114 protein-coding genes and 1 tRNA gene (1 of these 115 cut by a window edge) are annotated in these 112,322 nt (G+C 55.2%); 63 read left to right on the forward strand and 52 right to left on the reverse strand.

Features of this window, described 5'->3' with window-relative positions; genetic code table 11:
- Positions 1-12: 12 nt before the first annotated feature.
- Positions 13-543, forward strand: a complete 531-nt coding sequence (locus ABWV33_RS10505; RefSeq protein WP_353330607.1) for an Lrp/AsnC family transcriptional regulator — start codon at positions 13-15, stop codon at positions 541-543.
- Positions 544-549: 6 nt separating this feature from the next.
- Here the strand turns inward: ABWV33_RS10505 and ABWV33_RS10510 are convergent, their stop codons facing one another.
- From ABWV33_RS10510 to ABWV33_RS10545, 8 genes are all read right to left on the reverse strand, one after another.
- On the reverse strand, positions 550-1,629 hold the full coding sequence (locus tag ABWV33_RS10510) for a 2'-deoxycytidine 5'-triphosphate deaminase (protein ID WP_353330609.1): 1,080 nt from the start codon (positions 1,627-1,629) through the stop codon (positions 550-552).
- A gap of 58 nt (positions 1,630-1,687) precedes the next feature.
- A tRNA-Pro gene (locus ABWV33_RS10515) sits at positions 1,688-1,764 on the reverse strand.
- 58 nt (positions 1,765-1,822) lie between these two features.
- Positions 1,823-2,506 carry a MerR family transcriptional regulator gene (locus tag ABWV33_RS10520; RefSeq protein WP_353330611.1) on the reverse strand — a complete coding sequence of 228 codons (684 nt, stop codon included), beginning with the start codon at positions 2,504-2,506 and terminating at the stop codon, positions 1,823-1,825.
- 17 nt (positions 2,507-2,523) lie between these two features.
- Complete coding sequence (gene ihfA / locus ABWV33_RS10525) at positions 2,524-2,826, reverse strand: integration host factor subunit alpha (protein WP_113824493.1); 303 nt, start codon at positions 2,824-2,826, stop codon at positions 2,524-2,526.
- Between the two features lie 94 nt (positions 2,827-2,920).
- A complete protein-coding gene (locus tag ABWV33_RS10530) occupies positions 2,921-3,886 on the reverse strand; it encodes a beta-ketoacyl-ACP synthase III (RefSeq protein WP_353330612.1) in 966 nt (321 codons plus the stop codon).
- A gap of 6 nt (positions 3,887-3,892) precedes the next feature.
- On the reverse strand, positions 3,893-5,008 hold the full coding sequence (plsX, locus tag ABWV33_RS10535) for a phosphate acyltransferase PlsX (protein WP_353330614.1): 1,116 nt from the start codon (positions 5,006-5,008) through the stop codon (positions 3,893-3,895).
- Between the two features lie 23 nt (positions 5,009-5,031).
- Positions 5,032-5,238, reverse strand: coding sequence for a 50S ribosomal protein L32 (gene rpmF / locus ABWV33_RS10540; protein ID WP_113824490.1), 207 nt, complete (start codon positions 5,236-5,238; stop codon positions 5,032-5,034).
- Positions 5,239-5,442: 204 nt separating this feature from the next.
- Entirely contained in the window at positions 5,443-5,979 is a 537-nt protein-coding gene (locus ABWV33_RS10545) for a YceD family protein (protein ID WP_353330616.1), read from the reverse strand.
- Between the two features lie 84 nt (positions 5,980-6,063).
- Between ABWV33_RS10545 and ABWV33_RS10550 the strand changes: the two genes are divergently transcribed.
- From ABWV33_RS10550 to ABWV33_RS10560, 3 genes are all read left to right on the forward strand, one after another.
- Complete coding sequence (locus tag ABWV33_RS10550) at positions 6,064-6,534, forward strand: outer membrane protein assembly factor BamE (RefSeq protein WP_353330618.1); 471 nt, start codon at positions 6,064-6,066, stop codon at positions 6,532-6,534.
- Positions 6,535-6,684: 150 nt separating this feature from the next.
- On the forward strand, positions 6,685-7,356 hold the full coding sequence (locus tag ABWV33_RS10555; protein ID WP_353330928.1) for a GNAT family N-acetyltransferase: 672 nt from the start codon (positions 6,685-6,687) through the stop codon (positions 7,354-7,356).
- A gap of 70 nt (positions 7,357-7,426) precedes the next feature.
- Positions 7,427-9,232 carry an ABC-F family ATP-binding cassette domain-containing protein gene (locus ABWV33_RS10560; RefSeq protein WP_353330620.1) on the forward strand — a complete coding sequence of 602 codons (1,806 nt, stop codon included), beginning with the start codon at positions 7,427-7,429 and terminating at the stop codon, positions 9,230-9,232.
- Position 9,233: 1 nt separating this feature from the next.
- Here the strand turns inward: ABWV33_RS10560 and ABWV33_RS10565 are convergent, their stop codons facing one another.
- The 4 genes from ABWV33_RS10565 to tyrS form a co-directional block, all read right to left on the reverse strand.
- Entirely contained in the window at positions 9,234-9,779 is a 546-nt protein-coding gene (locus ABWV33_RS10565; protein WP_353330622.1) for a sugar O-acetyltransferase, read from the reverse strand.
- 25 nt (positions 9,780-9,804) lie between these two features.
- Entirely contained in the window at positions 9,805-10,560 is a 756-nt protein-coding gene (locus tag ABWV33_RS10570) for a 3-hydroxyacyl-CoA dehydrogenase (RefSeq protein ID WP_113824485.1), read from the reverse strand.
- Positions 10,561-10,621: 61 nt separating this feature from the next.
- On the reverse strand, positions 10,622-11,518 hold the full coding sequence (locus tag ABWV33_RS10575) for a GNAT family N-acetyltransferase (protein WP_353330624.1): 897 nt from the start codon (positions 11,516-11,518) through the stop codon (positions 10,622-10,624).
- A 155-nt stretch (positions 11,519-11,673) separates the two neighbouring features.
- Complete coding sequence (gene tyrS / locus ABWV33_RS10580; protein ID WP_353330626.1) at positions 11,674-12,927, reverse strand: tyrosine--tRNA ligase; 1,254 nt, start codon at positions 12,925-12,927, stop codon at positions 11,674-11,676.
- A 219-nt stretch (positions 12,928-13,146) separates the two neighbouring features.
- On the opposite strand from tyrS, the gene ABWV33_RS10585 reads away from it, so the two are divergent.
- Positions 13,147-14,271 carry an anhydro-N-acetylmuramic acid kinase gene (locus tag ABWV33_RS10585; RefSeq protein WP_353330628.1) on the forward strand — a complete coding sequence of 375 codons (1,125 nt, stop codon included), beginning with the start codon at positions 13,147-13,149 and terminating at the stop codon, positions 14,269-14,271.
- Here the strand turns inward: ABWV33_RS10585 and ABWV33_RS10590 are convergent.
- On the reverse strand, positions 14,237-15,127 hold the full coding sequence (locus ABWV33_RS10590) for a fatty acid desaturase (protein WP_353330630.1): 891 nt from the start codon (positions 15,125-15,127) through the stop codon (positions 14,237-14,239). The two genes, ABWV33_RS10585 and ABWV33_RS10590, sit on opposite strands and share 35 nt — an antisense overlap.
- Positions 15,128-15,238: 111 nt before the next feature.
- The gene (locus tag ABWV33_RS10595) at positions 15,239-15,658 is read right to left on the reverse strand and encodes a cupin domain-containing protein (protein WP_353330632.1); all 420 of its coding nucleotides are present in this window, start codon (positions 15,656-15,658) and stop codon (positions 15,239-15,241) included.
- Positions 15,659-15,745: 87 nt separating this feature from the next.
- On the opposite strand from ABWV33_RS10595, the gene ABWV33_RS10600 reads away from it, so the two are divergent.
- Positions 15,746-17,164 carry a protein adenylyltransferase SelO gene (locus ABWV33_RS10600; protein WP_353330930.1) on the forward strand — a complete coding sequence of 473 codons (1,419 nt, stop codon included), beginning with the start codon at positions 15,746-15,748 and terminating at the stop codon, positions 17,162-17,164.
- Between the two features lie 3 nt (positions 17,165-17,167).
- Here the strand turns inward: ABWV33_RS10600 and ABWV33_RS10605 are convergent, their stop codons facing one another.
- Positions 17,168-18,043, reverse strand: coding sequence for a DMT family transporter (locus ABWV33_RS10605; protein ID WP_353330634.1), 876 nt, complete (start codon positions 18,041-18,043; stop codon positions 17,168-17,170).
- Between the two features lie 116 nt (positions 18,044-18,159).
- Between ABWV33_RS10605 and ABWV33_RS10610 the strand changes: the two genes are divergently transcribed.
- Entirely contained in the window at positions 18,160-18,861 is a 702-nt protein-coding gene (locus ABWV33_RS10610) for an endonuclease/exonuclease/phosphatase family protein (protein ID WP_113824480.1), read from the forward strand.
- Between the two features lie 38 nt (positions 18,862-18,899).
- On the opposite strand, the gene ABWV33_RS10615 is transcribed toward ABWV33_RS10610, so the two are convergent.
- On the reverse strand, positions 18,900-20,246 hold the full coding sequence (locus ABWV33_RS10615) for a DEAD/DEAH box helicase (protein WP_502930907.1): 1,347 nt from the start codon (positions 20,244-20,246) through the stop codon (positions 18,900-18,902).
- Between the two features lie 355 nt (positions 20,247-20,601).
- Here ABWV33_RS10615 and ABWV33_RS10620 point away from each other — a divergent pair, with 355 nt between their 5' ends.
- From ABWV33_RS10620 to eno, 3 genes are all read left to right on the forward strand, one after another.
- Positions 20,602-21,012: a Fur family transcriptional regulator gene (locus ABWV33_RS10620; RefSeq protein WP_113824479.1), complete on the forward strand. Its 411-nt coding sequence runs from the start codon at positions 20,602-20,604 to the stop codon at positions 21,010-21,012.
- A 293-nt stretch (positions 21,013-21,305) separates the two neighbouring features.
- Complete coding sequence (locus ABWV33_RS10625) at positions 21,306-22,190, forward strand: DMT family transporter (protein WP_353330639.1); 885 nt, start codon at positions 21,306-21,308, stop codon at positions 22,188-22,190.
- A 162-nt stretch (positions 22,191-22,352) separates the two neighbouring features.
- The gene (eno, locus tag ABWV33_RS10630) at positions 22,353-23,630 is read left to right on the forward strand and encodes a phosphopyruvate hydratase (protein ID WP_353330641.1); all 1,278 of its coding nucleotides are present in this window, start codon (positions 22,353-22,355) and stop codon (positions 23,628-23,630) included.
- An 88-nt stretch (positions 23,631-23,718) separates the two neighbouring features.
- Here the strand turns inward: eno and ABWV33_RS10635 are convergent, their stop codons facing one another.
- The 4 genes from ABWV33_RS10635 to mazG all read right to left on the reverse strand — a co-directional run bounded on the left by ABWV33_RS10635 (position 23,719) and on the right by mazG (position 26,364).
- Positions 23,719-24,006 carry a DUF1330 domain-containing protein gene (locus ABWV33_RS10635; RefSeq protein ID WP_113824476.1) on the reverse strand — a complete coding sequence of 96 codons (288 nt, stop codon included), beginning with the start codon at positions 24,004-24,006 and terminating at the stop codon, positions 23,719-23,721.
- 54 nt (positions 24,007-24,060) lie between these two features.
- Positions 24,061-24,510 carry a GNAT family N-acetyltransferase gene (locus ABWV33_RS10640; RefSeq protein ID WP_353330643.1) on the reverse strand — a complete coding sequence of 150 codons (450 nt, stop codon included), beginning with the start codon at positions 24,508-24,510 and terminating at the stop codon, positions 24,061-24,063.
- Positions 24,507-25,448 carry a nucleoside hydrolase gene (locus ABWV33_RS10645; protein WP_353330645.1) on the reverse strand — a complete coding sequence of 314 codons (942 nt, stop codon included), beginning with the start codon at positions 25,446-25,448 and terminating at the stop codon, positions 24,507-24,509. Before ABWV33_RS10645 ends, ABWV33_RS10640 begins: the two co-directional genes overlap by 4 nt.
- Positions 25,449-25,518: 70 nt before the next feature.
- Positions 25,519-26,364, reverse strand: a complete 846-nt coding sequence (gene mazG / locus ABWV33_RS10650; protein ID WP_113824473.1) for a nucleoside triphosphate pyrophosphohydrolase — start codon at positions 26,362-26,364, stop codon at positions 25,519-25,521.
- Between the two features lie 66 nt (positions 26,365-26,430).
- Between mazG and ABWV33_RS10655 the strand changes: the two genes are divergently transcribed.
- The 4 genes from ABWV33_RS10655 (at position 26,431) to ABWV33_RS10670 (ending at position 30,036) form a co-directional block, all read left to right on the forward strand.
- Entirely contained in the window at positions 26,431-27,594 is a 1,164-nt protein-coding gene (locus ABWV33_RS10655) for a M20 aminoacylase family protein (RefSeq protein WP_353330647.1), read from the forward strand.
- Between the two features lie 56 nt (positions 27,595-27,650).
- Complete coding sequence (gene speB / locus ABWV33_RS10660) at positions 27,651-28,613, forward strand: agmatinase (RefSeq protein WP_121997016.1); 963 nt, start codon at positions 27,651-27,653, stop codon at positions 28,611-28,613.
- The gene (speB, locus tag ABWV33_RS10665) at positions 28,610-29,557 is read left to right on the forward strand and encodes an agmatinase (protein ID WP_353330649.1); all 948 of its coding nucleotides are present in this window, start codon (positions 28,610-28,612) and stop codon (positions 29,555-29,557) included. The genes speB (ABWV33_RS10660) and speB (ABWV33_RS10665) overlap by 4 nt, the downstream gene beginning before the upstream one ends.
- A gap of 71 nt (positions 29,558-29,628) precedes the next feature.
- Complete coding sequence (locus ABWV33_RS10670) at positions 29,629-30,036, forward strand: DUF1499 domain-containing protein (protein ID WP_353330651.1); 408 nt, start codon at positions 29,629-29,631, stop codon at positions 30,034-30,036.
- On the opposite strand, the gene ABWV33_RS10675 is transcribed toward ABWV33_RS10670, so the two are convergent.
- Positions 29,977-30,264, reverse strand: a complete 288-nt coding sequence (locus tag ABWV33_RS10675; RefSeq protein WP_121997018.1) for a hypothetical protein — start codon at positions 30,262-30,264, stop codon at positions 29,977-29,979. The genes ABWV33_RS10670 and ABWV33_RS10675 overlap by 60 nt on opposite strands.
- 62 nt (positions 30,265-30,326) lie before the next feature.
- On the opposite strand from ABWV33_RS10675, the gene prfA reads away from it, so the two are divergent.
- From prfA to ABWV33_RS10690, 3 genes are all read left to right on the forward strand, one after another.
- Positions 30,327-31,382, forward strand: a complete 1,056-nt coding sequence (gene prfA / locus ABWV33_RS10680; protein ID WP_113824669.1) for a peptide chain release factor 1 — start codon at positions 30,327-30,329, stop codon at positions 31,380-31,382.
- Positions 31,379-32,224, forward strand: a complete 846-nt coding sequence (gene prmC / locus ABWV33_RS10685) for a peptide chain release factor N(5)-glutamine methyltransferase (RefSeq protein WP_353330653.1) — start codon at positions 31,379-31,381, stop codon at positions 32,222-32,224. The genes prfA and prmC overlap by 4 nt, the downstream gene beginning before the upstream one ends.
- 233 nt (positions 32,225-32,457) lie before the next feature.
- Positions 32,458-33,228 (forward strand): DUF4167 domain-containing protein, encoded by a 771-nt coding sequence (locus ABWV33_RS10690; protein ID WP_353330655.1) that lies wholly within the window; start codon positions 32,458-32,460, stop codon positions 33,226-33,228.
- Between the two features lie 79 nt (positions 33,229-33,307).
- Here the strand turns inward: ABWV33_RS10690 and rsmA are convergent, their stop codons facing one another.
- From rsmA to lptF, 5 genes are all read right to left on the reverse strand, one after another.
- The gene (gene rsmA, locus ABWV33_RS10695; RefSeq protein WP_353330932.1) at positions 33,308-34,150 is read right to left on the reverse strand and encodes a 16S rRNA (adenine(1518)-N(6)/adenine(1519)-N(6))-dimethyltransferase RsmA; all 843 of its coding nucleotides are present in this window, start codon (positions 34,148-34,150) and stop codon (positions 33,308-33,310) included.
- Between the two features lie 212 nt (positions 34,151-34,362).
- Positions 34,363-35,583: a peptidylprolyl isomerase gene (locus ABWV33_RS10700; RefSeq protein WP_353330657.1), complete on the reverse strand. Its 1,221-nt coding sequence runs from the start codon at positions 35,581-35,583 to the stop codon at positions 34,363-34,365.
- 17 nt (positions 35,584-35,600) lie between these two features.
- Entirely contained in the window at positions 35,601-37,769 is a 2,169-nt protein-coding gene (locus ABWV33_RS10705) for an LPS-assembly protein LptD (protein WP_353330659.1), read from the reverse strand.
- The gene (gene lptG, locus ABWV33_RS10710; RefSeq protein ID WP_113824464.1) at positions 37,769-38,866 is read right to left on the reverse strand and encodes an LPS export ABC transporter permease LptG; all 1,098 of its coding nucleotides are present in this window, start codon (positions 38,864-38,866) and stop codon (positions 37,769-37,771) included. Before lptG ends, ABWV33_RS10705 begins: the two co-directional genes overlap by 1 nt.
- Positions 38,863-39,999 (reverse strand): LPS export ABC transporter permease LptF, encoded by a 1,137-nt coding sequence (gene lptF, locus ABWV33_RS10715; protein WP_353330662.1) that lies wholly within the window; start codon positions 39,997-39,999, stop codon positions 38,863-38,865. Before lptF ends, lptG begins: the two co-directional genes overlap by 4 nt.
- Before the next feature lie 135 nt (positions 40,000-40,134).
- On the opposite strand from lptF, the gene ABWV33_RS10720 reads away from it, so the two are divergent.
- Both ABWV33_RS10720 and ABWV33_RS10725 read left to right on the forward strand, forming a co-directional pair.
- Complete coding sequence (locus tag ABWV33_RS10720) at positions 40,135-41,601, forward strand: leucyl aminopeptidase (protein WP_353330664.1); 1,467 nt, start codon at positions 40,135-40,137, stop codon at positions 41,599-41,601.
- A gap of 5 nt (positions 41,602-41,606) precedes the next feature.
- A complete protein-coding gene (locus ABWV33_RS10725; protein WP_353330666.1) occupies positions 41,607-42,065 on the forward strand; it encodes a DNA polymerase III subunit chi in 459 nt (152 codons plus the stop codon).
- 65 nt (positions 42,066-42,130) lie between these two features.
- On the opposite strand, the gene ABWV33_RS10730 is transcribed toward ABWV33_RS10725, so the two are convergent.
- Genes ABWV33_RS10730 through ABWV33_RS10740 form a run of 3 tightly spaced genes read right to left on the reverse strand, consistent with a single transcriptional unit; the run spans position 42,131 to position 45,225 of the window.
- Positions 42,131-42,712 carry a retropepsin-like aspartic protease family protein gene (locus ABWV33_RS10730; RefSeq protein ID WP_353330668.1) on the reverse strand — a complete coding sequence of 194 codons (582 nt, stop codon included), beginning with the start codon at positions 42,710-42,712 and terminating at the stop codon, positions 42,131-42,133.
- Between the two features lie 39 nt (positions 42,713-42,751).
- On the reverse strand, positions 42,752-43,372 hold the full coding sequence (locus ABWV33_RS10735) for a MarC family protein (RefSeq protein WP_113824460.1): 621 nt from the start codon (positions 43,370-43,372) through the stop codon (positions 42,752-42,754).
- Positions 43,369-45,225: an ABC-F family ATP-binding cassette domain-containing protein gene (locus tag ABWV33_RS10740; protein ID WP_113824459.1), complete on the reverse strand. Its 1,857-nt coding sequence runs from the start codon at positions 45,223-45,225 to the stop codon at positions 43,369-43,371. Before ABWV33_RS10740 ends, ABWV33_RS10735 begins: the two co-directional genes overlap by 4 nt.
- A gap of 103 nt (positions 45,226-45,328) precedes the next feature.
- On the opposite strand from ABWV33_RS10740, the gene ABWV33_RS10745 reads away from it, so the two are divergent.
- Positions 45,329-46,531, forward strand: coding sequence for a multidrug effflux MFS transporter (locus tag ABWV33_RS10745; RefSeq protein ID WP_353330671.1), 1,203 nt, complete (start codon positions 45,329-45,331; stop codon positions 46,529-46,531).
- 141 nt (positions 46,532-46,672) lie between these two features.
- The gene (gene ndk / locus ABWV33_RS10750; protein ID WP_113824457.1) at positions 46,673-47,095 is read left to right on the forward strand and encodes a nucleoside-diphosphate kinase; all 423 of its coding nucleotides are present in this window, start codon (positions 46,673-46,675) and stop codon (positions 47,093-47,095) included.
- Here the strand turns inward: ndk and ABWV33_RS10755 are convergent.
- Positions 47,092-47,424, reverse strand: coding sequence for a TfoX/Sxy family protein (locus ABWV33_RS10755; RefSeq protein WP_113824456.1), 333 nt, complete (start codon positions 47,422-47,424; stop codon positions 47,092-47,094). The genes ndk and ABWV33_RS10755 overlap by 4 nt on opposite strands.
- A gap of 112 nt (positions 47,425-47,536) precedes the next feature.
- Between ABWV33_RS10755 and ABWV33_RS10760 the strand changes: the two genes are divergently transcribed.
- The 4 genes from ABWV33_RS10760 (at position 47,537) to ABWV33_RS10775 (ending at position 51,668) form a co-directional block, all read left to right on the forward strand.
- Complete coding sequence (locus ABWV33_RS10760; protein WP_353330673.1) at positions 47,537-48,760, forward strand: cytochrome P450; 1,224 nt, start codon at positions 47,537-47,539, stop codon at positions 48,758-48,760.
- 167 nt (positions 48,761-48,927) lie between these two features.
- Positions 48,928-50,454, forward strand: a complete 1,527-nt coding sequence (locus ABWV33_RS10765) for a CHAD domain-containing protein (protein WP_353330675.1) — start codon at positions 48,928-48,930, stop codon at positions 50,452-50,454.
- On the forward strand, positions 50,451-51,203 hold the full coding sequence (locus tag ABWV33_RS10770; protein WP_353330677.1) for a ParA family protein: 753 nt from the start codon (positions 50,451-50,453) through the stop codon (positions 51,201-51,203). The genes ABWV33_RS10765 and ABWV33_RS10770 overlap by 4 nt, the downstream gene beginning before the upstream one ends.
- 6 nt (positions 51,204-51,209) lie before the next feature.
- The gene (locus ABWV33_RS10775; protein WP_353330679.1) at positions 51,210-51,668 is read left to right on the forward strand and encodes a CYTH domain-containing protein; all 459 of its coding nucleotides are present in this window, start codon (positions 51,210-51,212) and stop codon (positions 51,666-51,668) included.
- A gap of 51 nt (positions 51,669-51,719) precedes the next feature.
- Here the strand turns inward: ABWV33_RS10775 and ABWV33_RS10780 are convergent, their stop codons facing one another.
- The 3 genes from ABWV33_RS10780 to ABWV33_RS10790 are packed head-to-tail and all read right to left on the reverse strand — an operon-like array spanning position 51,720 to position 53,595.
- Positions 51,720-52,061, reverse strand: coding sequence for a carboxymuconolactone decarboxylase family protein (locus tag ABWV33_RS10780; protein WP_164617509.1), 342 nt, complete (start codon positions 52,059-52,061; stop codon positions 51,720-51,722).
- A 13-nt stretch (positions 52,062-52,074) separates the two neighbouring features.
- Complete coding sequence (locus ABWV33_RS10785; RefSeq protein WP_113824450.1) at positions 52,075-52,836, reverse strand: amino acid ABC transporter permease; 762 nt, start codon at positions 52,834-52,836, stop codon at positions 52,075-52,077.
- 18 nt (positions 52,837-52,854) lie between these two features.
- Entirely contained in the window at positions 52,855-53,595 is a 741-nt protein-coding gene (locus ABWV33_RS10790) for an amino acid ABC transporter ATP-binding protein (protein WP_113824449.1), read from the reverse strand.
- A gap of 127 nt (positions 53,596-53,722) precedes the next feature.
- Here ABWV33_RS10790 and ABWV33_RS10795 point away from each other — a divergent pair, with 127 nt between their 5' ends.
- Positions 53,723-54,493: a transporter substrate-binding domain-containing protein gene (locus tag ABWV33_RS10795; protein ID WP_121997035.1), complete on the forward strand. Its 771-nt coding sequence runs from the start codon at positions 53,723-53,725 to the stop codon at positions 54,491-54,493.
- A 74-nt stretch (positions 54,494-54,567) separates the two neighbouring features.
- Positions 54,568-55,305 carry a creatininase family protein gene (locus ABWV33_RS10800; protein WP_353330682.1) on the forward strand — a complete coding sequence of 246 codons (738 nt, stop codon included), beginning with the start codon at positions 54,568-54,570 and terminating at the stop codon, positions 55,303-55,305.
- Here ABWV33_RS10800 and ABWV33_RS10805 read toward each other — a convergent pair.
- From ABWV33_RS10805 to ABWV33_RS10830, 6 genes are all read right to left on the reverse strand, one after another.
- Positions 55,302-56,666: a sensor histidine kinase gene (locus ABWV33_RS10805; RefSeq protein ID WP_353330684.1), complete on the reverse strand. Its 1,365-nt coding sequence runs from the start codon at positions 56,664-56,666 to the stop codon at positions 55,302-55,304. The two genes, ABWV33_RS10800 and ABWV33_RS10805, sit on opposite strands and share 4 nt — an antisense overlap.
- Positions 56,659-57,339 carry a response regulator transcription factor gene (locus ABWV33_RS10810; RefSeq protein WP_113824445.1) on the reverse strand — a complete coding sequence of 227 codons (681 nt, stop codon included), beginning with the start codon at positions 57,337-57,339 and terminating at the stop codon, positions 56,659-56,661. The genes ABWV33_RS10805 and ABWV33_RS10810 overlap by 8 nt, the downstream gene beginning before the upstream one ends.
- A gap of 185 nt (positions 57,340-57,524) precedes the next feature.
- Entirely contained in the window at positions 57,525-58,961 is a 1,437-nt protein-coding gene (locus ABWV33_RS10815; RefSeq protein ID WP_353330686.1) for a Do family serine endopeptidase, read from the reverse strand.
- A 107-nt stretch (positions 58,962-59,068) separates the two neighbouring features.
- Entirely contained in the window at positions 59,069-60,439 is a 1,371-nt protein-coding gene (locus tag ABWV33_RS10820; RefSeq protein WP_353330688.1) for a M20 family metallopeptidase, read from the reverse strand.
- Positions 60,436-61,296: a CobW family GTP-binding protein gene (locus tag ABWV33_RS10825; RefSeq protein ID WP_353330690.1), complete on the reverse strand. Its 861-nt coding sequence runs from the start codon at positions 61,294-61,296 to the stop codon at positions 60,436-60,438. Before ABWV33_RS10825 ends, ABWV33_RS10820 begins: the two co-directional genes overlap by 4 nt.
- Positions 61,293-62,921 carry an amidohydrolase gene (locus tag ABWV33_RS10830; RefSeq protein WP_353330692.1) on the reverse strand — a complete coding sequence of 543 codons (1,629 nt, stop codon included), beginning with the start codon at positions 62,919-62,921 and terminating at the stop codon, positions 61,293-61,295. The genes ABWV33_RS10825 and ABWV33_RS10830 overlap by 4 nt, the downstream gene beginning before the upstream one ends.
- Before the next feature lie 903 nt (positions 62,922-63,824).
- Between ABWV33_RS10830 and ABWV33_RS10835 the strand changes: the two genes are divergently transcribed.
- Complete coding sequence (locus ABWV33_RS10835; protein WP_251134321.1) at positions 63,825-67,658, forward strand: Hint domain-containing protein; 3,834 nt, start codon at positions 63,825-63,827, stop codon at positions 67,656-67,658.
- Between the two features lie 72 nt (positions 67,659-67,730).
- On the opposite strand, the gene ABWV33_RS10840 is transcribed toward ABWV33_RS10835, so the two are convergent.
- A complete protein-coding gene (locus ABWV33_RS10840) occupies positions 67,731-68,339 on the reverse strand; it encodes a nucleotidyltransferase family protein (RefSeq protein WP_121997043.1) in 609 nt (202 codons plus the stop codon).
- A 73-nt stretch (positions 68,340-68,412) separates the two neighbouring features.
- Positions 68,413-70,830: a GcvT family protein gene (locus ABWV33_RS10845; RefSeq protein ID WP_353330694.1), complete on the reverse strand. Its 2,418-nt coding sequence runs from the start codon at positions 70,828-70,830 to the stop codon at positions 68,413-68,415.
- 329 nt (positions 70,831-71,159) lie between these two features.
- On the opposite strand from ABWV33_RS10845, the gene ABWV33_RS10850 reads away from it, so the two are divergent.
- Positions 71,160-71,987 carry a LytTR family DNA-binding domain-containing protein gene (locus ABWV33_RS10850; RefSeq protein ID WP_353330696.1) on the forward strand — a complete coding sequence of 276 codons (828 nt, stop codon included), beginning with the start codon at positions 71,160-71,162 and terminating at the stop codon, positions 71,985-71,987.
- On the opposite strand, the gene ABWV33_RS10855 is transcribed toward ABWV33_RS10850, so the two are convergent.
- The 3 genes from ABWV33_RS10855 to ABWV33_RS10865 all read right to left on the reverse strand — a co-directional run bounded on the left by ABWV33_RS10855 (position 71,984) and on the right by ABWV33_RS10865 (position 75,833).
- Positions 71,984-73,291: an HlyC/CorC family transporter gene (locus tag ABWV33_RS10855; protein WP_113824437.1), complete on the reverse strand. Its 1,308-nt coding sequence runs from the start codon at positions 73,289-73,291 to the stop codon at positions 71,984-71,986. The genes ABWV33_RS10850 and ABWV33_RS10855 overlap by 4 nt on opposite strands.
- A 63-nt stretch (positions 73,292-73,354) precedes the next feature.
- Positions 73,355-74,311 carry a site-specific tyrosine recombinase XerD gene (locus ABWV33_RS10860; RefSeq protein ID WP_353330698.1) on the reverse strand — a complete coding sequence of 319 codons (957 nt, stop codon included), beginning with the start codon at positions 74,309-74,311 and terminating at the stop codon, positions 73,355-73,357.
- 4 nt (positions 74,312-74,315) lie between these two features.
- On the reverse strand, positions 74,316-75,833 hold the full coding sequence (locus tag ABWV33_RS10865; protein WP_353330700.1) for a hypothetical protein: 1,518 nt from the start codon (positions 75,831-75,833) through the stop codon (positions 74,316-74,318).
- Between the two features lie 218 nt (positions 75,834-76,051).
- Between ABWV33_RS10865 and ABWV33_RS10870 the strand changes: the two genes are divergently transcribed.
- From ABWV33_RS10870 to tig, 4 genes are all read left to right on the forward strand, one after another.
- Positions 76,052-76,639 (forward strand): shikimate kinase, encoded by a 588-nt coding sequence (locus ABWV33_RS10870; RefSeq protein WP_353330702.1) that lies wholly within the window; start codon positions 76,052-76,054, stop codon positions 76,637-76,639.
- Complete coding sequence (gene aroB, locus ABWV33_RS10875) at positions 76,640-77,752, forward strand: 3-dehydroquinate synthase (RefSeq protein WP_353330704.1); 1,113 nt, start codon at positions 76,640-76,642, stop codon at positions 77,750-77,752. It abuts the gene before it with no gap.
- A gap of 721 nt (positions 77,753-78,473) precedes the next feature.
- Positions 78,474-79,595, forward strand: coding sequence for a porin (locus tag ABWV33_RS10880; RefSeq protein WP_113824431.1), 1,122 nt, complete (start codon positions 78,474-78,476; stop codon positions 79,593-79,595).
- A 194-nt stretch (positions 79,596-79,789) separates the two neighbouring features.
- The gene (tig, locus tag ABWV33_RS10885; RefSeq protein ID WP_113824430.1) at positions 79,790-81,121 is read left to right on the forward strand and encodes a trigger factor; all 1,332 of its coding nucleotides are present in this window, start codon (positions 79,790-79,792) and stop codon (positions 81,119-81,121) included.
- 116 nt (positions 81,122-81,237) lie between these two features.
- Here the strand turns inward: tig and ABWV33_RS10890 are convergent, their stop codons facing one another.
- From ABWV33_RS10890 to ABWV33_RS10900, 3 genes are all read right to left on the reverse strand, one after another.
- The gene (locus ABWV33_RS10890) at positions 81,238-82,110 is read right to left on the reverse strand and encodes an acyl-homoserine-lactone synthase (RefSeq protein WP_353330707.1); all 873 of its coding nucleotides are present in this window, start codon (positions 82,108-82,110) and stop codon (positions 81,238-81,240) included.
- 94 nt (positions 82,111-82,204) lie between these two features.
- Positions 82,205-82,906, reverse strand: a complete 702-nt coding sequence (locus ABWV33_RS10895; RefSeq protein ID WP_113824428.1) for an autoinducer binding domain-containing protein — start codon at positions 82,904-82,906, stop codon at positions 82,205-82,207.
- 37 nt (positions 82,907-82,943) lie between these two features.
- On the reverse strand, positions 82,944-83,348 hold the full coding sequence (locus ABWV33_RS10900) for a helix-turn-helix domain-containing protein (RefSeq protein ID WP_113824427.1): 405 nt from the start codon (positions 83,346-83,348) through the stop codon (positions 82,944-82,946).
- A 372-nt stretch (positions 83,349-83,720) separates the two neighbouring features.
- On the opposite strand from ABWV33_RS10900, the gene aqpZ reads away from it, so the two are divergent.
- On the forward strand, positions 83,721-84,410 hold the full coding sequence (gene aqpZ, locus ABWV33_RS10905; protein ID WP_164617487.1) for an aquaporin Z: 690 nt from the start codon (positions 83,721-83,723) through the stop codon (positions 84,408-84,410).
- Positions 84,411-84,460: 50 nt separating this feature from the next.
- Here the strand turns inward: aqpZ and ABWV33_RS10910 are convergent, their stop codons facing one another.
- Positions 84,461-84,955, reverse strand: a complete 495-nt coding sequence (locus ABWV33_RS10910) for a transglycosylase SLT domain-containing protein (protein ID WP_353330710.1) — start codon at positions 84,953-84,955, stop codon at positions 84,461-84,463.
- Between the two features lie 227 nt (positions 84,956-85,182).
- Between ABWV33_RS10910 and ABWV33_RS10915 the strand changes: the two genes are divergently transcribed.
- The gene (locus ABWV33_RS10915; protein ID WP_353330712.1) at positions 85,183-86,376 is read left to right on the forward strand and encodes a calcium-binding protein; all 1,194 of its coding nucleotides are present in this window, start codon (positions 85,183-85,185) and stop codon (positions 86,374-86,376) included.
- Positions 86,377-86,453: 77 nt separating this feature from the next.
- On the opposite strand, the gene rplI is transcribed toward ABWV33_RS10915, so the two are convergent.
- Genes rplI through rpsF form a run of 3 tightly spaced genes read right to left on the reverse strand, consistent with a single transcriptional unit; the run spans position 86,454 to position 87,687 of the window.
- Positions 86,454-87,065: a 50S ribosomal protein L9 gene (gene rplI / locus ABWV33_RS10920; protein ID WP_121997056.1), complete on the reverse strand. Its 612-nt coding sequence runs from the start codon at positions 87,063-87,065 to the stop codon at positions 86,454-86,456.
- A 12-nt stretch (positions 87,066-87,077) separates the two neighbouring features.
- On the reverse strand, positions 87,078-87,305 hold the full coding sequence (gene rpsR, locus ABWV33_RS10925; protein WP_005852865.1) for a 30S ribosomal protein S18: 228 nt from the start codon (positions 87,303-87,305) through the stop codon (positions 87,078-87,080).
- Between the two features lie 28 nt (positions 87,306-87,333).
- Positions 87,334-87,687, reverse strand: a complete 354-nt coding sequence (gene rpsF, locus ABWV33_RS10930; protein WP_113824422.1) for a 30S ribosomal protein S6 — start codon at positions 87,685-87,687, stop codon at positions 87,334-87,336.
- Between the two features lie 283 nt (positions 87,688-87,970).
- On the opposite strand from rpsF, the gene ABWV33_RS10935 reads away from it, so the two are divergent.
- Together ABWV33_RS10935 and ABWV33_RS10940 are read left to right on the forward strand one after the other, a co-directional pair.
- Complete coding sequence (locus tag ABWV33_RS10935; protein ID WP_113824421.1) at positions 87,971-88,489, forward strand: hypothetical protein; 519 nt, start codon at positions 87,971-87,973, stop codon at positions 88,487-88,489.
- A gap of 135 nt (positions 88,490-88,624) precedes the next feature.
- Positions 88,625-89,197, forward strand: a complete 573-nt coding sequence (locus tag ABWV33_RS10940) for a YceI family protein (RefSeq protein ID WP_113824420.1) — start codon at positions 88,625-88,627, stop codon at positions 89,195-89,197.
- Between the two features lie 85 nt (positions 89,198-89,282).
- Here ABWV33_RS10940 and ABWV33_RS10945 read toward each other — a convergent pair whose 3' ends face one another.
- Positions 89,283-90,506, reverse strand: coding sequence for a cytochrome b/b6 domain-containing protein (locus ABWV33_RS10945; protein ID WP_353330716.1), 1,224 nt, complete (start codon positions 90,504-90,506; stop codon positions 89,283-89,285).
- A gap of 156 nt (positions 90,507-90,662) precedes the next feature.
- Between ABWV33_RS10945 and fabD the strand changes: the two genes are divergently transcribed.
- The 26 genes from fabD to cysE form a co-directional block, all read left to right on the forward strand.
- Complete coding sequence (gene fabD / locus ABWV33_RS10950; protein ID WP_164617481.1) at positions 90,663-91,589, forward strand: ACP S-malonyltransferase; 927 nt, start codon at positions 90,663-90,665, stop codon at positions 91,587-91,589.
- A 69-nt stretch (positions 91,590-91,658) separates the two neighbouring features.
- Positions 91,659-92,396: a 3-oxoacyl-[acyl-carrier-protein] reductase gene (gene fabG, locus ABWV33_RS10955; protein WP_353330718.1), complete on the forward strand. Its 738-nt coding sequence runs from the start codon at positions 91,659-91,661 to the stop codon at positions 92,394-92,396.
- 206 nt (positions 92,397-92,602) lie between these two features.
- Complete coding sequence (locus ABWV33_RS10960; protein ID WP_028091986.1) at positions 92,603-92,836, forward strand: acyl carrier protein; 234 nt, start codon at positions 92,603-92,605, stop codon at positions 92,834-92,836.
- Positions 92,837-92,975: 139 nt separating this feature from the next.
- Complete coding sequence (locus ABWV33_RS10965) at positions 92,976-93,515, forward strand: GNAT family N-acetyltransferase (protein ID WP_353330720.1); 540 nt, start codon at positions 92,976-92,978, stop codon at positions 93,513-93,515.
- A gap of 110 nt (positions 93,516-93,625) precedes the next feature.
- Positions 93,626-94,369 (forward strand): 1-(5-phosphoribosyl)-5-[(5-phosphoribosylamino)methylideneamino]imidazole-4-carboxamide isomerase, encoded by a 744-nt coding sequence (locus tag ABWV33_RS10970; protein ID WP_113824415.1) that lies wholly within the window; start codon positions 93,626-93,628, stop codon positions 94,367-94,369.
- Positions 94,370-94,532: 163 nt separating this feature from the next.
- Positions 94,533-95,798: a beta-ketoacyl-ACP synthase II gene (gene fabF, locus ABWV33_RS10975; RefSeq protein WP_113824414.1), complete on the forward strand. Its 1,266-nt coding sequence runs from the start codon at positions 94,533-94,535 to the stop codon at positions 95,796-95,798.
- Complete coding sequence (gene mltG, locus ABWV33_RS10980; protein WP_353330723.1) at positions 95,799-96,953, forward strand: endolytic transglycosylase MltG; 1,155 nt, start codon at positions 95,799-95,801, stop codon at positions 96,951-96,953. It abuts the gene before it with no gap.
- Positions 96,954-97,189: 236 nt separating this feature from the next.
- Positions 97,190-97,534: a hypothetical protein gene (locus ABWV33_RS10985; protein ID WP_113824665.1), complete on the forward strand. Its 345-nt coding sequence runs from the start codon at positions 97,190-97,192 to the stop codon at positions 97,532-97,534.
- Positions 97,527-98,813: a DNA-packaging protein gene (locus ABWV33_RS10990; protein ID WP_502930910.1), complete on the forward strand. Its 1,287-nt coding sequence runs from the start codon at positions 97,527-97,529 to the stop codon at positions 98,811-98,813. Before ABWV33_RS10985 ends, ABWV33_RS10990 begins: the two co-directional genes overlap by 8 nt.
- Before the next feature lie 118 nt (positions 98,814-98,931).
- Positions 98,932-100,116 carry a phage portal protein gene (locus ABWV33_RS10995; RefSeq protein ID WP_353330727.1) on the forward strand — a complete coding sequence of 395 codons (1,185 nt, stop codon included), beginning with the start codon at positions 98,932-98,934 and terminating at the stop codon, positions 100,114-100,116.
- Positions 100,109-100,333 (forward strand): GTA head formation protein, RCAP_rcc01685 family, encoded by a 225-nt coding sequence (locus tag ABWV33_RS11000; RefSeq protein ID WP_113824410.1) that lies wholly within the window; start codon positions 100,109-100,111, stop codon positions 100,331-100,333. The genes ABWV33_RS10995 and ABWV33_RS11000 overlap by 8 nt, the downstream gene beginning before the upstream one ends.
- Positions 100,334-100,361: 28 nt before the next feature.
- A complete protein-coding gene (locus ABWV33_RS11005; RefSeq protein ID WP_113824409.1) occupies positions 100,362-100,919 on the forward strand; it encodes an HK97 family phage prohead protease in 558 nt (185 codons plus the stop codon).
- Between the two features lie 34 nt (positions 100,920-100,953).
- Positions 100,954-102,132: a phage major capsid protein gene (locus ABWV33_RS11010; protein WP_353330730.1), complete on the forward strand. Its 1,179-nt coding sequence runs from the start codon at positions 100,954-100,956 to the stop codon at positions 102,130-102,132.
- 173 nt (positions 102,133-102,305) lie between these two features.
- Complete coding sequence (locus tag ABWV33_RS11015; RefSeq protein WP_353330934.1) at positions 102,306-102,905, forward strand: head-tail connector protein; 600 nt, start codon at positions 102,306-102,308, stop codon at positions 102,903-102,905.
- Positions 102,902-103,240, forward strand: a complete 339-nt coding sequence (locus ABWV33_RS11020) for a head-tail adaptor protein (protein ID WP_353330732.1) — start codon at positions 102,902-102,904, stop codon at positions 103,238-103,240. The genes ABWV33_RS11015 and ABWV33_RS11020 overlap by 4 nt, the downstream gene beginning before the upstream one ends.
- Positions 103,237-103,653 carry a DUF3168 domain-containing protein gene (locus tag ABWV33_RS11025; RefSeq protein WP_353330734.1) on the forward strand — a complete coding sequence of 139 codons (417 nt, stop codon included), beginning with the start codon at positions 103,237-103,239 and terminating at the stop codon, positions 103,651-103,653. Before ABWV33_RS11020 ends, ABWV33_RS11025 begins: the two co-directional genes overlap by 4 nt.
- Positions 103,654-103,677: 24 nt before the next feature.
- Positions 103,678-104,091, forward strand: coding sequence for a phage major tail protein, TP901-1 family (locus ABWV33_RS11030; RefSeq protein WP_113824405.1), 414 nt, complete (start codon positions 103,678-103,680; stop codon positions 104,089-104,091).
- Positions 104,092-104,095: 4 nt separating this feature from the next.
- Positions 104,096-104,416 carry a gene transfer agent family protein gene (locus tag ABWV33_RS11035; RefSeq protein ID WP_113824404.1) on the forward strand — a complete coding sequence of 107 codons (321 nt, stop codon included), beginning with the start codon at positions 104,096-104,098 and terminating at the stop codon, positions 104,414-104,416.
- Entirely contained in the window at positions 104,413-104,622 is a 210-nt protein-coding gene (locus ABWV33_RS11040) for a rcc01693 family protein (protein ID WP_113824403.1), read from the forward strand. The genes ABWV33_RS11035 and ABWV33_RS11040 overlap by 4 nt, the downstream gene beginning before the upstream one ends.
- Positions 104,609-105,271: an RcGTA-type gene transfer agent tail tape measure protein gene (locus tag ABWV33_RS11045; RefSeq protein ID WP_113824402.1), complete on the forward strand. Its 663-nt coding sequence runs from the start codon at positions 104,609-104,611 to the stop codon at positions 105,269-105,271. Before ABWV33_RS11040 ends, ABWV33_RS11045 begins: the two co-directional genes overlap by 14 nt.
- 15 nt (positions 105,272-105,286) lie before the next feature.
- Positions 105,287-105,919 (forward strand): phage distal tail protein, Rcc01695 family, encoded by a 633-nt coding sequence (locus ABWV33_RS11050; RefSeq protein WP_353330737.1) that lies wholly within the window; start codon positions 105,287-105,289, stop codon positions 105,917-105,919.
- Positions 105,919-106,806, forward strand: coding sequence for a phage/gene transfer agent baseplate hub protein (locus tag ABWV33_RS11055; protein ID WP_353330739.1), 888 nt, complete (start codon positions 105,919-105,921; stop codon positions 106,804-106,806). The genes ABWV33_RS11050 and ABWV33_RS11055 overlap by 1 nt, the downstream gene beginning before the upstream one ends.
- Positions 106,806-107,249 (forward strand): NlpC/P60 family protein, encoded by a 444-nt coding sequence (locus ABWV33_RS11060; protein ID WP_113824400.1) that lies wholly within the window; start codon positions 106,806-106,808, stop codon positions 107,247-107,249. Before ABWV33_RS11055 ends, ABWV33_RS11060 begins: the two co-directional genes overlap by 1 nt.
- Positions 107,249-111,178 (forward strand): baseplate multidomain protein megatron, encoded by a 3,930-nt coding sequence (locus ABWV33_RS11065; RefSeq protein ID WP_353330741.1) that lies wholly within the window; start codon positions 107,249-107,251, stop codon positions 111,176-111,178. The genes ABWV33_RS11060 and ABWV33_RS11065 overlap by 1 nt, the downstream gene beginning before the upstream one ends.
- A gap of 82 nt (positions 111,179-111,260) precedes the next feature.
- Positions 111,261-111,506, forward strand: a complete 246-nt coding sequence (locus ABWV33_RS22425; RefSeq protein WP_502930908.1) for a DUF7742 family protein — start codon at positions 111,261-111,263, stop codon at positions 111,504-111,506.
- Positions 111,507-111,599: 93 nt separating this feature from the next.
- A protein-coding gene (cysE, locus tag ABWV33_RS11070) for a serine O-acetyltransferase (protein ID WP_121997073.1) crosses the window boundary here: on the forward strand, positions 111,600-112,322 show its 5' portion. Its footprint extends 87 nt past the window's final position; only the first 723 of its 810 coding nucleotides appear in the window; its start codon is at positions 111,600-111,602; its stop codon lies off the right edge, out of view.

A 112,322-nucleotide genomic window follows, 5' to 3' on the forward strand; every position in this document is an offset into this window, starting at 1 on the left:
AAGGAAAACGATATGGCTGTCGCAAAAACAGAGGATGTTCGGAAATCTACCGGTATGATACGGCCATTGGATGACTTGGACCGAAAGATATTAGGCACGTTGAGCCGGGATGCCACCCAAAGCTATGCCTCAATCAGTCGCGAGGTGGGATTGTCGGCCCCCGCCGTGCACGAGCGAGTCAAACGGTTGCGATCCAGTGGGGTGATTAAATCGACGGTGGCTCAGCTGGATGGCGCAGCTGTTGGTAAACCTTTGCTGGGGTTCATTCACGTGGATACGACGGGATGGGGTAAAACCCGCGCGATGCTCGCACTCGAAGATCGCCCCGAGGTCGAAGAGATCCACGGTGTAACCGGCGACACCTGTCTGATCATCAAGGTTCGGGTTGCGTCGCCCTTGGCCTTGGAAGGGCTGTTGGCGCAGATCTATGACGTCGAAGGGGTTCGAGGCACGCGCACTTTTGTGTCGCTGTCCACTCACTTGGAGCGCAGTGTGCAGGCAGAGATCAGTGATGATCTTGAAAGCCGATCTATCATTAAATAGAAGCGGTTAGGTCGGGGTTTTGAAGTGCTTTGACAGCTTCAGGCCTTGCCCTTGGTAGTTTGACGCTATGCCAGCCCCATACAATTGAGTCGGCATTTCGGCCATTCTCTCGTAAACAAGTCGCCCCACAACTTGGCCATGTTCTAAAACAAAGGGCGCTTCGTGGCAGCGTACCTCAAGCACCCCCCGCGATCCTTCGCCACCGGCTTCGGCATGGCCAAAGCCGGGATCGAAGAAGCCCGCATAATGGACACGGAATTCGCCAACCATTGCCAAATAGGGCGCCATTTCAGCGGCAAACAGCGGTGGGATATGGACTGCTTCGCGACTGACAAGAATATAGAAAGCACCGGGATCAAGGATAATGCAGCCGTCCCGTGTCCGCACCTCTTCCCAATAATCGCCGGGGTCGTATTCGCCGATGCGATCCAGATCAATCACCCCAGTATGTGGTTTTGCCCGATACCCGACAAGGTCCGTTCCGGGCAGCTGTAGATCGACCGAAAAGCCGAGCCCATCCTGAATAACCGCGTCGCCGTCAACGAGCCGTGTTTCTTTATGTAGCGTGGTCAACTCGTCGTCAGACAGTACGGCCTGACCCTGTCTGAACCGAATCTGGTTCAGCCGCATTCCCGGACGAACGAGAACGGAAAAAGAGCGGGGGCAGATTTCGGCAAAGAGCGGACCGGTATAGCCAGAGGGAATTCGGTCAAATTCGGTGCCACCGTCGGTGATCGTGCGGGTCAACAGATCCAATCGCCCGGTGGAGCTTTTGGCATTCGCCACTGCGCTCATGTCCGCGGGCAGGGCCAGTGATTCCATAAGAGGAACCAAATACACGCATCCTTTTTCCAGAACGGCGCCTTGGCTCAAGTCGATACGGTGCATTTCAAATTCGTCAAGACGGTCTGAAACGGTGCGACCTTCACCCGCTAGGAAAGAGGCGCGCACACGGTAAGCCGTTGTTCCTAGACGCAGATCTAGGCTGGCAGGCTGTACCTGTTCAGGAAGAATAGAGGGAGTAGCGTGGATTGATCCATCCACGACCATAGCTTCGATTTTCTGATTTGGGCAAACACCGGTCATCCCAAGTCCTCTCGTTCTTGGAGGCCGGGGTTTGCCATCATCTAACGTCGGCGATTTTTGGTCGGGCTAGCAGGACTCGAACCTGCGACCTTCCGTCCCCCAGACGGACGCGCTACCAGGCTGCGCCATAGCCCGACGTTGGAGCTTTCATAACGGTTTTGACGGGCGGGGCAAGAGGTAATCTGAGGCTTTTTTACGAACTTGTTGAACTTGTTTCTTGCCGATCAAGCCAGGCCTTTAGTTCATTGGCAATTGGGCGCATGGCGGCCAACGTTGCGGATGAAAAAACGGAATTCCCGCTAAGTCTTTGTAGGGGGCCAGGAACATATTCTTCTGTAATTTCAACAGTCGCAGATGATTCTATGGGGGCTACGGCCACAGGTTCTGGTTCGCTTGGCTCTGGATCTGCGACAGGGGCCGCAGCCGGAGTAATGACCACCGGTTTTTGGGGCGTAAGAACGACTACAGCCGAATCATCAGGGTCTTCTGCGGGTTCGGGACCCAGATCCATATCAATTTGCGCAACCTCACTGGACAGAAAGGGTTTGGCCTGAAACTTTACGACCGTTTCCTGATCTGTCGCAACGGTGTGGGCCATCTCGTCTAACCCTTGTGATAGGGCGCTGACATGGGCCACACCGTTCTCGCGCAAGATTTTTTGCACACCTTTGATCGTCAGCCCATCATCATGGAGAAGCTTTTTTATCCCCCCAAGCAGCTGCATGTCTGCAGGGCGATAGTACCTGCGACCACCAGCCCGCTTTACAGGTTTGACCTGTGAAAACTTGCTTTCCCAGAACCGTAACACATGGGCCTGAATTCCCAGCCATTCCGCTACTTCGCTGATGGTGCGAAAGGCGTCGCGTGACTTGCTCATGTGTCTCAGTTCCTAATTTATTTTCGGTTCCCGGCCGCAACCCGGTCCTTCATCAAATGGGACGGGCGAAAGGTCAAAACGCGGCGAGGTTGAATTGGAACCTCTTCGCCGGTCTTGGGATTGCGCCCAATGCGAGCAGATTTATCGCGAACGCTGAACGTTCCAAACGACGAAATCTTGACCTGTTCACCTCGGACCAAAGCGTCCGACATATGTTCCAGCATGCCTTCGACAAGCTGCGCACTTTCGTTGCGTGATAGACCGACCTCACGAAAAACTGCTTCGCTCAAATCCATCCGCGTTAGAGTTTTATCACCCATACCGTCCCCCATGTTGCTGATAAATCATAGGGGTATGAGAATTTACCTGTCAATATCAATGAATTGCGAGTGTTAAGTTAACGGCGGTAAAAAGCTACCACCGAATGACAACTGCGCCCCATGCCAAACCGCCGCCAATCGCTTCGGTAACGATCAAATCACCTTGCTTGATTTGGCCGCGTGCTTTGCCAACAGACAGCGCAAGAGGGATCGATGCGGCCGACGTATTGCCGTGATCTTGCACCGTCACCACCACGTTATCCATGCTGAGGCCCATCTTTTTGGCAGTGCCCTGAATTATACGAATGTTGGCCTGATGCGGTACAATCCAGTCAACATCTTGAGCACTAAGCCCAGCTTTTTCCAAAGCAGTGTTTGCTGTTTTTGCTAACTTTTCAACGGCATGGCGGAAAACTTGGTTGCCCTGCATGCGCAGGTGGCCGGTGGTTTGTGTTGACACACCGCCATCGACATACAGCAAATCTTTGTAGCGCCCGTCTGAATTCAGATCGACAGAAAGAATGCCGCGATCCTGTTCTGCTGTGTCTTGGGATTCCAACACCAGAGCCCCAGCACCATCGCCAAACAACACGCAGGTTGATCGGTCGGACCAATCCATGATTCGTGAGAAAGTTTCCGCGCCGATCACCAAAACCCGGTTGGCCTGACCCGAAACGATCAGAGCATTCGCGTTGCTCAGGGCATAAACGAATCCTGCACAGACAGCCTGAACATCAAAGGCAAAGCCAGATGTCATCCCAAGCCCGGCTTGAACCATAGTCGCCGCGGACGGGAACGTTAGGTCGGCGGTCGAGGTGGCAACGATGATGGCATCGACATCGTTCGCGTCGATGCCGGCATCGGCAAGTGCGGCACGTGCCGCATTGATCGCTAGGTCAGAGGTGGTTTCCCCGTCGGCCGCAAAGTGACGGCGTTCGATGCCGGAGCGGCTACGAATCCAGTCGTCTGAGGTTTCCAAAGTCGCTTCGAATTCTGCATTGGGAACAACGCGTTCCGGCAAGTAGTGTCCGACACCTGTGACGACTGCGCGGCCTGTCATGGGGGGTTATCTACCTTCTTGTTTTTGGGATTCTGGTGACGCAACGGTCGCTGCATCTTGTTTAAGCTCTTCGATGGATGCAACCCGCGCGGCCAGTTTTTCCGAAAATCCGGATTGTGCCAGCGTAAAGGCCAGCTTGACAGCCGCGGAAACACCGGTCGCGTCCGCGCCACCGTGGGACTTGATAACAGTCCCGTTCAGGCCCAGAAAAACCCCACCATTCACCCGCCGGGGGTCAATGCGTTTCTTCAAACGTTGCAGAGATGTAATCGCTAAGACTGAGGCAAGTTGTGACAACCAGGAGTATTTGAATGCCTGCTTTAACAGCTCACCAACCAGGCTGGCAGTGCCTTCCCCGGTTTTAATGGCGACATTACCGGTAAATCCGTCCGTGACGATCACATCCGCCGCATCCCCGGGGATATCGCTGCCTTCGACGAAACCGACGAATTCAAAGTTGGCGGTATCGGCAAACTCTGCAATCAGAGTATGCGCCTCTTTCAACTCTGTGCGGCCTTTGTGTTCTTCGGTTCCGACGTTCAGCAGGCCAACACGCGGACGTGCAAGCTCCAGCCCGTTGCGCGCGTAAGAAGCCCCCATCAAGGCATATTGAAGCAAATCCTTTGCGTCGGCGCGAACATCGGCACCCACATCCAGCATGACATTAAAGGCCTGTGGGTTGAGGGAAGGCCACAGAATTGCAATAGCAGGGCGGTTCACGCCAGGCAATTTGCGTAGGCGCATCATCGACAACGCCATCAACGCGCCTGTGTTCCCACAGGAGACCGCGCCGCTGGCTTCACCTTTTTTGACCGATTCTAACGTCGACCACATTGAGGTTTTCTTGCCGTGGCGCACCACCTGGCTGGGCTTGTCGTCCATTGTGACGACGTCGCTACAATCGCGAAAGGCGACGCGTCCTTCTAGGATGCGCCGCCGTGCGACTAACGGTTTTAACGTGTCTTCGGGGCCGTGGAGAATGAACCCGATATCCGGGTTCTTCTCTGCCGACTTAGCAATGCCCGCGACAACTGCCGACGGACCGGCGTCACCGCCCATGGCGTCAACCGAAATGATGATGCGACCGTTAGAATCGCCTGTCTGATCTGGTTGCGCCGTCATTTTGGGCCTGCTTCAGAAGGGACTTAGGCCGCGTCTTCGTCCAGATCGATCTCGTCAACCTGTGCAACGATTTCTTTGTCGTCGTAGTGGCCGCAAGATGCGCAAACGTGGTGCGGGCGCTTCAGCTCACCGCAGTTTGAGCATTCGTTAGGGTTTGCAGCAACCAGGGAATCGTGTGCACGGCGGTTGTTGCGGCGCGACTTGGATACTTTGTTCTGTTGGACAGCCATCGTCTCAACCTTTGTCTATCTGGGCCGGTGGGCGTTCCCGAAGGCCGTGTTACATTGTTCGTTTCTAGCAGTTTGACGTGCGTTTAGGCCTCAGCCCCGGCGATGTCCAACCTTAAATCCGATGAGCGCGCGAAAATACTGCGATTCTCGTTGTGATCAAGCGGTTTTTACAGGCGCCCCCTATGGCAGCTTTTGTCAGCGGTGTCATTCCTCTTTTTTAAGAGAATCGCGCAAAGCCGCTAATCCCGCAAAGGGTTTGGCATCTTCTTTGGTCATTGGCTTCTTGCCGGGCTCAGTAAACACCGCCTCACTTACATCAGCGCCTTCGGCGCGCGGATACTGGGGCAGGGCCAAGGATAAAGCTTCGATCATGACAGCTGCAGGGTCGATATATTCTGCGAGCGCTTCGACTTCGTCATCTTCGTGCATTTCGACATCGTCTTCTTCGGGCTCTTCCCAGTCGGCCATGTAAACCCGTCGGATTGTGACATCTATGCGCGTGCTGACGGGGTTCAGGGTCACGACACAGGGCTGCACGACTGTGGCGCCTAGTTTGGCGGTTAACAGCCAGTCTTTCTTACCTTGCGCTTTTATGTGCCCCTCAAAGCTGAGTTTGCGCAGGCCAAGCAAGCTCAGTTCGGTGGCAATAGACTTTAGTTCTGCCGCGCCGGGGCGCAGAGAAAAGGAAGAAGAGGTATTCTGCGGCAAATCGGCCACGCGCAGTGCAGAAGGGTTGGTCATCAAGGGGCTTTCGTTGGTTGAACCAGAGCGTCGGTTTCTATAATCGGGATAAAAGGCGCAAGAAGCCAAGGCAAGGGGGCAGCGATGTTCACATTCACTCAGCTGAAGAAATCTACGACACGGTTCGCACTGGTCGCGGTTACGGTTGGGGCTTTGGCGGCCTGCTCAGCAGTCTATCGTAACCATGGTTATACACCTACACCCGATGAGTTGAACGAGATCACAGTGGGCGTTGATACACGCGATAGCGTCATCGAAGCGGTCGGTGCCCCCAGTTCAGGAGGGGTGTTGGACGAATCAGGTCTGTATTATGTCGCCACCCGCATGCGTCACTATGGTCCGCGTGCCCCACAGATTGTGTCACGTGAATTGGTTGCGATCAGTTTCAACCAGGCGGGCACAGTCAAAAATGTTGAGCGTTTTGGGCTAGAAGACGGGCGCGTTGTGACGCTGCAACGTCGAGTCACGACCTCGAGCGTTGAAAGCAGCACCTTCTTGCGTCAGCTTTTGGGCAACCTTGGCAATTTCAACCCCGCGGCGGCTCTGGGCCAATAAATCAGGCGTCATTTTGCTGAAACAGCCTGTATGATAGGCCAAGCGGGACAACAGGACCGGGTTATCTTGCAAGAGGCTGATACATTGGCACATGCACAGCTACTGAGCAAAGGACGCTTTCGCGTCAGATTGGCCCAATCTCAGGCAGATATGGCCGCGGCGAAAGTCTTGCGCACGCGGGCCTTTGGCACCGCCGTGCTGGATCAAGACCCATTTGATGACCAATGTCAGCATGTATTGGTCGAAGATTCCGACGCAAACAATGCGCTTGTCTGCTGTTTTCGTCTTCTGGTGCTTGCAGGTGGGGCTGAAATCGGTCGCAGTTATTCAGCCCAGTTTTATGATTTGTCTGCCATGCAGGGTTTCACGGGCAAAATGGCGGAGATGGGGCGGTTTTGTATCGACCCAGACATGAAAGATCCCGACATCTTGCGCGTCGCCTGGGGGTCTATGACCACTTATGTCGATCAAAACGAAATAGAAATGCTGTTTGGGTGTTCGTCCTTTGAAGGGACCGAAACCAGCGCCTATTTGGATGCATTTGCGATGCTGAAACATCGACATTTGGCCCCCAATCGATGGGTGCCAAGGGTCAAAGCTCCGGATGTCTTTCGCTATGCCGCACGGTTGCGCCGGAAACCGGATAGTAAAAAAGCGTTGCTGAGAATGCCGCCCTTGTTGCGGACCTATCTGATGATGGGGGGCTGGGTCAGTGATCATGCTGTGATCGACCGACATCTGAACACGCTGCACGTCTTTACCGGGCTTGAGATCGCCGCGATCCCGCCCGCGCGCAAGCGATTGCTGCGAGCCCTTGCCTGAGCGGGCAGTATTTTGGAAAAGATGGGGTAGAGGCGTTGACGCCCTAAATCCAGCGGTTTAGCTCGACGGTATGGCACGTATTCCCTTATTGCAGATGTCCGGTATTTCGCTGACCTTTGGCGGCGACCCGGTTTTTTCGGATCTTGATCTGGTGGTTCAACCCGGCGACCGCGTCGCTTTGGTGGGGCGCAATGGATCAGGTAAATCAACCCTGATGAAGGTCATGGCTGGACTGGTCGAAGCGGATCGGGGCGACATCGTCGTGCCGCCCGGACGATCGGTTGGCTACATGGAACAAGACCCCGACATGGGCGATTTTGCGACATTGGGGGATTATGCCTCTAGCGGGTTGGAACCGGGTGAGTTGTACAAGGTTGAGCGTGCTGGCGAAGGGTTGAAGTTTGATCCATCCCGCGCAGTAAACACCGCCTCTGGTGGGGAGCGGCGTCGGGCTGCTTTGGCCAAACTTATGGCCGAAGCCCCAGATTTGATGCTGCTGGACGAACCAACAAACCACCTGGATATCGAGGCGATTGGGTGGCTGGAGAGCGAGCTGAAAACCACACGTACGGCCTATGTGTTGATCAGCCACGATAGGGCATTCTTGCGTGAGCTTACCCGTGCAACCCTCTGGGTTGATAGAGGAATGGTGCGTCGCCAGGAAAGGGGGTTCGAGGCTTTTGAGGCCTGGCGTGACCAGATCTGGGACGAAGAAGACACTCAGCGCCACAAGTTGAATCGCTTGATCAAGGCCGAAGCCAGATGGGCAGTTGAAGGCATTAGCGCGCGGCGCAAACGCAATCAGGGGCGTGTACGTGCACTGAATGATTTGCGGGAACAGCGCGCAGGTCAAATCAAACGCCAAGGAGCGGCGGAATTCGCTTTGGAGGCAGGGCCAAAGTCGGGCCGTAAGGTGATCGAAGCCGAGGGTATTTCAAAGACATTTGGCGACAAACAGATCATTCGAGACTTTGATCTCAAGGTGCAGCGCGGGGATCGCGTGGCTTTTGTGGGGCCCAATGGGGTCGGCAAAACCACCTTGATCAACATCCTGCTTGGGCAGGTTGAACCTGATGGCGGACAGGTGCGTCAGGGCACAAATCTGGAAGTTGCGGTGTTTGATCAGGCCCGCGCCCAGCTGGACCCGGATATGAGCCTGTGGGACAGCCTGACGGGCGATCCATCAATGCGTGTGTCTGGCAAAGCGGATCAGATCATGGTGCGCGGCAACCCCAAGCATGTGGTTGGTTATCTCAAAGAATTCCTGTTCGACGAACGTCAGGCCCGTGCGCCGGTGCGCTCTCTGTCTGGGGGGGAAAAGGCGCGACTGCTGTTGGCGAAACTGATGGCGCACAGCTCGAATTTGTTGGTGATGGATGAACCAACAAACGATCTGGACGTGGAAACGCTGGATCTGCTGCAAGAGCTGTTGGATGACTATGATGGGACCGTGCTGTTGGTCAGCCACGACCGTGACTTTCTGGACCGTGTGGCCACCACGACGGTCGCGATGGAAGGCAATGGAACGGCCACGGTTTATGCTGGCGGGTGGAGCGACTACATTGCACAACGCACCCCCATCGAAGAAGAAAAACTCGAAAAAGCAAAGACATCAAAGCCAAAGGTGAAGCAAGAGAGCAAAGCCAAAGCGGGTTTGTCTTTTGCTGAAAAGCACCGGTTGGAAAAGCTACCGTCCGAGATTGAGCGACTTGAAGCTGAAATCGCCAAACTCGAAGAGCTGATGGCCGATCCCGAACTGTACACACGCGAGCCTGTTAAATTCCAAAAAGCCACCGATGCCTTGGTTCAGCGCCAAGAGAAGTTAAGCGCGTCAGAAGAGGAATGGCTTGAGCTTGAGGAAAAAGCGGCAGGCTGATCTACGGCAAGGCGCGCGCGGGGTTGCCAACAACGCGTGCGTCTGCGGGGACGTCCTTAAACACCACGCTGCCGGCGCCCACGATTGCACGATCCCCGATTGTGACGCCGGGCATGATAATGGCACCCCCACCGATCCACACATTTGCACCGATGGTCACGGGCAGAGCGATTTCCAACCCTGCTTTGCGGTCAGTCGGGTCTTTGGCATGTTGGGCGCAATAGACCTGCACCGCAGGGCCCAGCATTGTGTCATCACCAATCCTGACCGGAGCCGAATCAAGGATGGTACATCCGGTGTTTAGAAATACGCGATCGCCAAGGGTGATGTTCATGCCGTAGGCGCAGTGAAACCATCCCTCAATATAGCAATCACAGCCAACCGCGCTGAACAGATCCACCAGTTCAGGCACCAGATCACGCCGCTTGTCAGGCGCGCGATGATTGTTGTGGTACAAGGCGAGTCGGGCGCGGTCGCGTAAATCTTCCAGCTCTGGATCTAGGCAACTATACCAATCCCCGGCCAGCATCTTTTGCAACGGTGTCATCCGCGCCCTCCTGTTTCAAATCGTCTTAGCGCATGCGCAGGGCGCCATCCAAACGGATGACTTCACCGTTGAGATACCCCATTTCGACGATGAATCCAGCCAAACGACCATACTCTGACGGATCGCCAAGGCGCGCCGGGTTTGGCACATCAGCCGCCAATTGCTGTTGCACCTCTTCGGGGAGGCCAGCCAGCATGGGCGTCATGAAAATGCCGGGGGCGATGGTCATGACCCGAATCCCGGTCGATGACAGATCCCGTGCCATAGGCAAAGTCATGCCAACAACACCGCCCTTTGAGGCGGAATAGGCAGCTTGACCCTTTTGGCCGTCAAACGCAGCGATAGAGGCAGTATTGATAATCACACCCCGGCCACCGTCTGATTCGGGGTCGTTCTTCGCCATTTCAACCGAGGCAAGGCGCGCGACGTTGAAGCTGCCGACCAGATTAATGTCGATGGTGCGTTTGAATGCGTCCAGCGGGTGCGGGCCATCGCGTCCAACGGTTTTGATGCCATAGGCAATACCGGCACAGTTAACGCAGGCGGTGATTTTTCCCATTTTTTCCATGGCATGGGCAATGGCGGCGGCGACAGATTCTTCGTCTGTGACGTCAGTTTGCGCAAAATGGCCGCCGATTTCACCAGCAACTTGTTGTCCGCGCTCGGCGTCGCGGTCCAGTATGGTGACCTGCGCACCGTTTGCTGCAAAGTGGCGGGCCGTGGCCTCACCCAGACCCGAAGCGCCGCCAGTGACGACGGCGGCGGTGGTGGACAGTTGCATGTGGGGCTCCTCTCCCATGATATGAACATTTGTTCAAATAATCATGTGATGGCGAGTGAGTCTAGCTGTGTGCCATCAGCTTTGTGTCCATCGCGGCGAGGGGACGCAGCGTTCGCCCCAGAACGGGCCACCATCCCCAAGTCCCGCCCAACCGACGCGGCTGTGCCCCGGTTCCCAGTTTGAACCGCGCCAATCCCGGCGAATCTTCGGTAGAGATCAGGCCGAGGTCCAGTCTTTGGTGCCCTTTGCGGGCCAGCCAGACCATCGCCTCCCACATCAGCAGATTGTGAGCGCAGTGGTGTCGTCCGCGCGCCGTCGTATGGCCCAGGTGGTAGGTTGCACTGTCGCCGTGGCACAAGATTAAAACGGCGGCAACCGGGGTTGTGTCCGCAAAGGCAGTAAACAGTTTGGCCTGGCCCTTGTTTGTCTGGGCATAGGCAAGGGTCAATGGCACGGGCCATGTTTTATATCTGCGCGTCTGTTGCTGCGCCTGTGTGGCGGTGAACAGCCAATGCTTGGGGTCAAGCGGCATGTTTTGGCGAGTCACACGCAGGTTTTGGCGTTCCGCATAGCTCAGGCGGTTCCGCCATTTCTGGTGCAATTGCTCGTGCAAGTCCCCTGTCAGGTTCAGCTCCGCCACAGAGGCCGGGCTGACCAAGGGAACTGCCCCCATATCAGACAGCTGCGGCGTTGGTGTGTCAGGGTTAATTATCAGGGGCGTCCGGTGCAGCCCGGCGCGACGAAGAGAGCCGGGCAGCGTGCCGCTATTCACCTGCGCCCGAGACAAGACAGCCAGCCTTATCCCGATAGGGAGGCGGCGATACAATGCGAGACTTTGATCATCCAGAACCATTGGGGGGCGACCGATGTCGCGCAGGGTTGCCGCGAATTCGGGGCTTTGCTGCAGGGCGGATGACGTGGTGGATGGGGGCGCATCAAACATAGGCTGATTAACCATGATGAAACCTAACGCGTGGTTAATGGCGTCATGAACAAAGTCTATGGTCACAGCGCCTCAACCCCACGCATGACAAAGGCGGCTGCCCTCTTAGGGGCAACCGCCTTGTCCATACCTGTCTTTCTGGTGCTCAGCCTGATTGACTGGTTTTATCTTTAGCCCAGCTGCACCAGCGCGTGGCGCTTTTTGCCCGCGCTCAACTTGAGCGGCGAAGACAATGCAGTCGCGTCAATCATCAATCCGGCATCGGTGAGCGGCGCATCATCCAGCTTGGCACCATTTTCGGCAATCAGGCGTTTTGCCTCTTTCCCGGTTTTTGCCAGACCCGACTTAACGATCAACTGAACGATCGAAATGCCATCGCCCAGATCCCCTGCGCTGAGGGTTAGGGTGGGTAGATCATCACCAACGCCACCCTTTTCAAAGACTTCGCGCGCTGTGGCTTCGGCTGTTGCTGCGGCATCGACACCGTGGCACAGGGCGGTCACTTCGTTTGCCAGAATAACCTTGGCTGCGTTGATCTCGGACCCCCCTAGGGCACCCAGACGTTCGCATTCATCTACGGGCATCTCGGTGTACAGTTTCAGGAACCGACCAACGTCAGCATCGGTTGTATTGCGCCAGAATTGCCAGAATTCGTAAGGCGAGCGCATGTCAGCGTTCAGCCAGACTGCACCATCCTGCGATTTGCCCATCTTCTTGCCGTCGCTGGTAGTAAGCAGGGGCGAGGTCAGGCCAAAAACCTGTCCTTCGATGGTGCGACGTGTCAGATCGATCCCGTTGACGATGTTGCCCCACTGATCCGATCCGCCCATCTGCAGGATACAGCCATAGCGATTGTTCAACTCCATAAAGTCGTAGGCCTGCAGAATCATGTAGTTGAATTCCAGGAAGGACAGTGACTGTTCCCGGTCTAGACGCGATTTTACCGATTCAAACGCCAGCATCCGGTTGACCGAGAAATGGCGACCGATGTCGCGCAGGAACTCAAGGTAGTTCAGATTATCCAGCCATTCAGCATTGTTCAGCATGAGGGCCGCGTTTTCCGCGCCACTGTCATAGTCGATATAGGCCGAGAATACCTTTTTGATGCCGGCGATGTTGTCATCGATCTGGGCTTCGGTCAGCAGGGGGCGTTCATCCGCGCGGAATGAAGGATCGCCCACCTTGGTGGTGCCGCCACCCATCAGGGTGATTGGCTTGTGTCCGGTCTTTTGCAACCAGCGCAGCATCATGATCTGAATCAGGCTGCCGACATGCAACGACTTGGCCGTTGCATCAAAGCCGATATACCCGGGCTGGACCCCTTTGATCAGCGCCTCATCAAGGCCCTGATAATCGGTGCAATCGGCCAAAAAGCCGCGTTCCATCATGACTGCGATGAAATCCGATTTGGGATGGTAGGTCATGTCTTGCCTCGGGTTTGTGTTGCGGTGCACCTTTTGGGGTGAATTACACAGAAAAAGATGCGTGGCACCGTATAATGTGCAATCGGGAGAGTGGGAACCGAATTCAGGGCAAAAAAGTGCGACTCTCTGCGTTATGGTGGTTCGAACAGTAAATATCGTGTCAAACGCGATCAGATCGGGGAACAAGCGCCCGGTCAGACAGGCAAAAAGGAACAGGCCATGAGCAAGGCCATCAGTAAAACAGGTCCGGTCCGGGCGTTGGGCGCAATGTCTGGCACGTCTCTGGATGGTGTGGATACGGCCGTGATCGAAACGGATGGGGTCGCGATCTTTGGGTTCGGCGAGGTGGGCTACCGTGAATACGCAGATCAAGAGCGATCTGTTCTAAGGCAGGGCTTGGGGAAATGGCACGGGCCTGAGGTCGAAGCAGCCACGGCCGTTGTGAATACAGCCCATGCAGAGGCCTTGGCCGAACCGTCCGATGTGGCGTTGATCGGATTTCACGGGCAGACGCTTGCACATGACCCGCAGGGGCGCAGAACGCTGCAAGTTGGGGATGGCGGTTTTCTGGCGGGCGCTCTGGGCGTTCCGGTCGTCTGGGATTTCCGGAGTGATGACGTCGCTATGGGCGGCGAAGGCGCACCGCTTGCACCTTTCTTTCATTTCGCTTGCGCCAAATGGTTTGGGGCGACTGAGCCGCTGTGTTTTCTTAACCTCGGGGGCGTGGGGAACCTGACCTATGTGGACCCGTCGTTTGAGCGTGCAGAAGACGCTGGTGCCCTGTTGGCCTTTGACACAGGACCAGCGAATGCGCCGATAAATGATGTGATGCAGGCCCGGCTGGGGCTTGAGATGGACAAGGGCGGTGCGGTGGCTGCCCAAGGCACGGTCGAAACCGGCGCGTTGGAGCTGTTTTTGGCGGAACCCTACTTTTCACGAATGCCGCCCAAGTCGCTGGACCGTGACGATTTCTCGGAAATGATTGAGCTGGTGCAGGAGCTAAGCGATCCCGATGCGGTGGCGACATTGACGGGCATGTGCGCCGCTGGTGTGGTTCAGGGCATCGAACATTGCCCAACCCCACCTACGCGCGTACTGGTGACAGGGGGGGGGCGACACAACCCTGTCTTGATGGAAATGTTGCGTGTCTCGCTGGATTGCCCCGTCGACCCGGTAGAGGCTGTTGGTCTCGATGGGGATATGCTCGAAGCGCAGGCTTTTGGCTATTTGGCTGTGCGTGTGGCCCGCGGGATGGCGACGTCGTGCCCCGGAACCACGGGGGTAAAGGCTTTGGTGGGGGGAGGGATCCTTAGCGTTCCAGAGACTGAACATACTCAGCCGTAAAGGCCGCATACCCATCCGAAGTTGATTTCAAATGTTGCGCTGTCCAGTCGTGAAAGGCGGGCAACTGGTGAAAAGGAACATTTGGAAAACTGTGGTGTTCTGCATGATAGGGCATGTTCCACGCGATGGCGCGGACAGCTTTGTTGGTAAAGGTGGTACGGGAGTTTTCCAGCATATTGGCCACAGGGGGGCAAAGCCCGTGCTCGGCGAGCAGGTAGAGCCGCAAAAAAGGCTGCCCGATCAGCAAGGGAATAAGCCAAAGCCAGATCACCATTGGGGAAATGAGCAGGCTGAGTGCCATTGCCGTGTAGAGGGCGAGTATAACCCGTGCTTCGCGCTGCATGGTCTTGTGTTGCCGTGTGGGCAGGTAAGGCGCATCTAAGTCACCACGCGCGTTTGCTATGAGGGTAATAACCATCGCGCGCCAGTATCCCCAACCGCTAAGGTAGATCAGCCAGCTGATGTAATTGTCCGGACGGGGTTTGCCTGCCAATTCGGGATCGCGGTCCGGGTCGTTGGTGTATTTGTGGTGCGCCAGATGGAAATAGCGAAACCAGATAAAGGGTAGGGCGATAAGGGCTCCGACCAGATGACCAACAGCCTCGTTGATCCAGCGCGTTTCAAAGGGGGTTTGGTGCGTGCACTCGTGGCTGAGCGTAAACAGGAACACCAAAAGAACCCCCTGAGGCAGCATCAGCAACGGCCAAAACGGGATCTGTGCCACTATGCCTGCGGTGCATAGCGCGATCAGGCCAAAATGCAGCGCAAGGTGTTTTAGCCCAGCCCTGTCGGAGCGCTGTGTGAGACGCGCTTTGGTGTCAGAGGGGAGCGAAGAGATAAGTGTACGGTGATCCATGGGAAGAGCATGGCGCGAGGCTGATGCTCTGGCAATAGCCCAACCAAGCGGAGCCTGCGGCGCAGGCGCTCAATTCTAGGTTTGGCGCCGGTCGCACACGCGGTGGCCTGTTCAGGCGCGTGGGATGTCAAAGCCGGGGGCCGCCAGCTCAAACCCATCGAATTGAAACCCGGGGGATACGGTACAGCTGACCAGTGTATAGGCTCCGTTGGTGCGCGCAGCCTGCCAATGCCCCTCGGGGACGATGAGCTGGGGAAAGCCTTGTGTCAGATCAGGTGTGAGTAGATGATCGGTGGCAGGCCCTGTGTCAGTGGGGCTGAGCGACAGGGTCAGCGGAGCACCTGCATGGTAAAGCCATATCTCAGTCGCATCCACTTTGTGCCAATGGCTTGATTCGCCGTTTCTGAGCAGGAAGTAGATACAGGTACCACTGGGCCGGCCCTCATTGTCTGCTATCCATGTTTGGCGATACCAGCCACCTTCGGGGTGTTGTTCAAGGTTCAGGTGGGCGATGATCTGATCGGGTGTCATGAGGACCTCTTGTCATTTGGATCAGTTTATCGCGATGAGAGGTTGATCCGCTATGGCAATCCTGCATTTGGCGCATATGTTCTGCGCATGTCACTGATTATACCCTTCGATAATAGCTTTGCCCGGATGCCGGGTGTGTTTTTCTCTCATCAGAACCCGGTTGCGGTGAAGAACCCGCATTTGATTGCGTGGAACGCTGATCTTGCCGCGGTAATGGGAATCACGCCGGGGGAGGTTGAAGAAAGGGCCAGCGTTTTTGCCGGGAACGCCATCCCCGAGGGCGCAACACCCCTAGCGCAGCTCTATTCAGGGCATCAGTTTGGCAATTATAACCCGCAACTGGGGGATGGTCGGGCCGTATTGTTGGGGGAGCTGGTTGGAACCGATGGGATACGCCGAGATATTCAGCTCAAGGGGTCGGGACGCACCCCGTATTCCAGGCAAGGGGATGGGCGCGCTTGGTTAGGGCCGGTATTGCGCGAATACGTTGTCTCTGAGGCAATGCATGCGCTGGGCATTCCTACGACCCGCGCGCTGGCCGCTGTTGAGACAGGTGAAACTGTACAACGAGAGCAAGGATATCCCGGTGCGGTTCTGACTCGTGTGGCTAAAAGCCATTTGCGCGTGGGGACATTCCAGATCTTTGCCGCGCGTGGAGATACCCGCAGCCTGACCCAATTGACCAATTACGCGATAGAGCGCCATTACCCAGAAGCAGTAGGCCCAATGGGGTTGTTGCGCGCCGTTCGGGATGCGCAGGCAAAGTTGATCGCGCATTGGATGTCTGTTGGTTTTATTCATGGGGTCATGAATACGGACAACAGTTCGATCTCGGGAGAGACCATTGATTATGGTCCCTGTGCCTTCATGGATGCGTATCACCCAAACACAGTGTTCAGCTCAATTGATCGAATGGGGCGATATGCCTATTCGAACCAACCAGACATTTCGGTTTGGAACCTTGCTCAGCTTGCGACGGCCTTGATCCGTCGAATGGACGACCCAGAGGCGGCAGTCGAAGAAGCCACTGAGATTGTACACGCGATGCCTGATATGTTGCAGAGCCATTGGTTGACACGGTTCCGGGCAAAGCTGGGTTTGTTAAATGCTGAAGACGGCGATGCAGAGTTGATAGCAGAGTTGTTGCAAGGGATGGCTGAAAACCAAGCTGATTTCACCAATACGTTCCACGCGCTGGGCAAACCGAACGCACGAGATCAATTTGTCTCTCCCGCGGTGTTCGATACATGGGAGGAGAATTGGCGCGCCCGAGTTGAGCGAGAGGCGAACGTGGATGAAACGCTGCGTTTGGCAAATCCGGTGCTCATCCCTCGCAACCATCGTGTAGAGCAGATGATCGAGGCGGCTGTTGCCGGTGATTATGCGCCATTCAACCGTTTGAATGCAGCTCTGAGCCAACCGTTTGTAGAAAACGCGGAATACGCAGACCTGCGAACACCGCCGACACAGCAAGAGGTCGTTCAAGCGACCTTCTGTGGAACCTGACGCTTATTTACGATTGATCAGGACAATTCCGGCAGCCACCAGTCCCAGTGCGATCCAGACTTGGCTGCCGATATGTTCCCCCAATAGGGCCCAGCCAAAGAGAACGGCCAGTACAGGTGACAAGAAACTAAACGATGCGACACCGCTTGCCTTGTACACGGCGAGCAAGCGAAACCACGCGATGAAGCCAAAACTGACCACAGCAATGGATTGAAATGCGAGTCCCGCGTAATGGATCGGCTGGGGGTCTCTGATCAAGGGGCCGAACAGGGGCGCAACCAAAAGCAAGAGGGGCGCGGATACAACCAGTTGTGACATGAGCTGTGTTTCTGCTGAGGTCTTGGACAGATCGCTCATTCGGACAACGAGGGCGATCCCAGCCCATAATACAGCCCCCAGAACGGCCAGAAAATCCCCGGTGAAACTGACATGCCCGCCTTTGCGATCCAGCAAAGCAAGGATAACTCCTCCCATGGCCAGCGCCAGGCCAACAATACGGATCCCATTCAGCTTTTCCCCCGGCAGCAGCACATGTGCACCTAAAGCCAACCAGACGGGCATAGAGTAAAATAGGATGGATGTGCGAGACACAGTTGTCATGTCCAACGCCAGATACAGGCAGATGAATTCGAGCGAAAAGAATAGGCCCGTCAAAAGGCCAGCCCATATCGCGGAACGGGGGATTTGGATCTTGCCGCCGGAAAACCGGATCCAGATCAACACAAAGACGATTGCGCCCAAAGACCGTAACCCTGCCTGGAAAACAGGTGCAAAACCATCCCCGGTGACTTTGATCACAACTTGGTTAAAGGCCAGCAACGTAGCAATTGAGATGAGGGCGGCTGCGCCAGAGGCGTCAACAGGGCGTTTTTCGATCATATGTTCACTGGATGGGCAGCAAACGCGACTGTCAAGCGCAGGTTGGGGGTTCTCTCTTGCGCCGCTGCGTCGGTTGCCTCACTAAATACGTGGCGGTATCTGATTAAAGAGTGTTCATGCCCAATTCAGCTCATTTTCGTTTGGCTAGTTACAATATTCAAAAATGCGTCGGGCTGGATTTACGGCGGTATCCGCGACGGACCGTACAGGTCATCGAACGGATGCGTGCCCAGATCGTTGTCTTGCAAGAGGCGGACAAGCGATTGCCACCGCGTCCGGCGGCTTTGTCTCATTTTGTGTTGGAAGAAGCCGGATGGAAGGTCGCAGATCTAGGCGGTGCGGGCAGCCTTGGCTGGCATGGCAATGCGGTGATCTGGAAAAGCGATGATCTGGCAGTTACCGCGCTGGGCCATCACACGTTGCCGGGGTTCGAACCTCGTGGGGCGGTGCGGGTAGAGTTTGAAACCGCGCATGGACCGATCCGGGTGATGGGGATGCACCTTGGGCTTTTGTCAGCGTCGCGCCGCCATCAGATTGTTCAGCTTAGCAATGAAATGAAGAAGTTACCAAAGATGCCAACGGTTTGGGCTGGGGATTTCAACGAGTGGTCGAACCAGCCAATATTGGACCACCTAGCACCAGGTATGCGCTTTTTAGCGCCAGTCGCCAGCTTTCCTGCGCCGCGCCCGGTTGGGGCTTTGGATCGCATCGCACTCAGCGCTGGGGTCACAGCCCTAGACCATGGGGTACACGAGAAACGCCCGGCGTCCGTTGCATCGGATCATTTACCTGTTTGGGCTGACCTGATGCTGGAGTAAGGGCACCGCGCGGATCAAACCGCGCGATGCCATTGTGATTAGGCCGCTTGACGCGGGCCACCTTTGCCACGTGCGGGGCCGCGACGCCGACGACGTGCACCGCCGGGCTTGCCCTCGCCACCACCTGCGGTACCAGCGGAATTGCCACCGGGCTTGCCGCCAGAGTTTCCTCCGCCGTTTCCGCCCGGGCGTCCGCCACGGCCACCACGACGGCCACCTTTGGCTGGTTTTGGTTTGTTCGGGTCCTGAATAGGTTCCCATGGACGGCCCGAGGCAACAGGGATCTGGGTGCCCAGAACCTTTTGGATTGCTTTCAATTCATCCATCTCGTCGGGTGAACAAAAGGCAATCGCAGCACCGTCTTTACCAGCGCGCGCCGTCCGGCCAATCCGGTGGACATAGCTGTCAGGCACGTTGGGAAGATCGTAGTTGTAGACGTGTTTGACGTCTGGAATATCCAGACCCCGGGCAGCAACATCGGTTGCAACCAGAACTTTGACCTGACCGGATTTAAACGAAGCAATGGCGCGATCCCGCTGGCCTTGGCTTTTGTTGCCGTGGACCGCAGCCGTGGCATAGCCCGCTTTTTCCAGAACGCGTGCCAGCTTGTCTGATCCGTGTTTGGTGCGCCCAAAGACAATCGCACGTTCTTCGCGGTGCTTGTCCAACAGCTCGATCAGCAACTTTGACTTTTCCGCCTTGGCGATAAAGTGGATTTCTTGTGTGACCTTATCCGCAGCCTTACCCGGGGGCGACACTTCGATCCGGCGGGGTTTGTTCAGATAGCTCTGCGCAATTTCGTTCATCTGCTTAGGCATAGTGGCCGAGAACAGCATGGTTTGACGCTCAGTTGGCAGAACACCCGCAATTTTGCGCAGCGCGTGGATAAAGCCAAGATCCAGCATCTGGTCCGCTTCGTCCAACACAAGGAAGGAACACGCCTGCAGATCAACCGCGCGACGGTCCATCAGATCCAGCAAGCGGCCCGGTGTTGCCACCAGAATGTCTGTTCCGCGCTCAAGGCGACCGATCTGTGGATTGATCGAAACACCGCCAACCACCAAGGTGATCTTCAGCGGTGTGTTCTTGATCATGCCCCGCAGGTTTTCAGTAATTTGCGAGGCCAACTCGCGGGTTGGGGCCAAAATCAAGCTGCGCACGTGGTATTTGGGCACGCGCTGTTCGTACCGCATCATCAATGTGACCAGTGGCAGGCCAAAGGCTGCGGTTTTTCCGGTGCCGGTCTGGGCCAAACCCAGAATGTCTTCGCCGTTCAGGGCGTGCGGGATGGCACGGGCCTGAATCGGGGTGGGGTCAGTGATCCCGTTTTCTTTCAAACGGTTCACCAGAGCCTTTGGCAGGCCCATCATTTCAAAATCGCTCAACGTCATGTCCTTTCGCGCCACCCAACATGGGCAACGCTTGTGCGCCGCAATCCGCGCGGCTGTTGGGGCGCGCGAATCCTCGGGCCCGATAGCGTCATGCCAATTCGGGCCGGTCCGGCGCTTTGCCCCACGCGTGATCTTGGGAACAGTAGGCCTTGTCCTGGTCTCGGCCTGCGATGGCCGGGGCGCTTTATGCGCTCTTGGTTCTTGTCTGCTCACGCGGCAGAGGACAGGGCTTGGAATGCCAAATGGCCCCTGCCTGTGGAAAAGTCAACTGGGGACAAGTTGCAAAAGTCGGTAGCCGTAGCGGTTCAGACGTAATAAACCAGATTCTCAGACGATCAGGGAACGCACTATGTCGGACACAATCATCAGACGCTGCGAAGCAAAAGGGCTACGCATGACTGGCCAACGCCGGGTTATTGCACGTGTCTTGCAGGAAAGTGCCGATCATCCGGATGTCGAGGAACTCTATGCCCGAGCCAGTGCCATAGATAATGGGATTTCGATCGCAACGGTGTATCGAACCGTGAAACTGTTCGAAGAGGCGGGCATACTGGAACGGTTGGAATTTGGCGACGGGCGCGCACGCTACGAAGATGCTGAACGTGACCATCATGATCATCTTATCGATATGAACACAGGTGAAGTGATTGAATTCGTTGATCCTGACATCGAGGCCTTGCAGGAAAAGATCGCCGCTAAGTTGGGGTACGAGCTGCGCGGGCACAAGCTGGAACTCTATGGTGTGCCGATCCGCAAATAGCGTTCGGGCGACTGTTGTCTTGAACTTTTTGGTGCGCGCAGGTTTCAGCGGCTTATCGTTCTTTACTGCGCAGCCGGGGCTTTTGGCATTCAAAGCGTTATTAATGCGGGTGGTTGGATCGAAACCGATATTCAGAATGGTTTGATTGCGACACATCAAGAATCTTGATGAATTCTTTCAATTCTATTCATGATAAAGTGCGTCATAGTGCTTGCTGTGCCGCGTAAAGTCGGCTTTTGCTGGCTTCAAGGGCCACGCGGGCCCCGCGCGACTTTCTGACAAGAGACAAACACATGAACAACCTCAACGGCATTCTGCTGGTGGTGGCGTCTATGGCGGCATTCACGATGGAAGACACGTTTATCAAGAACCTGTCGTCTTCGGTGGCCGTGGGCCAAGTGCTGATCATGCTGGGGCTCGGCAGCATGGCGATGTTTTACGTGCTTGCACGGGTGCAGGGGCATTCTGTGCTCATGCCACGGGCGTGGCGCATGCAACCGGTTCTGCGTGCCGTAACCGAAGCGATTTCTGCCTTTGGTTTTGCCGGTGCTTTGTCGTTGGTTGATATTTCCACTGTGGCCGCCGTGTTCCAAGCGACGCCCTTGGCTATCACAATGGGCGCCGCGCTGTTTCTTGGCGAACAAGTCGGTTGGCGTCGATGGAGTGCGGTGTGCGTAGGGTTCATAGGCGTTTTGATGATTATTCGCCCGGGCTTGGACACCTTTGATCCTGCGGTCTTGCTGGTTTTGCTTGCCGTGGCGGGTGTTGCGACACGCGATCTGATGACGCGCGTGATGGATAGCGCGGTTCCCTCGAGTGTTATCAGTTTTCAGGGTTTTTTGATGTTGATCCCAGCCGGGATAGCGCTGTTGGCTCTGTTGCCTGGTGAAACTCGGATGTTACATGGATTAGAGTGGGCCCAGATTGGCGGCGGAGTCCTTTTTGGGGTGTTGGGGTATTATGGCATCGTAGCGGCGATGCGCATTGGGGACGCTTCGGCCGTCACTCCATTCCGCTATACGCGCCTGTTGTTTTCCATTCTGATCGGGATGATCGTCTTTGGCGAACGCCCTGATGTGATGACCTTGCTTGGGGCGGCGCTTATTATTGCATCCGGCTTGTACACGGTTGTGCGCGAACAACGCGCGACGAGAGCGGCGCGTTTGGCTGCGGCGTGACGCCTCAGGTTTGCGCCAACACGTCTTGTATAGTGAACACATTCCGGGGTCTGTTAGCCCTAACTGGCGGAAATAGTCGATGTTAGCGATAGCGAGGCCGTTTCCCATTTGGGTTCGGCCTGTTATGAGGCAGGCAAATTAGGCCGGATCAAGGATCGACAAATGAGCACCATTATCGACATTCACGCGCGCGAAATTCTCGACAGCCGGGGCAACCCAACCGTTGAGGTCGACGTGATCCTCGAAGACGGCACCATGGGTCGTGCCGCAGTCCCATCAGGGGCTTCAACCGGGGCGCATGAAGCCGTTGAAAAGCGCGATGGCGACAATAACCGTTATATGGGCAAGGGCGTGTTGGAAGCCGTTGCCGCTGTCAACGGTGAGATTGCTGAAGAACTGGCAGGCTTTGACGTACTGGAGCAGGTCGCGCTGGATCAGGCAATGATCGAACTGGACGGCACGCCAAACAAGGCACGTCTTGGCGCAAACGCAATTCTGGGCGTATCGATGGCAGCCGCCAAAGCAGCGGCTGACTATACTGGCCAGCCTTTGTTCCGCTATGTAGGCGGCACATCCGCGCGGGTTCTGCCCGTTCCGATGATGAATATCATCAACGGTGGTGAACACGCGGACAACCCGATTGATATCCAAGAATTCATGATCATGCCCGTCTCGGCAACCAACATCCGCGAAGCTGTCCGCATGGGCGCAGAGGTGTTCCATACGCTGAAGAAAGAGCTGACAGCCGCAGGCCTGAGCACGGGCATCGGCGATGAAGGTGGGTTTGCACCCAACATCGCGTCCACGCGTGAAGCGCTTGATTTTGTTCTGAAATCCATCGAAAAAGCAGGTTACAAACCGGGCGAAGACATCTATCTCGCGCTCGATTGTGCAGCAACCGAATATTACAAAGACGGCAAATACGTTCTGTCCGGCGAAGGCAAATCGCTGACGTCCGAAGAAAACGTTGCCTATCTGGCGGCACTGGTAGCGGATTACCCGATCATCTCGATCGAAGACGGCATGTCCGAGGATGACTGGGATGGCTGGAAAGCCCTGACAGACGCAATCGGTGACAAGGTTCAGCTGGTTGGGGACGACCTGTTTGTGACCAACCCTACGCGTTTGGCCGAAGGCATCGAAAAAGGCAGCGCCAACTCAATGCTGGTCAAAGTGAACCAGATCGGCACCCTGACCGAAACACTTAAAGCCGTAGACATGGCCCACCGCGCGCGGTTCACCAATGTGATGTCGCATCGCTCTGGTGAAACCGAAGATGCCACCATTGCGGACCTTGCGGTTGCCACCAACTGTGGTCAGATCAAAACCGGCTCGCTGGCGCGCTCGGACCGGCTCGCGAAATACAACCAGTTGATCCGCATCGAGGAGATGTTGGGTGAAGTGGCTGAATACGCAGGCCGTTCGATCCTGAAAGGGTAATCTACGCCTTCAGCATGGACAAAAGGGGCCCGAGACTGTCAGTCGCCGGGCCTTTTTATTGAAATTGGCTGTCCACAAGTGCGTGGGATCAAAGCCCTTCGGCCAAAAGGAGATCAGTCTGAGCTGCTTGTTCTCTGATCGCACGGGCGGCGCCATATTCGTCTGAGTGATAAAACTGGCGCGCCATATCGAGGCTCTCGAACTCCACCACCACAGAAATCCCGCTCTCCGGACCTTCTTTGATTTCGGGATCTGGGGCGTTTACCAAAACTGTGCCGTTGTATTTTGCGATCGCAGGTCCCGCCAAGGCCCGAAACGCTTGCATCTTTTCCATGTCATGTGCGCGGATATGCGCAACGAGATATCCTTTGGGCATGTGAAATTCCTCTGGTTCTGACAATTGAACTCAGAGAATAGCACAATATCCGTGTCAGAGCGTTTTGGTCATCAGCATGTATCGCTCCCGCGGTTTGAAACGGGCGCGTTGATAGATGTGCTGTGCGGATTCGTCTTCGCGGTCGACCTCAAGGTGTACGGCTTTTAGCCCGCCCTCGGCCAAGGCTTTGGGCAGATCAATCAACACTTCGCTGGCGATGCCGCGCTTACGCACCGCAGGACGGATATAGATTTCGTCGACAAATGCATCCATGCCACCAAATTCGACCGACCAGCCGAATGTGAGCACGATGTACCCTAACGGCGCGCGGGCAGGTCCGATCAGATATACGCATCCAAGCGGAATACCGTCTAGCAACGGGGCTAGGGCGTTTTTGCGGGACTCTTCGCTGCTCTCAATAGCCATTTCCGCGTGGAACGCCGCAACCAGCGTCATAAGCCGGTCAAGATCTTCGGGTTTAGCCAGATGAAGCGCGGTGCTCATAGTCTGGCCAGACGTTCAGTCAGTAGGTCGAAAAAGCCGTCGCTATCCACATCCCCGATAAACAGCGCATTTGGCGCGCGATCTGTAACGCCCCACCAATCCGCAACGGTCATTCCGAGGGTGAGTTCGGACTGGATTTCGATTTCGACATTGATATGGCGCCCAGTGAACAGATCGGGGCGGATCAAATAGGCTGTGACACAGGGGTCATGCAGGGGTGCACCTGCTGAGCCATATTTGTCCTTGTCAAAACGCTCAAAGAAATCAGTCATCTCGGCGACTGCGCTACCGACCTTGGTGCCAAGTGTGCGAAAGGTGTCATTGCGTGGCTTTGTCACCAGTGCTTTGTGGGTAACATCCAAAGGCATGACCACAATCGGTGCGCCAGATTTAAACACAATATCAGCGGCTTCTGGATCGACATAAATGTTGAATTCGGCAGCCGGCGTGATGTTCCCAACTTCAAAATATGCCCCACCCATCAAGATGATTTCCTGCACGCGCTCCGCGATGTCTGGCGCTTTTTCAAAGGCGCAGGCGATATTGGTCAAAGGACCGAGTGGGCAGAGTGTGACAGTGCCAGCCGGTTCGGTGCGCAGGGTTTCGATGATAAAATCGACACCGTGCTTGGTCTGTAGCTCCATGGTCGGATCAGGCAGCGTCGGGCCATCAAGGCCCGTTTTTCCATGAACATGTTCAGCTGTGACCAGCTTGCGCGACAGCGGGACGTCGCATCCCGCAAAAACAGGAACGTCAGTCTTGCCTGCCAGTTCACAAACAATGCGGGCGTTCTTTTGAGTCAGAGGCAACGGCACGTTGCCAGCTACCGCCGTGATTCCCAGAACATCAATCTCTTCCGGGCTGGCCAAGGCCAACAGAATAGCCACAGCGTCATCCTGTCCGGGATCTGTGTCGATGATGATTTTGCGCGCGCTCATGCCTGTCTCCGATCAAACGAAATCGGACAGTTACAACTCGTGCGTGGGAAGTCTAGTCACGTTGCAAGGTTTAGGCGTTTGATGGCGCAGCTTTGGCTTTTGCAGCACGTTCGCGGGCCTTTGCGTCATCCCACAAAGCATCCATTTCTGCCAATGTACTGGTTTGCGGGGTTCGACCTTGTGCAGCAAGATCGGCCTCTACGCTTTCAAACCTGCGGGTGAATTTGGCATTGGTACGGCGCAGTGCTGTTTCGGGCTCGACTCCCAAATGACGCCCCAAATTGACCATCACAAAAAGCAGATCGCCGAATTCATCTTCCATCGCGTCGGCATCCAGATTGTCGCGCGCCTCGACCAATTCAGCGGCCTCTTCGGTGATTTTGGCCAGAACATGGCTGGCGTCGGGCCAATCAAAGCCAACACGCGCGGCTCGCTTTTGCAATTTCAGCGCACGTAACAAGGCCGGCAGATTCGGGGCAACTCCCTCCAACGCGCCTTGTTGTGCCTTGTCGGCCCGTTCGGCTGCTTTGATGGCTTCCCAATCAGCGGTTTGTTGTTCCGCAGATTTATCGCGGTTTTCATCGCCAAAAACGTGCGGGTGACGGCTGACCATTTTGTCAGACATTGTGCGCACCACATCCTGAAAATTGAAATGCCCGGCTTCCTGCGCCATCTGAGCGTGGAACACGGATTGGAACAACAGATCCCCCAATTCGCCCTTTAGTTCGCCCCAAGCCTCGCGTTCAATGGCATCAGCAACCTCGTATGCCTCCTCGATGGTGTATGGGGCGATGGTGGCAAAATCCTGTTCGATATCCCACGGGCAACCGGATTCAGGATCACGCAGGCGACGCATGATTTCCAACAGACGTTCGATTCCCGCGTCAGAGTCGAGGATTAGGGGGTTTTCTGGCATTGCGGCGGTCCTCATTCCGGTGTCAGATGCATCAATCCCGCACCTTTGCTATGGAGTCTAGCCTCAATGCCCGTTGTGAACCGTATCGCTGACTATGCGACAGATATGACCAAATGGCGCCAACATTTGCACACCATCCCAGAACTTGGGCTTGAGTGCCCAAAAACGGCGGCCTTTGTAGCAGAGCGACTGCGCGAGTTTGGTGTGGATGAATTACACGAAGGGATCGCACAAACCGGCCTTGTTGCCATCATCAATGGGCGCGGAGCCGGGGAGACCATCGGATTGCGTGCGGATATGGACGGGTTACCGATTCCTGAAGAGACAGGCGTCGACTATGCCTCTACCCATGCCGGAAAAATGCATGCCTGTGGCCATGATGGGCATACGACTATGTTGTTGGGCGCCGCGCGTTATCTGGCGGAAACGCGAAATTTCTCGGGTCGGGTGGCGTTGATTTTCCAACCTGCTGAAGAAAATGGCGGGGGCGCGGATGTGATGGTGCGCGAAGGCATTATGGATCGGTTTGATATTTCTCAAGTCTACGCCCTGCACAATGCGCCGGGGTTCGAGGCAGGTGGATTTTACACGACACCGGGCGCATTGATGGCGGCAGTTGATACGTTCACGGTTCATATTCAAGGTGTTGGTGGTCATGGTGCGATGCCCCATGAAACCCGCGATCCGGTTATGGCGGCCTGTGGCATTGCGCAGGCGGTTCAGACGATTGTGAGCCGCAATCACCGCGCGCTTGATGATTTGGTTGTTTCTGTCACTCAGATCCATACGGGCACAGTGGACAACGTGATCCCGGATACAGCCTATCTGAACGGAACCATTCGGACTTTTGATCCGGCAGTGCAGAAAATGGTGATGGAGCGGATGGCGCAAATCGTGGCCGGGCAGGCGGCGAGTTATGGGGTTGAGGCAACGTTGGATTACGAAGTGGGTTATCCCGCGACGATCAATGATGCGGATAAGGCGGCTTTTGCTGTTGGCGTTGCCAGCGAAGTGGCGGGGGACGCAAAGGTTCAAGGTGACTCGGGCCGTGAAATGGGTGCAGAGGATTTCTCGTACATGTTGCAAGAGCGTCCGGGCGCGTATTTGTTTCTGGGGCAGGGCGACAGCGCCGGGCTGCACCACCCCAAATACAACTTCAACGATGAAATCGCACCGGTTGGCGCGTCGTTCTTTGCGCGGATCGTTGAAACAGCACAACCAGTGGAATGACGCCCTTCTGAGCGTCGCGCACCCTCCCACCCCGACACTCAAAAGGGCGTCATGTCATGGCATTAGAAGATGCAAAAAATCAGGTAGACGAAGCTTTTACGCGGACCGATCTGAAAGGTCCTTCGTTTGAGAACACATTTGGTGGGGCGACCTCTTTTCTGCGCCGTCTTTATACCAAGGATCTTGAAGGGGTGGATATCGCGGTGACGGGGGTTCCGTTTGACCAAGCGGCCACCAATCGCCCGGGCACGCGGTTGGGTCCGCGCGCCATACGAGAGGCAAGCGCATTGCAATCGCCAGACGCGCCATATGGCTGGCCGTTTGACGCGTTGAGCGAAATGGCCATCGTTGACTACGGTGATATGGCGTTTGACTATGCCAACGTGCCCGCGTTTCCCGGAACCGTGACGGATCATATTCGCGGCATCCTGGGCGCGGGGGTATCTTCTGTCACTTTGGGGGGGGATCACTATATCAGTTTTCCGATCCTCAAGGCCTATGCGGAAAAATACGGGCCAATGTCGTTGCTTCAATTCGATGCGCATACGGACACTTGGGCCGATGACGATATGGAGCGCGTTGATCACGGCACGATGTTTTACAAAGCTGTGAAGTCTGGAATTGTTGATCCCAAGCGTTCCGTTCAGGTGGGCATTCGCACCACAAACGAAGACACGTTGGGTGTGAACATCATTGATGCGCGCGAGGTCTACGAAGCAGGCCCCGCTGCGACTGCGCAGAAAATCAAAGCAATTTTGGGGGATCACCCAACATATCTGAGCTTTGACATTGACGGGCTTGATCCCGCCTTTGCGCCCGGTACCGGGACGCCGGTTTGGGGCGGGCTGACCTCTATTCAGGCGTCAATCATCCTGCGCGATATTGCCGGGATCAATATCAAAGGCGGGGATGTCGTCGAAGTCTCGCCGCCCTTTGACACAACGGGGGCCACTGCGATTGCAGGGGCGCATATCGCGACGGAAATTATCTGCTTACTGGGTTGGAATAAACGCAAATGACGAAGAACAATCAGCCGATCAGCGGCAACGATCTGGCCCGCTTTTCTGGACCGAACACATTTATGCGCCTGCCACAGGTTGACGCGCTAGACGGGGTTGATGTGGCTGTCTTGGGAATCCCGCAGGATATCGGCACCTCTTGGCGGTCTGGCACGCGGTTTGGCCCAAAACAGATCCGCGCCGAAAGTGCGATGATCCGGCCCTACAATATGGCAACAGGGGCAGCGCCGTTTGACAGCCTGCAGATCGCAGACATTGGCGATCTGGCGATCAACACATTTTCGCTGTCTGAAAGCCTGAAGATCATCAAGCAAAGCTATGACGCGATTCTTCAAAATGATGTCATCCCCGTTGCAATGGGCGGTGATCATTCGATTACTTTGCCTATCCTGCGCGCCATCGCCGCCAAACACGGCCCCGTGGCCTTGGTCCATGTGGATGCCCATGCCGACGTGAATGATGAGATGTTCGGCGAACGCGAAACCCATGGCACCGTGTTTCGGCGCGCCTACGAAGAGGGGCTTATTCAGGCCGACAAGACCTACCAGATAGGCATTCGTGGATCTGGCTATGCCGCTGATGACTTTACCGAGGCGCAAGGCTGGGGGTTCCAGCAATTTCAAGCAAATGAACTTTGGCATCGCAGCCTTTCTCCCTTGGGTGCGGAAATACGTCGCGATATCGGTGATAGGCCGGTCTATGTGACTTATGATATTGATAGCTTAGACCCGGCCTATGCACCGGGCACCGGAACGCCGGAAATCGGAGGTCTGACGACTCCGCAGGCATTGGAGCTGATCCAAGCGCTGCGTGGGTTGAATATTGTCGGCTGTGATCTGGTCGAAGTGTCCCCGCCCTATGATCCTTCGGGCAATACGGCGCTGACGGCTGCAAATCTGCTCTACGAGCTGATCTGTGTCCTGCCGGGCGTGACGTCACGATAACGACCCGTGTGGCATCTTGTCAGCACGGCTGATCAAGATACACAGAAGGGAAACAAGTGCTGGGGCGTGTGATGACTATTGTTTGGGTTTTGATTGCAATTGCAATTGCGATTGTTGGGTTGGGCTACATCCGGCTCGCCCCCAGTGACCCAACTCAATGGCATGTCACGCCGCAGGGCGATGTTGATAGAGATCTGAAGTTCGGCGTTGTGCGCGTGGTTGCAACTGGTCCCGGTGGATTGGGCCAGTTTGATGCGATCGCGAGCGCCTCTGTCCGGACAACGGTTTTGGCCGGGTCAGTCGGCGAGGGCATGGTGACCTATGTGACGCGATCCAAAATGATGGGTTTTCCAGACTACACAACAGCCCAACAAGACGGTGACACGCTTCGTATCTTTGGTCGGCTGCGGTTTGGACGATCAGATCTTGGGGTAAACAAGCAGCGGGTTGAACGTTGGCTCGGGCAGATGCAGCTCTGAGGACAGGCATCCCTCTTGTACTTCGCGCCACATGGGAACGTTCAGTGACATTTGGCATTGCGCCATGAACATGCGCCCATCCACCTGCAAACAGATGGTTTCGCCCAACTCAATGCGCGACCCGCTGGTATCTGTGCAATAACAGTCCTGCACTTTGCCCCCCGGTCCAACAACATCGGCCCAAACAGGGCTGGCGATTAACGTGGATATAAGGATCAGTCGTTTCATAAGGGAATGGTATCACAGTCTTGCCCCTTGACCAATGCGTCTTGATGTCGGACACCGCCCTGATGATCCCAGAAGAACGCCTAGAACAGATCACCCAAAGGTTTCAGTTTCTTGAGGCTGCAATGGCCGATGGGGCCAGCGGTGGTGACATAGCGATGCTCGCGAAAGAGTATTCAGATCTGCGCCCTGTTGTAGAACAGATTTTGGCGTGGCGTCGGCTGCTGACCGACGTAGCTGAAGCCGAAGACATGTTATCAGATCCTGATATGAAGGAACTGGCCGAAGAAGAGCTGCCGGAACTGCGGGCCAAGATGCCCGACGCCGAACATGCGCTTCAATTGTCGCTGTTGCCCCGTGATGCGGCAGATGTGCGCCCGGCCATGTTGGAAATCCGTCCCGGTACGGGCGGGGACGAAGCCGCGCTGTTTGCCGGGGATCTGGTGCGCATGTATCAGCGCTACGCCGAAGCGCGCGGCTGGAAATTTGAGATCATCGAAGAACAGCTCACGGAATTAGGCGGCGTGAAAGAGGTTGTCGCCCACATCAAGGGTGAGAATGTATTTGCGCGTATGAAATATGAATCCGGCGTGCATCGTGTGCAACGGGTGCCAACAACAGAAAGCGGGGGCCGTATTCACACCTCTGCTGCAACCGTTGCCGTGCTACCCGAGGCCGAAGATGTAGACATTCAGGTCGACGCAAATGATCTGCGGATCGATACAATGCGCAGTTCGGGCGCAGGTGGTCAGCACGTGAACACCACGGATTCGGCCGTGCGGATCACGCACATACCGTCCGGAATTGTGGTGACCAGTTCGGAAAAATCACAACACCGGAATCGTGAAATCGCGATGCAGGTTTTGAAAACACGACTGTACGATGCGGAACGACAACGCATTGATGGCGAACGATCCGCAGATCGGGCCAGTCAAGTGGGGTCGGGGGATCGCTCAGAACGTATCCGAACCTACAATTTCCCGCAGGGCCGCATGACGGATCACCGGATTAACTTGACGCTCTATAAGTTGGACCAGGTCATGCAAGGTGATTTGGACGAGGTGATTGATGCGCTGACGGCGGATGATCAGGCACGCAAACTGGCTGAGATGGGGCAATGAGCACCGCACAAACCGCTGCGCAGGCCATGGTCGGGGCCACCCAAAGATTACGGGCGGCAGGCGTGGCTGACCCTGCGCGGGATGCGCGGATCTTGTTGGCCCATGCCGCTCGGATCGAAGCAAGTCGCGTTACCTTGATTGCGCCCGAAGATCTGGATCCGGACATTGCGGACCGCTATGAACAACTGATTTCGCTGCGCGCCGTGCGTGTTCCAGTGTCTCACCTGTTGGGTGAGCGTGAATTTTACGGCCGCCGTTTCAAAGTCAGCAGCGATGTCTTGGACCCACGTCCCGAGACGGAAACCTTGATTGAGGCGGCGTTGGCTCAAACTTTTGACCGTGTTTTGGATCTTGGGCTTGGATCGGGCTGCATCTTGGTCACCCTACTGGCCGAGCGGACCAGTGCAACAGGCGTTGGTGCCGACCTCAGTGAACCGGCCTGCCTTCAGGCAAGTGCGAACGCGGTATTGCACCGGGTTCAGGATCGGGCCGAGATCATCTGCTCAAATTGGTTCTCTGCGATTGAAGGGCGATATGATTTGATCGTATCCAACCCGCCCTATATCGCCTTGGATGAAATGGCCGGGCTCGAGGCAGAAGTGCGCGATCATGAGCCGGAGATGGCATTGACCGATGGGGGCGATGGTTTGGGCGCCTATCGAGAGCTTGCAGCGGGTGCGCCGGACTATTTGTTGCCAAGGGGGCGTTTGCTTGTCGAAATCGGGCCGACCCAAGGCTCTGCAGTGGCTGCGCTTTTTGACGCAGCCGGTCTGAGTGAGATTCGCATTATCCCTGATCTGGATGGGCGGGATCGGGTTGTTAGCGCACAAATACCCGGCTGATTTGGCGAATTGTTGCTGAAAACCTCTAAACCTGCCGAAAATACACTCCTTTTTTCAAGCGCCCTCTTGCCTGAACCGTCTGGACGTGATTACTCAGGGGTGTCGCGGCGATTGACGCTTACCCGCTCATCCCCGACGCCAAGCCCCACAAGTCGATGACCCGGCACACACTGAACGCACGAGGCGTCAAACGGGGCAATCGGTAGCGCATAACAAGGCTGACAAAAGATATTATGAGATCTTCCAAATCCCGTTCGCGGTCGAAAAACAACCGCAGCCGGCCTTCTGGTGGCAACGTCGTCAACCGCGTGTTTGACAGCTCGGGCCCCGAAGGCAAGGTGCGCGGCACGCCGCAGCAGATCATTGATAAATACAACCAGCTCGGGCGCGATGCGCAGCTGGCAAATGATCGTGTCGCCGCGGAGAATTTTCAACAGCACGCTGAACACTACATGCGGATGCTGAGCGAAGCGCAGCGTGAGCAAGATGCCCGCCGCGAAGAGCAGGAACGCCAGAACCGTGAGCGCCAGGCAGAGCGTGACCGTGAGCGCGCTGAGCGCCAGGATCGCGAACCTGCACCACAGCAGCAGGGCCAGCAGCAACCGCATCAGCACGGCCAGCAGCAACCGCAGCCGCACCAGCAATCCCATCAGCCACAACAACAGCAACAGCGGCAACCTCGGGTTGATGATCCTGCGAATGCACCGCAACCTGATGTGTTGGACCTCAACGACAGCTCGGACGAAAATACTGGCTTGGTCGAAACACCGGAAAGCAAACCGGCTAAACCGCCACGTCGCCCCCGGACACGCAAACCCGCGCCCAAGGCCGAGACTCCGAACACAGACGTAGCTGGTGGCGAAGCGCCTGCCGCTGAAGCTACGGCACCTGCGGCTGAACAACCAGCCGAGGCGCCAAAGCCAAAACGCGCACGGGCTAAGAAACCCGCCAAAGCCCCCGAGGCTACGCCAGATGAAGGCGGTTCACCAGAAGCGGCTGAATAAGCCGCTCAGTGAACGAGGTTCTAGAATTCAAAAGGCCTCCGAATTTCGGAGGCCTTTTTCTATCAGAGACGTTTGTTTCTCAGCTCTTATCCATCTCACGCGCTAAGGCGCAAAATGCTTCAAGTGGAACCTGTTCGGCGCGCTCTGTGGGTTTGATCCCGGCCGCCAACAGCCGATCCTCGATATCAGGGGCTTGCCCTTTGAGCGCCGCGCGCAACATTTTGCGACGCTGATTAAATGCTGCAGCCACCACCCGGCTGAGAACGCCCGCAGGGGCGGGAAACCGGGGCTCGGGCAGGGCGGTCAAATGGACTACTGCGCTCGACACTTTTGGCGGTGGCGTGAATGCCCCTGGGGGCAATGACAGAACAATGTGAGCGTCGGCGCGCCACTGCGCCAAAAGTGCAAGACGACCATAGGCTTTGGATCCCGGTTGGGCCACGATGCGCTCGGCGACTTCACGTTGGAACATCAAGGTCAGGCTCTGCCAGAACGGTGGCCAATCTTTTGGGGTCAACCAACGCACCAACAGTTCGGTTCCCACATTGTACGGCAGGTTCGCCGCAATCCGCACAGGTGGCGTCAGGTGCGCCAACGGGTCGATTTCCAGCGCGTCACCGTTGATGATCTCTAACCGTCCCGGATAGGTTTGCGCGATTTCGTTCAGCGCTGGAATGCAACGCGTGTCTTTTTCAACGGCCAGAACCCGACGTGCGCCCTCAGACAGCAATCCGCGCGTCAATCCACCCGGTCCGGGGCCAATTTCAAGCACATCGCATTCGGTCAGATCACCGGCTTGGCGGGCAATCTTGGCAGTGAGATTCAAGTCCAGCAAGAAATTCTGCCCAAGTGATTTCCGGGCAGACAGCTGATGGGTCGCAATGACCTCGCGCAGCGGGGGGAGGGTGTCGATGGCGCTCATGCCCAGAGGTGTAGTGTGTGCCATAGGGCAAGCACCAGTGAATTAGTGTCATTGACGCAATCTTTTCGACAGAAACGTGGGATTAGGGCGCTCGCATCGATGCACGCAACCAATCATCAGCATGCAGCCGCTTGGGCAACATACTGAACTCTCACCGATTGACAGAGGACTGATTTGGAAAACGCGCCCGAACTGGCCGCGTTTCGGTAGGCTTATTCTGACGTAATGACCGCGTCAGCACGAAGCCGTTCCAGCAGGCTTGTCGCAAAGGATTCAAGGCGCTGCTGTGTCAGCGCATTTGCAATGTCCTGACGAGACGTGTCTTCGCCTAACTTTTGCGCCCGACCACACAGCATCAGGAACACCATAGTTTGACCATTGTTCCGGGTCAGCGATGTAGAGATCTCGTTTGGATCAAGCTTAGCCAACTCAAGCGAAATGTCTTTGGGTATTTCGGACGGCTTGGCGGTGACGCGATCAAGCGCCTGTTCTGGTTGGCCCTTGGCGATGCCATATAGGTCATCACAGCTATCCACCTTTTGACGCAAGCTCTGTGCAAGGGATTGCGTTTCCTGACTGCGCCCACCGGGTAAATAGTACGCCGCATATTCAATTGATGCATATTGTGGCGCGCCGCCCGAGACCTCTTGCAGACCGCGCATCTGGAACAAAGCAACCGCATTCGGCAGCGAAATCGGTGCGGATATGTCTCCGGGGTTCAATGCCAGAATGACGGGCTGGAGGCTGGGGGGAAGGCTACTTACCGTAAGCCAATCCATACGGCCGCCATTGCGTTTGGTATCTGAAGCTGAATATTGGGTAGCAGCCGAGGAAAACGCGTCGTAAGATTTCAGACCAGAGATGTCTTGCGCAAGCTGATCAACCTGATCCAATGTTTGCGGAGTAACGGGGATGATGATCTCTGACAAAAGAACCCGCAATCCCCCACCACCGGATTGACCCAAGGCCCGATCGATTTCTTCTTCTGTTGGACGTGCGCGGGACAAGAACCGTGCCGAAATGTAATCGCGCCAAGACAGCTGATTGCCGACAAAGTCGCGAACGGTTTCCGCTGATACACCCGCTTGTCCAACGGCTTTCAGAAACTCTTCTGCAGACATTTGACCACGCGCTGCAAATTCATCGATCCCCAGCTGGACATCTTCGGGTGCGATGGCAAAATCAACATCGGCCAAAATTTGCCGTTTAAGACTCTCATCAATCAGGGTTTTGCGCGCTTCTTTTTCGGCATCTCCCGGGATCCGCAAGATTTCCATGAACAGGATACGTTGCTCAAGCTCGTACCGGGTGATCACATCCTGATTGACGCGGATGGCTGGTGCAAACAACCCCTGTGCCTGGCTTGGGGTTGCAGGAACGGCCAATGTGCCCGCCAAGGCAAGTGCTGTAGCTGATTTAAGCAGACGGGACATAGGTCGGGTCAAGGGAGTCAGGATTTTCTGCATGATCGCCTGTATTCTTTGTTTCCGCTCTGGACGGCAAAACCGTTCAACGCAATGGTAAAGCCGAAATCGGTGGAGGGCTCAATACTTGTCGTCGAGGTGTAGCGCCGGTTCAGGGAAATGTTAACCGTGACACATTCGTTTTGATAGACCAGTCCGACACCGGCCCCGGTCGCGCGCGAGTCTTCGATGTCATACCGCAGGTTGGCGTTGGCCTTCCAATTTGGGGTGACTTGATATCCGCCATCGAACCAGAATTCAGAGACAGCCAATACGCGATTTTCCGCGGGGTCCCGTCCAAGCCACAGATAACTACCGCTTAAGTTTGATCGTGTTCCCGTCCATTCGCCGCGGACTTCGGCCTTTGAGAAATTCAAAGAATTGTTCACCAAGCCACGCGCTGTCAGTGCCAATTTCTCGTCCAGACGCAGTTGACCTGCTAACAGAATGTCAGACGAGGTGCCGCTCAGGCCGGACGTTTTGGAAAACTCGGCAATACTTGTTTCTCGAAAAACCTGACCAACAGTCGCAAAGGCTTGCCACTTTGCGGCAGAATACCCTGCCCAGTTGAGACCAACCACGGCCGAGGCCCCATCCTCGCGTCGGTCTGGGGCCGGAAAGCGCGACAGCGACAGAAGGTTCCCCTGATCAAATTCGACAAAATTGCTTTCGTCGTTTGGCACATCCGCATTCGAAGTGTTTGCCCATCCGACTTGCAAAATTGGTTCAATGAAGTGAGTCATGCCAGACCCAGAACTTCGCGTCATCGGGTACCGCAAAGTCAGTGCCGCGCGTGGCGTGGACCGGGTCGAGCTTGATGGGTAAGTGCTATCGTTAGAAACCCCTGATTTATCGATAGAAACGCCCATCTTCCAATCGACTCGCAGGCCCTGAACAAGGGTCCAGCTGCGCAACCATTCTGCATCTGCAGTCAGGCGGGTCACATCGCGTCCCAAGACGTCAATATCTGCAGTGCGCTGATGGCCGTGCAGATCCAGATTTAGCCGGAACTCTCCACCGATGCTGGTGGGGAACAGTCGTTTCTCATACCCCACGTCGATAATGTTAGATGGGATCTGATCTTCGTTTTCACTGTCGCGTAGGGTTTCATAGTGAATGACGCTCGCGCGAAATGCGCTGTCGCGTTTTACCCGCGTGATTGCGATTTCACTGCGCAAACGGTCAAGGTTGGGCAGGCCGTAATCAACGAGATAGGCATTGTCCGAGACCGTTTTCAGGTCGAATTCAAACTTGAAACTGTTCACAAGATCGAAATCCCCTGTCGCGTAGAAGAATCCACGGTCTTCGTTGGGATACAGATCATCGCGCGTGTAAGCGCCTAACAGTTCAATCCGCCCACGCCGAAACGCCTGCCGAAAGCGGAAATCCAGCGTTTTGGTTTTCGACGAGATATAGGGCGTCACCGTCAAATCCCGGTGATCGCCGAGCTTGAAGAAATAAGGAACTTTGATACCAGTTCCCAATTGTGATGTTGTGCGCCAGGATGGGATCAGAAACCCTGAGGCGCGTTTGAGGTTGGGATCCGGTAACCGCATCCCCGGCAAATAGAAAATGGGCACATCCAGCACGCGAAACTGTGCATTCTCAAAATAGAGCTGCTGCTCCAGTTGGTCGTGGGTGACCTTTTGTGCCCGGATTTGCCAAAGGGGTGGCTTGCCATCTTCACAAATATGACAAGAGGTTACGGACGTTTTGTAAAGTTGAGAGTAACGTCCCCCAACACGTGTCATTTGCAGGGCAGCCAATTGCAACTGCTGATCAAACACAACCCGCGCGCCAGAAAGAATCCCGTTCTGAAGCCCTTCGTCAAGTTCTGCTGAATTGGCCAGAACGGTGACGGTTCCACCTTGGTCAATCCGAATGGGGCCTGTGATTGTTAGCTTGCCGCTTTCCCGATCAAATACAATCTCACGGGCGCGCAACCGGGTATCACCCTGAAACGCTTCGACATTCCCCTTGGCGATCAACTGACGATCGGGCGTGATGAAAACTGAGTCAGCGACCAGCATCGCGGGGGGCTGCACAGCCTCAGCGGACCCATTCGACGACACGGCTGGTGCAGATTGGGCACTCAGAGGGGCGGACAGGCCCAAAAAGCATACGCTAGATAGGACAAGAGACGCAATTTGGCGCATCAGCCATCCTCCGCATGGAGAAGTAATCCGAGGGTCAACATTATCGCCGCAGCAGGTGGGGCCCAAGCTGCAAGAGCCACAGGGATTTGCCCATTTTCACCCAGAATTTGTGCGAAGTTTCTGACGAAATATAGCGTAAAGCCCAGTAGTACCGCCGCCAGAACAGCCAAACCCGTACCTCCAAACCGCGTGTGGCGCATGGTAAAGGCCGCCCCGACAAGCACCATCGAGACAAGGAACAAGGGACGCGCCAGCTCTACCTGAAACCAGACCTGATGCTGCTTGGTCGAAAACCCAGCCTGTTCGAGTTGGCGGATCATGTTGGGAAGGTCATAGATCGAGATACTTTCACGGCGCCCCAGGCTGTCATGAATGCGTTCGCGTGTAAGGGTCGTTGGAATTTTAAGTGTGTCATGCGTCGTTGCAGCTGATTCTGTGTTGGTACCGGTATTCAGGGGCCAGACTTTGACCGTCTTCAGGACCCAGTTGTCGTCTTGCAACTGCGCGCTTTCGGCCGAGATCTGACGAATTGGTCCCCCATTCGGCGCATAGCTTAGAATACTAACTCCAAACAAAGTAATACCATCGCCACCAAACCCCGTTGCGTGAATAACAGATTGCCCCTCCGCACTGCCTTGGCGCAGCCACAGCCCCTCACCGCTGAGCGACAGAACCGAGGGTCCACCCGTCCGATAAGTATCGGACAGTTCTTGGTATCTCTTTGATGTTGCGGCAACAATGGGGTTCAGTGTCGTAACGGCAAGGCCACCAATGATTGACGCCACAAAGATTGGCGCAGCAAGGGCTCTGATACCCGATCGACCAATGGCGCGTGTCACAACCAGTTCGGAACTCCGGGCCATGCCCACGAACAACACAATGGTTGAGAGAATCATCAATAGGGGCAGAATTTCACTAATCGCAGCAGGGGCATTCAGCAGGGTCAGGCCAAACAACTGCCCAAAGGAAACGTCCACCCCTTCGAACCGGCGAAGTTGCTCGATCAGATCGATCAACAGAATCAGGGTCAGAAAAACGGCCCCAATGACCAGAAAACTCTGCAAATAGCGACGGGCGAAATAGCGATCCAGAATCATGAGACACCCCCAACTTTTGGTCTTCGTCGCCAAAGCACAGACAAGGGCCGCGAGGAAAACTGAATGAAGAGCACAGCTATAATGATCCCCAAGACGGTAGGCAGGTAGATGAGAGGCCACAGATCAGGGTTTTCAAGAACCGGGTCGGCCACAAGGCCGCGCAGAACTTCGAGAAAGACCAGGATAACAAAGGCCACCATGGCCTGTCGCCAAACCCCAAATCGGGAAAAAGACCCAAGCAGCAGGGCCGAGTACCCGATAAGCGTTACAGCCACGCATATCAGAGCGCGCGCGAACCTCAGGTGCAATTCATCCGCGATTTGCCCCGATGAATAGCCATCCTGTTCCGAGATCTGAGGCCCCCCGTTGATCATTTCGAGGGTTGGGATCGCTCGAATGTTTCGGGTCCCGTCTTTGGTTTTATTGATCAAAGAGCTGATATCATAAGAAAAATCAGCAAAAACCGTTGTCGACAGGGTGTTGTTCTTCTCATCAAGGCTTTGTGCAAGCCCGTCCACCATGATCAGGTTGCTCTGGTCACCATTCCGAACAAGGAACGCTTTGGAACCGGTATAGATAACACTTTGCTTTGGGTTGCGGCGGTCGGACAGAAATACATCATTCAATGTTCCATCCGCATCAATTTGACGAATATAGAATGTAACCCCGGAAGCCGGATGTAAAAAACTACCTTCGCTCAAGAGACGTGCAGTCACATTACGCGCCACTTCTGCTTCGCGGATGGCAAGCTGCTTGATCGACGCGGGCAACAATACATGGGTCAACATGCTCATCATCGCGGCTGCGATCAGACCAAATACAAAAACCGGACGCGCCAAACGCCACGGACTGGATCCCGTGGCCTGCATGACGGTTAGTTCGCTGTCGTTCTTCAAGCGGTTGGTAACAAAAACGGATGCAGCAAAGGCAGCAATAGGCAGAACCATTCGGATGAGATTCGGTAGCGTCAATGCTGTGAATTCCAAGAAAACAAACGCCGATTGACCGTCGCCAATCAGCTTGTCGAACAGGACAACCGCTCGGTTTATCCAGAACACAGCAACAAGAATCAGTGCAAAAAAGCCGAAGAACAGCAGAAATTGCGACAGGACGTATCTGTCGTATCGTGACACTGCGATCCCCCCGGAGCCTGCCAAGTTATTTTTGGTGACCTTAGTCCAATTGATCGCCGGGGAAAACTGCTATCTGGTCAATATGCAGTAGTCACGCTACCTGTTTGTAAACCACATGTTGAGGAACCCCATAAAATGAGCAGCCTGACCCCGATCCGTTTTCAACCCACCGACTTGGATACGATGGCCTCCGCCGAGGGCCGTGTCGCCATCATCATACCGCCCGAGGGGAAAATGGATCCGGCCGCGCGGCGTGCGAACCGGCTGACCAAAGGGGCCGTTGCGCGTTTGGTCGAAAGCGAAAAGTTCACCAAAGCCAAGTCAGGACAGGTTATTGCACTGGCGTGGCCGGCAGGCATGGCAGCCGAAGCGTTGGATGTTTTGGTGCTGTCACGGCGTGCCGACGCAGCCGAAGCGCGCAAAGCGGGCGCATCTTTGGCCAAGCTACAGGGCGTTGCACCGCTGCATCTGATGGCGGGTGGCCAGAACCGGGCAGAGCAGGTCGCGTTGGGAATCGCTCTGCGAAACTATCGGTTTGATGCGCATAAAACGGCCGATGCGGAAACCGCAGGTGATGTCGTAATCTCTCACACCAAGTCTGAAGAGATTGCCGAAGCCTATGCGCCGCTGCAAGCGGTGGCCGAAGGCGTGCACATGACACGGGATCTGGTGAACGAACCCGCCAACATCCTAACAACCACCGATTTCGCAAATCGACTGGCTGAAATGGAATCACTGGGTCTCAAGGTCGAAGTTCTGGAAGAAGACGCATTGGCCGAATTGGGCATGCGGACATTGCTCAGCGTTGGGCAAGGCTCTGTCAGCCCTTCCAAAGTTGTTGTGATGAAATGGGACGGTGGTGAAAAAGACGCGGCTCCATTGGCTCTGGTTGGCAAGGGTGTCGTCTTTGATACCGGCGGGATTTCTCTGAAACCAGCCGGGGGCATGGAAGAGATGACCATGGATATGGGGGGGGCTGGTGTCGTTGCTGGTACCATGCGTGCCTTGGCGTTGCGCAAGGCAAAAGCCAATGTTGTTGGTCTGGTTGGCTTGGTTGAAAACATGCCCTCTGGCGAAGCGACGCGCCCCGGCGACGTTGTTAAATCCATGAAGGGTGACACGGTCGAGATCATCAACACTGACGCCGAAGGGCGTTTGGTTCTGTGTGACGTGATGTGGTACGCGCAAGAACGGTTCAAACCTGCAGGAATGATTGATCTGGCCACGCTGACCGGTGCCATCATTATTGGCTTGGGCCATGAAAATGCAGGCGTATTCTCAAACGATGACACCCTGTGCAACGCGTTCCTCAAAGCCGCCAGTGCCGAGGACGAAGGCGCGTGGCGAATGCCCTTGGGCAAGGGCTATGACGATTTGCTAAAGTCGCGTATCGCCGACATGAAAAACATCGGCGGACGTCCGGCAGGCTCGATCACGGCGGCGCAATTCCTGCAGCGGTTCGTGAAAGAAGAGACCCCTTGGATCCATCTGGATATTGCAGGCGTTGCTCTGCTGTCCGGCGAGTCCAGCTATGCGCCCAAAGGGGCGACCGGTTGGGGCGTTCGCGCACTCAGCCGTCTGGTGCAGGACCACTTTGAGTAAAACCCATGGGAGCCGCTTATTTCTATCATCTGACGCGCGGACCACTCGAGGAGACTTTACCTGTCCTCTTGGGCAAAGCGCGTCAGGCCGGTTGGCGCATTGCCGTGCGGGGCACAGATCCGCAGCATCTGGCGTGGTTGGATGAGCGGCTTTGGCAGGGACCCGAAGACGCGTTCCTGCCGCATGGTTTAGCGGGGGGTCCGCACGATGCGGATCAGCCGATCCTTTTGACTACATCAGCGCAGGCCGCCAACGATGCGACCTGTGTTATGGCCGTTGTCGGCGCTGCTGTGACGGCAGAAGAGGTGACCGCCCTAGATCGCGTTTGTATTCTGTTCGATGGTACCGACCCCGAAGCGGTCCAGCACGCCCGCACCCAGTGGAAGGCGCTTACCGATGCGGGATGTTCAGCCCAATATTGGTCTGAAGAGTCTGGGCGTTGGGAAAAGAAGGCCGAAAAATAGACCCCCTAAATTTGTATACTTAACAATGCCTTGTGGCGCAAAGATCATGTTGAGATTGTCACGATCTAACGCGACAGAATCAGATTTCCATCGGTAATGGCAAAGCTTGAAAACCTCTGAAGGTATTCCATGCCCAACAGGGATCTATCCATTTCCCCTTCATTGACCCAGGCCGAAATGCCCTGATCCCTGAACGGTCCCAGCACTATTTCTTCGATCACGGCGGGGGCTGTGCGGACTTCGCCATTGGCTGTGAGCGCGCGTCCAAAATAGTTGAGCTCTTTTAGATCGATGCCGATTTTTTCTGCATCTGCGTGGCTCAGAACGATCTGGCTGGCTCCTGTATCAACAAGGAAATCCACCGGGGTCCCGTTCACTTTAAGCTGGAGATAGTAATGCCCATCGCGGCCACGAGGGACGGTGATGGCATTTTCAGATGCCGTCATACGTGCCGCAGGGCTGACGGTAGTCCGGATATCTTCCCACAATCCAATCACAGCGATAACGCCGACGAATATGAAAACCCAAGCCAACGCATGTTGCATCGTTTTCCCCAAAGAGGCGCGGTTCTGGGCAATAAACCAAAACACCAAGGCAGCAGCCAACAAGCTTAGATACACCAGCCGTGCTGTATTCTCGCCGTCCATGTCTGCTCCTACTGGTTGTGGTAGTGGGAATATGGGGCGTCAGCCCGCAAAACCAAAATCTCGTAACCCACTTAGGATAAATTGAACGGACAATGCGGCCAACAACATGCCCAACAGACGCGTCATCACGTTCAGCCCGGTTTTCCCCAATAAACGCGCCAGAACGCCCGACGACAGATACAGCACCAGCACGACCGCGACGACGGAAACCATGACGCCAATCACAACGGCTGTGCCCTGCAGACCGGGTGCTTGCCCCGCAAGCAGGATGATGGTGGCGATGGATCCGGGCCCAGCAATGAACGGAATCGCAAGCGGAAAAACCGACGGATCGGTGTTCTCTTCCTCTTCCGCGTTGCTTTCGCGGCGTTTGGTGCGTCGTTCGAACAACATCTCTATTGCGGTGAGAAACAACAAAACCCCGCCAGCGACACGAAAGGCGGGCATGGATATGCCCACAAACCCCAGAACCGATTCCCCGAACGCCGTGAACATCGCCAGAATGACTGCGGCAGTCAGACAGGCCCGGATCGCCACACCGCGTCGTGCGGCGGGATCCATCCCTTGCGTCAACGCCATAAAGATCGGAGCCTGACCCGGTGGATCAATCACCACAAACAAGGTGGTAAAGGCGGTGACCAGAAAGGCGTAGTCGATCATAGGGCCTCAGCTTTTTCCAATTTTTCCAAGGCCTTCATCCACAACTCTTCGGCGCGATCTTGTGCATCCATGACTTCGGAATACTTGCGCTGCCAAACGATGGCTTCGTCTTTGCGTTCTTCATCATACAAGGCTGGATCGGCCAGTTTTGTTGCCAGCTTGTCGCGCATCTCGCTGATTTTCTGAAGCCGTGCCTCGCCTTTACGCACCTCGCCACGCAGCGCAGTGATTGCATCGCGCGAGGGGCGTTGCTTGGCTTTTGCTTTCGGCGCAGACGGTTTTGCCGCAGGTTTGTCGCGCGTCAAAAGCAGATCGCGATAAGACGGCAAATCACCCTCGTAAGGTTTGACCGTACCGCCTGACACCAGCCACAGGCGGTCAGCGACCAAGCTCAGCAAGTGCATATCGTGGCTGACCAGAATGACCGCACCGGTATAGGCGGTCAGCGCCTCGACCAAGGCTTCGCGGCTTTCAATATCAAGGTGGTTGGTCGGCTCATCGAGGATCAGCAAGTGCGGCGCGGGCAGGGTGGCCAGCAACAACGACAGGCGGGCCTTTTGCCCCCCGGACAGACGGCCAACCTCGGTGTCAGCCTGATTTGCCCCCAAACCAAAGCCCGCAAGACGGGCCCGCAACTTGGATTGCCCTTCGTGGGGGCGTTCGCGCATCAGGTGCTGCAACGGTGTTTCGTCGATAAACAGCTCATCCACCTGATGCTGGGCAAAGAAGCCGATCCGCAATTTGCTGGATTGGGTCATCTTGCCCGACATCACATCCAACCGGCCTGACAGCATTTTCGAGAGTGTTGATTTGCCCTCACCGTTTTTGCCCAACAAAGCGATCCGGTCATCTTGGTCGATGCGCAGGTTCAGTTTGCTCAGGATCGTGGTGTCATCATATCCAACAGACGCACCTTCGGTGGCGATAATGGGCGGCGACAGTTCCTCGGGTTCGGGGAATGTGAAAACAGTCCGCGCCGCGTCTTCGGGCGCCCGGATGGTTTCCATCTTTTCCAACATCTTAACCCGGCTTTGCGCCTGCTTGGCTTTGCTGGCCTTGGCCTTAAAACGATCAACAAAGGCCTGCAGGTGCGAGCGCCGTGCATCTTGCTTTTTGGCCTGTGCCGCCTGATTGGCCCGATTCGCCGCGCGTTGGCGGGCAAACTGATCATAGTTGCCTGAATAATAGGTCAGCCCCAGATCTTCGAGGTGAAGGATTCCGTTGACTGAGCGGTTCAGCAGCTCACGGTCGTGACTGATGATGATGACCGTATGCGGGTATTTGGTAAGATAGCTTTCAAGCCACAACGCCCCTTCGAGATCCAGATAGTTGGTCGGTTCGTCAAGCAGCAGCAGGTCGGGCTGTGCAAACAGCACCGCCGCCAAAGCAACACGCATTCGCCAACCGCCTGAGAAGTCTGAGCAGGGGCGCAGTTGAGCTTCAAAATCAAATCCCAACCCTTTGAGAATCGCAGCGGCGCGTCCCTCAGCGGACCAGGCGTTGATGTCGGTTAGGCGGGTCTGAATCTCTGCGATCCGGTTGGCGTCCTGCGCGGTTTCAGATTCGGCCAACAAATCTGCCCGCTCGGTGTCGGCGGCCAGTACGGTATTGATCAGCGACACCTCGGACGAGGGCGCTTCTTGCGCGATCCCACCGATTTTGGCGCGATTGGGCAAGGAAATATCACCGGATTCCAAGGACAACTCATTCCGGATCAACCGGAACAGCGTTGTCTTGCCGGTGCCGTTACGCCCCACCAATCCGACCTTATGGCCTGTGGGGATCGTGGCACTTGCACCATCGAACAAAAGACGGCCTTCGACCGCATACGAGATATCTTGGATCTGTAACATGACGTGCTCTTAGCAGAGCCTTTGCGCCACCACCAGCGGCTTAGGATGGTCAAAGTAATTGCCGCATGATACCGCAAGCAGGGTTCGATTTCGAAAGCATCCCATGCGTCCTGCTCAAAGCCCACCCCATATCGTGACGTTGATCCTCAGCACTGCCTTGGCTGTGTTGTCGCTGAACATGTTTCTGCCCTCGCTCGCCAATATGGCTGTCGACTTTGAGACCGACTATGCCGTGGTGAATCTGTCGATTGCGGGATACATCGCGGTTTCCGGGGTGTTGCAGATCATCATGGGGCCGCTGTCTGACCGATATGGGCGACGCCCCATTCTGCTGGCTTCGCTTGGGATCTTTGTCGTGGCCTCGATCGGCTGTGCCTTGGCGCAATCGATCTGGGTGTTTCTTGGGTTTCGTCTGTTGCAGGGTGCCGTTGTGGCGGGCCAGGTGTTGTCGCGCGCCGTGATCCGGGACATGCATTCCGCGAATGAGGCGGCAAGCAAGCTGGGCTATGTGTCGATGGCGATGGCTCTTGCACCAATGCTGGGGCCCATGTTGGGTGGCGCGCTTGAAATGCTCTTTGGCTGGCGTGCCAGCTTTGTGCTTTACACCGCTTTGGGGTCGGGCGTCTTGATCCTGCTCTGGGTCGATCTGGGGGAAACCAACACATCTCCCTCAGAAACCATGGGCCAGCAATTCCGCACCTATCCCGAACTGTTCGCATCGCGCCGGTTCTGGGGGTACAGCCTATGTGCCGCATTTTCGGTTGGGGGATTTTATGCCTTTATCACAGGCGCCCCATTGGTTGCCGCCGCTTGGTTCGATCTGAACCCATCCCAATTGGGTTTGGGGATTGGCATCATTACAACGGGCTTCATGGCCGGGAACTTTGTCACCGGTTTGATTGCAGCCCGTACCAAGCTGATCAGCATGGTCTTGGTGGGCCGCGTGGTGGCCACAGTTGGTCCGTTGGGTGGTTTGATCCTGTTCCTGATGGGATATGGAAATGTCTGGGTCTTTTTCATCTCAGCTATTTTCATTGGCTTCGGCAATGGTCTGACGCTTGCGAATGCCACTGCCGGGCTGATGTCGGTGCGTCCGCATCTGGCAGGCAGTGCCTCGGGCCTGTCCGGGGCAATGACCTCAGGGCTCGGTGCAATCCTGACAACCGTGAACGGCGCATTGGTCAGCCCGGAAAACGCGCCCTACATGGTGCTGGGCCTGATGATGGCGGCCAGCTTTCTGGGTTTGGTCGCCGCACTCTATGTGGCGTGGGTAGACAAGATTGACCCACTGGCAGACACGATCTGACGGGCCAAGGTACAGGTTTTCGCCCCGCCTAGGTGGATAGATCCATCATAACACTTTTCATATAACCGATACCGTGTTACGGCGGCGCCCGATATACATCGGCACGAGAGGGCTCGTGCTGTCTGATTAAGGAGAGGCCTGATGGCTCTGGAACGCACTTTTTCGATCATCAAACCCGATGCAACCCGCCGCAACCTGACCGGCGCAATCAACGCCAAGTTCGAAGAAGCGGGCCTGCGCATTGTTGCACAAAAACGCATCCACCTGACCGCTGCTCAGGCTGGTGAGTTCTACAAAGTTCACGCCGAGCGTCCTTTCTACGGCGAACTGTGTGAATTCATGGCATCCGCTCCCATCGTTGCTCAGGTTCTCGAAGGCGAAGGTGCCATCGCGAAAAACCGCGAAGTCATGGGCGCAACCAACCCAAGCGACGCAGCCGCCGGTACCATCCGCGCTGAATTCGCTGAATCTGTTGGTGAAAACTCGGTTCACGGATCCGACGCACCTGAGACCGCCGCAGTAGAAATCGCGTATTTCTTCTCAGGTCTCGAGCTGGTTGGCTAAACCCGCTTTTCGATCACACCGATCGCGTCAAGGGCCGCTTCGAATTCGGAGCGGCCTTTGTCGTAAGAAGACGCCACAATAGCGTCGAACCGTTTGCGCAGGGCCTTCTTTTCGTCCCCCTTGCAATCGTTCCAGGGTCGCCCTTGCAACGCCATGACCAGCACGTAATATCCGATAAAGTGGGGTTTGCTGCCGTGCTGCAGCAATCGGGCATAGGCCGGGTCGGCTCCCAGCTCTCTTAGTTCTTGTGCGGAATGGATCCCTGCGCGTGCGCAGCTTTCCTCGTATGCAGGGCCAAGATTTCGAATTGAGGAAACAGGATCAGTCATAGGGAATCTCTAACCTGTGATCCTAGGGGTGTCGACCAGTCTGCGACATTCCAGACCTTGCGGTCGGTTAATGCCCTGCCTAAGCATTTGTGTAAGGACAGGGAGAGAGCACATGACGCACACAGTAACACGCGACGCGATCGCGCGTTTTGATTTGGCGAATCCGCCTGCAGGATTCACCGACGACCCATTTCCGTTTTATGATGCATTGTTGGCCTATGCCCCTGTGTTGCCGCAACCCGATGGGTCAGTTCTGCTTAGCCGTCACGCAGACCTGGATCGGATTTATCGTGACACAACTCTGTACTCGTCGGATAAAAAGGCAGCGTTCGGCCCAAAGTTTGGGGTGGATTCCCCTTTGTTCGAACATCACACAACTTCCTTGGTGTTCTCAGACCCGCCGCTGCACACCCGTGTGCGCAAAATCATGACCTCGGCACTGACGCCACGGGCCATCGCGCGGATGGAACCGGGATTGGTTCAGACGGTGGACTATTTGTTGGATGCAATGGCGAGCAAAGAGCAGGTGGACCTGATCGAAGATTTCGCCTCGACCATCCCAATTCAAATTATCGGGAATTTGTTAGATGTCCCGATGGACGAACGCGGCCCCCTGCGGGATTGGTCACTGTCTATCCTAGGAGCCCTCGAACCCACACTGACCCCGGCACAGTTGGCCGAAGGACAAGACGCGGTGACGCAGTTCAAAACTTATCTTGAGGATCTTGTCCGGCGTCGCCGCACCACGCCGGGAGACATCGAAACCGACGTGCTGACCCGCCTGATCAAAGGGGATGGGGCGGACGGCCAGCTCTCGGAAATCGAACTGCTGCAAAACTGTATTTTCATTTTGAATGCCGGGCATGAAACCACCACGAACCTGATTGGGAACAGCCTTGCGTTGCTCAATGATCATAGCGATCAAAAGCAACGCCTTTTGGATCAACCTGACCTGATAAACCCCTGTATCGAAGAGGTATTGCGGTTTCGCTCTCCCAACCAAATGGGCAACCGGGAAACCACTGCAGAGATCGAGATTGATGGCCTGACGATCCCGACGGGAACCAATTTGCACCTGTGTATGGGCGCGGCCAATCGCGATCCGGCAGTGTTTGATCAACCAACGCACTTCGACATTTCGCGCAAACCAAATCGCCATCTGGCGTTTGCGGGCGGGCCACATGTTTGCGTGGGTCTGACACTTGCACGTCTAGAGGGGCGCATCGCGTTGTCCCGGTTCTTGGCACGTTTTCCAGACTATCACATCATGGAGGGACGTCAGCCCGGGGGGCGAATTCGATTCCGTGGATATGCCTCTCTGCCAGCAACCCTTTAAGGCAGGCAGATGAAACAAAGGCAGAGCGATTGGTGTCTTATCCAAATGTTCTGCCATTCAATTCAGCGTTCATCTTGAGACCTGATAGCGACGGCGTCATGATGGTGATTAAACACCGTCATATTTTTGGCTTAGCCATATTTCCTAAGAAAGTTTGATACGCTCTCATGACCACTCCTTCTGAACATCTGATTGTTATTCCAGGTGAGATGGACGCAACACAATTGGAAGGCGCAATCGGGAAACTGCGTGTGCGGGTCGATCCACCGCTCGCGCCGATTGCATTTCAACTTTGGGATTGTTTTGATCAATCCCTCCGGCAGGCCGGTAAGGTTTTGGTCGAATTTGACAATCGGTTTTTGCTGATTTCGGGCGGCGGCGGTTGTGTGATGCAATCCGCCCAACGATCAGGGAATTTTGTTTCTGATTTGGAAAGTGGGCCGGTCAAACAGGGGCTGCGTAAGGTGCCGCCTCTGCGTGCTTTGTTGGAAACCGGCGCTGGCGAACTCGAGATCCGCCGCATCGGAGTGTTGGATTCCTTGCAAAAAACGCAGGCGCGGGCGGTTGTGCATACCCTTCGCACAGAAGATGGCGTTGTTACGCTGGTTCTGATGCAACGGTTGCGGGGCTACGACAAAGCCTTCGCCGTATTGGAAACCGCGCTGAAACACCTTGCCACAGCTAAAGCGCCGGTCATTGATGCGTTCCAGTCCATCAGACCCAATCTTGCGTGCTATACTGCAAAGCCGGACTTTGGGTTCGGGTCAGACACACCAATCTATGACGCCGTCACCGAAATCATCCAGGGTTTGCTGGATGTTGCACGCGCCAATGAGGCAGGTATCGTTGCGGATCATGACACCGAGTTCCTACATGATTACCGCGTTGCAATCCGTAAAATCAGATCGGTGTTGAATGCCTGCAAGGGGGTGTATTCCCCTGATCAAATGAACGCGCTGAACCAAAGTTTCGACAATCTCATGGCCCCAACCGGCCGTTTACGTGATCTCGATGTGCAGGAAATGGATCAGGCGGGCTATTTTGAAATTGTGCCAGAAAACCTGCATCCGGGTTTGCACCTCATGGCGCGCGCCTTTCACAAGCAACGAATGGCTGATCACCGTAAATTCGCCAAGTATTTGTCCAGCCGACCTTACCAGAAAACGATCCGCGCTCTGGCGGCCCAAGTGTCCGAAGCAGGGGCGCTGGAACCTGGGCCAAAAGCGGATCAGGCAGGGGTACGTTTTGCCTGCAAGATGATCTTGAAACGATACAAGAAGTTACAGCAAGCGGTGCAGGCGGGCGGCAAGCATGCCTCTGACGCCCAGCTCCACAATATTCGGGTTCACTGTAAGCGTTTACGCTATGCCCTAGAGCTTTTTGCCCCTTTGTTTCCGTCCAAGGGCGTAAAACCGGTTCTGAGATCGTTGAAAAAAGCACAAGAGGATCTGGGCGCGTTCAACGACTATGTGGTTCAACAAGATGCCCTACAAAGGTTTCTGAACACCCATGCCGCCAAGAGCAAAGCGGACAGTCGTGAAATTGCCCTGTCGGTGGGCGGGGTTGTTACTGTTTTGACTCATCGCCAGAGCATTGCGCGGGCGAAATCGGTTGCGCATCTCAGCCGCCTCGGCAGCCCCGAATATCAAAAGAACCTTCGCCAGATCCTGACGGCACCGGAGACAAAAGAATGAAAGTGATTGCGTGTTACAGCAACAAAGGCGGCGTCGGGAAAACGGCAACGTCGGTGAATCTGGCCTATGCTTATGCACGATCCGGGGCGAGGGTGCTGTTGTGTGATTTGGACCCACAGGGCGCGTCGAGCTTCTATTTGCGCGTGAAACCTTCCAAAAAGCTGACCGAAACGCGGTTTTTTGAGGATGTGGAACGGTTTACCAAAGCCATTCGGGCAAGTGATTTTGAAAATCTCGACATCTTGCCAGCCAATATGACATTCAGGGATTTTGACGTCTTCTTATCCCGGATGCGCAATAGCAGGTCGCGTTTGAAAAAGGCGCTGCGCGCTGTGGATGGTGACTACGACGTAGTTCTACTTGATTGCCCGCCAAACATCTCGGTTCTCTCGGAAAGCGTTTTCCGCGCCGCCGACACTGTTGTGGTTCCGGTTATCCCAACGACACTGTCCGAACGCACGCTGGAACAATTGGTGGCCTTCTTTGACGAAAACAAACTGAACAAACGAAAGCTCGTGGCGTTCTTCTCCATGGTTCAGGGACAAAAATCCCTGCATGTCGGCACGATGGAGCGGCTCCGTAAAGACTATAAAAAGATGTTCTTGAAAACCGTCATGCCATTTTCCACAGATGTCGAACGCATGGGGATTCACCGGGCGCCGGTACGCACCTACGCGCCCAAACGACCCGCGGGAAAGGCGTTCCATTCTCTTTGGCAAGAGCTGGAGGCACGCGGCAAGAAGAGGTGATCCAAAATGCAAGAGATTGAAAAGAAATTTCTGGTCCATTCAATGCCGGATCTCACGGGGGCCACCAAAACCTTGGTCCGCCAAGGCTATCTTACTGTCACGGGCGACTCGACCCAACTGCGGCTGCGTCAAAAAGGGGATCACCATTTTCTGACTCTCAAGGGCGGCGAGGGGCTGATCCGAACGGAACGCGAATGTGAAATCTCCAAAAGCCAGTTCGACACCTTTTGGCCCGAGACAGACGGTCGGCGGCTGGAAAAGGAGCGCTGGACCGGCCCCCTTATCGACGGGCATACCTTTGAGCTAGATGTCTTTCTTGGCGCGCTTTCGCCCTTAAGGTTGGTTGAGGTTGAATTCGAAACAGAGCAGATGGCCCACGCATTTGAGCCACCTGACTGGTTCGGCGCAGATGTGACTTATGATCCGCGTTACAAAAACAGCCAGCTCGCGGCCCAAAGCCACTAACGAAAAAACGGCGACATAAGCCGCCGTTTACGCACAATCTGTGAAAAAAGATCAGCCCTTAGCCGTAAAGGTGTCATACGCCTTAAGCGCCTTGGCACTATACGCCATCGAAGGACCACCCCCCATATAGGTCGCCATGGCCAACGCCTCGCACAGCTCTTCACGAGTCAGGCCAAGCCGCACCAACGACCGCACATGAAACCCGATACAGCTGTCACACCGGGTGGCAATGGCGATGCCAAGGGCCATGATTTCCTTTGTTTTTTCGTCCAAAGCACCGCTTTTCTTTGCTGCGGTGCCCATGACGCCAAACCCCTTCATCGTATCCGGGACTTCTTTGGCGTAGGTGCCGATATCGGATTCGATATCGGCCATGAATGCGTTCCAATCCATTTGAATGGTCTCCTTAACTGCGTTCGTCTGATCCCATGCGCCGCTCCAGCCAACGAACGCCTGCGCTGATGATCAGGACCAGCACCAGATATTCAAGGATCAACAGGGAATAGATTTCGAGAGGGCGGTATTCGCTCACCACCAACTCGTTCGCGCGCCGGGTCAATTCCTGCATCCCGATGACCGAAGCAAAGGCGCTCATCTTGACGATATAGATGAACTGGTTTGCCAAGGGCGGCAGAATACGACGGATCGCCTGTGGCAGGATCACGTAACGCATGGTTTGCAGATAGTTGAGGCCAATGGTCTGCGCCGCTTCGCTTTGGCCTTTGGCGATGGACTGAATGCCCGCACGATAGATTTCCGCGGTAAAGGCGCTGTCGGACAAGGCAAGCGTTATGATTGCGCCCCAAAATGGGTCAATCGGAACGTTCATGCCCATGGATTTGAAAATGATCGGTAGCCCATAAAAAACCCAGAACAGCATAGGAAGCAGCGGGATCGAACGCACGAGTTCAACGTAAACCCGGTTGATCATCCGAATACCCCAGCGATCAGACAGGCCGGGCAATGCCACAAGCAATCCAACGAAAATAGAAATCACCGCTGCGATGACCGAAATCAGGATGGTGTCGCCCATGCCCGAAATCAGAAACTTGATGTTGATCCAACCGGTTTCAGTGCGTGGATCAATGACATACCAACCCCACGTGGTGGAACTGGAACACCCCGAAAGGATCAAAAAGGGCAGGGTGAGTGCAAGTATTTTCTTCATGTGACTGTCACCCTGTCCTTAGTGTTGCAAGATTTGACTGAGGAACTTTTGGCAGCGCGGGGATCGCGGCGCGCCAAAGAATTCTTCGGGGGGGCCATGTTCGACCACTTCGCCGGCATCCATGAAGATCATGTTGTCTGCGACTTTGCGGGCGAATCCCATTTCATGAGTGACCACAACCATGGTCATGCCTTCGTCGGCCAAATCGGTCATGACATCCAAAACCTCGGAAATCATCTCGGGATCAAGCGCCGAGGTTGGTTCGTCAAACAGCAAAACTTTGGGCTCCATGCACAAAGATCGGGCAATGGCGACGCGCTGTTGTTGTCCGCCCGACAACTGTCCGGGGCGCTTTTTCGCCTGATCAGGGATATGCACCCGCTCCAGATATTGCATGGCTTTGTCTTCGGCGTCCTTTTTTGACAATCCGCGTGCTTTGATCGGGCCAAGCGTCAGGTTTTCCAGCACAGACAGGTGTGGAAACAGATTGAACTGTTGAAAAACCATGCCGACTTCGGATCTGATTTGTGCAACGGAGGCAGGGTCATTGGTCAATTCGATCCCATCCACCCGAATGGTCCCTTTTTGATGTTCTTCCAATCGGTTGATACATCGCACGACGGTGGATTTACCCGATCCCGAAGGGCCACAGATCACAACTTTTTGACCAGTTTTTACTGTTAAGTGGATGTCTTTCAGGACGTGAAAGTTACCATACCATTTATTGACTCCGACGAGCTCGATTGCGGTCTCAGTCATGTTGAACTCCCTTAGGCTTTTTCCTGGGGGGAAATTTTTTTCTTGAGAGTAAGGTGCATCTTTGCCTTAAATCAAGCAACAATCTGGTTATGATGACCACAATAAAAGCGACCAACGGGAGAAGAGAATGAAACGTATCCTTAAGGCAGCCGCAGTCGCGGCCGTGGGGCTTGCACTGTCAGGTGCAGCGCAGGCGCAATCTGCTTTGAATGAAATTTTGGACACTGGTGTGCTCAAGGTTGGCACAACAGGGGATTGGAACCCCATGTCTTTGCGCGACCCGGCAACGAACAGCTACAAAGGGTTCGACATCGACGTTATGAACGAGCTGGCTGCCGATCTCGGCGTAAAGGTCGAATTTGTGCCGACAGATTGGAAAACACTGGTCAATGGTGTTGTTGCGGGCAAGTACCACCTGACTGGTTCTGCCTCGATTTCCCCACCACGTATGAAAGTGGCGGGTTTCTCGGAAAGCTATATTTCTGTTGAGATTTTCCCGTTCACGCTCAAGGAAAACGCCGAGAAATTTAATGGCTATGACTCGATCAACCAGCCCGGTGTCAAAGTTGCGACCACACTGGGAACCACTTTTGAAAAACTGGCACGGGAATGGTTTCCAAATGCGGATATCAAAGTCGTAGAAGCCCCCGCACGCGGCTTCCAAGAAGTTCTGGCGGGACGCGCAGACGTCTTTATTACCTCCAACATCGAAGGGTCCACGTTGGAGAAAAAATTCCCGATCACACGGGTTCCGGGCACCGAACCACGTGCGCCTACGCCGATTGCTATGCTGTTGCCACAAGCCGATCAGGTTTGGATCAACTACGTCAACAACTGGGTGAAAGTGAAACAAGCCAAAGGGTTCTTTGAGGCAACGAAAGCCAAATGGGGCCTCTGAGGTTTCAGTGATTTGATTCGGGGCCGTGCAGCAATGCGCGGCCCTCTTTGTTTGTGGCCTCTTGGGAATGTGCGATGAAACTGATGGATATGACGTGGCGACAGGTCGAAACCAAGTTAGAGGCGGGCGCCTGTGTGTTGTTGCCAGTCGGGTCAACCGAACAGCACGGACCAATGGGGCGGATCGGAACTGACACCATGTGCGCCGACGCGGTGGCGCAGGTGGCGGCAGATCACAGTGATGCGATTGTGGCACCCGCGCTTGCTTATACGCCCGCGCCTTTCAACACTGCCTTTCCCGGAACAGTGTCTTTGTCAGAGCCCGTTTTTAAGGCGATGGCTGGCGAAGTTATCAAGGGGTTGTTGGCCCAAGGGTTTCAAGGTGTCTTTGTGGTCAATGGGCACGGTGCAAATCTGACCCCTTTGTACGAAATCGCGCAAGAACTCCCCAAAAGGGCGCTTGGTATCATGAGTTGGTGGGACGCCCCTGAGGTCAATGCCTTGCGCAAATCCCTGTACGGGGATTGGGAAGGGATGCACGCCACCCCCTCTGAAATCGCAATCACCCAAGCGTTGCTAGGCGTGTTACCCGAGGATGACGCCGCTGAGCCACCGATGCGCCTAAGCCCTGAATTTATCAAAGCCCACGCAGGGGATAAGCATGGCCCCCCCGATGAACACCGCGCCGAATTCCCGGACGGACGGGTCGGATCGCACTCGGCTTTGGCCCGTCCTGAGCACGGTGAACAATTGCTGGCCTTGGCGGCAAAAGGCATAGCTGAGGCCTTTGCCACGTTTTCTGACGCGCGCTAGTTCATCAAAGTCAGCTTTATTTCTAGGCCAGTCGTACGATTTCGGGCCTCAATCGTACCACCATGCATCCGTGCGATGGCCGCGACCAAAGCCAAGCCCAAACCCGAGTTTTTGTTCGTGCGGCTCGGGTCCAAGGTGACAAAGGGTTGGGACAGGCGGCTCAGGTCGGCGTCGGGCACACCCGGGCCCTGATCCCGTACCGACAGACACAGACCGGCGTCGGTTTGCGCCAGCTTGACGGTAATCGTCGTTCCGGCAGGCGCGTATCGCAAGGCGTTGTCCAACAGGTTTGAGAGGGCTTGCGCCAGCAACGTTTTGTGCGCGGGTATCGGGCCTGCGTCGCCTTCGATTGTGATGGTCACATTTTTGTCTGCTGCGACGGGTTCATAAAATTCGACAACATCATGCACCAATGCGGGCACGTCGACGGGTTCGAATTCGTCCCGACCCAACCCTGCCTCGGCCCGCGAGATTTCGGTCAGTTGGGAAAACACCCGCAATAGGTGGTCGACCTCAGCCAATGCGCGGGCGGCATCCGTGTCGCGTTCGGCATCGGTGCGGGTGACATCGGTCAACTGCTCTACTCGCTGGCGCAAGCGCGACAGGGGGGATCGCAGGTCATGGGCGATTGAATTGGTGGTCATCCGCAGGTTGCTGATCAGATCTTCGTTTTGATCGAGCATACCGTTCAGCGTTGTCGCCATCTGGTCAAATTCATCGCCTGTCCCGCGCAGCGGGATTCGACGCGACAGGTCGCCGGACACGATGTCCTCAGATGTGCGCGCAATATCAGCGAGGCGTGAAAAGACCAGCCGGGTCAATAGCCACCCGGTTAATAGGCTGAGCGCCAGCGCCGCCAGCAGGGACAGGCCCACCGAGCGCAATAGAACGCGGTCGAATTTGCGGCTTGCCGAAGCATCCCGGCCAACCAAGAGACGTTCATAGAGGGGGAGCTTGATGGATGCCGCCGAGATCGAGACGCTTTCACCGGATTCCGTTTTTATCAGGTCCAGCTCGACCCATCCGCTACCGGGCTCAACGTCCTTGGGCCAGCCCACCAGATTGCCAGCCAGAACGTTGCCCTGTGCGTCGGCCAGCAGATAAAGTGCGTCCCTTGCGGCCGCATCTTCTGATCGCCGTTCTATTGCGCGGATCAGGCCGATGGTTCCCATCCGTTCGTATTCATCCGCAAGGCCCGCCAGTTCGGCGGTAACGACGCTGCGGGTCTCATTAGCGATGGTGCGGTTGGCCGTCAGATAGACGAGTGTCAGAACAGCGGCCGTCATCACCGTGCTGAGGATGACGCTTGCCAAGACAAGGCGCGTGCGCGCATTGCGCCACTGTATCAATGGCTTACGCATCGGACATCATGTAACCGGCACCGCGTACCGTCTCGATCAGGGGCTTTGTGTTCCCTTCGTCAATCTGACGGCGCAATTTCGAGATATGGACATCGACAATATTTGTGTTGGGGTCGAAATGGTATTCCCAGACCCCCTCTAACAGCATGGTGCGTGAGATAACGCGGTTCTTTCGCCGCAAAAAGAACTCGAGAATTTGGAACTCACGCGGGGTCAATGTCAGTTCCTGACCGGCGCGCGTGACTTTGTGTTTGAGCAGGTCCATTTCCAGATCATGGCAGGTCAGTGTTGAGGTTTCTTCGGTGTCTTGGGGGCGGCGCAGCAAGGCTTCGATCCGGGCGTGTAACTCCTGAAACGAGAACGGTTTGACCAAATAATCATCGGCCCCGGCGCGCAACCCTTTGACGCGTTCATCAACCGCGCTCATCGCGGTGAGCATCAAAACAGGGGTCTTTAACCCCGCGGCCCGGATGGATTTAATCAGAGCCAATCCGTCCAAACCCGGCAACATGCGATCCAAAACAATGGCGTCAAATCCGCCGTCCGTGGCATGATATAAGCCTTCGCGCCCATCGGGGGCGGTTTCCACGGTAAAACCTTCCTCACCAAACCCTTTGGCAAGGAACTCGCGGGTGTCGGTGTCGTCTTCGACGATCAGAAGGCGTCTGCTCATGTCGGGTCATCCTTTTGTTTTGAATATACAGTCTGGAAAAATGGATTGCACGTCCTGCGCACTAAATGGCCGGGCGCGGATGGGGCGCGCCCGGCCGGGCCGGCAGAAATGACGTGAGTGGTGGTCCGCCGACCCAGGCGCGCGCTAGAACCCCTCGAAACTTGGCGCGCGCGTCAGGGTGTGGGTTAGGCGATTTCCACCGCGACAAAGATCTGGTTGCCGCTGCGATTGATCAACACCAACGCCGGGTCTGTCTTTTCCGATTTGAGCGCCTTTTTCAGAGCCGTCGGCGTTTTGGTTTCTTCGCTGCCCAGTTTGACGATGACATCGCCCACCTTGAGCCCGGCCTTGGCTGCCGGACCGTCTTGCGACAGCGAGGTGACCACGACACCAGAAACCGTGTCGTCAACACCAACCTCGGCCCGGGCGGTTTCGGTCAGTGGTGCAACCGTAACGCCCAATACCTTGGCCGACGATTCGCTTTGCATCGGGGTGTCGACCTCTGCCGCAGCGGTTTCAAAGGTACCGATCGTGACAGTCACGGTTTCAGGGCGACCATTGCGGAACACCTCGATACGGCTGTCGTTCCCGGCTTTGGTCGCGCCGACAAGACGGGGCAGGTCTGCGCTGGATTTCACCGGGGTGCCGTTGAACGCGACGATCACATCGCCGGATTTCAGCACGCCTTGTGAGGGGCTGTCGGGGACAATGTCAGAGACAAGCGCGCCTTTGGTGCCTTCGAGCCCCATAGCGGCTGCGATGTCGGCGTTCAGGTTTTGGATCGAAACACCCAACCAGCCGCGGTTGACCTGACCGTCATCTTTGAGGTCGGCCACAATGGTGTCGACGATATTTGATGTGACCGCAAAGCCCAGACCAACGGAGCCGCCGGTGGGGGAATAGATCGCAGAGTTTACACCAACGACGTCGCCCTGCATGTTAAAGAGCGGACCACCAGAGTTGCCTTTGTTGATCGCAGCGTCAGTTTGCAGGAATTCCGCATAGGGCCCTTCGGAAATATTACGCCCTTTGGCTGAAACGATGCCTGTGGTGACGGTGCTGCTGAGACCAAATGGGTTACCGACGGCTACGACGTCTTCACCAACACGGATCACATCGCTGTCGCCCAATTCAACGGCAGGCAGGGTTTCGCCCGCGTCGATCCGCAACAGGGCAAGGTCGGTCAAGGCATCCATGCCGATGACTTGGGCCTCAAATTCGCGATCATCGCTCAGACGGACGGTCACTGTGTCGGCCCCGTCAACGACGTGATGGTTGGTGACGATCAGGCCATCTGCTTCGAGGATAAAGCCTGAGCCCAATCCCTGACGGGGGCCTTCTTGGCCGCGGGGCATCTGATCGGGCGCGCCAAAGCGGCGGAAGAATTCACCAAATGGCTGGCCGTCGCGGTCAAACTGTTGCGCGCCAGCGGGTTGTGGTTTTGCATCCTGGGTGGCGAGAATGGTGACAACCGAAGGTGCGACCTCTTCTACCAGGTCTGCCAAGGCTTCGTCGGCGGCACTGGGCAGGGCTGTCGAGGCCAGCAACAGCGCGCTGAGCGCAGAAGCGCCAGCCCATTGTGGCAAGTGGGATGTAAGGCGAGGGGATTGGCGAATGCTCATTTTAGTCTCCTGTGATCTTACCGGGTCTTGTTCCGGGGTTGATGAGGAACCTAAGGGAGCAATCTGTGCCTTTGCTGATGGCCAGATTAAGGTTTGTTAATCTGGCTTTATTTTGTTGGGGGATGTTCTGCGATATCCCAGAACAGGCCGGTCATGACTTGTGCAGCCTGACGAAAGGTCTGCTCTAGCACATGTTCGTTTGGGGCATGCTGATTACACCCGGTATAGGAATGCGGCACCCAGATTGTGGGTAATCCCAAGGTTTCTGCAAAACACGCATTGGGCAGAGAACCCCCAAGATTTGGCAGCACATGGGGTTTGCGTCCAACCGTGCGGGTGATTGAGGTGATGGCAAATTGCGCCCAAGGGTGGTTGGGGTCCAGTCTGGTGGCCTCGAACGGGTCTTCGTCTGTTTCGGTGATGGTCACGCGTTCGAACCCGTTTCGATCCAGGTGGCGGCGCAGGGCGGGCAGAATGTCCGGGACCCGTGTGCCGACCACAAACCGCAGCTGGCATGTGGCGCGGGCCTGTCCTGCGATGGCGTTCACAGGCGCCTCGGGTTTTCCGGCATGCAGGGCCAGAACAGAGAACGCGTTCCAGCCAAAGACCCGTTCTGCTGGGCTTAGGTCTGGTTCGCCCCAATCGGGGTCTGCGCCTTTGGGCTCTGGCAGGTCGGCAAGCACTGAACGTATGTTTTGGGTCAGTGAATCAGGGCGCCATTCGGGTATTTGTATCGCTCCGCGAGCGTCGGTGATCGTTGCAAGCGCGTGTGACAGGATCATTGCGGGATCGGCCAACAGGCCACCCCAATTGCCCGAATGATGCGCGCCGGGTCGCAGATCAGTGCTGAGATCGAAATTGAGCGCCCCGCGTGCGCCCATAAACAGGGTTGGGGTATCGGGGTCTAGCCGGGGGCCATCTGAGGCGATCAAGACGTCAGCCTTCAGCCGGTCTTGTTCCGTCTCACAGAGGTCAGCCAAACCGGGCGAGCCGATTTCTTCGCCCATCTCCATCAGGAGTTTGAAATTGAAGCCAAGGTGTCCGCGCGTTGTTAGAACACTTTCTAAGGCGGTGAGATTGATCAGGTGCTGGCCCTTGTTGTCTGCAGTGCCACGACCATAGACCCGATCGCCAACGTGGGTCAGTTCAAACGGGGGCAGGCCATCATCCCAATCTGCGCTTTGGGCATGTGTGACGTCGCCGTGTCCGTAGGAGAGGACGGTGGGCAAGGTGGGGTTTTCGATCCGTTGTGCCAAAAGAAAGGGCGCGCCGCCCATAGGGTTGGGGAGCAGGGTGCAGGTCATGCCCAACCGTTTGGCGCGGGGGATGATCTGTTCGGTCAGGTAGTCGGTCAGATGCGGGGCGGCGTCAGGGTTCTGGCTTTCGGATGGGATGCGAACCAGATCTGCCAAGGCTTGCCAGAACGTTCCGGTTTCAAAGGCGTCGTCTGATAGAGACAGGGCCGTGTCGCGGGTCATGTGGTCCACCATGTGGCGATTTGGTCGGCAGAAATGCGATCTGCGAGGCCCAGCGCCACAATTCCCTGGGTTTGTGCGTCTGAGGTGCGGATTTCTGTGTGGGTGCCGACACAGTGAATTTCGAATGTCCCGTCGGGGCCGGAAACAAACCCTTTGACACGATACAGCCCATCGGGTCGGTTTCGGATTTTGGTCTCAATTTGAGCACGGTTGAGCGGGTCAGGCGCGGGGTCGTTCCAATGTGCATATATAGGGTGTGAGGTCGTGTGCCGGGAATTGGGCAGGGGTGTCACCCCAAACACCAACAGGGCCAAAGGCCCATCCGGGAGTGGAATTGGGGTGCCAAGGGAATGTGCGCTGAGCTGTGCAAGCAAATCATCAGAGGGGGTTTGCCCCTTGGTCAGCAGTTTCAGATCGGCCGCTTGAATTTGTTGCGCGACTTGGGGTGCGATCAAGTCGTCCGTCAGCAGATCGGCGCAATTCAAGGCATCTATCAGCGTGACGATCCCGGCATATGACATTTCTGGTTCGGCTTTGGCGGCGTTGGCAATGGCGGCGGGGTCGGCGATGCCGCTGGCTTCGATCACCAGATGGTCAGGGCGGGGGCGGCGGTCCAGCGCATCGCCCAAGGCCATGAACAAATCGGCCCCCATGGTGCAACATACACAGCCATTGGTCAGGGCGATGGTATCATCGCCTGATGTTTCGATCAGGGCCGCATCAATGTTGATGGCGCCGAAATCGTTGACCATCACCAGCAGACGCAGGCCGTGATCTTCGGCCAGCAGGCGGTTGATCAGGGTCGTTTTGCCAGCGCCAAGATAGCCGCTGATCACCGTAAGGGGCAGGCGGGTCATAGCAGGCGCACATTCCCACCAGAGACGGTGCCAAGCACCCCAACATCTTTGAGCGCTGTGGGATCCACCTCGGTCGGGTCTTGGTCCAAAATGGCAAAGTCTGCGGTTTTACCGGTTTCGATGCTGCCGATTTCGGCGTCCAGTTTCAGGGTATAGGCCGCGCCGAGCGTGATGGCATACAGCGCCTCGTCCACGGTGATACATTGGTTTTCGCCCAGCACTTGGCCGGTCATGGTCTGACGGTTCACGGCACACCAAGCGGTGAAGAGCGGACCCAGTGGCGTGACAGGTGCGTCGGAATGCAGGGCAATCCGCAACCCTTCGTCCAAAGCGGAGCGGGCGGCGTCCATACGGTGGGCGCGATCTATGCCGATTGTGAGCGCCACGTGCTGGTCGCCAAAGTAATAAATGTGGTTGGAAAAGATATTGGTGCAGACATTCAAATCCGCACAGCGGCGAAACTGATCCCGGCCCATCAGTTGGCAATGTTGCAGGACATGGCGTGCGCCTGCCCAGGGATGTTTGCGGGCCGCTGACTCGAGCGCATCTAAGGTGACAGAAGAGGCTTCATCCCCATTCACATGAATATGCATCTGCACCCCGTGTTTTTGCATGGATTCACACAAGGAAAAGATCGTTTCGGGCGGGGTGTTCCAAATGCCGTTGGGTTGCCCGCCGACATAGCCCGGCCATTTGACGCGCGCGGTCCAGCCTTGAATGGCGCCGTCGGTCATCAGCTTGACCGCGCCGAGGCGCAATTTGTCGGTCGACGCGGCACGCAAGGATAAGGCGCGTTGGGCCAGTTCATCAGGTGATCCGCCAGCGGCGCCCAAAGCTGGCACAAGGCGCAGACCGAAACTCGGGTCTGATGTGACGGACAACAGGACGGACAGGTCCTCTTGTTCCATATGGGAATAGAGATCTGTTGCGGTGGTGACACCCGCACGACAGCAAACGTCGCCGTAGGATCGGATCGCTTGTTCGGTTTGGGAGAGACCGCGAAAGTCGACCCCGGTGCGGCGCATCACGGGGAACATGGCTGCCATTTCCTGCAGCTCGCCAATTGGGTCGCCTTTGTTGTCCTTGATGACACCTTCGACGTTTGTCTCGCGCGAATAGCCGGCCATTTCTAGGGCTTTGGTATTGGCACAGAGCAGGTGAAAGTTGGAATAGATGATAACAATTGGGCGGTCGGTGCTGATTGTGTCTAGATGATGCCGGTTCATCCGCTCAGAGGGCAGGAAAATCGGATCAAAGCCCCAGCCGATCAAAGGTTCACCAGGGGGGAGGGTCTGTTCAAAGGATTGCAAGCTGGCAATGACAGCATCCAGATCGGTCATTCCGGGGTGGAGGTCCCCTTGGGGATCAATCCGATCATGATAGCCCGCATAGGCATAGTTCCACATGGCCCCGGCCATTAGATGGGCATGCCCTTCGACAAATCCGGGCATCAGGGTGGTATGGGCAAGACGGCTATCGTGTTCGACAGGGCCCCAAGCATCTGCGCAATCGGGTCCCCCGGTGGCGAGGATTTTTCCATCCTGAACGGCCACATGTGTGGCGGTTGGTTTGGAAGGATCCATTGTAATGATCTTTTTGGCCGAAAAAACAGTCACGTTGCCCATCGAAGTCTCCTTGGAATGAAAAATAGCTAACGTGACAGCGTGGGGCAGTAAAATGAAATCGTGCGCAGTCTTCAACTTGGGGTGCATTGGAAGAGTGGGAAGAACCGAACCGAGGAGAGATCGAGTGGAGGGGGCCAGTTCGGGACAGGCTCAGAGTACGTTTGAGCACCCCACAAGGCGCGTTGCGAATCTGAACGGCAAATTTTGGTCAAATTCGAAGTTGATTCGTACGAAAATTGGGCAAATTGTACGGTGATTCCTGCAAAATCCCCCCGAAATCCGCGGATTGGTTCCAATAATGCGACCAACTGAGGCGAAATAATGACGGGCACCGGGGGTGTCCCTCTTGGTTGTGTTTTGAATCTCACTGTTCACTGATTGGAAACAAAAACACGGTGTATTTGCCGTCACTTAGGGCTTAGGCAGGCTCAACCCCACTGGGTTTAGTAAAAACACAAACATATTTTACCTTAATTGAAACAATGCACAACCATGGGTGGATTGTAGTTGAGCCTTCCGAAGCATTGGTTGGCTGACAAGCTGTAAGTCTGGCCGATTTTAGGAGTCTTTTCACTTTGCCCCTATCGGACGGTCCGGTATTTATAGATTAGCCCAACTGGGGGGCGATGTCTGTTGGTCACGGGGGCGACCACAACGATTTGCATCTGACGATGCGAGAGAAATGTGTGTTCGCGCAGCTGCTGCCAAGCTGATTGTGACGATTGCGCAAACGGACGGCTCATAAGAGTTGTCTGAGTGCTCCACCGTGGGCGCGGATTTCTCTCTCCATTTGTCGCATGTGCGGACGCTGTGGTTGCTGTGAGACCATCATGTGCATCTCGGTGTGTGGGGGGATCCGCATGTAAGCGGGACGGCATCCAGTATGCCGAAAAGGAGAATGTGATGGCGACGAATTTTGACAACCCGTATTCAGCCAAAGTAATCGGCTTGTGGGATTTCCGACCAACTGCTGAGACCGATGATACCGGTCTTGGTGATGGCATTGCCCAGGATGGTACACCTGCAGACGATCCAACGTTTGACTCAGGTTGGATGTTCAGCTCGGCCGAAGGCAGAGGACGCTTGGATGTCGACGACGGAGACGATCAGGAGTTTGACCTGGACGAAGGCTCTATCGTCACGAGATTCCGCCCCTTTGGCGACAATGGCTCAGAGACAAATACAGTTGTCAGCCGCGGTGTTGAGCAAAGTGCCGACGGCACAGATGGTCCCGGCGGCGGAACCGGTGTAGACAGCGGCTTCTTCGAAATTCGTGTCACAAACGATGGTGCAGTTGAAGTGCAGCATCGGGATGGCGGCAACGAGGTGACCCTCAGCACGGCTGACGGGTTCTTCGCTGGCGGCGATTTCATCAAGGTTGTGTATGCGTGGTCTGCAGAAAAAGGCCCCCATTTGCAGGTCGAGAACGAGACCCAAGGCACATCCGAAGTTGTGTCAAGCGACGTAACCGGTCTGACCTTGGATGTGACGACAGATACAGAGCAAAGCTTTGCTATCGGTGGTCGTGAAGCAACGGACGATAACTTTGATCAGCCGTTCACTGGTGGTATCGACTATGTTGCCGTGTTGGACAAACCCGTAGTGGGTCAAGGCAATGGCATCGTTGACGGTACTGCTGGCGACGACGTGATTGATCTTGCCTATACTGGCGATCCCGAAGGTGATTTAATTGATGGTGGGGACGCCACCGATCCAACGCATGGCCCAGATGATGACGTTGTTGATGGCGGTGCTGGGGATGACAGCATTTCTGCTGGCGAAGGGGACGACACTGTTTATGCCGGCAGCGGCAGCGACACCGTTGATGGTGAAGCAGGCGATGATGTGTTGTATGGCGATGGTTCGGCGCCCGGCGGCGGAGCAAGCGGCGCAACCCGTGAAGCCTTCCAGTGGGATCTGGCACCTGACCCAGATGACGGTGGCGAAGTCGACAATGGCGATGACCTGAGTGGTGGTTTTGTTCAGAACACAGGCACCGTCGATGTGACTTTTTCTGTTCTCGATGAGACACCTGCGGCTGGAAGCGATTTCTCGACCCAGGAGCAGTTTGTCTCGAATATCGATACAGGCGGACCTGATGCTGACGACAACAGCGCACTAAACTCTGATTTGGTGGATCCAACCGACGCTGCCGCTTATCAGCTGGAGTTTTCTGACCCTGTTTCGAATGTATCGTTCCGCGTGAATGATGTTGATGCCAATGGGCAAGTGATGGTTCAGGCCTTTGCTCCCAACGGCGATCCGATCACGGTCAATGTTGCCGGTGGGATTGGTGTCACACTCAGCGACTCCGATGGTGTGGCCGGAGATGACACTGCAACGGGTGACGGCGGACACGCTAACCCTGACAACTCTGTCTATTCCATTCTGGTCACCATTCCTGGCCCAGTTGGTCGGGTGGTTGTTGACCATAGCGTCGTGGGCACTGGTGATAGCGAAGTCAGCTTTACCGATGTGTACTTTGATGTGGCTAATGCTGACACAGGCCCGGATGGCGATGACAGCCTGACAGGTGGTGACGGCGACGACGAAATCTACGGTGGTGGCGGTGACGACACGGTCGACGGCGGTGACGGCGCAGACAGCGTCGATGGCGGCGATGGCGATGACGTGATTAACACCGGCGGCGATATCGGTAGCAATCTGCCAGATCGCGGTTTCCCCTCGTATGATGGCCTGCCTGCGGTTCCCGCGGATGGCGATATCTTTGATGACCGAGACACTGTTGATGGTGGTGCTGGCAACGACATCATTTTGACCGGTGATGATGCTGACGTCATTACAGGTGGAACTGGTGACGATAGCATTGACGGCGGTCTGGACGACGATACCATTTCCGGTGGAGCGGACAACGATCTGATCGTTGGCGGCGAAGGCGCGGACTCGATCGACGCTGGTGACGGCGACGATATGGTCTACGGCGGGCTGGACCCATCCTTCCCGGATCGGTTGAACATTCGCGATGATGGGACTGACGGACCAGCGGATGTCGAACAGACCAACGGTCTTGACTACATTGATGGTGGTGCGGGTAATGACACCCTGTACGGCCAAGATGACGATGATACCATTGTAGGTGGCAGCGGCGACGACTGGATCGACGGCGGTATCGACGAGGACATGCTCTCTGGTGGTACTGGAGATGACACCATCCTTGGTCGGCATGGCGAGGACGAAATTCACGGTGAAGCAGGTAATGATGTCCTGCTCGGCGGTGAAAATGCAGACCTTTTGTTCGGTGGCGATGATCGGGATACGATCGGCGCTGGCATCGGTGACACCATCGAAGGTGGCGAAGGTGGTGACGATTTTGATACCGTTATCGCAACTGGCCTGGCCGTAGTTGATTATGACGATACCGATCCTGATGGGGAATCTGGTACGGTCACCTATTATAACCCAGACTTGTCTGTTGCAGGTACAGCAGAGTTTTCTGAGATCGAACGGGTTCTGGTCATTGGGTCTCCGACTCCAGTTAATGCAACCTCTGGCACGGCCCCTCCGAGCGGACCGGGTACACTTGGTGTAGATGGTGTGGTCGAAGGTACATCTGGCGATGATGTGATCGACCTTGGCTATACAGGTGACCCCGAAGGTGATCTGGTCGATGGTGACGACGCCGTAGCCCCATTGGTCGATGAGCAGGATGTGATCCTTGCTGGCGATGGCAACGATAGCGTTCATGGTCGTGACGATACTGATGTCATCTTTGCTGGTACCGGCGACGACACTGTACACGGTGACGGCGGCGGCGATGCAATCGACGGTGGCGCAGGTGACGATAGCCTAGATGGTGGCGCAGGTCGGGACATCGTGGTTGGTGGTGATGGTGATGATACCATTTCCGGCAGCAATGACGATGCAGATGATGGTGGCGACATTCTGTCTGGTCAGGGCGATGACGATACCTTTGTGAACATCGGTCAAGGCGAAGTCATTATTGGTGGCGAAGACGCCGATGGGCTGGACATCGATACACTGGATCTGCGCGGTGCAGCCGAAGCAGCAAACCCAGGTGGTACGCTGACGGTTGAGCTTGATGCTGGAAACCCAGAGAACGGTATTGTCCGGTTCTTTGACGCTGATGGTGATGAAACCGGGACCTCTGAATTCCGTGAGATTGAGGCAATCATTCCCTGCTTTACTCCGGGTACTTTGATCGCCACTCCGAAAGGTGAGCGTCGTGTCGAAGATCTGCAGGTTGGGGACCGTGTCATTACCCGTGACAATGGTATCCAGGACATCAAATGGATTGGCACGCGTCAGCTTGATACCAAAGAGCTGGCACATGCCGCGCATCTGAACCCGATCCTGATCCGCGAAGGCGCGTTGGGCAACGGTCTGCCAGAGCGGGACATGATGGTCAGTCCAAACCACCGCGTTCTGGTCGCCAACGACAAAACGGCTCTGTACTTTGAAGACCGCGAAGTTTTGGTTGCTGCCAAGCACCTGACTGGTCTGGAAGGTGTCGATGTGGTTGAGGTCTCGAATGTGACCTACGTGCACTTTATGTTCGATCAGCACGAAGTCGTGTTGTCAGACGGTGCATGGACCGAAAGCTTCCAGCCTGGGGATCAGACCTTGGCCGGTATGGGCAACGCGCAACGCACGGAAATCTTTGAACTCTTCCCAGAGCTGAAGACCCGTGAAGGGCTTGATGCCTATGCCGCAGCGCGCCGGTCGCTTAAGAAACACGAAGCCCGCCTGCTGATGTAATCAGCGCCGGGCCTCGGTCTAACCCCGCTTATGCAGCACTTTTTCCGCGCCTTTCGGGGTGCGCGGGCTGGGTCAGGACGTTTCGGCGTCCTGACTTTTGCGTTTCTGGCGCCAGTTCGCCCAGTCTTCGGGCGTGTCCAAATCCAACCTTGCGCGTTGCCCTTTCAGCGAAAGTAGTTTTCGCTTTTCTTTGTTGTTCTGCAGGATGGCAAAGGCGCCTTTGTCTCCGGTCAGATTTTGAAAGTCGTCAAACAGGGTTGAACGGAAAATGATGGGGTGACCTGCAATGCCGTCTTCGGTGGCGGCCTGTAGAATGTCGATCTCAGGGGATGCATCAAAAGTGTCGGCCAAAACCTGAATGTCTTGGGCCGTTAAATCTGGCATGTCGCCGGGCAGGATCATTACCGCGGTTGCATTTTCGGGCAGGGCTGTCACGCCGGCCTTGATCGAATGGCCCATGCCCAAATGGGCATCGGGGGATGGGATAAGCCGGGCCCCTTGCGCGATACTGGCGCGCGGGTGGTTCAGATCGGGGACAACAACACTGGTCGGTCGCCCGCTCTGCAACGCGCGTTGTACCAACGTGGTCAGGCAGGCGGAACCGTCGACCTGTTCCAACAGTTTGTCGCCCCCGCGCATCCGTGAGGATTGGCCGGCGGCAAGGATCAGAATATGGATCATGCCGCCACATTAGGGAGGATATCGCCGGGAGAGTAGAGCGGTTTTGCCCCCTCCCGGAAAATGTTGGGGTGAATTACCCGCGCATGCGGGCTCCATCCACATCAAATAACGGGGTCGATATAACGCGGGCCTGTCGCATTTCCCCCAAAATTTCGATCTCGACCTCTAGCCCGTCTGCGATGCGATCCGTCGGCAGGAACCCCTGTGCGATAGATTTTTGCGCATAGTGAGAATACCCACCAGAGGTACAGAACCCAACCACTTTGCCCTCGAGCCAGATGGGTTCGTAGGCATTGACGTCCGCGTCGTTTGCATCGACCTCAAAGGCGACCAGCTTGCGATCCGTGCCATTGGCGCGTTCTTCTTCTGCTGCGGCGCGACCGATGAAATCGACGTTTTTCTTGAACGAAATGAATCGATCCAATCCTGTTTCTGCTGCGGTGTAATCAGGCGAAAATTCAGCCATCCAAGAGCCAAAGAACTTATCAAGTCGCAGAGACATCATCGCGCGCATCCCAAACGGCACCATTCCATGGGGCTTTCCTGCCGCCCAAAGTGTTTCCCATAGGTTTCGTTGGGCCATCGGATCACAGTAGATCTCGTACCCCAGATCGCCGGTATAGCTCACGCGCTGAACGATACAGTCGGTCATGCCTATGGTCATGCGCCGGACATCCAGGAATTTGAAGTCGCTCAGATCTGCATGTGTACAGGCCGACAGGACGGCGGCGGCTTTGGGCCCTGCGATCTGAAATCCATTCCGTTTATCGCTTATATTTTCGACGCTTACACTGTCATCTGCATGTTGCAGAAGCCAGCGGTAGTGGAACGCCTGACTGCCATAAGAGGCGGTGAGCTGGAACTCGGTTTCGCTGAGACAAGAGACGGTGAAATCCCCGATCAGCTTGCCCTTTGGCGACAACATAGGGGTGAGAGACAAGCGCCCCGGCTTGGGCATGCGCCCAGCCATGATCAGATCCAGCCAAGCGCGTGCGCCTGCGCCTTTGATCAGGTATTTGCCAAAATTGTGTACTTCGTTGATGCCGACAGCTTCGCGAACGCCGCGTACTTCGCGGGCAGTGGCCTCAAAGGCGTCGGAGCGGCGGAATGACGGTGTTTCATATGTTGGCTCATCGCCCTGCGCGAAATAGTTCGCGACCTCAAGCCCGAATTGCTGGCCCCAGACGGCGCCCAGATTGCTGAAGGTGTCGAACATTGGGGTTGTGCGGTTGGGACGCGCGGCCGGCAGTTCTTCGTTTGGATAAGAGACCGAGAAGCGTTTTTGATAGTTTTCGATAACCTTGGGACGGGTGTAGCCGGGGCCGATCCAGTCGCCAAACCGGGCGACGTCCATCGCAAAGACATCTCGTTCGGGTTCTCCGTCGATCATCCATTGCGCCAATGTCAGGCCAACGCCGCCGCCTTGGCTGAACCCGGCCATCACACCACAGGCGGACCAATAGTTTCGCACTCCCGGAACCGGGCCAACGAGCGGGTTGCCATCAGGTGCAAAGGTGAAGGGGCCATGGATCACAGATTTAACACCAGCCGTGGCCAATACAGGAAACCGTTCATATGCAAATTCAATGCTGTCGGTGATTTTGTCAAAATCATCCGGCAGCAATTCGTGCCCGAAATTCCACGGGGTTCCATCCACAGCCCAAGGTTTGCAGGGCTGTTCATAGAAGCCGATGCACAGGCCGCGGCCTTCTTGGCGCAGATAGCTTTCGCCCGCTGGATCCATGACGTGGGGGTGTTCGCCGCCGCCATCAATGATTGCTTCGATTTCAGGGATGTTATCTGTGACCAGATATTGGTGTTCCATTGGGTGAAGTGGAAAATAGATCCCGGCCATTGCCCCAACTTCGCGGGCCCACAGGCCACCAGCATTTACAATGTGTTCGGCGTGAATTGTGCCCTTGTTGGTGACAACATCCCAAGTCCCATCCGGGCGCTGGTTGGTTTCCTGAACCATACAGTGGGTTTCGATTGTCGCCCCACCCATACGCGCGGCTTTGGCGTAGGCGTGTGTGGTGCCCGATGGGTCCAAGTGCCCATCCAAAGGATCGTAAAGACCCCCAATAATGTCATCTGTGTTGGTGACAGGTGCAATCTTTTTGATTTCTTCGGGCCCGACGATTTCAGTCTCAAGCCCCATGAACCGATGCTTGGCGCGTTCCGCTAGCAGCATGTCAAATCGATCTTGATTGTCGGCGAGTGTCACACCGCCCACATGGTGCAAGCCACAGGACATGCCAGTGATCTCTTCGAGTTCTTTATAGAGCCGGATGGTGTAGCCCTGAAGCGCCGCCATATTGGTGTCGCCGTTGAGAGTATGAAAACCGCCTGCTGCGTGCCAGGTTGAGCCTGATGTCAGCTCTGAGCGTTCAAGCAGCATCACGTCTGACCATCCAAGTTTGGTCAAATGGTACAGAACTGAGCAGCCGACAACACCGCCGCCAATGACGGCCACACGCGTGGTGGTTTTCATGAATTCCCTCCTTGTTTGCCCGTACCGTTCCCTGAAACGATGGGGGGCGCACATCCGTTTCCGACAAAACATGTCGCAACAGGAATCCAGAGTGGCGTGATTGTTTGGTTTGCGGGGTTAGCCCCCGGTGCTCCTGACAAGGGGTTCCGGGGGCTCATTTTCCCGCTACATTTAGAATGCGTGGGGGAAAACTGCGGCCAGTGTCCCCATTGAATCGTGACTCAAAAAAACACACTTAGCGACTCTGACCGACCCAGAGAGGCCGCGCGTTTTTTGCTTAGGAAAACCATCGGCTCTGAAGGTGTAATAGTTTCGCCTTGAGAGTTGTCATGAAGAAAGAAGATAGTCGCGAATACCGCGTTATGCTCACGAATGGGAAGGTTGTGTATTTCACGATACGTGAATTGAACGCCTTTATAAGAAGCCTGAACATGCTGTTTTTGTTCGCAATTTTGATGTTTGTTATGGTCTGGGGGGATGCGCAGACCATTGGCGGGGTCGCTGGCGTTGCTGTGCGCGCTTTGTACTGGGCGGGTTGCATTTGTCTTTATGTATTGCTGCTACCGCATTGGGTCGCCGTCCCGTATTTCCTTTGGAGCAAGCTGACATCTGTGCCGCTGCCCTTGGTTCTTGCAACAGGGCCTTTGGTTTTTGCACTTACGGTGTTTGCGTCCTGGTTTCCTGCAGTCCCGGGGAGTGTGGAACCCGAACAAGGGGAGACCTTGTTGGAACATACTTTTCTCAAGAGCCTGGTCGCGGCCCATCTGAGCGAGATGACCGCGTTTTTGTGGTTGTATCCACAGTTCCAACTGGCAAGGCATCGTGAGAAGACGAACGCCGAGGTTCGGTTCATTCGGTTGAACGGGCGAAGCTTGCCCATAGACAGTTTGAAACTGGTCCGTAACGAAGACCATTATCTTATCATCAACACCACGATGGGCACTGTGCGGCTGCGGGCGCGTATGAAAGATCTATTAGGGCAGGTCTTGCTGTCGGACGGTATTCAAACGCATCGTTCATATTGGGTGGCGAGACAGGAAGTGATCGAACTGCGAGGTCACGAGCTGTTGACACAATCCGGAGCCAGAATCCCAGTGTCCCGCTACCGCCTAAAGGCGGTGCAGGCGTGGCTTTCTGTTCTTGGAAAACCACATTAGAGGGGGCGAATGCGCAGGCCGGTGACGCGGTTCCCTTCACGGGTGACAACCTCAAAGCGGAAGCCGTGAAAGGCAAAGACCTGACCCACGGTGGGGATCATCTGCGCCTCGTGGATCACCAATCCGGCCACGGTGTTGGCCTCGTCATCCGGCAGCGACCAATCCGTTGCACGGTTGAGGTCACGAATGGTCATTGCGCCGTCGACCAGAAACTGACCGTCATCGGTTTTCTTGACCTGCATCTCGGCGGCGGGGTCAAATTCGTCGGTGATTTCACCCACGATCTCTTCGAGGATATCCTCAAGCGTTATCAAGCCTTGCAATGAGCCATATTCGTCCACGACCAAGGCAAAATGGCTGCGAATGCGCAAAAACTCACGCATCTGATCATCGAGCGTCGTGGTTTCGGGTACAAAATACGGGGGGTTGGACACCTTGGAAATATCAAAGGCCATCAACCTATTGGTATCGCCTTCGGCACCGCCAACCTGTGCATACATCGAGCGGAACAAGTCTTTTGCGTGAACAACACCAATGATGTTTTCAGGTTCATCCCGGAAGACGGGCAAGCGCGTGTGCGGGCTTTGCAAACATTGCTGCAGGATGGTTTGAGGATCGGCATTTGCATCGATCATTTCGATGTTTGAACGGTGCAGCATGATCTCTTCGATGGCGCGATCGCTCAGGTCCAATGCGCCCAGAATTCGGTCGCGATCTTCTTTTTCAACGATCCCTTCGGAGTGCCCCAGATGCAAAGCGCCAGCAATCTCTTCACGCACGGCGAGCATGTGGCTGTCTGCATCGATCTTGACGCCAAACAGGCTGAGCACACCGCGCACCAAAAAGCGGACGGCGGCAACGATGGGGGAAAACAGAGTGACGATCACCCCGATGATTGGCGCCACGGCTGCGGCTGCTTTTTCGGCGTGGATGATGGCATAGGTTTTTGGCAGCACTTCGGCAAAGACCAGCACAAGCAGGGTCATCACAAGCGTTGCCAAGGCGATACCGCTTTCCCCAAACAAGCGCGTAAACAGGGCCGTCGCGAGGGAGGCGGACAGGATGTTGACCAAGTTGTTGCCCAGCAAGACGGACCCGATCAGACGCTCGTTGTCTTCGGTGATGTCCAGCGCCTTTTGCGCCCCGCGCGAGCCTTTGTCGGCCTGCGTGCGCAGTTTGCCCCGAGAGGCTGCCGTCAACGCGGTTTCGGAGCCAGAGAAAAATCCAGACAAAACAAGCAGCAACAGGATTGAACCTGTTGTTATCCAGAATGTGCTGTCGATCATAGAGGTGGTAGGGTCCATTGGGCCGATCTTGTCCTTAAAGCTATCTCTGTTATGAGCATGGCAAGACTGCGGATCAAGGGCTTAGCCCTTGTCTTTTGGGGGATCTTTTGCCATCGGATGATGTTCAAGAACCAATTCCGCCAGGCGTTCCTCTAAAACATGAGTGTAGATTTCGGTTGTTGCCACATCAACATGACCCAACAGAGTCTGAATTGATCGCAAATCCGCACCGTTTGCCAACAGGTGCGTGGCAAAGGCATGGCGCAAAGTGTGCGGAGTCACCTTGTTTGGGGAAACTCCGCCGGACACCGCGAACTCTTTGATCAATAGATAAAACCGATGCCGGGTAAGGAAACCGGATTTTCCGCGCGACGGGAATAGGTACTTAGAATTTGGCAGGCCATTTGCAGCGGCCTCTTCCTGCATCAGATCGCGTTCTGCAACCCACGCTTCGAGGGCCGCGCGCGCGGGTGGAGAGAGCGGAACCATACGTTCCTTGCCGCCTTTGCCCAATACCAGCAACATGCGCGGATCCCCACGTGCCGACGACACCGGCAAGGAGACGAGTTCGCTCACCCGCATTCCGGTGGCATAGAGCAGTTCCATCATGCAGGTGTTGCGTAGACGGTCCCGAATATTGCGCCCTGATTGCCGTGCTGCGTCCAAGAGCCGATCCACCTCAAGCACGTCCAACGTCTGGGGGAGTTTCTTTTCGCGGCCGGGCCCTTTGATCTGAATGGCCGGATTGTCCTCTCGCCAGCTTTCTTCAAATGCAAAGCGATAGATTTGCTTGATTGCGGACAGTCTGCGCGCACGTGTGGATTTGGCTAAACCCTGAGAGTCACAACTGATCAGATAGGCTTCGACCTCGTCTTGGCTTGCGCTGTCAAAGGTCTGGTTGTTGTGAACAAGCCAGCCAGAAAAATCTTGTAGATCGCGGCCATAGGCCAAGAGCGTATTGGTGGCAGCCCCTAGTTCAGCAGCCTGAGCTTCTAGAAAGGATGAGATCCAGAGGTCATGTGTGGCGGGGCCGCTCATCAGGTCAATTCCGTTCCAAAAGCAACAATTGCAGGGCTGCACGACGTGACATGTCCTCGAGGCCTACGTGGCGAAACGTGGCAAAGGCTGATGTCAGATCGCCATGATTTCCCTTAGCCCCATTGGCAAAAAGAGCCATGGATTCAAGAATGGCTTCGCCAAGACGGCCATCTTGGATCATCTCGGTAAGTTCCTGAGGGATCGGGGTTTGGGGGTTAAACCCATCTGCGACGGCACGGGCAAGGGGCGAAGAGGGGCGCGCTGTGTTCGGTTCCCCCATAGCGAGGGCGGCCAGAAATGCGTTCTCGCGAGTGTTCACGAGCGGTGTACGCGCGGCGTCTTCGTAAGCGGGCGAGAGCAGGCGGATTTTCCAAACCAGTTCGGCAATTTCGGCATCGTTGAAGGAATGAGGCCCAAGCTGGTCTGCAAAGAGATCCGCAAAGGGGACCTCGAGGTTCACCGCCTTCATCGCCTCCCAGACAGGTGTAAGCGTTTTGGATATGGCGGCTTCGCTGCCTGTTTGCAGAGCTGTTTCAAACTGTTGCACGGCTCGCACACGATCCCAAACACCGCCTGAAGCGGCGGCGCGGCGTTCCGTGTAAAGACCAAGAAGGTGGTTTGGTGTCAGGGCCCCGACGCGTGTCAGACGTTCCGCGGCTTCGAGTTGTGCTTTCCATCCGGCAATGTCGCGTAGATCAGCCGTTGCAAAAGCGCGCGGAAGCGAGGCGGTTGGCAGGCGTTCGCCAATGGTTTCGAACAATCGAAATGTCAGTGGGTCAGGGCGCGATGCCTGCGGCAAGGGTGGTGCGCCATCATAGATGTCAGGGCTGAGAAATCTGTCCAGCAAGGCGAGCTCGTCTGCAGGCAACAGATCCAAAGCATGGGCCGCTTCGAGGGTCAAAAGCGCAGATTGCCAGTCACCGCGGCGCGCTTTGCAGAAAATCTGTGCCGCGTAATCCAGCGTGAGGTGAGGGGCCGCGGTCAGGGCTGCACAGGCGCGATCTTCGTCGCCCGTCAACAGGGTTGCATCAAACCAGCGCTGGAACCGATCTTGAGTATCGGTCGGGCCTGCCAATTGGAGCAAAGCCTGCGCCGGATCTGTTGCGCCGAGCGCCATCAGCCGATCAAGTCGGGCGAGCAACAGTTGATCCCCGGACCCCACAGGGGCACGTGTTTCAGACAACAACAGCGTATACAAAAGGGTCTGCATTGCCGGGTTTTGCCGGACAGAGACCGTAGATATCAGCGCCTCTAACCGCGCAGGGGCGCTGCCGCGCCACAGATCAATCGGCAGCCCAGTCACCGAAGGCGAAACAAGCCCTAAAAGCGGGGGCAGGGCTTCGAGAGGGCTTACGTCGATCTCGGGTCCCAGTCCGGTCTGCGTCACCGGCGGTTCTAACAGGACGGTACCTGGCAACCTGACTGGGCTGGGTTCGTCGAGCCATTCGATTTCAGACAAGGGACTTTGAGCCCAAGCCGTAACAGGTAGAAAAAGTGCAAAGATCAGGTGTCTAATCGGCATTCAGGGTCACCGGAAGGCGCACCTCGCTCTGTTGGGCAGAAAAATCCACCCCGAAGAACGGGCCGACATAGGCATAAAACACAAGCCCAATCACGCATAAACATACAAGATACACTAGAAATTTGATCAGACGGCTTATCATGGTGCAGTGCCTCAATTTGTTCTTTTGACCAAGTTATAACTGGCCTTTTTCCTAAGATCACGTCATTCACGGTGGAATGAGCGAAATTGAGCATACCCCAGCACATAACCCTACGCACTCCGGGCTGAAAGTCAGGAAAACCATAGTTATGGTTGGTATGATGGGGGCCGGAAAAACCGCTGTCGGTCGGGCATTGGCTGCGCGGTTGGACGTTCCGTTTCTGGATAGCGATGCTGAAATCGAATCGGCGGCCAATATGTCGATCCCGGAAATCTTTGAACGCGATGGCGAACCTTTCTTTCGTTTGAAGGAAAGTCAGGTGATCGGGCGTCTTCTGGATGAAGAGCGTGGCGTGTTGTCTACGGGCGGCGGCGCGTTTCTGTCCCAGGACAATCGCCGCATGATTTCAGAGCGTGGCGTTGCGGTTTGGCTCAAGGCGGATCTGGATGTTTTGTGGCAGCGCGTGCGCCACAAAGATACGCGCCCTTTGCTGCGGACTGAGAACCCACGTGCGACATTGGCGGGGCTGTATGATGCGCGCGTCCCATTTTATGCCGAAGCGGGTGTGGCGGTTGCCTCGGATGGGGACGCCTCAATCGAAGAAATGGTGGATCGGGTGATTGAGGCATTGCAAGCCCGCCCTGATGTCTTGGGAACAGAGTAAATGCTGCAAACTGTGCATGTTGCGTTGGGTGATCGCGCCTATGATGTTGAAATCGGTCCAGACCTGTTGGTCGATGCTGGCGCCCGGATTGCTCCGTTTTTAGTGCGCCCGCGTGTTGCGGTTGTGACGGATGAGACAGTCGCGGCGTTGCATCTGGAAACATTGCGGGCGGGATTGTCGGACGCGGGCATCGATATGATGTCGCTAAGCCTGCCGGCGGGCGAGTCGACCAAGGGCTGGCCGCAGTTCACCCGAACGGTTGAATGGCTGTTGGAGCAAAAGATCGAACGGCGCGATGTTGTCGTTGCCTTTGGCGGTGGTGTGATCGGGGATCTCACTGGATTTGCGGCGGCTGTTTTGCGGCGTGGCGTCCGGTTTGTTCAGATACCGACGTCGCTGTTGGCGCAGGTTGACAGCTCGGTCGGGGGAAAGACTGGGATCAATGCCCCGCAAGGGAAGAACCTGATCGGGGCGTTTCATCAACCATCACATGTTTTGGCGGATACCTCGGTTCTGGGCACGTTGGCTGCGCGCGATTTCCTTGCTGGCTACGGCGAAGTGGTCAAATACGGTTTGTTAGGCGATTCCGAGTTCTTTGACTGGCTCGAGGCGCAAGGCCCTGCGTTGGCGGCTGGCGACATGGCCAAGCGGGTCGAGGCCGTAACCCGATCCGTTCAGATGAAGGCAGACATTGTTGTCCGTGACGAGACAGAGCAGGGGGATCGTGCGCTGTTGAACCTGGGCCATACGTTCTGCCACGCATTGGAAGCCGCGACCGGTTTTTCTGATCGATTGCTTCATGGCGAAGGGGTCGCCATTGGCTGTGCGCTGGCGTTTGAATTGTCGTCGCGTCTTGGACTGTGCAGTCAAGAAGATCCAAGCCGTGTGCGGGCTCATTTGAAAGCTATGGGAATGAAAACCGATCTATCGGACATCGCTGGGGATCTGCCAGATGCAGACCATCTGGTAGAGCTCATGGCGCAAGACAAAAAAGTAGTGGATGGTCAGCTCCGGTTTATCCTGGCCAAGGGGATCGGGCAGGCGTTTGTGACGGCAGATGTGCCGCGCGATGCTGTTCACAAGGTTTTGGCAGACGCCCTTGCGAATTGCTGAAACTGGCTGTCTGCGGGCGTAGAGGGCGGCAGCGGTAACTTTGGATTAGGGGCTGCCTGCTGGTTTGAGGGCATGCATGCCGTATCCGAATAACTGAATAAGTACCTTAACTCTTACAGAGACTTGGTTTTGAAGGGCCTTGGCATGCCTGATGCCCAATCTATTGCGCTGAGCCCCGATGCAGAAGCATCTGCTATCCAATCAAGTGTCAAAGATGCCCTGCCTTAGTGATATTCAGTCAAACGCATCGGTTGCAAAACGGTTTGGGTGTCCCTGCAATCTGCTCCAAGGCAATTCAAATCATCCGTTGGAGTAGATGGTTCTCAAAGCGCTTTTTTCCCCATTACCTATACCCTGGTCGCAATTACATAGGGGTTATGAAAAACTCTGCTTTGCCTTGTGGCGGGAAACCCCACTAAATTGACTGTGATCAGCAATAAATTGCTCAAAGGTTGCTGACATGGTAGGCTCATCACAAGAGTAGATGTGAAAAGTGCATGGCTGGTATTGGCTAGGTGCATGCGTTGGCTTGATTTTTTCCTTGAACCCCTTTGGGTGGGGATTTTGAAAATACCCAAAAGCCATAAAAAACAGGTCTTTTGGGACGATCGAATTTTTGAAGTGTGACCCAAAAACCATTGTTAGGGTCGTGCTTGGGTCTCACTCTGGAAGATTGCCACAGTGTTTCCATCTCAAATACACGTTGTAACCAGAACTCCTCATGGTGAAAATTATGACACTACAAACCAAAATTACTTCCGCACTTGCTCTGGCAGCTGTTGGATTTGCTGCTCCTGCAGCAGCGGAACTGAAATATGAGAACCAAAGCGGTGGATCAGTAAAGATCTATGGTCAGTTCTCTCCTGCCTACCAGTATTTCGATGATGGTGCTCAATCAAAGAGCACTTTCGTGGATAACGCGAACTCGAACAGCCGCGTCGGCTTGTTGCTGTTGCAGCCTTATGATCAAGGATCGTTTAGTTTCAAATTTGAAACAGCATTTGGTCTGCGCTCGTCTGATGCAGTAACTATCAATACTACGCCGGACGGGGTCAGCTGGTCACGCTCGAACCTCCGTCACATTGATTTCGCGTTCGACACCAATTCCTATGGTAAGATTTACGTCGGTCAAGGTTCGATGGCGACAGACGGCGTGGCTGAAAGTGATTTCAGCGGAACAGGCATGACGACGTATGTCGGTATCAGTGACACCGCAGGTAGTTTCGCGTTCCGTACATCGACGGGCGCTCTTTCGACAGTCACAATTGGCGATGTAATATCCAGCTTAGACGGAGGCCGTCGCGGCCGTGTTCGTTATGATAGCCCAACCTTTAGCGGGTTCACCGTTTCTGTTGCCGCTGGACAGGAAATCCTGTCTCAAACGAACAGTGATGACTACTACGACGCTGCATTGAAGTATGCGAATGATTTTGGCGGTACCAAAGTCACGGGTGCTTTGGGTTTCTCGCGCCGTGATCTTGCGAATGGCACCAAAACTGAGGATACCTTTGGTTCGGCTGCAGTCCGGCTGCAGTCAGGGTTGAACTTCGCCTTTGCCGCAGGTTCAAGAAAGAACGACGGTGATTATACCTATATCAAGGCAGGCTACGACGCTACGTTCTTTGATTTTGGGGAAACATCGTTTGCGATTGATTACTACAACGGGAACGATTTTGGACTTGTTGGACGGAAATCCAAGTCGATGGGTATCGGTGTAAACCAAGATATCGATAGCATTAGCACACAGGTTTATCTCGGCTACCGTGAATATGAGCTGAGCGACCCAACTGTTGCTTACCAAGATGCGAGTTCGATTCTGTTTGGTGCGCGCTGGAAATTCTAAGGCACACCCCTTTGTGAATTGTGGAAACACGCCCTGCTTGCAGGGCGTGTTTTTGTTTGAAACGTGCAATTGTCGGCGCAAACTGCCTCAACTGTAGCAATGCCCCTTGCGCCGACGGGGCTGGGCAAATAGAAGGCGTCAAATTTGCCCGGCGCGCCTGATTTGCGCGCCCCGAATCCTATGGGGACTAACAGATGCAGGTTACCGAGACGCTGAACGAAGGTCTGAAGCGCGGCTATTCCATTACCGTGACTGCGGCCGAGCTGGACGAAAAAGTAAACGAAAAGCTGGTCGAGGCGCAGCCCGAAGTTGAAATGAAAGGCTTCCGCAAAGGCAAAGTGCCAATGTCGATGCTGAAAAAGCAGTTTGGTCAGCGCGTGCTGGGCGAAGCGATGCAGGAAACCATCGATGGTGCAATGAACGCACATTTCGAAGAAACCGGTGACCGCCCCGCCATGCAGCCCGACGTCAAAATGACCGACGACGACTGGAAAGAAGGCGACGACGTTAACGTTTCCATGTCTTATGAAGCGCTGCCCGAGATCCCTGAAGTTGACCTGAAGTCCATTTCGCTCGAGAAAATGGTTGTTAAAGCCGAAGACGAAGCTGTCGACGAAGCGTTGGCCAACCTGGCAGAAACCGCACAGGATTTTGCTGCGCGTGACGCAGGCGAAGCGGCTCAGGACGGTGATCAGGTTGTCATGGATTTCCTTGGCAAGGTTGACGGTGAAGCGTTCGAAGGCGGCGCAGCCGAAGATTACCCGCTGGTACTGGGCTCGAACTCTTTCATCCCCGGTTTTGAAGAGCAGCTGGTTGGTGTGAAAGCCGAAGACGTCAAAGATTGCACCGTTTCTTTCCCCGAAGAGTATCAGGCCGAGCATCTGGCCGGTAAAGAAGCCGTGTTCACCTGCACCATCAAAGAGGTGAAGTCGCCTGTTGCTGCGGAAATCAACGACGAGCTGGCAACCAAGTTCGGCGCCGAAGATCTGGCCGCATTGAAATCGCAGATTTCTGAGCGTCTGGAAGCGGAATACGCGGGTGCAGCACGCGCTGTTCAAAAGCGTGCTTTGCTTGACGCATTGGACGACAAAGTGTCGTTTGAACTGCCTGTGTCTTTGGTCGAAGCTGAAGCGGGTCAAATCGCTCACCAGCTGTGGCACGAAGAAAACCCCGAAGTTGAGGGTCACGATCACCCCGAAATCGAAACCAAAGAAGAGCACACAAAACTGGCCGAGCGTCGCGTTCGTCTAGGCTTGTTGCTGGCAGAGCTTGGTCAGAAAGCCGAAGTCGAAGTGACTGACGCGGAAATGACTCAGGCGATCATGAACCAGGCGCGTCAGTACCCTGGTCAAGAACGCCAGTTCTTTGAGTTCGTTCAGCAGAACGCTCAGATGCAGCAGCAGATGCGCGCGCCTATCTTTGAAGACAAAGTTGTCGATTATGTTTTCGAACTGGCTCAAGTTTCGAACAAAGAGGTGAGCAAAGACGACCTTCAGAAGGCTGTTGAAGCGCTGGAAGAAGAATAAGACTTAAGCGAAAGCGCCGGTTCAAACCGGCGCAGTCGTTTTTCCAAAAGAGTAGAGCCGCCCCAAGGGGCGGCTCTTTTCGTGAGTGGATCGTTCGTGAGTGGTTTTGGTGTGTGTCAGGCTTCGTTTGTGAGCGCTTGTGGAACCTGTGAGAGCACTTGACGTTGTGTTGGGGAATTTGTCGCGGATACCGCTTCGATCAGCTTAAGAACCGCTTGTACATCTTCCTCAGACTGGGCCGCCTGCATTTGCTCAGCAAAGTATTTTTCGAGCATGGTCAGAGGCTTAGTGTCCTGATTTGCAGGGGTAGGTTGGTCTTGGACCTCGGTGGTGATTGGGTGGGATTTCGAAAAAACTTTCAACGCTTCTTCCTCGGTTAGAAATACGTCATGGGTGATACCCGCAAATTCGCGAACTCGATCAATGCGGTCCTCGGAACAATCAAGCATGGCTGCAAGAGCCGCGACCTTACCCATGGGAACGGTTTTGCCCACGTACCCGTAAGGGGCATTGTTCGAGCGTTTGAGAACGCGATCCATGATCGGGTCAATGACGGTGATGATGTCCTGTATGCCGGCACGGCGGGCATATTCCAGCGAGCCGATCATCAGCTCACACGTGGCATAAGAGACTGAGTTCTTGGATTTCCCGCGATTGAGCCGCTGAGTGTCGACGCAAAACCGCGTAGATTCCCAAACAGTTGCACTGCGAAGTGGTGCCTCGCCATCTAGAATGTCATGAAAAACGTCCGACAACATGTGCGGACCTGTCGTTTGAAGTGCGCGAACTGCTGCTACGACGTGCCCCTCGTCGTCCAGCCCCACGACAAAAGCAGGATCAAGGTGATCAAATTCGTCAATTTCCTTGCCGTCAACAATGTTGACATCCCAGCCCAAGCGATCCCCAAAAACGCGAGCCCTCAGACGAAACATTTCGTCAAGAACCTCTGTGAACATGTGTTTGTTCAATGAGTCGATTACAATAATCATAGTGTCCCCCTACGAGTGGTGTGTTTAACCAATCGTTACTTAACTTGGGGCCGAGGACTATTGGGGAATTCCCGTAGTTGGGTCTATTTTGAGGTTAGCTGGGCACAATTAGGCCGATGCCGATTGCTCTGCCAACTGCTTGCGCTGTCGTCAAGGCACAAAGTTTCTCTCGACTGGATCGAAGGTGAACCTCGACGGTTCGATGCGAAATGGAGAGAATGTCGCCAACATCCTGCTGCGATTTACCGGCAGCTATCCATTGCAGGATTTCAGCTTCACGCGAAGAAAGCGATGGGTGATACAAAATACCGCTCAGCGCTTCTGATCCCATGACTGAATCATGAATGTGAACGGCCATCGATTGCAGATCGCTGATCACATTTGGAATTAACTTGCCCCATTCCCGAGAACTACAGTCTCTGGTCACACTGAGCAGGCCAACATCCCCGTAAGGTCCGCGAACGGGGATTGTCAGACCTTGGTCGCATAGTCCAAAATCGTTGGCATCCCGAAAAACCCGTTTGAAGTCTTCGTTGCGTTCTAGGCGGACCCAATCAACCGGTGCGATGCTGCGTTGGGTCATGTGAAGTGTCGGATCAATCAGATGAAAACCCTCTTGGGTGTAATGATCTTTCCAATCATCCTTGTAAGTCACATGCCCGTGAATGGTGCCTTCCCATGGGTTCAGGCCCGCATACGCCGCGTGATCCATTTCAAATCGCTCGCAAACTTGCCGAAGAAACTCAGTATACTGAGTTTCCGGTTGCGGCAGTGTGCCAAGATCAATCAGATTCACGTTCCGTACCTCTCATTCGGGCAGCAGCCCGGTTGGGTCAGGTTACCGCGCTGAGCTCTTCTTTTTTGTCATCCTGCGTTAAACTTCGCACAAAGGACAAAACCGCATGCCGGTGGGTTGCTCGAAGGCCGCGATAGATGGACACCAGTTCCATGGCATCCTGGTCTTTTAGAAAGTCTAGATCATCTTTGGGAGGGGCGGAACCATCAATCGTACCTGTTTTTGAGGGGCGGATGCCTTCAAAAAAGTGGCTAACATGTACATCAAGCACTTCGGCAATGGCCCAGAGTCGTGATGCGCTGACTCGGTTTACACCAGATTCATACTTTTGAACCTGCTGAAACCGGACACCGATTGCACGTCCTAGCTCTGCCTGGCTCATGCCGGCAGACAAGCGTTTTGCGCGTATGCGTTGCCCAACGAGGGTATCGACTGTTTCCATGTTACTACCTTTTACTAAATACACTTTCGCCCTGGAAAACAGAGCTGTCCATTATGTCGCCCAGAGGTGGAACGGGCTACGCTTCATTCGCCTAAGTTACGCGCGAAACATTGACCTAATGGGTAATAGTAATCAATATTTTCGTGCTTTGGTTGTGAGGTGACGTAACGGAATTTTTGCAGGTCATAGCCGTGGTTAGGAAAACGGTTTTTAAACAGCGTCTTGGAATGCCGTGTTTATGTTAAAAAATCACAGCGCGTATGCTGGCATGAACGCAACGAAGATCCAAGATTGGTCAACGGTGTGCGTTATCCTTCAGCAAATTTACAAAAATGGTGCTACCATAGTGATACCGCTTTGGGAGGAGTGTAAATGATGAACAAACTGATGGCTGAATTTGTAGGAACCTTTTGGCTCGTGCTCGGGGGCTGTGGCAGTGCTGTTTTGGCCGCTGGCGTCGCTGACGTTGGGATTGGCTGGCTGGGTGTAAGCCTCGCGTTTGGTTTGACGGTGCTCACAATGGCTTATGCTGTTGGGGGAATTTCCGGAGGGCACTTTAATCCCGCCGTTACGTTGGGACTGGTTATCGCCGGGCGCCACGACGCAAAAGAATTGTTACCTTACTGGGTGGCACAGGTTGTCGGGGCAATTGGCGGGGCGGTTGTCCTCTATTTGATCGTTTCAGGGGGCGAAGGGTTCACTGGTGTCGGGGGATTCGCCACGAATGGATATGGCGAAGCATCGCCACAAGGCTATTCCATGATGTCCGGACTGATCATCGAAGTTGTTATGACTGCGTTCTTCTTGATCATCATTTTGGGTGCAACGTCGTCTGGTGTCCCTGCAGGGTTTGCACCGATTGCGATTGGTCTGGGCTTGACGTTGATCCACTTGGTTACAATCCCGGTTACCAATACGTCGGTTAATCCGGCGCGCTCTACCGGGGTCGCTCTCTTCGCAGAGGGCCCTGCTTTGTCGCAGTTGTGGTTGTTCTGGGTTGCACCCCTCATCGGGGCAGCAATTGGGGCTGCCATCTGGAAAGTCATGTCTTCTGAGGACTAAGCTTACCTTTGACCAGTAGGGGCGGAATTATCGCCTCTGCTGGTTGCAAATCATTGTAATGTTGGCCGCACCAGACCTGTTTCGACCAACATACCGCGTCTCTTGGCTTCGTAGTAATATCCCGATGCATAGAGGCGGATGGCTCTGCTTTGGTCGCCATCTGCTAAGAGCCACGCCCCACGCAAATATTTCCCCGCAAATTCCAGATTTGTATCTGCATTTAGCAGATCGTTTGGTTTACCCCGGAAACCCATAGAGCGGGCAGTCGCTGGCAGGATCTGAAGCAGGCCGTAGTATGGGCGATTGACCGCCCATGGGCGGTGGGTGCTTTCCCGGATAGCCAGTTTGTGCACCAGCTCGCGCGGCAGCTCATAGTGGTCGGCCCAATAGTTGATCGACTTGCGCAATTCGGGTGTTTCATTGGGATAAAGTGGTGGGCCCTCGGGGGCCGCTTTGGAGGCAGGTTCGGATTTCCCGCCACATGCAGCAAGGGTAAACGCGGCGCCAGCACACAGTAAATAGGTGCGACGATTAAGATGTGACATGAGGAGCCCCTTATTGTTGCCTAGAAAATATCGGCCTTTGGAGCGGGCGCAACCCACCTTGTGGCCCCTGTGCTTGTTCGAGCCATTTTGCGCGCAGGCTTTCCGGTTAAGTCGCCTCAGGTCGAAATCAATATCGGTTGACTGAACAATCTAAGGTTGTATCTAATTCATAACATGCACGCCGATACTGTGTTGTTGGCGTGTTGAAATTTGAAAAAGGACAACTCATGGGCGAAATCATCGGAACGATCGACAACGACATCCTCAAAGGAACAAGCTTAGAAGACCTAATTCTTGGCCTAGAAGGTGATGATCGCATCCGCAGTCGGGGCGGGAATGATACCGTAGATGCCGGGGCTGGTGCGGATGTGGTACTAGCCGGTGCTGGCGATGACCTTGTCTTTGGGATGCAGGGCGATGATCTGTTGAAAGGCGGTCAAGGTGCCGATGTTCTAAAGGGTGGCGAGGGTAATGATGATGTCAGGGGTGGCCAGAGCGATGATTACCTATCCGGCGGGTTAGGCAACGACAAACTGCGCGGTGGCACAGGGGCCGATATCCTGGATGGCGGCGGTGGCGACGATGATATGCGCGGCGGGACTGGCGATGATTTTCTGTTTGCCGGGGCTGGTAACGATCTACTGCGCGGCGGACAGGGGAATGATTACCTTGCTGGAGACGATGGTGATGATCAGCTTTGGGGTGGTCAGGGCGTTGACGACCTTAGCGGCGGAACGGGCAATGACACGCTTCGGGGCGGAGCAGGGAATGACCGGCTCTTTGCAGGCGATGGCGAGGATGTGCTGATCGGCGGTCAGGGCAATGACCTGCTGGAAGGGGGCGCCGGGGATGACACTCTGAAAGGGGGGCAGGGCGATGATCTGCTATATGGCTTTAGTTGGGGCGGTGAACCCATTCCGGCACAAGACGCGAATGCGCTTGTAAACGCCGATGAACCCCTGAGTGACACCGATGTTTTGATTGGGGGGCGCGGTGCGGATCGGTTTGAATTTCGGTGGCTGATCGATGCAAAGCAGGAAATTTTGGACAAACACACGGATGACACCGGAAATATCGACTATTCAATGAATGGCGTTGCCGGGGAAAACGACAATGTACACGATCATTGGGTCGAGACGATGGGCACCAAAATCGTCAAAGATTTCCGCGCGAACCAAGGGGATACGTTAGAGTTTGCGGGTCATACTGTGAATCTTGATACTGTGACGCATACGGATTTCGATGGAAATGGCCGTGATGACACCATCCTGACGTTTGTGAGCAACCAAGGCGGCAATGGGGGCGCGCACGACGGAGATCAAGTTGGGCGGGTCGTCATTTTGAACACGTTGATCGACACTGTGGATGTTGATGCGGGCGTGTTTTATGGCGTTGAAGAACCGTATTCCATTCTGGGGTAACCCATCCCAATTCGTGAAACAAAAAAAGCCGCGCAAGGGTTTGCGCGGCTTTTCTTTGAAATACGTGAGCAGGCCGATCAGGCGTTGCTGTCGTCTTCTGCAGGAGCAGCCGGCGCATCGTCGTCGTCGGATGCAGCTGAACCGATATCGTCGAACAGTTCCGAGATTTCGAATTCTGCAGCGGCTTCTTCTTCAGCAGCCAGTTCCTGGATCGATTTGCCCGAAGCTTGCAGTTCGGCTTCTTCAACCGAGCGAGCCACGTTGATGTCGATGTTTGCAACAACTTCAGGGTGCAGAACAACCTGAACAGTGTGCAGACCCAGATCCTTGATCGGTGCCAGCAGAACAACCTGCTTGCGATCGACCGAGAAACCTTCGGAAGTTGCAACTTCGGCAGCGTCACGTGGAGTAACGGAACCGTAAAGTGCACCCGCGTCAGAAGCAGAGCGAATCACGATGAACTGCTGTCCGTCGAGCTTTTCGGCCAATGCTTCGGCTTCTGCTTTGGTTTCCAGGTTGCGTGCTTCGAGCTGAGCTTTCATCGTTTCGAACGCGGCCAAGTTGGCTGCCGAAGCGGTTTTAGCTTTGCCCTGAGGCAGCAGGAAGTTGCGTGCGTAACCGGATTTAACGTCTACGACGTCGCCCATCTGGCCCAGTTTCGCAACGCGTTCGAGAAGGATAACTTGCATTGTCAGGTCTCCTTACTTCACGGCGTAGGGCAGCAGGGCGAGGAAGCGGGCGCGTTTGATGGCACGAGCCAATTCACGCTGCTTTTTCGCCGATACGGCTGTGATCCGCGAGGGAACAATTTTGCCACGCTCAGAGATGTAGCGTTGCAGCAAACGAGTGTCTTTGTAGTCGATCGCCGGTGCGTTGTCGCCCGAGAAGGGGCAGACTTTGCGACGGCGGAAAAATGGTTTTGCAGCCATGGTTTAGTGTCCTTTTCTCAAGCTAAGATCAGCGGCGCTCGCGGCGGCCTTCGCGCTCGTCACGCTTCTGCATCTGGACCGAAGGTCCTTCTTTGTGCTCGTCGACCTTGATGGTCAGAACGCGCATCACGTCGTCATGCAGGCGCATCAGGCGTTCCATTTCCTGAACGGCCGGAGCAGGTGCATCCGAACGCAGGAAGGCATAGTGGCCCTTGCGGTTTTTGTTGATCTTGTAGGCCATCGTTTTGACGCCCCAGTACTCGTGATCGACAAGGCTGCCGCCATTGTCGGACAGTACGGCACCAAAATGTTCGATGAGGCCTTCGGCTTGCGTGTTGGACAAGTCCTGGCGCGCAATCATGACATGCTCATAAAGGGGCATGTGAACTCCTGTTTCTTTCAAGGCGCATTTCAAAGGCGGGGCAAATGCCGTTTGCGGCCCCACCACGAGAGACTGCGCGGTTCGATCTGTCTTGCAAACGGATGGCTCCATATACACGGTTGGGAGCCGGGAGCAAGCCCCGTAGACGTTGCGGTGTTACAGGACAGGCATGCCGCCCTTTGACCGCTTTGGTGCCCCATTCCTGACGTTTTGTTTAGCAATCATTAACCATGACGGGATTTATCCCACGACGTTTATGACCGCTGTATAGGGTGCAAATGATATGACTGCCGTTCAAACCCAAACGTTTCAGACTTTGCCCGCACTTTCCTCATATGAGAACAAAGTGCCGTTGATGATTTGTTTTGCTCCGAACTGGCCCATTCGCACTGTTTTGTTCAGAATTGTTGGCACCGCCTTGATTTTGGGATCCGCGACGATGTGGATTTTTCCCGGATCGAACCTGTCGGCTGATTTGGCGCTGATGAAGCTGGGAACGTCGTTGTTTTTCTTGCTGTGCGGTTTGGCTTTGCTGATGATGCATCATGTCGACAATCAGCCCGAGGCGTATTTCGATTCCATTCGCCGTGAAGTTCGAGTGCTACAGAAAAACAATCGCGGACGCCCTCAGACAGTTCTTCGTCGCAGCTATGACAGCTTGGGAAGTGTACGATTCAACGAACATTTTGTAGAACTTTTTGATGTGGATGGCAGCTTGCTGATGCGGTTGCCCATCGAAACCGCAGAGATCCGTCACACTCTTCGTACGCAACTGAGCGATCACGTCACAATTTCCGCGTAACTCACGTGATGTTCATTTGATCACACAGTCTGTTAGAGAATAGAGAGTTGAGTGCCACCGGTTGGTGGCCCATCTGTTTAAGAGCGCGTTCAAATGCTTGGACGTGCGTTTACTTATTCTCTACGGAGCTTTTCCATGAAAACAACTCTGCTTGCCGCTGCTTTGGCCACTTTCGCAACTGCCGGTTTGGCCGCTTCTGAAAAATACGTTCTGGATTCCAGCCACAGCCAGGTTCTGTTCAACTACAACCACTTGGGTTTTTCGACCACATATGGAATGTTCTCCGGATTCGAAGGCGTGATCATGTTTGATCAGGAAGATCCTGCGGCCTCTTCGGTTGAGGTTTCAATGCCTGTGAAGTCGATGTTTACCGGCTGGGAAGCGCGTGATGGGCATTTTATGTCTGACGACTTCTTTGGTGCCAAAGACACGGATCTTGTTTCGTTTACCTCAACAGGGATCGAAGTAACGGGTGAAAACACAGCAAATATCACAGGTGACCTGACCATGAATGGCGTCACCAAAGCTGTTGTTTTGGATGCAAAGCTGAACCAAGCAGGTGATCACCCGATGGCGGGCAAGCCGTGGGCCGGGTTTGATGCGACCACGACTTTGCTACGGTCAGACTTTAACGTCGGCAAATTCGCGCCATTTGTGGGTGATGAAGTTCACCTGAATATCTCGGTTGAAGCGATGAAAGCTGAGTAATCCAGATATACTTGTTTTAATCTAAGAGACCGCCGACATGAATTTGTCGGCGGTCTTTTTTGTTTTGGAATGGTGTGGCTTGGCTTTATTCGCTGCGTGTAGCGGTCAAGGTTACCGAAACGGTAACGCCAAAGGCCAATGATCCCTCGTCGGGCATATGACTGCCAACCCCGAAGTCCAATCGGTTGAGGTGGGTTTCAGCCGTCATAATTGCCGTGTTCTCCTGCTGGTCCAAACTAAAGGGCAGGATGATATCGACTGATTTGTCCCGAATAGTGAGTGGCCCGCGGGCCTCGTATCCGGTTTCCGTTTTGAACAGGTCTGCTTTGAACGTGGCGGTTGGGAAGATAGCGGCGTCAAAGAAGTCTTTGCCAACCGCCTGACTTGTGACGGATCCAAGGGAAATCGATCCGATCGCAATGGTGACATCTACTGCACCGGCCGGACCCGATGTGTCTGGGTCGTCAAATGTGATTGCAGCGGTCCAGTCGGCAAAACTGCCGGTGACTGGGCTGCCCATTTGAGTAACGGTAAGTCCGAGTGTTCCGTCCTGCACGACCCAGTCGGATTGAACGGCTTCCAGCTCAGCGCTTTGGGTGTGTGATGCGGAGTGGTCGAAAACGCCGATGAATGTGCCGACTCCAAAGGCTGCCCCCCAAAGCAAAAGCGCGGCGACAAGCGGCATACCGCTGTGGGTCTGTGGGCTGAGCTCTGGGATGTCCGGCGCACCGGGAAGCATACGGCGCAGTGTCGAGTCGCGGTCTATGATGTGATGCTTGAGGGCCCCCGCGATATGCAGCGCCAAGGCGGCAATCAATGTCCACACAAAGACATAGTGTAACCCGGACATGAATTCCGCAAAGGCTGGGTCTTTGGGAACGAAGGGAAGAGATTGCCCAAAGGGTAGCCAGATTGGGGCGAACCCGGTCGTGGCGGCGTGGTGAATCCAGCCGCTGAGCGGGGCGAGGATCAGGGAACCATAGAGCAGCCAGTGGATGGTTTCAGCGGCAAAGGCTTCGGGGATGTTATCGGCATTCAAAAGTCCGGGCTTGGGCTGGGTGAGGGCCCAGAGAACGCGGGCGATTGCCACAAAGAACAAAATCACGCCCAAGGTTTTGTGCAGCGAGAACAGGAAGGCAGCCTGTGTCAGGTCGGCCTCGGTTGTGGTGATCGCCGGATCTGTGATCGCATGGGCCAGATCGTTGGCGAAATACCCAACGGGAATCACGGTGAACATCAGCAGGGCAGTGAGCCAATGAAAGGTCTTGGCAACGCCTCCATAGGTGCTGTGAGTGTTGGAATAGGGCATGGGGGCTCCTGTAACGCTATCTATATGCACATTACCGCCTGCCGAGTGGTCTGCAACTTGCGTTGTTGCACAGGTGCAGTGTCTGGATGCAGAGCTTGTGCGGAGGTGGCACACAGTCTAAACCCGCTGGCAACGATTTTAAGGGAGAAGTCACGTATGACTATCGCATTTGTTTTCCCCGGACAGGGTGCACAAGCTATTGGCATGGGCAAGGCACTGGCGGAGAGCTATCCGGCTGCGCAGGCTATTTTCGACGAAGTTGACGAAGCTTTGGGTGAGAAACTGAGCGCGCTGATCTGGGAAGGCGATATTGCCGAGTTGACGCTGACACAAAATGCACAGCCTGCGTTGATGGCCACATCCATGGCTGCCATGCGGGCGCTCGAGGCCGAAGGGCTAGGCATTGCCAAAGCGGGCTTTGTTGCAGGGCATTCGTTGGGCGAATATTCCGCTTTGGCCGCAAGTGGCGCGATTTCGGTCGCCGACACCGCGCGCCTTTTGCGCACCCGTGGACAAGCCATGCAAAGTGCTGTGCCTGTGGGCGAAGGGGCTATGGCGGCAATTTTGGGGTTGGATCTGGCCGCGGTACAGGCGGTTGCACAGGAGGCTGCGCAAGGTGACGTGTGCCAAGCGGCAAACGACAATGACCCAACGCAGGTTGTGGTCTCTGGGTCCAAGGCTGCGGTTGAGCGGGCCGCTGTGATTGCCAAGGAAAAGGGTGCAAAGCGGGCTGTTATGTTGCCGGTGAGTGCCCCGTTCCATTGTGCATTGATGCAGCCAGCGGCGGATGTCATGGCAGAAGCCTTGGCCGCTGTTGAAATCAAAGCACCGGCTGTGCCTTTGATCGCGAATGTGCGGGCTGAAACCGTGACTGATCCGGATGTGATCCGACAGTTGCTAGTTGAGCAGGTGACCGGTTCTGTACGCTGGCGTGAGAGCGTGCAGTACATGGCGACGCAGGGCGTTACTGAGGCTTGGGAAATTGGTGCAGGTAAGGCACTGTCGGGTATGATCCGCAAAATTGACCGGTCGATTGCCTCTAAAGCTGTTGGTACACCGGATGATGTGCAAAAGCTGCTGTAATTCAGGGCTTGCGCAAACAAGAACGACAAGACCCGCAGCACTGACTGCGGGCGCGAAAAGGAACATGTTATGTTTGATTTGACCGGAAAAAACGCGCTGATCACCGGTGCTTCGGGTGGTATTGGTGGCGATATTGCGCGTGCCTTGCATGCCGCAGGCGCAACAGTAGGGCTGTCGGGCACACGCGTTGAGCCGTTGCAGGCGTTGGCGGATGATCTGGGCGAGCGCGCGCATGTGTTGCCGTGTAATCTGGGCGATGCCGAAGCTGTCACAGCGCTGCCTAAGCAAGCGGCTGAGGCGATGGGGTCGGTTGATATCTTGGTAAACAACGCGGGCATCACGCAAGACAATCTGTTCATGCGTATGACGGATGACCAATGGGATCGTGTGATTGACGTGAATCTGACGGCGACAATGCGTTTGTGCCGTGGCGTCATGCGCGGCATGATGAAAGCGCGTTGGGGGCGGATCGTGAATATTTCGTCCGTTGTTGGCGCCATTGGTAATCCAGGGCAGGCGAACTATGCCGCATCAAAAGCAGGCATGGTTGGCATGGCAAAATCCATAGCACACGAAGTGGCGAGCCGGGGAATCACTGTGAATACAGTGGCGCCCGGTTTTATCACCACTGCAATGACTGAAAAGTTGACGGATGATCAAAAGAGCGGTCTTCTGGCACAGGTGCCAGCCGGCCGGATGGGCGATCCCAAGGAAATTGCGGCTGCTGTGTTGTATTTGGCAAGCCCCGAAGCTGCTTATGTGACGGGTTCGACCTTGCATGTTAACGGTGGCATGGCCATGTTGTGAGCCACTTAGGGGCAGACGGGAAAGCGTTTGCCTCTGTCGTTGTCTGTGCTATAGGCGGCGCACAATCTTACGGGGTCGGTCGATGGGGCTGATCCTTGCACCCCCGGATACCCGGGACCTTAACCGCCCGAACCGGGCAAAACCAAGCCACCCCGTGCGGGCAAGGGCAGAACCGGGCACAACGCCCTGAATAATGAGGAATGACCATGAGCGACGTCGCAGATCGGGTAAAGAAGATCGTTGTAGAGCACCTGGGTGTTGAAGAAGATAAAGTGACCGAGAATGCGTCGTTCATCGACGATCTGGGCGCAGACAGCCTCGACACTGTTGAGCTGGTTATGGCCTTCGAAGAAGAGTTCGGCATCGAGATTCCTGATGACGCAGCCGAAACCATCCAAACGTTTGGCGATGCAGTTAAATTCATCACCGAAGCGTCCTAAGCGACACTTCGCGTGAGCGAAAATCAGGCGTCTCCCGGCAGGGAGGCGCCTTTTTTATTGTGGCACCTATATCGTGCTTGCATTGAGCGGTTTGCATCTGCACCCTAGGGTTGAGGCAGATAAAAGGAACCGGCGTTCAATGATCCGTTCCATTCCAATGATAAACACCGCTCGCTTGACACTATGTGCAATGCGACCGGAAGATTTTGATCGATTTTCAGAGATTTGGGCTTCGCCTGATGTTGTGCGCCATATTGGTGGGCAACCGCGTACACGGGGCGAATCCTGGGATGCGTTTTTGCGCAATGCCGGGCATTGGCAAATGACGGGGTTTGGCCAGTGGGCCATAGTTCAGCAAAGTACGCGTCAGATGATCGGACAGGCAGGATTTTTTTTCACCAACCGTGAGTTGGGTGAAGATTTCGACTCGTTTCCTGAAGCGGGTTGGATCGTGTCAGCGATGGCCCAAGGGCAGGGCCTGGGCTATGAGGCTGCCCGCGCGGCGCACGACTGGTTTGACCGGATCATGCCGGGACCCTTGGTCGCTATTATCGACGAGGACAACGTGTCCTCGTTTCGGGTTGCTGAGAAGCTTGGATATGACGTGCTGAGACAGGCCGAATTTAAAGGGACGCCTGTGCAGTTGATGCGTCGAAATGGTCCGCCAAATAAAGTTTGATCCGATCACGCCGCAATTAGGACAGGTGATGCCGTTCTGATCGGCTTTCGGAAATTCGGGCTGGATATGCTACACTGGTTCGATGTGGCCTTTAGTAGAGGAAATGGCACATGATGATATATCCGACTATGGAGCTCCAGAAGGGGCGTTGTGTGACGCTTGACAAGGGGCGTTTGGATTCAGCCATGCTGTGGCATGTGGATCCAGTCGAAACAGCCCGCGGGTTTGCCGCGGCAGGGGCCGAATGGATGCACATCACTGACTTCGATGCAATCGAAGGTGAAGATGGCAATGCAGAACTGATTGAAGAGATCATTCGGTCCGCAGGCATCCCTGTTCAGCTGGGTGGCGGAATGCGCAGCCGCGAAGCGATTGAACATTGGATCGACAAAGGCGTAGGCCGGGTGGTCGTTGGAACGCTTGCGGCGCGTGATCCAGAGCTGATCAAAGAGCTGGCGAAACACCACCCGGATCAGATCGTTCTGGCAGTTGACGTCTGGCAGGGGCAAGTCATGACCGAGGGCTGGCGGTCGTCCAGCGCCTTTACTCCTGAGGCGTTTATCGAAGCCTTTTCGGATGCGCCGTTTGCCGCAATTATCGTGACTGATATTGACAGTGACATGGAAGATGTCGAAGCGCAGCTGGGGTTGATCGCGGGGGTTGCCGAAAAGGCGAAATCACCTGTGGTTGCAAGCGGTGTGGTGCGTTCTGTCGATGATATTTCGCGTCTGACTTACATTCCGAACATTGCTGGTGTTCTTGTCGGTCGTGCGTTGTATCGCAAAACGGTGGATCTGGCCGAAGCATTGGCCGTTGCACAGCCAGGCCCAGAGCCAGTGGCTGAGTTGCAGTAACAGGGCTGGAAAAACATCTGATCAGGCAGAAAATGCGATTTTTTGCCTGATTTCCGGGCCACTGGCAGAAAAGTGCTAGGGTCAAGGGGGCCGTTGCTCTTGCCCCCGAGCCCTTGGCCGGGGTATGAGCATTTCCTAAATGCAAGCAGGCAAGAGGGCAGTCATGCGCAGAGTAGTTGTAACCGGTCTTGGGTTGGTCACTCCGTTGGCCAGTGGGGTCGAGGAGAGCTGGTCACGGCTGCTGGACGGGCAGTCCGGTGCAGGCCCGATCACATTGTTCGATGCCGAAGCATCGGGTGTAACCACAACCTATGCGTGCGAAGTGCCGCGTGGGGATGGCACTGAGGGCACGTTCAATCCAAATGAGTGGATGGCGCCAAAAGAGCAGCGTAAAGTTGATGATTTCATCCTTTATGGCGTTGCTGCTGCCGAGATGGCCTGTCGCGACGCCGATTGGATGCCGGAAGACGAAGAATCACGCATTCGCACGGGTGTGATGATCGGGTCCGGAATTGGGGGATTGGGGTCGATTGCCGACACCGCCAACCTGATCCGGGATCGTGGCCCACGTCGGGTGTCTCCGTTCTTTATTCCGGGCGCACTGATCAACCTTATCTCGGGTCAGGTTTCGATCAAGTTTGGCTTTAAAGGCCCGAACCATTCTGTCGTGACTGCCTGTTCCACAGGTGCGCATGCGATTGGGGATGCGAGCCGGTTGATCAAATTGGGCGATGCGGATGTTATGATTGCTGGCGGTGGTGAAGGTGCCATTTGTGAGATTGGCATTGCTGGTTTCAACGCATGCAAGGCACTGTCGACCAAATACGCGGATGATCCAAAAGCCGCGAGCCGTCCCTATGACACTGACCGAGACGGGTTTGTCATGGGCGAAGGCGCGGGGATTGTCGTGTTGGAAGAATACGAACATGCGAAAGCACGTGGTGCCAAGATTTATGCCGAAGTGCTGGGCTATGGTATGTCAGGTGACGCGTATCACATTACAGCCCCGGCTGAAGATGGGGATGGCGCAGAACGTTCGATGCGCGCAGCGCTGCGCAGTGCAGGTCTGGAACCATCGGATGTGGATTATATCAACGCGCATGGGACATCGACCATGGCGGATACCATTGAGTTGGGCGCTGTAGAGCGTATGTTGGGCGATCACGCTGCAAGTACCACGATGTCGTCGACAAAATCTGCGACGGGACACCTGCTGGGTGCTGCTGGCGCGATTGAGGCGATCTTTTCGATCCTCGCTATTCGGGATCAGGTGGCGCCACCTACAATCAACTTGGATAATCCGGCAGTTGAGACGGCTTTGGATTTGGCCCCGAATGCAAAACGCGAGCGCAAGATTGATGTGGCCTTGTCCAATTCATTTGGATTTGGTGGCACCAATGCCAGCGTGATCTTCGGGAAGGCCGACTAAATGTGGCGCAGTCTCGCCTCGAACATGCTGAGCGTTTTGGCGGTTGGCATGTTTCTTTGTGCCGGGCTGATCCTTTGGGGTAAGTCACAGTATACCGATGCCGGTCCGCTGGAGTCTGCAATTTGCCTGCGGGTTGAGCGCGGGTCGAACATGTCAAAGGTAAGCAAGAAGCTAGAAGAGCAGGGTGCTGTTACGAGCGGCGCGATCTTTCGGCTTGGAGCGGACTATAGTGACAAAGCAAGTCGGTTGAAGGCTGGCAGTTTCTTGGTGGTTGAGGGGGCCTCGATGGAGGCCATCGTCGATGAAATCACACGCGGTGGTGCCAGCACCTGTGGAACCGAAATTGTTTATCGGATTGGCGTAACGCGGTCTCAGACACTGATCCGGGAGCTGGATCCTGTCACTCAGAAGTTCGTGGAACTGGCATCGTTCAACCCTGCCGAGGGGGATGCGCCTGAGGCTTATGCAGAAAAGCGCGCTGAACCAGATACGCGGTATCGGATTGCGATGGCTGAGGGGGTGACCTCTTGGCAGGTTGTGCAAGCGCTGAAGGCGATGGATGTGCTGAAAGGTGATGTCGCAGATATTCCGAAAGAAGGTCTGTTGGCACCCGATAGCTATGAGGTGACGCCGGGAACAATGCGCACCGCGGTTTTGGCGGAGATGCAAGAAAAACAAGAGTTGCTGGTCAATGCGATTTGGGAAGGGCGTCCCGACGGTTTACCGCTGGAATCTGCGGAAGAAATGCTGGTGCTGGCGTCGATCATCGAAAAGGAAACTGGGGTTCCTGAGGAGCGCCGTCAGGTTGCCAGCGTCTTTGTTAACCGCTTGAACCAAGGGATGAAGTTGCAGACGGATCCGACAGTGATTTATGGGATAACAAAGGGGCGCTCCATTTTGGGGCGTGGGCTGCGGCGCAGTGAATTGCGGCGGATCACACCTTGGAATACCTATTTGATCAACGGTTTGCCGCCGACACCGATCGCCAACCCTGGGAAGGCAAGTTTGGAAGCTGCGGTCAATCCGGACGAGACGGATTTCGTGTTCTTTGTGGCTGATGGAACAGGTGGCCATGCGTTCGCCGAGACATTGCAAGAGCACAATCGTAACGTTGCAAAGTGGCGAGAGATCGAAGCGCAACGGAACAACAACTAAACACGAGGGGCGGGTCTTGGGATCCGCCCTTTTTCGTTTCGGTGTTAGGAATTTGTTAATGTTACCGGGCGCTTAGGTGTTGCGTGTGGTGCGGAAAACCTTGACTCGGCGCACGGTCTAAGCTATAAGTTTTGTCATGCTAGAAGAAGTGGGCGACGGCCGCAGGATACCCTCCTGTCGGTCGTTTTTTGTTTCTCTCGTGCGGAGATCACTCATGCATGAGGTCAACGGGCAACATGACATTGATTACCCCGGAAGAGCGGATTTCTGAAACGGCTGGTTTGCTCCGGTCTCTTGAGGAGTCCATTCGCCATCTGCGGCAAATGGCGGAAGACTTGCGCCGACAGATCAAGGCCGGGGAGGATGCAGACCTTGCTGGGTCTGGCAAGCAATTGGGTCAGGTAGAGGGCCTGATCCGAAACTGTCAAAAAGTGGAGACGAGTTTTGTTGAACAACATAACAAACAAGCCGGGATTGCTCAGGGCGGGTACGCACTCGACTTGGACAGAGCCCGATTTGAGGTCGGGTGCAGGTTGGCTCGCCTCCGCACCTGCTGCAGTAAGAGAAACGTTTCTGACTGAGATTGGGGAGGGGGGGCTTTGTGCCCTCCCTTTCCTTTTTGAGTTCTGGGCGATGCCGCATCAGCTGCCTCCGGAGGGGGATTGGCGGTCTTGGGTGATCATGGGGGGACGCGGCGCGGGAAAAACGCGTGCGGGGTCGGAGTGGGTTCGGTCGATGGTTGAGGGGAGTCTGCCGTTGGAGGAGGGCAAGGCGAAGCGGGTCGCGTTGATTGGCGAAACCTATGACCAGGTGCGCGATGTCATGGTTTTCGGTGATAGTGGCATAATGGCGTGTAGCCCACCGGACCGGCGACCGACTTGGAAGGCGGGTGAACATAAGTTGATTTGGCCGAATGGGGCCGAGGCCAAGGCCTTCTCTGCGCATGACCCCGAAGGGTTACGAGGCCCGCAGTTTGATGCCGCCTGGGTCGATGAACTGGCGAAGTGGAAGAAGGCCAGAGACACCTGGGATATGTTGCAGTTTGCGTTGCGGTTGGGGGACCAGCCGCGGGTTTGCGTGACTACGACCCCGCGGAATGTTGGTGTGTTAAAGGATTTGTTGGCGTCGCCTTCGACGGTGACGACCCATGCGGCGACAGAAGCCAACCGCGCGAATTTGGCGGCCTCGTTTCTGGAAGAGGTACGGGTGCGGTATGCGGGGACGCGATTGGGACGGCAGGAGCTGGATGGGGTGTTGTTGGCGGATGCTGATGGTGCGTTGTGGAATTCGCAAGATCTAGAAGGCGTCCGTTTGAAAGAGGCACCCAAGATGGATCGCGTGGTTGTGGCGCTTGATCCTGCTGTGAGTTCTGGTTCTGCGGCGGATGAGTGCGGGATTGTGGTGGTGGGTGCGCAATTGCAGGGGCCGCCACAGGACTGGCGCGGAATTGTTCTGGCGGACCGCACTGTACAGGGTGTTGGCCCGGCGGGGTGGGCACGTGCCGCAATTGCAGCGATGGATGAGTTCAATGCAGAGCGATTGGTTGCAGAGGTGAACCAAGGTGGGCAGCTGGTCGAGGAGGTCGTGCGGCAGGTGGACCCATTGGTGCCGTTCAAGGCTGTTCATGCCTCGCGCGGTAAGGCGGCACGGGCGGAACCTGTGGCGGCGCTGTATGAGCAGCGTAGGGTGCGCCATGTGGGTGGACTGGCTGATCTGGAGGAACAGATGTGTCAGATGACATCACGTGGGTACGAGGGGCAAGGATCGCCGGATCGCGTGGATGCGCTGGTTTGGGCTTTGCATGAATTGATGATTGCACCAGCGGCGCAATTCAAACGGCCACGTATCCGATCGCTGTAAGTGTTGCCTAAGCACCGTACGCATTGTTTCCATAACCTGAACAATCTTAGCGGATAACTCTTCTCAACAAGCCGAGCAGCCCATCGGGGACAGCGGCGAGCAGATAGGAGTATCAAGCATGGTTTTTGATTTCTTGCGCCGTGGGGCTAGGTCCGATGTGCCAGAAACGAAGGCAAGCGCAACGGGCCCTGTTGTGGCATGGCACAATGCGGGTCGTGTTGCATGGAGCCCGCGGGATGCTGTGTCGCTGACTCGGACGGGTTTTTCGGGGAATCCTGTAGGGTTCCGGTCGGTTAAGTTGATTGCTGAAGCCGCCGCAGCGCTGCCCTTGGTCTTGCAGGATCAGGACCAGCGGTTTGATGTTCATCCTGTGTTGGCCCTGGTGAAACGACCGAATGCAGCACAGGGGCGCGCAGAGCTGTTGGAAACGCTTTTCGGTCAGCTTTTGCTGTCAGGGAACGGGTACATCGAAGCGGTTCAGGGCGAGGGTGGTTTGCCTTTGGAGCTGCATGTATTGAGATCCGACCGGATGGCAGTCGTACCGGGCGCGGATGGTTGGCCGATTGCCTATGAATACACGGTTGGCGGCAAGAAACACCGATTTGATGCCAGTGGTGCGGTTTCGCCCATCTGTCACATCAAGAGCTTTCACCCGCAGGATGATCATTATGGCTTTGCGCCTATGCAGGCGGCGGCCATGGCGGTGGACGTTCACAATGCAGCCTCGCGGTGGTCCAAGGCGCTGTTGGATAATGCGGCGCGGCCTTCGGGGGCGTTGGTTTGGAAAGGGTCGGATGGCCAAGGGGTGATGGCTGAGGATCAGTTTCGACGTTTGAGTGACGAGATTGAGGCGAATTATCAAGGTGCGCGCAATGCCGGGCGGCCGATGGTTCTGGAGGGCGGTTTGGATTGGAAGCCAATGGGTTTCTCACCCTCAGATATGGAGTTTCAAAAGACAAAAGAAGCCGCTGCCCGTGAGATCGCGCTGGCCTATGGTGTTCCGCCTATGTTGCTGGGCATTCAAGGCGACGCGACCTATGCGAATTATCAAGAGGCCAATCGGGCGTTTTATCGTCTGACGGTATTGCCCTTGGTGACGCGGGTGGCGGCGACGTTGTCGGAGTGGTTGTCTGAATTCTCTGGCGAGGTTGTCGAACTAAAGCCAGATTTGGATCAAGTCCCGGCATTGTCCGCAGAGCGAGACGCCCAGTGGGCCCGTGTGGCGAAAGCAGATTTTCTGACGGATTCAGAAAAGCGGGCGTTGTTGGGACTACCAGCATTGGCGGCTGACGTTGATGGCTGATGGTCCCGGATACCCGCCCTTTGATTGTGCGCCCGGCCTGAGATTGGCAGCGCATGAACGGGTCGCCCAAATCCAACACGATAATCTCTGCCGGCGTTTGGACCGATTGGAAGAAATGATGGAGCGGTTGGAACGTCGTTTGTGGCTGACGGTTTACGGAGTTGTTGCTGGGATCTTTGCCCAGGCATTTCAATCCTTTTTGTCGGTTTCACCCTGACATTTCATAGAGCTACGAGGAGTGTGCCATGACTTTGGACACCGGTTTGGAACACAAATTTGCGCGGTTTGGGGACGGGTTGACCGTTTCGGATGAGGCCGTGATCGAAGGCTATGCAAGCCTGTTTGGTCAGACGGACCAAGGTGGCGATTGCGTGGAACAAGGGGCCTATTGCGCGTCTTTGAAATCGCTGGGTCATCGCGGGCAACGTGTTAAAATGTTGTGGCAACATGACCCTGCCCAGCCCATCGGGGTTTGGGATGAGGTGCGCGAAGACAGCAAGGGATTGTGGGTCAAAGGCAGGCTGCTGGAAAGCACCCAACGTGGGCGCGAGGCGGCGGCCTTGATACAGGCGGGGGCGATTGACGGGCTATCGATCGGGTACCGCACAAAGCGTGCGCGAAAGACTGACAAGGGCCAGCGGCTCTTGACTGAACTGGAGCTTTGGGAAGTCTCGTTGGTGACATTCCCGATGCTGCCAAGTGCGCGGGTGGCGGCAAAGGGATCTTTCTTGGAGCTTGAAGACACCTGGCGCCAGATTGCTGAGGTGCTGACCGGTGCCCAGTTAGAAATGGCGCGTCGATAACGCGCTGAACACTCACCCATAGAGGGATGTGCAGATGAGCAAGACCGAGTTTTCGGCCTTGGCCGGAGAAGATGTGCCTTTGGTTCAAGAAATAAAGCAGGCCGTGTTTGGATTTGTAAGTGAGTTCAAGAGCTTTCAGTCCGAAGTGCAAGTTAAACTGAAACAGTCAGAAGAGCGAATGACCATGCTGGATCGTAAATCACAAATCGCGGCACGTCCGCACCTAGCCGCAAGTATTGACACCGGCGCGCCGCATCAAAAGGCGTTCAATTCCTACCTGCGATCAGGCGATGATGATGGGCTGCGCGGGTTGGAGCTGGAAGGCAAATCGCTGTCGACTGCGGTAAACAGTGACGGCGGTTATCTGGTCGATCCACAGACTGCGGATGTGGTTAAATCGGTTTTGAAATCGACCGCTTCGATCCGTTCGATTGCATCTGTTGTGAATGTTGAGGCGACGTCTTTTGACGTGCTCATTGATCATACGGATGTTGGTGCTGGGTGGGCGACCGAAGCCGGTCCTGCGGCGGAAACGGGCACCCCGTCTATTGACCGGATTACCATTCCTTTGCACGAGCTGTCCGCATTGCCGAAGGCATCGCAGCGCCTGTTGGATGACAGTGCGTTTGATATTGAAAACTGGTTGGCAGAGCGGATTGCTGACAAGTTTGCCCGCGCTGAGGCCGATGCTTTTGTAAACGGTGATGGTGCGGACAAACCGCGTGGTTTCTTGAACCACCCACAAGTTGAAAACGACAGCTGGAGCTGGGGCAATCTCGGCTATGTGGCGACTGGGACGGCTGGAGGTGTGGACGGCGATGATATCGTTGGTCTGGTCTATTCGCTGGGCGCACAATACCGCGCCAATGGTGCGTTTGTGATGAATTCTAAAACCGCAGGCGTTGTTCGTAAGCTGAAAGATGCGGATGGCCGTTTCTTGTGGTCGGATGGCCTGGCAGCGGCTGAACCGGCGCGTTTGATGGGCTATCCCGTTGTGATCGCTGAGGACATGCCCGATGTGGCGACCGACAGTTATTCCATTGCCTTTGGTGACTTCAACGCGGGTTACACCGTTGCTGAACGCCCAGACCTGCGCATTTTGCGCGATCCGTTTAGCGCGAAACCTCATGTCCTATTTTACGCCACCAAGCGCGTTGGCGGTGACGTAAGCGATTTTGCTGCGATCAAATTGCTGAAATTCGGCACTGCGTAAGCGGTGTTGAAGGCGGGGCCGGGTTTCCGGTCCCGGGTGCAGACACGCGTCGGAAAGAGATCCCCTGCGTTGTCTAGCTGCTCCCCTCCGTCCGAGCAACGTGGGGCGATGCGTGTCTGCAGATCACAGGATCCGACCCCTGTCCGAGGGGGTGCTGTATGCGGAGTGAATTGATGATGTTGATCGAAGAGACAACAATTCCTGAGGTGGCTTTGCCGATCACCCAGTTCAAGGCGCATCTGCGTCTTGGAACGGGCTTCGCAGAGGACAGTTTACAGGATGAGATCTTAGTAAGCTTTCTGCGCGCTGCTGTGGCTGCGATTGAGGCGAGGTCAGGGAAGGTTCTGATAGCGCGCGACTTCTCGTTGACGCTGCATCGGTGGCGGGATCGTGGGGGCGAGGTGCTTCCGGTGGCGCCTGTTCGCGACGTTCAGCAGCTGGTGCTTGTCGATGCGATGGGTGTTGAAACGGTTTTGGTGACCGAGGATTACCGTCTGGAAAAAGACAGCCAGCGCCCGCGATTGCGTCCTGCTGGATCGCTGTTTCCGATGGTGGCGGTCGGCGGCTCAATCAAGGTGAGTTTTACTGCGGGGATGGCCTCGGACTGGGGTGGATTGCCAGCTGATCTAGCGCAGGCTGTGTTGTTGCTTGCTGCGCATTACTACGAATACCGGAATGAAACCGGCTTGAGTGATGGCTGTATGCCGTTTGGCGTCTCGAGTTTGATACAGCGCTATCGTCAGGTGCGTCTTGGGTTGGGGGCGGGGCTATGAGAGCGCCGAACCTTGCCCGGAAGTTGATCCTTGAGACGCCATTGAGAAGTGCGGATGGCGCTGGCGGGTTCAACGAAGCTTGGGAAACGGTTGGGGCGCTGTGGGCGGATGTTACCGCGCGAACGGGATCTGAGAGATCCCTATCGGGCGTAGCGATTTCGCGAACCGGGTACCGGATTGTGATCCGGGGGGCTCCTGTCGGGTCGTCTATGCGGCCTGCGCCAGAGCAACGGTTTCGAGAAGGTGCGCGGGTTTTTCTGATCCGTGCGGTGGCGGAGCGAGACCCGGAAGGGCGGTTCCTAACTTGTTTTGCAGATGAGGAGATAGCGGCATGAGCTATGGCATGGCAACGGCTTTGCAAGCAGCGGTTTACCAGCATTTGCTGGCAGATACTGAGGTAAGTAACCTTGTTGGATCGGCAATTTATGATGCTGTACCAGCAGGCACTTTGCCACAAACCTATGTGACCCTAGGGGCAGAGGAAGTGCGTGAGGCGTCAGATAGCACTGGCACCGGAGCACTGCACAGGTTCACAATTTCTGTGATGTCAGAAGCAGCAGGTTTTGCCACAGCCAAGACGTTGGCCGCCGCCATCACGGATGCACTGGTTAGCCCTTCTATTCCGCCCCTAAGTCGGGGGCGACTGGTTGGGCTTTGGTTCGAGAAAGCCGTGGCTAATCGAACAGGTTCGACGGGCCAGACCCGTCGCATCGACCTCAAGTTTCGCGCGCGCGTGGAAGACAACTAATCAACCAATCTTTGGAGATACGGTATGGGTGCCCAGAACGGAAAAGACCTGTTGGTCAAAGTCGATATGAACGGCAGTGGTTTGTTCGAAACCATCGCGGGCCTGCGCGCAACGCGGGTGAGCTTTAACGCCGAGAGCGTTGATGTCACCAGCCTGGAGAGCCAGGGCGGATGGCGTGAGTTGCTGTCGGGTGCTGGCGTCAAGTCTGCTGCGATTTCGGGATCTGGCGTTTTTAAAGACGCCGGTACGGATGAACGCGCACGACAGTTGTTCTTTGATGGCGAAACACCTGCGTTTCAGGTGATCATTCCAGATTTTGGCACGATCGAAGGTCCGTTTCAAGTGACCGCAATTGAATATGCGGGAAGTCACAATGGCGAAGCGACCTATGAGTTGTCGCTGGCCAGTGCTGGTGCGCTGACCTTTACGGCGCTGTGATCTGATGGCCAATCCGTGGACGGGTGAGGTGGCACTGGTCATCAATCAGCAGCGCCGGGTGCTCAAGCTTACGCTGGGCGCATTGGCCGAATTGGAACAAGAGTTGGAGACGGTATCTCTGGTCGAACTGGTCCAACGGTTCGAAGGTTCAGAGTTTTCCAGCCGAGATATTCTTGCAGTTATCGGAGCCGGCTTGCGAGGCAGTGGTGCGGACATTTCGCGGACTGATCTATTGCAGGCCGACATAGATGGTGGGCCGATGGCTGCAGCAAAGGCCGCTGCCGAGCTTTTGGCTCGCGCCTTTATGGTGCCGGGGGAAGCATGAAAGATTTTGACTGGCCCGCTTTGATGCGGGCCGGGATCCACGGGTTGCGATTAACACCAGAGCAATTCTGGGGTCTGACGCCTGCCGAACTGCAGCTCATGCTGGGGCAAGGGGGTGGGCAAGCGGCCATGAACAGGTCGGGTCTGGAGGCGTTGTTGGCGGTTTATCCAGATAACGAACAAGGAGAACGTTATGGCGGAGAATGATGGTTTTGTTGACCTTCAGGACAGCGGTGAAACACTTGGCGATACGCTGAGCAGTTCAGCAACGATGGCTGCAGGGTTCGACAATGAACTACGTAGGGTGCGGGAATCGTTGGCTGCAACCGGGAAAGACATGGCAACCTTGGAACGGGGGATGTCTAAGGGGCTTCGCCGTGCGTTTGATGGTGTGCTCTTTGATGGGATGAAATTGTCCGATGCCTTAGACGGCGTGGCGCGCTCGATGGTGCAGACGACATATTCAGCAGCAATCAAACCTGTGACAAATCATGTAAGTGGTCTGATTTCAAAAGGGGTTGGTGGTCTGGTCGAGGGGCTATTGCCATTTGCCGATGGCGGGAGCTTTTCCCAGGGACGGGTTATGCCCTTTGCCAATGGCGGTATCGTATCCGGCCCTGTCGCCTTTCCCATGCGAGGCGGCATGGGGTTGATGGGCGAAGCCGGTCCGGAAGCGATCATGCCTTTGGCAAGAGGTTCAGATGGAAAGCTGGGCGTGCGAGATTCAGGTGGCGGGCGGTCGGTCAACGTTGTGATGAATATCACGACACCTGACGTTCAGGGATTTCAACGCAGCCAGGGTCAGATTGCCGCTCAAATGAGTCGTGCATTGGGTCGTGGAAACCGCAATCGATAAAACGGGGAAGAGATGATGAATTTTCATGAAGTGAGGTTCCCGGCCAGCCTGAGTTTTGGATCTGTTGGTGGGCCGGAGCGCCGGACGGATGTTGTTACCTTGGCGAATGGATTCGAAGAGCGAAACACGCCTTGGGCTCATTCACGTCGCCGCTATGACGCAGGATTGGGAATGAGGTCTTTGGATGATGTTGAGGATCTGATTTCGTTCTTTGAAGCACGGCGCGGGCAGATGTTTGCATTCCGCTGGAAGGATTGGTCTGACTTTAAGTCAGGTCGGGCTTCTGCTGAGCATTCGTTTGATGATCAGGTCATTGGAACAGGTAATGGTGCTGAAACGCAGTTCCAGATCTCTAAAACGTACCGTTCGGGGTCTTTTGAGTATTCGCGTCCGATCACAAAACCTGTGCTTGGAACTGTGCGAATGGGGCTGGAACGTGAAGAGTTAAGAGAGGGTGTCGATTATGAGGTGGATGTCACCACTGGGTTGATCACCTTGTCCAATGCGCCGGCTGAAGGTGTGCAAGTTATGGCTGGGTTTGAATTCGATGTACCGGTTCGGTTCGATACGGATCGCATCCAAACCAGTGTTGCAAGCTTTCAGGCGGGTGATGTGCCAAATGTTCCAGTTGTTGAGGTGCGGGTCTGATGGCTGAGTTACAAGAAGCTTTTCAAGCACATATCGAGAATGGGCTGACAACGCTTTGTAGGTGCTGGCTGATTACGCGAAAAGATGGCGTGACATTCGGCTTTACTGATCATGACTGTGCGCTTGCGTTTGATGGTCTTGCATTCAAAGCTGACTCTGGACTTTCGGCTCTGGCACTTGATCAAAGCACGGGCCTTTCGGTCGACAATACTGAGGCTTTGGGCGCGTTGAGTGATGCGGCTGTCCGTGAGGAGGATATCGAGTCTGGCCGTTTTGATGGTGCGGATGTCCAAGCTTGGATGGTTAATTGGGCCGACCCTTCGATGCGTTGGCTACAATTTCGCGGCTCTATAGGGGAATTGCGCCGTAAGGGTGGTGCCTTTCAGGCAGAGCTTCGTGGTTTGGCAGAAGCGCTAAACCGGCCTTTAGGACGGATCTATCAAAAAGCTTGTACCGCAGTTTTGGGGGAGGCGAGGTGTCTGTTTGATCTGGAGAAGCCAGGTTACACGGAAACGCGTGCGATCGAAGCGTTGGAAGAGGCAAGGGTATTTTCTTGGAGTGATCTGAATGGATTTGAACCCGGCTGGTTTGCACGGGGTCGTTTGACCGTAACGTCTGGTCAGGCTTTCGGTTTGTGGGGTTCGATCAAGCAGGACCGTGTTGAAAATGGGCGTCGCATTGTTGAATTGTGGGAGCCCATTCGCGGTGGACTGGTTGTCGGTGACCAGATCAAGTTGACCGCGGGATGCGACAAGTTGATGGGATCCTGTCGGTTAAAATTCAATAATCTTGCGAACTACCAAGGATTTCCTGACCTTCCATCTGAGGATTGGGTGGCTGCAGTTCCGAAAAGAGACGGGAGCAACAGCGGTGGGAGTCGCCGGTGATGTCTGACCGAGCGCGCATTGTGTCTGTCGCAAGACGGTGGATTGGAACCCCTTACCATCACCAGGCTTCCTCTATCGGGGTTGGGAGTGATTGTTTGGGATTGGTTCGGGGCATTTGGCGCGAGTGCTTTGGACAGGAGCCAGAAGTCGTTCCGGCCTATTCTATGGACTGGTCTGAGCCGCAGGGCGTTGAAGAGCTGTGGCATTCGGCGCGGCGTCATCTTGTCGAAAAACCGATGGGGAAAATATGCCCGGGTGATGTTTTGTTGTTTCGGATGCGATCTAATTCCGTAGCAAAGCACGTTGGAATAGCAGCGGAAAATGGGAAATCTCCCAGTTTCATTCATGCGTACTCCGGACACGGTGTAGTCGAAAGCCCCTTGAGTGACCCGTGGAAAAGACGGGTCGTTACTTTGTTTGAATTTCCCTTGGAGGTGCTCTGATGGCGACAATACTTCTTTCTGCAGCTGGGGCTGCAATCGGTGGTACAATCGGTGGTACTGCAGCAGGCCTGTCCTCTGTAGTTCTTGGTCGTGCGGCCGGGGCAACTGTTGGACGTGTTCTTGATCAAAGATTGATGGGGAGTGGTGGCGCCCCGGTGGAAACGGGGAAGGTTGACCGTTTCCGTTTGACGCAGGCAGGTGAAGGCGCAGCGGTGGCCAAAGTCTATGGGCGCATGCGGGTCGGTGGACAGATTATTTGGGCCTCCAAATTCACAGAAACTACAGCGACCTCAGGTGGTGGTGGCAAAGGGTCTTCGCCAAAACCTCAGACGACACAATATAGCTATTCGGTGTCTCTGGCCGTGGCGGTGTGCGAAGGTGAGGTGACGTCGATCGGTCGCGTATGGGCTGATGGTGAAGAAGTGTCATTGGAAGATTTGAACCTTCGTGTTTACCTGGGTTCGCAAGACCAGCTGCCAGATCCCGTAATGGAAGCTGTTGAGGGCGCGGGCTTAGTGCCAGCTTATCGTGGCACGGCTTATGTCGTGGCCGAGGACTTGCCACTTGGGCAATTTGGAAACCGGATCCCTCAGCTTTCGTTCGAGGTTGTGCGTGCAGAACAGCCAGACATGCCTGATTATGATAATCGCTTGGGTGATATTGTCAGAGGTGTGGCTATGATGCCTGGAACCGGGGAATACACCCTGGCGACCAGTCAAGTGAACTACACCAAAGGTTTGGGAAGCAGTTGGGCAGCTAATGCACACAGCCCATCGGGTAAAACAGATTTTGTAACTTCGGTTGATACGCTTGCGCAGGAACTACCCAACTGTGATGCAGTTTCGCTTGTAGTCTCTTGGTTTGGGGATGATTTGCGCTGTGGTGAATGTGAGATACAGCCTAAAGTTGAGCGCAAAGAAATCGATGGCTCAAATATGCCCTGGACGGTATCCGGTTTGACGCGTTCTTCGGCCGAGGAAATTGCGCGTGAGAATGACCGACCAATTTATGGCGGAACCCCTGCTGATGCTGCTGTCATAGAGGCGATTAAGCATCTAAATGGTGAAGCTAAGAACGTGATGTTCTATCCTTTCGTGTTGATGGATCAACAGTTGAGCAATGATTTGCCGGATCCTTGGTCTGAAGCAGATACCCAACCTCATTTGCCGTGGCGCGGCAGAATTACTTTGAACACCGCGCCGGGTCGGGATGGATCGCCCGACAAAACACCGCTTGCTGACATCGAAGTTTCAAACTTTTTCGGCACAGTTTCAGCATCGGATTTCGTGATCTCTGACGGCAACGTAAGCTATGTTGGACCAGAGGAGTGGAGCATGCGTCGGTTCATTCTTCACTATGCGGCGCTATGTGCTGCTGCAGGGGGTGTTTCCTCGTTTTGTATTGGTTCAGAGATGCGCGGTCTTACCCAGATTCGTGGGCAAGAAGGGTTTCCAGCAGTTCAAGAATTGCGTTCGCTGGCTGCCGATGTACGTGCATTGGTTGGGCCTACGACAAAAATAGGGTATGCGGCAGATTGGTCAGAGTATTTTGGGTATGCGCCAAGTTTTGAGGCAAACTCACGGTATTTCCATCTGGACCCGCTGTGGGCCGATCCCAATATCGATTTTGTTGGGATCGACAACTACATGCCGTTGTCTGATTGGCGAGAGGGCGATGCGCACTTAGATGCGCAAGGCGGTGCGTCGAGCATTTATGAGTTGGACTATCTGGAGAACAATGTCGCAGGCGGTGAAGGTTTCGATTGGTACTACCATTCGAAAGAGGCTGCAGAGGCTCAAATTCGCACGCCGATAACGGACGCGCAGCACAATGAAACCTGGTTGTGGCGGTATAAAGATATTCAGGGGTGGTGGTCTCATGAGCATCATGAACGCATTGACGGCGTGCGTCAGGCCGCGGCGACGGATTGGATTCCGCAGTCAAAACCGGTTTGGTTTACTGAATTGGGATGTGCTGCTGTCGACAAAGGCACAAATCAACCGAATAAATTTTTGGATCCCAAATCCTCTGAATCAAGTTTGCCAAAATATTCTAACGGGGCCAGAGATGATTTAATCCAGGGCCAATATTTGAAAGCAGTCGTCGGATATTGGGGCAAGTCAGAAAACAACCCGACCTCGACTGAGTACGACGGGCGAATGATCGATTTGGCCAATAGCTATGTTTGGTCTTGGGATGCGCGTCCTTATCCCGTGTTTCCGAACAATCGGGATCAATGGAGTGATGGGAGCAATCATGCGCGGGGGCATTGGTTAACTGGCCGATCAGGCAATCGGACATTGGCTTCTGTCGTGACAGAGATTTGTTATGCGTCTGGCCTGAAAGACATCGATGTTTCTGAACTATGGGGAACGGTGAGTGGTTATACCGTCGATCAAGTGTCTGATGCGCGTTCAGCTTTGCAGCCTCTGATGCTGAGGTATGGGTTTGATGCGATTGAGCGTGATGGGGTACTCGCATTCAAATTGCGGAGCGGCACCAAGCCCATTGCGCTTAACCCTGACTCTTTTGCTGAATCTTCTGAAATTTCGGGTCAAGTTGAATACTCCCGCGAGGCAGAGGCCGAAATGAGTGGCCGCGTGCGCTTGCGGTTTGTACAAGCTGGTGCGGATCATGAAATTGTCGCCGAAGAAGCAGTTTTACCGAACGAAGCAACCCATGCAGTTGCCACAAACGAGATTCCGCTTGCGATGACGCGTTCTGAGGGGCGTCAAACTGTCGAACGCTGGTTGACTGAAGCGCGTGTGTCACGAGAGACTGCTCGTTTCGCATTACCCCCATCACGGACGGATATTGGGGCAGGGGACATTGTAAATTTGCCCGCTGCAAACGGATCAGAAACAGCAACTTTTCGGGTAGATAGGGTTGAACAGTCGGAAATTCGTACGGTTGAAGCCGTTCGAATTGAAGAAAATGTATACCGTAACGCGCAAGCTGAAGATGACATTCCGTCCAGCAAAGCTTTTGTTCCTCCATTGCCAGTGTTCCCGGTTTTCTTGGACTTGCCGCTTTTGACAGGAGATGAAATTCCGCATGCGCCACATATTGCCATAAGCGCGGACCCTTGGCCGGGAAGCGTTGCGGTATATTCTTCGACGTCTGATGACAACTATTCTTTGGATGAAATCATTGCCTCGCGGTCGATCATCGGGCTTACAGAAAGCCCACTTGCAAAGGCCGTACCTAGCCTTTGGGATCGAGGTGAGGGACTGCAAGTTAAGCTGTCTAGCGGTTCGTTGGAAAGCCGGTCAAAAGAGGCCATCTTGAATGGAGCAAACATCGCAGCCATTGGGGATGGGACAAGCGGTAATTGGGAGGTGTTCCAATTTGAAAAGGCAGAGCTTGTTGATGCGGATACCTACCTGCTGTCGGGGCGGTTAAGGGGGCAACTTGGCAGTGATGGGCTAATGCCTGATGTCTGGCCTGCGGGTTCGACTTTCGTTCTTCTGGATCGGCAACCCGTGCAATTGGGTCTCGCTGCATCGGATCGCAGAAAAGCCAAGCACTATCGCATTGGACCAGCAAAGCGGGGGTATGATGACCCGTCTTACGTACATCGCATCGAGGCGTTTGACGGGAATGGTCTGCGCCCCTACGCGCCCGTGCATCTTAATGAAATTCGTCTCGACGGGACGCGTTCATTTAGCTGGATACGGCGAACACGTATTGATGGCGATGATTGGGACGGAATCGAAGTACCGTTAGGGGAAGAGAGTGAGACGTACCTTGTTCGCGTGAAGAAAGACGGTGCGATCATCCGCGAAAACTCCGTTGAATCACCCATGTGGACCTATGATGCAGCAATGCAAGCTGCGGATAATGTGGTATTTCCTGCTGAGATTGAAGTTGCGCAGATTTCGGCACGATTTGGGCCGGGTTTGTGGGCCCAGTCGATCATGAATGAATAGGTTGGGGATGCGCCCAATTTTTCATGGGGATATTACCTGTGCAGCGCGGGCGTTGTTGCACGTACCCGCTGCACAGTGAAGGTTGCTCTGTCGTCGTCTGTTCAAAGAAGCAGCGGCGGCAGACACTTTTGTTCGCCTCACAGGACAAGTGCATTCGACATTCGGAAATGGATCGTTGATGGCTGCAGCGCGTAAGAGAGTACTGGCCGATGAACCAACCCTAAACAATGCTGATTATTGCCAGTGTTTGATATTGATCTTGGATTTTATTCGCCAAGAGGTCGACACAGAGGGCATTGATTTAAAGATATCCAAAACAAACGGTTAGGAAGTTTGTTGGATGGAATTATTAGGCCAGAGGTTTTCGTTTGCTTGTTCGTGCGCTACATTAGAACAAGTCGCAATGAAGGACGCGAGACCCATGGCTGAAACCAAGGCACAAATTTCGTCAGTTGATCCCGTTTGGACGCAGATCACACACGAAGCGCATGAAGCTGTAAATCAGGAGCCTTTGATGGGGGGACTGGTGCATGCCTGTATCTTGCATCACAAAAGCCTTGAAAAGGCTCTCTCATACCGGATCGCAGCCAAGTTGACATCAAATGAGATGTCTATGCTGGTTTTGCGCGAGATTGCAGATCAAGCCTATCAAGACTCACCCGCTTTGGTTGAAGCATCGCGCGCTGACCTGGTTGCTATTTTCGAACGCGACCCTGCCTGTCATCGGCTGCTGCAACCAATTTTATACTTCAAAGGATATCAGGCCGTTCAGGCATATCGTATCGGGCACTGGCTCTGGTCGAAAGGTAAGTATGACTTAGCTTACTTTTTTCAGATGCGGATCTCAGAGATTTTTGGCATTGATATCCATCCGGCTGCCAAAATTGGGCGCGGGATCATGATTGACCACGCCCATTCGATCGTGATCGGGGAAACCGCAGTTGTTGGGGATAATGTTTCTATGCTTCATTCAGTGACTCTGGGCGGTACTGGTAAAGAGGAAGAAGATCGCCATCCGAAGATCGAAGATGGTGTTCTGATTGGAGCTGGTGCAAAAGTGCTGGGTAACATCCGTGTGGGACATTGTAGCCGTGTTGCTGCTGGATCCGTTGTATTGTCAGATGTTCCACCGTGTAAAACTGTT

Source organism: Phaeobacter sp. NW0010-22, from assembly GCF_040365955.1.
Lineage (GTDB): Bacteria > Pseudomonadota > Alphaproteobacteria > Rhodobacterales > Rhodobacteraceae > OMPR01.

Coding starts and splice junctions, on each gene's coding strand:
- ABWV33_RS10505 (WP_353330607.1), top strand. CDS start 13: ATGGCTGTCGCAAAAACAGAGGATGTTCGGAAATCTACCGGTATGATA.
- ABWV33_RS10510 (WP_353330609.1), bottom strand. CDS start 1,629: ATGACCGGTGTTTGCCCAAATCAGAAAATCGAAGCTATGGTCGTGGAT.
- ABWV33_RS10520 (WP_353330611.1), bottom strand. CDS start 2,506: ATGAGCAAGTCACGCGACGCCTTTCGCACCATCAGCGAAGTAGCGGAA.
- ihfA (WP_113824493.1), bottom strand. CDS start 2,826: ATGGGTGATAAAACTCTAACGCGGATGGATTTGAGCGAAGCAGTTTTT.
- ABWV33_RS10530 (WP_353330612.1), bottom strand. CDS start 3,886: ATGACAGGCCGCGCAGTCGTCACAGGTGTCGGACACTACTTGCCGGAA.
- plsX (WP_353330614.1), bottom strand. CDS start 5,008: ATGACGGCGCAACCAGATCAGACAGGCGATTCTAACGGTCGCATCATC.
- rpmF (WP_113824490.1), bottom strand. CDS start 5,238: ATGGCTGTCCAACAGAACAAAGTATCCAAGTCGCGCCGCAACAACCGC.
- ABWV33_RS10545 (WP_353330616.1), bottom strand. CDS start 5,979: ATGACCAACCCTTCTGCACTGCGCGTGGCCGATTTGCCGCAGAATACC.
- ABWV33_RS10550 (WP_353330618.1), top strand. CDS start 6,064: ATGTTCACATTCACTCAGCTGAAGAAATCTACGACACGGTTCGCACTG.
- ABWV33_RS10555 (WP_353330928.1), top strand. CDS start 6,685: ATGGCCGCGGCGAAAGTCTTGCGCACGCGGGCCTTTGGCACCGCCGTG.
- ABWV33_RS10560 (WP_353330620.1), top strand. CDS start 7,427: ATGGCACGTATTCCCTTATTGCAGATGTCCGGTATTTCGCTGACCTTT.
- ABWV33_RS10565 (WP_353330622.1), bottom strand. CDS start 9,779: ATGACACCGTTGCAAAAGATGCTGGCCGGGGATTGGTATAGTTGCCTA.
- ABWV33_RS10570 (WP_113824485.1), bottom strand. CDS start 10,560: ATGCAACTGTCCACCACCGCCGCCGTCGTCACTGGCGGCGCTTCGGGT.
- ABWV33_RS10575 (WP_353330624.1), bottom strand. CDS start 11,518: ATGGTTAATCAGCCTATGTTTGATGCGCCCCCATCCACCACGTCATCC.
- tyrS (WP_353330626.1), bottom strand. CDS start 12,927: ATGACCTACCATCCCAAATCGGATTTCATCGCAGTCATGATGGAACGC.
- ABWV33_RS10585 (WP_353330628.1), top strand. CDS start 13,147: ATGAGCAAGGCCATCAGTAAAACAGGTCCGGTCCGGGCGTTGGGCGCA.
- ABWV33_RS10590 (WP_353330630.1), bottom strand. CDS start 15,127: ATGGATCACCGTACACTTATCTCTTCGCTCCCCTCTGACACCAAAGCG.
- ABWV33_RS10595 (WP_353330632.1), bottom strand. CDS start 15,658: ATGACACCCGATCAGATCATCGCCCACCTGAACCTTGAACAACACCCC.
- ABWV33_RS10600 (WP_353330930.1), top strand. CDS start 15,746: ATGTCACTGATTATACCCTTCGATAATAGCTTTGCCCGGATGCCGGGT.
- ABWV33_RS10605 (WP_353330634.1), bottom strand. CDS start 18,043: ATGATCGAAAAACGCCCTGTTGACGCCTCTGGCGCAGCCGCCCTCATC.
- ABWV33_RS10610 (WP_113824480.1), top strand. CDS start 18,160: ATGCCCAATTCAGCTCATTTTCGTTTGGCTAGTTACAATATTCAAAAA.
- ABWV33_RS10620 (WP_113824479.1), top strand. CDS start 20,602: ATGTCGGACACAATCATCAGACGCTGCGAAGCAAAAGGGCTACGCATG.
- ABWV33_RS10625 (WP_353330639.1), top strand. CDS start 21,306: ATGAACAACCTCAACGGCATTCTGCTGGTGGTGGCGTCTATGGCGGCA.
- eno (WP_353330641.1), top strand. CDS start 22,353: ATGAGCACCATTATCGACATTCACGCGCGCGAAATTCTCGACAGCCGG.
- ABWV33_RS10635 (WP_113824476.1), bottom strand. CDS start 24,006: ATGCCCAAAGGATATCTCGTTGCGCATATCCGCGCACATGACATGGAA.
- ABWV33_RS10640 (WP_353330643.1), bottom strand. CDS start 24,510: ATGAGCACCGCGCTTCATCTGGCTAAACCCGAAGATCTTGACCGGCTT.
- ABWV33_RS10645 (WP_353330645.1), bottom strand. CDS start 25,448: ATGAGCGCGCGCAAAATCATCATCGACACAGATCCCGGACAGGATGAC.
- mazG (WP_113824473.1), bottom strand. CDS start 26,364: ATGCCAGAAAACCCCCTAATCCTCGACTCTGACGCGGGAATCGAACGT.
- ABWV33_RS10655 (WP_353330647.1), top strand. CDS start 26,431: ATGCCCGTTGTGAACCGTATCGCTGACTATGCGACAGATATGACCAAA.
- speB (WP_121997016.1), top strand. CDS start 27,651: ATGGCATTAGAAGATGCAAAAAATCAGGTAGACGAAGCTTTTACGCGG.
- speB (WP_353330649.1), top strand. CDS start 28,610: ATGACGAAGAACAATCAGCCGATCAGCGGCAACGATCTGGCCCGCTTT.
- ABWV33_RS10670 (WP_353330651.1), top strand. CDS start 29,629: ATGACTATTGTTTGGGTTTTGATTGCAATTGCAATTGCGATTGTTGGG.
- ABWV33_RS10675 (WP_121997018.1), bottom strand. CDS start 30,264: ATGAAACGACTGATCCTTATATCCACGTTAATCGCCAGCCCTGTTTGG.
- prfA (WP_113824669.1), top strand. CDS start 30,327: ATGATCCCAGAAGAACGCCTAGAACAGATCACCCAAAGGTTTCAGTTT.
- prmC (WP_353330653.1), top strand. CDS start 31,379: ATGAGCACCGCACAAACCGCTGCGCAGGCCATGGTCGGGGCCACCCAA.
- ABWV33_RS10690 (WP_353330655.1), top strand. CDS start 32,458: ATGAGATCTTCCAAATCCCGTTCGCGGTCGAAAAACAACCGCAGCCGG.
- rsmA (WP_353330932.1), bottom strand. CDS start 34,150: ATGAGCGCCATCGACACCCTCCCCCCGCTGCGCGAGGTCATTGCGACC.
- ABWV33_RS10700 (WP_353330657.1), bottom strand. CDS start 35,583: ATGTCCCGTCTGCTTAAATCAGCTACAGCACTTGCCTTGGCGGGCACA.
- ABWV33_RS10705 (WP_353330659.1), bottom strand. CDS start 37,769: ATGCGCCAAATTGCGTCTCTTGTCCTATCTAGCGTATGCTTTTTGGGC.
- lptG (WP_113824464.1), bottom strand. CDS start 38,866: ATGATTCTGGATCGCTATTTCGCCCGTCGCTATTTGCAGAGTTTTCTG.
- ABWV33_RS10720 (WP_353330664.1), top strand. CDS start 40,135: ATGAGCAGCCTGACCCCGATCCGTTTTCAACCCACCGACTTGGATACG.
- ABWV33_RS10725 (WP_353330666.1), top strand. CDS start 41,607: ATGGGAGCCGCTTATTTCTATCATCTGACGCGCGGACCACTCGAGGAG.
- ABWV33_RS10730 (WP_353330668.1), bottom strand. CDS start 42,712: ATGGACGGCGAGAATACAGCACGGCTGGTGTATCTAAGCTTGTTGGCT.
- ABWV33_RS10735 (WP_113824460.1), bottom strand. CDS start 43,372: ATGATCGACTACGCCTTTCTGGTCACCGCCTTTACCACCTTGTTTGTG.
- ABWV33_RS10740 (WP_113824459.1), bottom strand. CDS start 45,225: ATGTTACAGATCCAAGATATCTCGTATGCGGTCGAAGGCCGTCTTTTG.
- ABWV33_RS10745 (WP_353330671.1), top strand. CDS start 45,329: ATGCGTCCTGCTCAAAGCCCACCCCATATCGTGACGTTGATCCTCAGC.
- ndk (WP_113824457.1), top strand. CDS start 46,673: ATGGCTCTGGAACGCACTTTTTCGATCATCAAACCCGATGCAACCCGC.
- ABWV33_RS10755 (WP_113824456.1), bottom strand. CDS start 47,424: ATGACTGATCCTGTTTCCTCAATTCGAAATCTTGGCCCTGCATACGAG.
- ABWV33_RS10760 (WP_353330673.1), top strand. CDS start 47,537: ATGACGCACACAGTAACACGCGACGCGATCGCGCGTTTTGATTTGGCG.
- ABWV33_RS10765 (WP_353330675.1), top strand. CDS start 48,928: ATGACCACTCCTTCTGAACATCTGATTGTTATTCCAGGTGAGATGGAC.
- ABWV33_RS10770 (WP_353330677.1), top strand. CDS start 50,451: ATGAAAGTGATTGCGTGTTACAGCAACAAAGGCGGCGTCGGGAAAACG.
- ABWV33_RS10775 (WP_353330679.1), top strand. CDS start 51,210: ATGCAAGAGATTGAAAAGAAATTTCTGGTCCATTCAATGCCGGATCTC.
- ABWV33_RS10780 (WP_164617509.1), bottom strand. CDS start 52,061: ATGGATTGGAACGCATTCATGGCCGATATCGAATCCGATATCGGCACC.
- ABWV33_RS10785 (WP_113824450.1), bottom strand. CDS start 52,836: ATGAAGAAAATACTTGCACTCACCCTGCCCTTTTTGATCCTTTCGGGG.
- ABWV33_RS10790 (WP_113824449.1), bottom strand. CDS start 53,595: ATGACTGAGACCGCAATCGAGCTCGTCGGAGTCAATAAATGGTATGGT.
- ABWV33_RS10795 (WP_121997035.1), top strand. CDS start 53,723: ATGAAACGTATCCTTAAGGCAGCCGCAGTCGCGGCCGTGGGGCTTGCA.
- ABWV33_RS10800 (WP_353330682.1), top strand. CDS start 54,568: ATGAAACTGATGGATATGACGTGGCGACAGGTCGAAACCAAGTTAGAG.
- ABWV33_RS10805 (WP_353330684.1), bottom strand. CDS start 56,666: ATGCGTAAGCCATTGATACAGTGGCGCAATGCGCGCACGCGCCTTGTC.
- ABWV33_RS10810 (WP_113824445.1), bottom strand. CDS start 57,339: ATGAGCAGACGCCTTCTGATCGTCGAAGACGACACCGACACCCGCGAG.
- ABWV33_RS10815 (WP_353330686.1), bottom strand. CDS start 58,961: ATGAGCATTCGCCAATCCCCTCGCCTTACATCCCACTTGCCACAATGG.
- ABWV33_RS10820 (WP_353330688.1), bottom strand. CDS start 60,439: ATGACCCGCGACACGGCCCTGTCTCTATCAGACGACGCCTTTGAAACC.
- ABWV33_RS10825 (WP_353330690.1), bottom strand. CDS start 61,296: ATGACCCGCCTGCCCCTTACGGTGATCAGCGGCTATCTTGGCGCTGGC.
- ABWV33_RS10830 (WP_353330692.1), bottom strand. CDS start 62,921: ATGGGCAACGTGACTGTTTTTTCGGCCAAAAAGATCATTACAATGGAT.
- ABWV33_RS10835 (WP_251134321.1), top strand. CDS start 63,825: ATGGCGACGAATTTTGACAACCCGTATTCAGCCAAAGTAATCGGCTTG.
- ABWV33_RS10840 (WP_121997043.1), bottom strand. CDS start 68,339: ATGATCCATATTCTGATCCTTGCCGCCGGCCAATCCTCACGGATGCGC.
- ABWV33_RS10845 (WP_353330694.1), bottom strand. CDS start 70,830: ATGAAAACCACCACGCGTGTGGCCGTCATTGGCGGCGGTGTTGTCGGC.
- ABWV33_RS10850 (WP_353330696.1), top strand. CDS start 71,160: ATGAAGAAAGAAGATAGTCGCGAATACCGCGTTATGCTCACGAATGGG.
- ABWV33_RS10855 (WP_113824437.1), bottom strand. CDS start 73,291: ATGGACCCTACCACCTCTATGATCGACAGCACATTCTGGATAACAACA.
- ABWV33_RS10860 (WP_353330698.1), bottom strand. CDS start 74,311: ATGAGCGGCCCCGCCACACATGACCTCTGGATCTCATCCTTTCTAGAA.
- ABWV33_RS10865 (WP_353330700.1), bottom strand. CDS start 75,833: ATGCCGATTAGACACCTGATCTTTGCACTTTTTCTACCTGTTACGGCT.
- ABWV33_RS10870 (WP_353330702.1), top strand. CDS start 76,052: ATGAGCGAAATTGAGCATACCCCAGCACATAACCCTACGCACTCCGGG.
- aroB (WP_353330704.1), top strand. CDS start 76,640: ATGCTGCAAACTGTGCATGTTGCGTTGGGTGATCGCGCCTATGATGTT.
- ABWV33_RS10880 (WP_113824431.1), top strand. CDS start 78,474: ATGGTGAAAATTATGACACTACAAACCAAAATTACTTCCGCACTTGCT.
- tig (WP_113824430.1), top strand. CDS start 79,790: ATGCAGGTTACCGAGACGCTGAACGAAGGTCTGAAGCGCGGCTATTCC.
- ABWV33_RS10890 (WP_353330707.1), bottom strand. CDS start 82,110: ATGATTATTGTAATCGACTCATTGAACAAACACATGTTCACAGAGGTT.
- ABWV33_RS10900 (WP_113824427.1), bottom strand. CDS start 83,348: ATGGAAACAGTCGATACCCTCGTTGGGCAACGCATACGCGCAAAACGC.
- aqpZ (WP_164617487.1), top strand. CDS start 83,721: ATGATGAACAAACTGATGGCTGAATTTGTAGGAACCTTTTGGCTCGTG.
- ABWV33_RS10910 (WP_353330710.1), bottom strand. CDS start 84,955: ATGTCACATCTTAATCGTCGCACCTATTTACTGTGTGCTGGCGCCGCG.
- ABWV33_RS10915 (WP_353330712.1), top strand. CDS start 85,183: ATGGGCGAAATCATCGGAACGATCGACAACGACATCCTCAAAGGAACA.
- rplI (WP_121997056.1), bottom strand. CDS start 87,065: ATGCAAGTTATCCTTCTCGAACGCGTTGCGAAACTGGGCCAGATGGGC.
- rpsR (WP_005852865.1), bottom strand. CDS start 87,305: ATGGCTGCAAAACCATTTTTCCGCCGTCGCAAAGTCTGCCCCTTCTCG.
- rpsF (WP_113824422.1), bottom strand. CDS start 87,687: ATGCCCCTTTATGAGCATGTCATGATTGCGCGCCAGGACTTGTCCAAC.
- ABWV33_RS10935 (WP_113824421.1), top strand. CDS start 87,971: ATGACTGCCGTTCAAACCCAAACGTTTCAGACTTTGCCCGCACTTTCC.
- ABWV33_RS10940 (WP_113824420.1), top strand. CDS start 88,625: ATGAAAACAACTCTGCTTGCCGCTGCTTTGGCCACTTTCGCAACTGCC.
- ABWV33_RS10945 (WP_353330716.1), bottom strand. CDS start 90,506: ATGCCCTATTCCAACACTCACAGCACCTATGGAGGCGTTGCCAAGACC.
- fabD (WP_164617481.1), top strand. CDS start 90,663: ATGACTATCGCATTTGTTTTCCCCGGACAGGGTGCACAAGCTATTGGC.
- fabG (WP_353330718.1), top strand. CDS start 91,659: ATGTTTGATTTGACCGGAAAAAACGCGCTGATCACCGGTGCTTCGGGT.
- ABWV33_RS10960 (WP_028091986.1), top strand. CDS start 92,603: ATGAGCGACGTCGCAGATCGGGTAAAGAAGATCGTTGTAGAGCACCTG.
- ABWV33_RS10965 (WP_353330720.1), top strand. CDS start 92,976: ATGATCCGTTCCATTCCAATGATAAACACCGCTCGCTTGACACTATGT.
- ABWV33_RS10970 (WP_113824415.1), top strand. CDS start 93,626: ATGATGATATATCCGACTATGGAGCTCCAGAAGGGGCGTTGTGTGACG.
- fabF (WP_113824414.1), top strand. CDS start 94,533: ATGCGCAGAGTAGTTGTAACCGGTCTTGGGTTGGTCACTCCGTTGGCC.
- mltG (WP_353330723.1), top strand. CDS start 95,799: ATGTGGCGCAGTCTCGCCTCGAACATGCTGAGCGTTTTGGCGGTTGGC.
- ABWV33_RS10985 (WP_113824665.1), top strand. CDS start 97,190: ATGACATTGATTACCCCGGAAGAGCGGATTTCTGAAACGGCTGGTTTG.
- ABWV33_RS10995 (WP_353330727.1), top strand. CDS start 98,932: ATGGTTTTTGATTTCTTGCGCCGTGGGGCTAGGTCCGATGTGCCAGAA.
- ABWV33_RS11000 (WP_113824410.1), top strand. CDS start 100,109: ATGGCTGATGGTCCCGGATACCCGCCCTTTGATTGTGCGCCCGGCCTG.
- ABWV33_RS11005 (WP_113824409.1), top strand. CDS start 100,362: ATGACTTTGGACACCGGTTTGGAACACAAATTTGCGCGGTTTGGGGAC.
- ABWV33_RS11010 (WP_353330730.1), top strand. CDS start 100,954: ATGAGCAAGACCGAGTTTTCGGCCTTGGCCGGAGAAGATGTGCCTTTG.
- ABWV33_RS11015 (WP_353330934.1), top strand. CDS start 102,306: ATGATGTTGATCGAAGAGACAACAATTCCTGAGGTGGCTTTGCCGATC.
- ABWV33_RS11020 (WP_353330732.1), top strand. CDS start 102,902: ATGAGAGCGCCGAACCTTGCCCGGAAGTTGATCCTTGAGACGCCATTG.
- ABWV33_RS11025 (WP_353330734.1), top strand. CDS start 103,237: ATGAGCTATGGCATGGCAACGGCTTTGCAAGCAGCGGTTTACCAGCAT.
- ABWV33_RS11030 (WP_113824405.1), top strand. CDS start 103,678: ATGGGTGCCCAGAACGGAAAAGACCTGTTGGTCAAAGTCGATATGAAC.
- ABWV33_RS11035 (WP_113824404.1), top strand. CDS start 104,096: ATGGCCAATCCGTGGACGGGTGAGGTGGCACTGGTCATCAATCAGCAG.
- ABWV33_RS11040 (WP_113824403.1), top strand. CDS start 104,413: ATGAAAGATTTTGACTGGCCCGCTTTGATGCGGGCCGGGATCCACGGG.
- ABWV33_RS11045 (WP_113824402.1), top strand. CDS start 104,609: ATGGCGGAGAATGATGGTTTTGTTGACCTTCAGGACAGCGGTGAAACA.
- ABWV33_RS11050 (WP_353330737.1), top strand. CDS start 105,287: ATGAATTTTCATGAAGTGAGGTTCCCGGCCAGCCTGAGTTTTGGATCT.
- ABWV33_RS11055 (WP_353330739.1), top strand. CDS start 105,919: ATGGCTGAGTTACAAGAAGCTTTTCAAGCACATATCGAGAATGGGCTG.
- ABWV33_RS11060 (WP_113824400.1), top strand. CDS start 106,806: ATGTCTGACCGAGCGCGCATTGTGTCTGTCGCAAGACGGTGGATTGGA.
- ABWV33_RS11065 (WP_353330741.1), top strand. CDS start 107,249: ATGGCGACAATACTTCTTTCTGCAGCTGGGGCTGCAATCGGTGGTACA.